Raw genomic sequence first — 104,591 nt, 5'->3', positions numbered from 1 at the left:
CGCCGGACTTAACTCAGTAACACCAGGGAACCCCTGACCATTCATGGTCAGGGGTTTTCTGCGTTCCCGGGGCGTTCGTGCATCACACTGCTAGCGTCTGCGCCGGGGGAGGAACGCATGAACGATCGAACAAGGACGAGGGAGTCGGCCGGGACCGTCAGCTCGGACAACGACGACGGCGCGCGGCTCCGGCGGAACCGTCTGGTCTTCGGCATCGTGGTGGCGCCGGTCGGGGTGCTGGTGGCGCTCGTGCTCGAGTTCGTGGCGCAGATCGGTACCGCATGGCGGAGCACGAACGACGGTGGAGGAGCGGCGGTACCGCAGGTCATGGCGCTGGTACTCGGGCTCGCTGCGACGGTGCCGGCCTTCGTGGCGGGGATCCGCGCGCTCCGTGCTCGTCGGTCCGTCGAGGTGGCGTGGGGAACCACCGTCGTGTCGGGGCTCGGACTGCTGGCGGTGGTGCTGCTCGTCGTCGTGCCGGCGATCGACGTGCTGCCCCGTGCCGCCGGCGATGAACGCGCGTACCGGGAGCAGCAACGGCTCGACGAGCTGGACGGCATCGAGTACGGCGACGGCCCCGCGTCGGCGGCTGAGGCGCGGGAAGCGATCGGACCGCGGGTCGACGACGCGCTCGCACAGCTGCACGTCGGTCCGAGCGACGTTCGGGGCCGGCGGTGGTTCACCGAGAGCACGAGTGCGGCCGGCAACCCCTGTCGGGTGTTCCACGAGCGCTTCACACTCGGCGGACGGGTCGAGCGGGAGCAGGCGGTGTCGGCGCTGCGGTCCGCCTGGAGCAGCGAGGGGTCGGGTACGAGCTTCACCGAGCGTCCGCAGTACCTCGAGCTGGCCGTGTACTCGGCCGATGCGTCGATCACGTGGGAGCGCCGACGGCGTGCTGTTGGTCCAGAGCGACTGCATCCCGTTCGACCCGTCCGGGCCGTCCTGATACGAGCCGCGTCAGCGCAGACGCGTCGAGGCGATCCCACCGTCGACGTCGATGGTGCCACCGTGCACGAAGGCAGCTTCGTCGGAGACGACCCACCGCACCGCGCGGGCGATCTCGACGGGTCGTACCGGCACGCCCGCCGGCGTGCCCTGGGTCATCGCCGCCAGGGCGTCGGCGGCATCGGCGTTGCCGGGCGTCGCTGTCGCTCCGGGAGCGACCGTGACGACGCGGACGCCGCGGGGGCCGTACTCCGCCGACCAGGCTCGGGTGAGCTGCTCGAGCGCGGCCTTCGTCGCGGGGTAGAGCCCCATGAACGGGACGCCGACCCGGGCCATCCATGAGCCGATGTTGACCACGGCGCCCGTGCCGCGCTCGGCCATCGCAGGTGCAAGTGCTGCGACGAGGGCGTGCGGTGCACGGATGTTCGTCGCCAGGAGCGCGTCGACGGTGTCGTCGGACAGCGACTCGGTCGGGCCGCCCGGGTACACGCCGGCGTTGTTGACGAGGACGTCGATGCGGCCGCCGGCCAGATCGCTTGCGTGCGCGGCGAAGGCTCGGACATCAGCGGCGGACGCGGCGAGGTCCGCGACGACGGGGACGGCTCTTCCACCGCGGTGCTCGATGGCCTCCGCGACGGCGCGGGTACGGGACGCGTCGCGTCCGTGCACGACGACGGACAGACCGGCGGCGGCGAGCTCGTGGGCGACGGCCTCGCCGATGCCGCTCGAGGCGCCGGTGACGAGGGCGGTACGGGGAGTGGTGGGTTCGTTCGGTGCAGTGGTCATGCTTCGATGCTCGGTCCGCATACCGTCGGCGGCCTTGCCGGATCCGGCGAGAAGGTTGCCGGATCGCGTGCGGGCCGCTGGCGCACCGCGCGGGCGCGTAGCGTGGGCTCGTGGACGACGTGACGGCGCAACACCTCGACCGGGCTGCTGCGATCGCCTCGCGGCACGCAGCGGTCCTCGAGCGTGCGTCGACGGTCGAGGTCGTCGCCCGACCGGCGTCGGTGCACCGGGCTGCGGCGCTCGGGCTGACGATGTCGCGCGTCCACGAGTCCACCGGGCTGTTCGACCGCCGGTACGTGCCGTCACTGTCGATGGTCCTGCGTGGGCGGAAGCGCTCGATCGTCGGGGACGACGACCAGGTGTGGGGACGCGAGCGGTTCATCATCACGCCGGTGGACCTGCCGGTCGTCGCCGGGGTCGTCGACACCGCCGGGGACGAGGGCTTCGTCTCCGCGATCTGGCGGCTCGACCCACTGGTCGTGAGCGAGGTCGTCGCGTCCATGTCCTCGTCGGCGGTCCGCACCACCGAGGAGTTGCCGCGGCTCGCCACGTGGACGGCGCCCCTCGCCGATGCCGTCGCCCGGCTCCTCGCCCTGCTCGACGCGCCCGAGGACATCCCCGTGCTGTTCCCCCTCGTGTCGCGCGAGGTCGTCCTCCGCCTGCTGCAGACCGCGCAGGCGCCGCGGATCACGGCAGCACTCGACGGCATCGGCACCTCGGTCGTCGCCGGCGCGACGGCACTGCTCACCGACCGGATGGCCGAGCCGTGGTCGATGGAGCGTCTGGCCCGGGAACTCCGGGTCAGCGAGAGCACCCTGTTCGCCCGCTTCAAGCAGGCCACCGGGATGTCGCCCGCGCAGTACCTCAAGCGCACGCGGCTCGGGGAAGCGCGGCGCCGCATGGTCCTGCACGCCGAAACCGCTGCGCGTGCCGCGGCCGCCGTCGGGTACCGCAGTGCCTCGCACTTCTCGCGCGACTACCGGGAGGCGTACGGACGGCCTCCCGCCGCCGACGCCCTGGTGGCTCGGGAACAGCTCGCGCTCGCGCCCGCGGTGTAGTCGGGCGACGCCGCGCGACGGATCAGCGGAGGAGGCCGAGTTCCATCGCGCGGGTCACCGCGCGGGTCCGGTCGTTCACCCCGAGCTTCTCGAACACGTGTCCCAGGTGCGTCTTCACCGTGGTCTCGCTGAGGAACAGCGTGCGACCGATCTGCGGGTTCGAGTTGCCCTGCGCGACGAGTTGCAGGACGTCGAGCTCGCGGGGAGACAGCGACGGGCCGGGAGCGGGCTTGCCGGCGGTCCGACGGACGAGGGCCGCGGCCGCCGCGGGGGCCAGCGCCGTGCCGCCCTGCGCGGTGGCGCGGAGGCCCGCCAGGATCTCCGATTCGGGGGCGGCCTTGAGCAGGTACCCGGCAGCACCGGCCTCGATTGCCGCGAGGATCTGGTCGTCGGTCTCGTAGGTGGTGAGGATGAGGACCCGCACCTGCGGCTCGCGGGCGAGGATCTGCGCCGTGGCCTGGTCGCCGTTCAGGCCAGGCATGCGGAGGTCCATGAGGACGACGTCGGGCCGTTTCGCGAGACTGAGCGACACGGCGGCGTGCCCGTCCGACGCCTGGCCGACGACCTCGACGTCGGCGGCGGTCTGCAGCAGCGCGACGATGCCGGCACGGACGATCGGGTGGTCGTCCGCGACGACGACGCGGATCACCGCAGCACCCCTGCCAAGGCGAGCGCCACCGGGTGCGCAGAGTCCGTGCCGGTCCGAGCGACGGGCAGTGTGACCTCGAGGACCGTGCCCCGCCCGGGCTCGCTCGTGACCGTGCAGGTGCCGTCGGCGAGGGCGAGCCGCTCGCGCAGACCGCGGAGACCGTGACCAGCGCTCGGCACCGAGGGATCGAAGCCGACGCCGTCATCGGCGACCGTCAGTCGAGCGTCGTCCGCGGTGACGCGCAGGGTCACCCGCGCCGACGTCGCGCGGGCGTGCGACCGGACGTTGGCGAGTGCCTCTTGCGCGGTACGGAGCAGCACCACCTGCGCGTCGCGACCGAGCGGATCGTCGACGGCGTCCACGACGACCGAGACGTTGGTCTCACGGGTGAACCGCTCGCCGAGCCGGTGGAGGGCGGCAGCCAGTCCGTCGCTCACGATGCCGGCCGCTCCGGCCGCGACCAGGGTCCGCGATCCCTCGAGCGCGAGGCGGGCGGACTCCTCGAGGACCGTGAGCCGTTCGCCGAGCCGGTCGAGGTGCCCGGCGGCGAGGTCGCCACGGGCCCGTTCGGTGAGCATGACGATCCCGGCGAGGTCCTGCGCGACCGTGTCGTGGAGCTCGCGGGCGAGGCGCTCCCGCTCGCTCGTGACACCGGCGGCGCGGTGGGCCTCGGCGAGGGAGTCCTGCGCCGTCCGGAGTTCCTCGATGAGTCGGCGTCGGTCGTCGGAGAGCCGTGCGATGCGCGTGATCCAGAGGCCGAGGGCGCACGCACCGGCGACGCTGATGCCCTCGATGAGCAGGGTGCTGCCGAGGGCACTGGGCCCCGACGCGATCTGCAGGCCGACCGCAGCCGCGACGCCGATCGCGAGGGAGAGGGCGACCGCGGTCCGCACCCGCTCGACCTGGCTCCACGCGACGGGGAAGAGGACGCACTGGACGAACGCCGCGCTCGGCACCACCGCGGGCAGCACGAGCGCCGACAGGACCAGCAGCGGGAGGAACCCGGCCGCGGCACGGCGGACGTCGTAGCCACGCCAGCCGAACGCACCGTACGCGAGGACGAGGACGGCGAGCATCGCGAACGCGGGCAACCGCGTCGGCCACGGGGACCAGGCGAAGGCCGCGATCGCCGCGACGACCCCGATCGTGACACCGACGGCGACGTGCAGACCCCGGTTCCGGTGCGCGGTGATCGGGTCCATGACCCCAGCATCCCATCCTCCGGAGCCGCGCAGCGGGTTCTCCACAGGGGCCGTCACGCGTCCCTGCGATTCCACCGGAACGTGAGCAGGCAGGCCACCGTGCCCAGGACCAGCCACACTGCCAGGACGAGCGTTCCCGTGCCGAGGTGCCACGCGCCTCCCGGCTCGGCCGACGCGAACCCCGACGGCAGGAAGACGGACCGCATGCCGGATGCCATCCACCGCAGGGGGAAGACGGACGCGACGTCCTGCAGCCAGGCGGGCAGTTGTTGGAAGGGGAGGTAGACACCGGAGATGAACTGGAGCACGAGGACGACGGGGACGATCGTGGCGGTGGCGCGGCGACCCTCGCGGGGGAGCGCCGAGATCGCGACGCCGAGGACACAGCTCGTGGCGATGCCGAGGAGCACCACGCCGGCGAAGACGCCCCAGTCGCCCGCGTCGGTCGGCAGCGCGACGCCGAACACCAGGCTCGCGACGCCGAGCAGCAGGACGATCTGCGCGACCGTCGAGACGACGACCATGCCGACCTTGCCGACGAAGTAGCTGAGGACTGGCAGGGGAGTGCCGCCGAGACGCTTGAGCGTGCCGTCGCTGCGCTCCGTCGCGATGTCGACGCCCAGGGCCTGCGTGCCCGAGAGCAGGATCGCCGTCGCGACGAGTCCGGGCAGGTAGTAGGTGGCGTAGTCGACGTCGACCGGGCGGCCGTCCGTCGCGACGGCGCGGATCGGGTCGGCGTCGGCGAAGGCCACCGAGAACAGCGCCAGCATGACGACCGGGAACAGGAACGTGAAGAAGACCGCGTCGGGGGAGCGGAACGAGGAACGGAGCTCGTACGCGATGCGGCTGGTCGCTGTCCTCACTTCGTGCCCACCATGTCGAGGTAGACGTCCTCGAGGGACGGGCGGACGACCTCGAGGTCGTGCATGACCGCGGTACTGCTGCGGATGAAGGCCGTCGGATCCGTCGTGCGCTCGTCGTGGTGCGCGCCGGCGTCGTCGCGCCAGCGCACCCGGGGCGTGCGGGCCGCGGTGCCTCCGATGTCGTCGATCGGAGCGACGTCGAGCAGCGTGCCGTCGGCGATCACCGCGGCGCGGTCGGCGAGGTGTGCGGCTTCGTCGAGGTAGTGCGTGGTGAGCAGGATCGTCGTGCCCTCGGCCTGCACCTGACGCAGTAGGTCCCAGAACCGGCGGCGGGACTCCGGGTCGAAGCCCGTGGTCGGTTCGTCGAGGAACAGGACCTCGGGGCGGCCGACGATCCCGAGGGCGACGTCGACGCGGCGCCGCTGGCCGCCGGACAGCCGGCTGATGCGGGTGGTGCGCTGCTCCGTGAGCCCGACCGCTGCGATGAGGTCGTCCACGTCGCGGTGCTCCGGGTACAGCCCCGCGAAGTGGTGCAGCTGCTCGGCGACGGTGACGTTCGGGGACTCGGCGCTGGTCTGCAGGACGATGCCGATGCGTGCGTTGTGGCTGCGGCTGGTCCGAGCGGGGTCGTGGCCGAGGACGCGGACCTCGCCGGCGGTGCGGGAACGGTGGCCTTCGAGGATCTCGACCGTCGTGGACTTGCCGGCGCCGTTCGGGCCGAGGAGCGCGAAGGTCTCACCGGGCTGGACCGTGAAGGAGACGTCGTCCACGGCCTGCTTGCCGGTGGGGTACTGCTTGCCGAGGTGGTGGACCTCGATGGCGGGGGAGTCGGGCATGGGTCAAGCTTCGCGGCGGGGCGGCCGTGGGGGATCGACCGGGGCGGTGGTCTCTGCATCGTCCGATCGGGGGATGGTGCTGGCGGGGGAGGTGGTTCGGTTTTCGGCCGGTGACGGTTCTGGTTCGCGATCGTCGGGGATCGTGAACCGGAACCGTCAACGTCTCAGTACTGCGGCCGCATCCCGGACCGTCGTCGGGATCATGCAGCACGCCGTCGCGTCAGGAGGCCGGCTCGGCATGCGGGCGGACGAGCGTTCAGGTCTGGGCGGCCTCGTCGATGTCGATGCGGAACTGCCTGAAGTCCTGCCATGGCTCCTGGCGGGTGCCCTCGAGGACGTCGCGAGCGGGTCGGCGGAGAGCGGTCAGCTCCTCGGCGAATCCCCGGACCGTCGGACCGGGTGAGGAGCTCGTCGGGACACTCGGAGCAACATGGCGCACCACGTGCCGTGGACCGCACCCCCTGACGGGCGGGAGGCGCGGGGCGGGGTGGTGCATGGCCTCCAGGCCGTGGGGGTGGTCGCGTCAGGTTGCGTCAAGCAACCGGCGCGTAGACCGGGAGGATGCAGGTCATCGGAGTCGAAACGTTCGGAGGGCCGGAGGCCCTCGCCGCCCACGAGGTGCCGGAGCCGCACGCTGGAGCCGGATCCGTGCGGATCCGGGTGCAGGCGTTCGCTGTGAACCCGACCGACACCGCAGTGCGGGCGGGCCAGCGCGACAGTTCCGAGGCCTCGCCGCCGTACGTGCCGGGCATGGACGCCGCCGGCGTCATCGACGAGGTCGGGCCCGACGTGTCCGGGTGGGAGATCGGCGACGAGGTCATGGCGATGGCGTTGCCGCTCAGTGCGCACGGCGGGGCCTACGTGCAGGAGCTCGTGGCGCCGGTGGGGTCGTTCACGCGCATCCCGCGGGGGACCTCGGTGGAGGAAGCGGCGACGGTGCCGATGAACGGGCTGACGGCGCTGCAGATCCTGTCGCACGCCTCGCTCGCGCCGGGGCAGACGCTCGCCGTGACCGGAGCCGCGGGGCTGCTCGGGAACTACGTGGTACAGCTGGCGAAGGCCGCCGGGCTGACCGTGATCGCGGACGCAGCTGAGAAGGACGAGGCGCTGGTCCGGTCGCTCGGGCCGGACCACATCGTGCCTCGCGGTGACGGGTTCGCTGCCGCGGTGCGCGAGCTCGTGCCGGACGGGGTCGATGCGCTCGCCGATGCTGCGGTGCAGCGGGACTCGGTGGTAGACGCTGTTCGCGACGGCGGCGTGTTCTTCGACGTGCGGGGCTGGGAGGGCAACGGAGCTCGGGGGATCGAGTTCGTGCAGGTGATGGTGTTCTCGGAGTACCGGTCGTTCGACAAGCTCGAGCACCTGCGGCACGCGGTCGAGAGCGGGACGGTGACGCCGCGGGTCGCCGAGGTGCTGCCAGCTGCTCGGGCTGTGGAGGCGCATGAGCGGTTGGAGGCTGGCGGGACGCGGGGGCGGTTTGTGCTCACTTGGTGAGTTGCTGACGTGGTCATGGACGGGAGGCGCGGTGCCGGGTGGTGCCGCGCCTCTCGTCCGTCAGTCGGCCGCTGCTACTGCTCGGCTCCTGTCGGGAGTTCTTTCAAGGGCTCACTCGCCGGGAGTCGAGGACTTGCGCGAGCGGAAGAGGTCAACGACCTTGCCGCCCACCGCATCGGCAGCTCCGGCCACCCGGCCGCCGACCTGCTTCGCCGCAGTGAGTGCCTGCGCTTCATCGGGCACCCCGTCGCCGTCTAGATCGACTCGCCGGAAGACTCGCGTGGCGGTGCGCGCCGCACCGGAAACATCGGTACCGACTGCTCCAGCAGCCCCGCTCACCCAACTACCGGTCGACCGGGCAGCATCTTCCAACGCCGCCAGAGCACGATTCTCGGAAGCCGCTTCTTCGGAGTCGGTATCGGCCGAGATCGTGAGGTGCTCCGGGAACGTCTCCGGCGCTTCGGGGAAAGCGGCGCGGGATGACTTCACGACGTCGCGGCCGAACACGAAACGGGCTACTCCGCCTGTCACCGCGCCGACGCCGTACTCGACTGTCGCGCGCTGCTTGCCGGTCATCCCCTCGCGGATCGGGTCGAGCTCGCCGGTCTGGATCGTGCGGACGAGGCTCTGGGCGGCGCCACCCGGCAACGCGTTGGACAGCGTCGAGGCCCAGTGGGACCAATCGTCTCGACCTGCAGCGATCGCCTGACCGGTGCCCACCGTGCCGCCCGCTGAGACCTCAGCGACGTCATTCGCCATCGCAGCAATCTGCTGCTGACTCACTCGCTCGTTGGTGAGGCCGAGGATCAGCGCCTGCGCCTGGTCCTCATCGAGGTCCATGGCGTGGAGGTCGGCAAGCGCGAGACCGAAGACTGCCGTGATCTCGAACTGCAGCTGCTGGTCTCCGGCCGGAAGTAGTCGTACGGCTGCGCGCCGGTCTGAGCGGCGTTCTTTGCGAGGTTCTTCGCGGCCACCTTCATCGCGCCCTTCGTGCCGGCCTTCGCGGCCTGCGCGCCCGCGCTCTTCGCTCCGGCGACGGCCGGGCCCGCAACAGGAATCGAGGCAATCGCGATGTCCGCCGCGATCTATCCCACCGTGATCGCGGCCCCTGCCGTCGTGATCGAGGTCGTGTAGTGGCGTTCGAGCATCTGAACGATGTCGGCGGGGGTGGCCGAAGGGTTTCGACGGCGGAGCCACTTCATGTACTGCCGGGCGAGGGCACGACGGCCGGTCACGGCCTTCGCGATGTTCCGAGTCACGTCTTCCTCGGGGACCTCGGCTTCGAGGGTCACGTCGGCAGCGTCGGGTTCGGTCATGTTCGGTTGTCCTCTTGCGTGAGCCGCGCTCGGGTACGCGGTGTTGGTCGACATCGTCGCATGAACCGCGGACCTTGCGAAACTCTTGCTTGACTCCGTGCTCTCGGCGGACGCTTGCCGCCCACGGAGCCCGGTTCACATCGCGTCAGTGGGACTTGGTTCGGGGCAATCTTCGCTGGCCTGCTAGCGTGCGGACATGGCGGATGAAGGGCTACGCGAGGAACTCCGTGAGTTCGTGGCGGACCGCGACTGGGCTCAATTCCACTCGCCGGAGAACCTGGCGAAGAGCATCTCGATCGAGGCAGGGGAACTGCTCGAGTGTTTCCAGTGGACGTCTGAGGCCGATGTGGCGCGCGTCCGTCTCGAACTCGCCGACGTCCTCACCTACTGCCACCTACTCGCCGATCGACTCGGCTCCGATCCCGCAGAGATCATTCGCGAGAAACTCGCCCTCACTCGGGACAAGTACCCAATCGATCAGGCCCGAGGACGAAGCACGAAGTATGACCAGCTTTGACATCGCACAGCTCCCGTTCAACGAGCGGCATCTGCGGCTGTGGCGCGAAGAGGACCCTCGGTTCCTGAACTGGCCCGTCGTGTACATCCTCGACGACGGCAAGCGTGTCTACGTCGGCGAGACGCTCAACATTGCCTCACGCATGCGGCAGCACCTCGATTCCGCAGAACGACGGTCGTTGAAGGCCGTGCGCCTAGTACTCGACAGCACCTTCAACAAGTCCGTGTGCCTGGACCTGGAGTCGCAGCTGATCGGACTGTTCGCTGGAGACGACAAGTACACCGTCCTCAACAGCAACAAGGGTGTCGTCAATGCGGACTACTACGACCGTGCGCGGTACCGAGAGACCTTCGAGGAGATCTTCGAAGCGCTGCGCGAGCAGAAGCTCTTCACACGCAGCATCGCCGAAATCGAGAACAGCGAGCTGTTCAAACTCTCCCCATTCAAGGCGCTCAACCGTGATCAGGCCGTCGTGATGGAGGACATCCTCGAGGGGTTGTTCGACGACCTATCAACGGGCGCCGGCAGCACGATCGTCGTGCAGGGCGACCCGGGGACAGGCAAGACGATCGTGGCCGTCTACCTGCTCAAGTTGCTCCGCGACATCGCGAACGGCGTCGGGATCGACGAGGTGGACGGGGACTCGATGTTCTCGGACTACTTCACCGAGGAGAACCGTGAGCGCCTGACTGACTTCCGCGTCGGCCTAGTCATCCCGCAGCAGGCGCTCCGCGCTTCTCTGAAGCGCGTGTTCCGCAAGACCCCTGGCCTCGAGAAGACCATGGTGCTCACCCCGTTCGAGGTGGGGAAGAGTGCTGAGAAGTGGGACCTGCTGGTTGTTGACGAGTCGCACCGTCTGAACCACCGCGCGAACCAAGCGTCGGGGCCGCAGAATAAGAGCTTCGGCGAGATCAATGAGCAGCTCTTCGGCGCTGATGCTGACCACTACACCCAGCTCGACTGGATCCGAGACCGGAGCAGACACCAGATCTTCCTCCTTGACTCAGAGCAGAGCGTACGCCCAGCGGATCTGCCGCAGGAACTGCAGGCGGGCCTCGTGAGAGAGGCGAGGCAGCACGATCGGTACTACCGGCTCTTCACCCAGATGCGCGTGCAAGGCGGGGCCGACTACGTCTCCTACGTCCGCGCTGTCATGCGAGGAGAGTCGCCGGAGCCACGGACATTTGGCGACTACGAGTTCCGTATGTTCGACGACCTGGGGGAGATGCATGATGCCATCCGGGCGCGCGACGACGAAGTGGGCCTCTCAAGGCTCGTCGCCGGGTACGCGTGGGAGTGGAAGAGCAAGCATGACAAGAGCGCCATCGACATCGAGATCGACGGTCGCGAGCTGCAGTGGAACCAGACACAGACGGACTGGATCAACTCCCCTGGTGCCGTTGATCAGGTCGGCTCGATCCACACCGTGCAGGGATACGACCTCAACTATGTCGGCGTGATCGTCGGGCCGGACTTACGGTTCGACCCCGGATCTCAGCGCATCGGTTTCGATAGGTCGCACTACTTCGACAAAAAAGGTATGGAAAATAACTTACGGTTGGGAATTGTTTATGAGGAATCCGATTTACTGAATTTTGTTTCAAACATCTACTCTGTCCTTCTGTCGCGAGGAGTTCGCGGCGCCTATCTCTACGTTTGCGATGGTCCCTTGAGGGTCGAGCTGCAGAAATTCTTCTCGGATCCAACGATTCTTGACTGACTTACTCATCGTCCGCTGACGCCTTTAAGCGGCCCCACGTTGCGCCTTGACTCGCACACCAGTGGAACGCGTTGTAGCGGACCTGGATCAGCGGATCATCTGTTTTCGGCGATACGCACATTTTGGATGGCGAGCGTTAGCTAAGTGTAGATCGTGCATCAACTGATTATGGCTAGACGGGCGCAAACTGATATCTCAAGCGATTGCACACAGCGCACGATGATGCTGCCACGTTCGCCCTGGGGTTGCTGGCGGCTCGGAGGATGGATGCCTCTCCTCCTGGGGTGGCTGGAGATCCGTGTAGAGGGCGGGCTTAGGTGGTGAAGCAGAGGCGGCCAGCGGTGTGGCATGGTCCTCGACGCATTGTGAAAGGGCGGGCCGCACTGCCGCGAGCTCTCAGGCCCCCCGGATAGGGCACGTGACGCGAGGCTTCAGTCTACGTAGAGTCATCGTCACGCGAGATCTGTGTTCTTTGCAGTACGCTCCACGGACAACAGTCGAGCTTCTCGCTCGTCGAAGAACTTTCGTGACGCTGTAACTGCGTCTCGCGGAGAAACCGTTGAAGGGGCACGGTCTTGGGCTTACATTCAGGTGCGACGTTGGACCTCAAATCGTGGGAGCCGGACGCGTCGCTCGTGCGCGAGGTCGTGGACCAGTTCAGTCGGACTATCGAGTCCTACCGGGTCCATCCGCACCTGGTCTCCGAGCATGCCAACCACGAAGAGTCGATCCGTACCGGGGGCTACGCAAACCGCACGCTTCTCGAGCTCATTCAGAACGCGGCCGATGCTCTGGCAGGTGGTGCCGAAACTAGCAGGGACCACTCGGGACGGGTCGAGATAGTCCTTGACACAACCCGCGGCGTGCTGTATTGCGCGAATGCGGGAAGGCCGTTCTCCAAGAGCGGGCTGACGGCCGTCACGATGGCCTATCTGAGCGAGAAGCGCGGCGACGAAATTGGACGCTTCGGTCTCGGATTCAAGTCAGTTCTCGCGGTCTCGCAGGCGCCGCAGGTGTTGAGCCGATCCATCTCGTTCGAGTTCAACTCTCCGCAAGCTCGAACCGAGATGGCAGAGGTCACGAAGGCCAAGAGGTATCCAATCCTCCGGACCGCCACAGTTCTGGACGCAGCAACTGAGCTCGAGCGAGATCCCGTGCTCGCGGAACTCGGGTCGTGGGCCACGACGATCGTCAAACTCCCCGCGGCGACACACCTCGAGCGTCTACGCGATGAGATACGAGGGTTCACCTCCGAGTTCCTGCTGTTCGTCGACGCGGTTCGGGAAGTTCGGTTGCGTGTGATCGGAGACGAGCCGTTCGAGACAAGCCACGTGTCCCTCGATTTGGGGGACAAGAGGTTCAGGATCGAGCGCCCAGATGGCAGTGGAGACGAATGGATCGTTCAAAGCGACATGCACAAGCCATCGCCGGAGGCACGACACGAAGTTGGCGAGGCAGTGTCACGTGAAAAGGTGAAGGTCACAGTTGCCATCCCGATTCAACGCAGTCAACTTGGTCCAGGGCAGTTCTGGTCATACTTCCCGCTTCAGGACAAAACCTCGGTAGGAGCGCTGCTCAACGCACCGTGGAGCGTGAACGACGACCGCACAAATCTGCTCGAGAATCGATACAACCGCGAGATCATCAGGACTCTCGCCGGGCTCTTTACGCCGTTGCTCCCTAGGTTGCGGACCCTTGACGACCCCGCAGGACACCTGGATTACCTGCCCGCTCGCGAGCGTGACCAAGAGAGCCGTGGATTCGCCGGAGACGCCCTCCGAACACACATCCTGAGTTTGGCCGGCACGGGCCAGTACATTCCGGACAAGGCTGGTCACCTTCGAAACGGGTCGGAGCTCCGTCCGCTGGACCCGTCGATTCGCTTCGAAGCCATCGTCCACCAGGGGTGGATGGCGTCGCCCCACACTGGTGTCGATGTACCTCACTGGCACTGTTACAGGTCTTCACAGAGAGCTACGCGCCTTCGGGATCTTCTTTTGATCGCCCAAGAGCCGGACCTCGACCCCAGCGCCCGCGACGTCCGTGCAGCGATGGATCGTATGCCCAGGCGCGGCCTCCTGAGCTGGCTCCGTGAGTGGGCTGAGGGTGATGACCCCGTCTCGTCTGGAAACGCTCTCAAGACGGTCATCGGACACATCTCGCTTGAAGGAATTACGTCTGCCAAGGTCATTCCCACAAGCGATGGCATGAAATCACTCGATGACCGAAGTGTCGTGTTCCTTCATCAGGAGGAAGGACTGGTTGTCGACGGCGCAGTGTTCGTAGACCCTGCGTTCCTGGCGGAGGGCGGGGTCGAGGCGCTCCTTCGCAGCCGTGGCTTCCGGGACCTAGATCCAGAAGCGATCCTCGACGCACGGTTGGCGACGCTGCCCACCGAACCCTCCAGCGAGGACCTCGAGAGGCTCTGGGACGCGGTCCTCTCCGTCAGCCTGGGCACGGCCATCAAGTCGATGAAGGTCTCAAACGCGTCGATCAAGGTCCCGACGCGGGACGGAGGCTGGGCATGGCCACAACAGGTAGTCGACGTGGATGCGACGCTGCCCGAGCGCTTCGCCTCGCGAATGCTCGACCGGAGTCGATCAACGGCTGAGGTCGCATACAAGCTCGGGGTCGCTCGGAGCCCGATGAAAGACTTCTCCCTTGAGGACGAGGCGGAGTACCAGGCTTACCTCACCGCTACCGTGGCCGCGCTCAACAATCAGCGGGGGCCTGGTGAGCGAGCCATCGAACGAGTGGAGGTTAGTCCGGGGTCAGGGCCTGGACCATTTTCTGTGTTGCTCATGTTGCGGGACGCTGAGGCAGCGGAACAGCTGCGCGCGTCGTGGACGACTTTGCTCCTGGAGCTTCCCGAGCATGAATGGTTCGTCGAGGATCTCGACACCGGACGCACTCACGGAATATTGCCTCCGTCTCGATGGGCGGTCCAACAGGCAGGTCTTCTCCCGACATCGCGAGGGTTTCGGGTGCCGAGCGACGTTGTCGCACCTTCGCTCGTGCGCTTCGGTGCGCTCCTGCCGCTTTTCAAAGGCTCCCACCAGGTCCAGGTTGCCCTTGACCTGCCAAACGAGCTTGACGCAGTGCCGGCACACCTGCTTCGGGAAATGCTCGAGGATGATCTCTTCCCGTCCGTTAACGACTCAGTCCTGACCGAGTTCGTCCTCGCAGCCACGAAGGCCGCGTACGCCGGTGAGCAGCCGTCGACAATCCCGGCTAGGGTTAGGCGGCTCGTCGAGCCGCATGCGCCCTCGACAGTGTTCCTTGCGTCCACGGAGGAGGAAGAACAGTTCCTTCGGAGCCGGCAGCGACCGTTCCTGAGGGTTGACCCGGAGCTGGTTGACGAGTTCGTCGACCTAGTCGGATGCCGTCGGTTCGCTGACAGCTTCTCGTTCGCAATGGTTGTAGAAGGCCAGCAGGACGCCCAGCGAGTTCTTGACGTCTACACCGGGCTTCGTTCGGCTTACGGGGCCGCGCTCGCTTCGGCGAAAGTCTCTCGCGCCCTGCTCATCGCAAAGCGGGTGGTCACCGAGGATGGTGCGGAGGACCAGCCGCGAGACTGGCACCTTGATGGTCAGGACCTGATCGTCAGGAGCGATGCAGACGACCGGAGAATCCTCGATTACATCAACAACGCCTTCGATCTTCGCCTCGACAACATCCGGCTCGCTGAGATCCTTCAGGCGGGTTTGGACAATAAGCTTGAGCTCCTTCGTCAGGAGGCGCAGGCCATTGGGAGCGATGTCGAACGTCTCGACCACTACGTCGGCCCCGACGACTTGAGGGAAGCGCTTCCGACAGGGCTTTGGAGCGCGCTTGAGGCGCAGGGCCTGGTCAACGACGGGACTCCCGTCGCGGAACTATTCCTGATGGTCTACGGCTCGGACGCCCTCCGCATCCTGGCGGACAGGTTCCGAGACCTCGGGTATTCGGACGTTCCGGAGGCCTGGGGCAGCACGGGACCTGCTGTGTCCTGGGTACGGAAGATGGGGTTTAGCGCAGAGTACGCGGGTCAGCGGAACCAAAAGCAGCCCCCGGAGTTCGTCGTCCCTGGCGCGGTGGTGCTGAACCGTCTGCACACCTACCAGAAGAAGATCAGCGAGGATCTACGTACCGTCCTGACGCAACCGTCAGCTCAAGGTCCTGCGCAGAAGGCCATGGTCGAACTGCCGACGGGCGCGGGCAAGACCCGTGTCGCCTCCGAGACCGTCCTCAGGCTGTTCGTCGACGAGGTGCTCTCGGGGACGATCCTTTGGATTGCACAGTCGGAGGAGCTCTGTGAACAAGCCGTTCAGACCTTCCAAGCCGTCTGGCGCCATCTCGGCGATGAACGACCCCTGACGATTGGGCGTTTGTGGGGCTCGAACACCGTTCAAGAACCAGGAACCGAACTGTCTGTAGTTGTCGCGACCGACGCGCAGCTCGCCCAGCTCATCGGACGGGGCGACTATGAGTGGCTCAGCAAGCCGGCGGCAGTCTTCATCGACGAGGCTCATCGAGCGGGCTCGTCGGAATACACCAAGATCCTCCGGTGGCTTGGCGTCGATGGACGCCGCTGGGAGAGGCCACTAGTCGGACTATCCGCAACCCCGTTCAAAGGACGAGCGGGTGATGACAGCGGGACCAAGGAACTAAAGGCGAGATTCGGCACCAAGCTGGCACTGCCTTACCCAGAACCGTACAAAGAGCTCGTGAAGCTTGGTGTACTTGCAAGTGTGAGGCATGAGGTATTGCCGACCGGACTCGACTTTGAACTGAGTAGCGCCCCTTCTGGTGATCCTCGGTCCAACAAACTGATCGACCGAAACCTCTACGAGCGCATTGGCCGCAACGAACAACGCATGCGGATCCTTGTCGAACACATTCTCCAGACGCTCGAAGCGCACCCAGAATGGCCCGTACTGGTCTTCACCCCGAGCGTGCTCTCGGCCCAGGTCCTCTCCGCATCTCTGCGCTATCGAGGGATCGCCGCTGAATCTGTCAGCGGACAGACGAGCAAGCAACAGCGTCGAAAGGTGATTAAGCAGTTCCAGAACAATGAGATTCAGGTTCTCGCCAATTGTGACCTCCTCGTTCAGGGTTTTGACGCCCCGGGTGTTCGAGCGCTTTACATCGCGCGCCCGACCTTCAGCCCAGGCGCTTATATCCAAATGGCAGGCCGCGGCCTTCGGGGAACCGAGAATGGCGGAAAAGACGAATGTCTCATCGTCGATGTAGCCGATAATTGGGGTGCCATGAACGACTTCCTCGGATACCACGACTACGAGGCCCTCTGGGCGGAGCAGCGCGGATGATCCTTGTTCCTTCGCTGACCGATATCGAGACAGCGTCCCGCAGTGAAGCCGAGCGGCGAGTCGCCCGACTCCTTCGTGATGTCGAGGCTGACGCCGACGCAGTTGCCTTTTATTCTGTCGGTCTCCGCTCGCACGCGTACAAACAGCAGGCAGAAGCTGATTTCGTCATCCTGTGGCGGGGAACCGTCGTTGTCGTTGAGGTCAAGGGCGGTGGCGTGCGAAAGCACGACGGTATCTGGTACAGCATTGATCGCCGTGGAGACTGGCATAAGCTCGGCACGTCCCCGATGGAGCAAGCACGATCGGCGGCGTACGCGCTCCGTGACATCCTCGGTGCGCAAAGGCTCGGCTGGTACGCCCACGAGGCTGTCGTAATTACCCCAGACATCGACGCTCCACCAAACTCGGTTGACTGGAAGCCCTCGCACTGGCTGGCTCGTGACTCAATGACAGCGACAGAGCTATCTATGGCGCTTGACATGGTGGTACGGGATGCAAGGAGGGCGCCGCACGGAGAAAAGCTCGCGCGGCTGGGGGACCTGCGGGAGCGTCTCTTCGGTGAGTTCACTCGGATGCCGGTAGTAGACGCACAACGCGGTGCGGTGATCGAGGAGCAGAACCGTGCCACGGTCGGCCAGGCGCGGGTTCTCGCAGCCCTGGCGCGAAATCAGCGTGTGCTCGTCTGTGGGGGAGCAGGCACTGGGAAGTCCTTGATACTTGTCGAGGCTGCGAAACAGGAAGAGGAGCAAGGGAGGTCCGTGCTCGTGACGTTCCGCTCCCCCTCGCTCTTGCGGTACTTCGCGCCGCATCTCGGTAATCGCAACGTCGACGTGATTCCTTTCGCGGACGTCGAGAGTTCGGGTCCCTACGATGTCGTGCTCATCGACGAGGCACAGGACATGATGACCGCGGATGCGATGGACCGCCTCGATGGTGTTCTTGTCGGTGGGCGAGCGTCCGGTCGGTGGCGGATGTTTCTGGACCCCAATAACCAGGCACACGTCGACGGCGACTACGACCCGGATGTGGCGGACCTGATCGCCGCCGAGGCGATCCTCGTAGACCTATCGTTGAACGTTCGCAACACGCGTGCGATTGTGCATGTTGTTCAGGAGTACCTGGGTGCTGACGTCGGCGATCCGGGGATCGTGCACGGCGAGCGCGTGCAGTGGCTGACCAGGAATGAGGTGGTTACAGTCGGCGATGGCCTGAAGATTGCGCGCGAACTCGCGGCGGATGGAGCTCGGAAGTCTGACATCTGGGTGATTGACCCGCGGTCCGTAGCGGCGCCCACTACTGTCGATGGCATCGTGGTGACGAGCCCTCGCTTCGCGAAGGGGTTGGAGGCTGAGCACGTCGTCGTGTGCGGGGTTCCTGAGGCTCTGGACGACTTCGGGACTGCAGCCTTTTACGTCGCGGTGACCCGCGCTCGTGTCTCCCTGCACGTGGTGCTCTCCAGGCAAGACAGGAGCCGACTTGAGCAAACACTAGGGCAAGGGATATCGACTCGATGACATTTACTCATGCTCAGGCGATCGTGCTTTCGCACATGCGATCGGCCTACGTCGGGCCGGACAGCGGCGACAGGGAGGTGATCTACAACCCGCCGAACAGGCAGTACGCCGTCGGAATGTTGTTCCCGCGAGACGGAGCGCCTGAGTCCGACCTTGGTGTCGTCCCGCCCGAGAGTTGCGACGTGGACAACGACCTGATGAGTGAGTTCGACGGTGAGGTAGAGGAGCAGGGAGCCGCGGTCCCAATCGCCGAGGACTGGAGGCCGTCATCGGCCGCGATCTCCTTCGTCACCGACAGCGATACCGTAGCGTGCACTGTTGCCGGCGCAACCTACGCCGTCGTCGAAGGCGACGGTCCGCCGAGCTGGCGCCGGACGCCCTTTACGATCCCGAGATTGTTCCTTGCGCCGGACCGTCGGGTACACGAGCATTCCGTTGGCGGCGTACCCATCGAAATTGGCAGTCGTTGGAGGCGCTTCGGCGATGTGCAACTGGTGACCGTGCACCTACGTGTTCTGGCTTCGTCAACCGGCGACGACCGCATTGACGCCACCAACATGCTGTACCAAGTCGCGCTCGTCGTGTCCCCCGCCGGTGGTGGAATGATCCGTGATTACGACACTCGGCGCGCCTTCGACGCCGACGACGAGTCCGCCGAGCTGCGTCTGAGGTTCAGGCGTCGTAAGATATACGCCGTCGGACACGGTATGGCTGCGGATTGGACCGTTTCCGACGGCGTGTGCACCGAGGTGCGCCTGGAGCCGGTTCCGCATTTCGTGGTCCCCGACGTCGAGACAACTGCCTTCGAGGATGAAACCCTTGAAGCGGACGCCTTGCGTCTCGAGCACCTATCGACGCTGGACAATAACGCCGATCAAGTTCTCGAGTCGCTGCGGGCATTCGTCCGTAGGTTTGGGACGTGGGTCGAGGAGCAGGAAGGGCGGATTGGGTCGTTCGGCCCGGACCGCGAGGTTGCCGGTCGAATCGTCAGCCGGTCAAGAGAAGCGTTCGTGCGAATGAGCAAGTCTGTCGACCTGCTAGGGCTGGCGGGCAACGGCACCCTTCGGGAAGCGTTCTCCCTCGCCATGGCCGCGATGCGGTTACAGATGCGGCAAGCAGTCTTCGCCCGCGACGGCGTTCGGTCCGAGCCACGCTGGCGTCCCTTCCAGCTGGGCTTCCTCCTCGTCGCCCTCGCATCAACGGTGGATGACACACACGAGGAGCGAGGGCTCGTCGACCTGATCTGGTTCCCAACCGGCGGCGGGAAAACCGAGGCTTACCTCGGGCTAGCGGCGATTGAGATCTTCCGTAGACGCCTCTCGGACGGCCCGGCAGGTGGTGGCACTGCGGTCTTGACTCGTTACACGCTGCGACTGCTTACCTCTCAGCAGTTCCAGCGAGCTGCCTCGCTCGTATGTGCCATGGAGCTGCTGCGTCGCGCGGACAAGATTGGTGACCCGCGCGCAACCCACATGGCACCGTTCTCGATCGGACTGTGGGTGGGCAACGAAGTAACTCCGGGGTCGCGCAAGGACGCGAAGTCCGCTTTGGAGCGGCTTCGGAAGGCCGCCCGGCCTGAAGAAGCAAATCAGTTCCAGGTAGAGAGTTGCCCCTGGTGCGCAACGCCACTTCTTCCCCGCTTCCGGTCTCCCCGCCCGGATGACTATGGAGTCAAGATGGTGGGTCGTGACATCGTCATCCACTGCGTGAACTCGGCTTGCGAGTTCGCCGATGATATCCCGGTGCGCGTGGTCGACGAGATGCTCTATGAGGAGCCCCCTACCATCCTGCTTGCTACGGTCGACAAATTCGCACGTCTGCAGTTTCGCCCTGAGGCCGGTCGTTTGCTCGGTCTGAACACGGCGTTCCGCCAGCCGTCAATAATCATCCAAGACGAGCTCCATTTGCTTTCTGGGCCACTTGGCACGACGGTTGCGGTGTTCGACGCTGTGATCCAGATGCTGCTCAACGCGAATGGCTCGACGCCCAAGATCGTCGCGTCGACCGCTACAATTCGGGCCTCGGATGAGCAGGTGCAGGGGCTGTATGGCAGGCCGGTCGCGCTGTACCCGCCGTCCGGTCTCGATGACGATACGACGTTCTTTTCCCGACCGGTTACGAGTGGCGAGGGTCGCCTGTACCTCGGGCTGATGCCCCAGGCCCTTTCGCAGATGTCAGCGACAGTTTCGGCGTCAGCCCCCTTGGTGGAGATCCCAGAAGTTCTTCGGCGACACCCGGACGCAGGGACGAGCCTCGACGCATATTGGACCGCGGTGATGTACCACAACAGCCTTCGGGAGCTGGGGCGCACCGGAACCCTGATGATCGACGACGTGAACGCCCGCCTGGAGCCTCGCGCCGAGCGCATGGGGCATGAACTTCGCACGGTTCGAGCCGGCCGGGTGCTGGAGCTGACAAGCCGACGCGGACCAGAGGAACTGCCGAACGACCTACGTGAACTGCGTCGAAGTGCCGACGACTCCGACCAGGCGGTCGACATTGTCCTCTCGTCGAACATGCTTTCTGTCGGTATTGACATCCCGCGACTGGCACTGATGCTGATGGTCGGCCAGCCCAAAACCACCTCCGAGTACATTCAGGCAACGAGTCGGGTCGGACGAGGCAAGGTTCATGGCGTCGTCGTCACGCTGTTCCGTTCGAACCGGGCGAGGGACCGTTCCCACTTCGAGACGTTTCGCGGCTACCACGAGGCTCTCTACCGAAGCGTCGAGCCGACGAGCGTCACTCCATGGTCGTTAGCGTCGCGCGAGCGCTCGCTCGCCGGTGCTCTAGTAGCGCTGGTTCGTCACCTCGGACCAGGGCTGTCCTCCAATGATGCAGCCAAGGACCTCGACCTAGCCGATGCTGGCCAGCGGAACTTGGTCGACCGGCTGGTCAGCGGGCTTCTCGAGCGGGTAGCAAGTGCGGACTCGGTCGAGACGTCGGACACGCGCGAGCGAATCGTCACGCTGCTCAACGAGTGGGACCGTCGAGCACGAGCCGCTCGCGAGGCTGGTGAGCGCCTTCTATACGATCGCGCGACGGCGGACGACTCCGCATTGTTCAAGAGGTTCGGGCAAGCTGGCGAAGGTTGGCTGGTTGCCGACTCGATGCGTTCGGTCGAACCCAACGTTGCGGTCGAGGTACGCGAGCCATTTGAGGAGGGGTCCATTGCAACGGATCAAGCATGACCTGAGACTGTCGGAGACAGTGTCACCCTTCGGCGTCGGGTCCGTCATCGACATTCGAGGGGAATCGCTGATCGCCCCCGACACTTCGTGGTGGGATGAGCGCTATTCGCCGGAAGTTCATTGCGAGCGGCTCGTCGAGCGGCTCGGACCCAGCGTGCTGCGAGAAGCGCCCACCCACTCAGGACGAATCGGCAAGGACAACGCGACTTTGCTGTACTGGCGGTTCCCGGCTTGGAGATTCTGCGAGCGATGCTCCAGGCTCTCCCAGAGAACTGGTAAAGACCGGGGCAAGTGGGTCAATAAGTGTGAATGCGGCGGCATGCTCGTGCCTATGAGATATGTCGCGGTTTGTAAAAAGGGTAGTCATCTCCAAGATGTCCCTTGGTTCATGTGGGCTCACCGCGGACATGACGCTGGCGTGACAGAGTCCGTGCGACACTGCCGAGCCTATAAGGAACTTCGGCTCGTTCGTTCGGCCAAGCACGGTGAGGGCCTGAAGTCTCTTCGGGTGGAATGTGGCGGCTGCAAGCGGTCCCGCCCGATGTCGGACCTTCTTAGCAAGGACGCTCTCGGTCGCGACGGTCTCCGGTGCAAGGGCACCCAGCCGTGGCAGGATCCACGGCAGGATGGGGCTTGTGAGCATGGACTTGTCGCCGTCCAGCGGGGCGCAACGGGAAACTACATAGCGGAACGGATCTCCGCTCTGGACATCCCCGAAGAGAAACCGCCGACGGTTTCGCTTAGGGACGTCATCCGAGCACACGCTGATTTCGGTCGAGTGGTCGACGACAACGGCGGGCCCAAGGCGTCGTTGATTGCGGGGTGGATCGCCGACGAGGTCGGTGCCACGGTTGACGACGTGCTAGATCTGGCTGCAGCGGGCGAGTTGCAGCAGGACGAAGTACTCGCAGACCTCAAGGATGGCGAGTGGGCAGCTTTCTTGAAGAAGCTGGCAACGTCCGGACGTGACCACAGCGAGGGCGACTTCGTAGTCGACTCGTGGCAGACCTCGGAGCTTGCAGGAATTCCTGCGACGCTGGCACAACGTCTGACCGCGGTCGGCCAGGTGCGGCGAGTGCGCGAGGTTCGGGCTCTCAAGGGCTTTCGCCGGTACTCCGCTGAGGCGGAGATGATCTCAGCCGACTTGTCGCTGAAGGGCAAGCGGAAGCCAACTCTTCCAGCCGTCGAAATGTACGGGGAAGGCATTTTCCTCCAGTTCAGCGAGCAGTTTCTCACAGAATGGGAGCAGCATGCCGCGGTTCGCGCGCGGGCCCGAATTCTATTGGACCGACGGGCAAAGACGCAATGGGCGAATCGGCTGGACCTCCCCGAGGCCCGGTTCGTCGCCCTCCACACCATCGCTCATCTCCTGATTCGCCGACTTGCTCATGCGTCCGGATACTCGTCTGCTTCGCTTCAGGAAAGGATCTACGCGAGCTCCTCCCGTCCCGACCGCATGGCTGGTGTGTTGATTTACACAGCAGCGGGCGACGCGCAGGGCACCTTAGGTGGCCTCGTGCGGCTCGGTGACCCAGATAGGCTCGTTCCGATGCTTCTCGCAGCAATCGACGACGCCGATGTCTGCTCTAACGACCCAGTTTGCATTGAGAGCGACAAACAGGGTGCCTCGAGCCTCAACTTGTCGGCGTGCCATGGATGCTCCCTCGTGAGCGAGACATCATGCGAGACCGCAAACCGACTTCTGGACCGTCAAATGGTTCTCGGCGGTCGCGACACGCCAGGGTTGTTGGAGGGCGTACTCAACGAGGTTCGTTCGCTCAGCGTGCCCTAGCTGCTTACCAGCAGCGGAATGAGGTTTGGCCGGGGCTTTGACGACTGACTAGATGCGGTCGGTGACCAGCTGCTGGTCCTCGTGCTCCCCGAATCGCAGAACGTGCAACCGGCGGACCTCAGCACGTCGTTGGTCTCCTCATCTCGCACTTTGTTGCGTTGGAGCTTGGCGGCCCACCAGTCGGAGTCCGCGAGCGGCTGCGTGGCATGCTCGGGCCACCCCTGCAAGAAGCACCCGTCCATGAAGACCGCTACCTTTGCATCAGGGAGGGCGATGCTTCGCCTTGCGATTCCAGGCACCGCGCACACGACGCGGTAGCGAAGACCGCGATCGCGTGAGACCAACGCGCGTCAGCTTCCGGCTTCGTGTCTGAGCCGACGCGCAGAACCCATGCGTTGGCTCACTGCCAGGCTCGAGATCCCTGGATGAGGACCGGCGAGGGGCGTGGGAGCCACAGTAGCTCGAGTCGACACTCTTGTGGCCTCGCCGTCGCTGATCCGCCAGTACTTCAAGTCAGACGAACCGGCGTGTGGCCTTGTCGGAGGCCGTCCCCAGACGTGAAGTGCTGGCCGGACTATGGCATCGCTCCACGGCCCTCGCGCGCCGGCGCCCACGTAGCGCCGGCTAGTATTACCGGGTGACATCTGAGGGACACCGCCGCGCCCACATCACTGTTCTAGATCTGTTCGCAGGATGTGGCGGTCTGACCGAGGGGTTTCACCAGTACCGTCCTGAGGGCGTCGCGAACCCGGTGTTCCGGAGCGTCGGCGCGGTCGAGTGGGAGCCAGCGGCCGCCGCCTCTTACGCAGCGAACTTCGGCGCTGGATCGTCTCGGCTTGGTGATCATGAAGCACCGGAGATCGTCTGCCGAACCATTGTCGGTTGGGAGCCACAATGGAAGCCAGGCGAGATTGATGTTGTGGTTGGGGGACCGCCGTGCCAAGGGTTCTCCGGGCTGAACCGCCAGAAGGTGGGTCCAGAGCGAAATATGCTCTGGGAGGAGTTTATTCGAGTGGTGGTCGCTCTTCAACCGAAGGTGTTCGTGATCGAGAACGTCGACAGGTTTCTCCGGTCCGCGGAGTTCGTGGATCTCAAAAATCGGATCGGCGGAGCGGACCTAACCAACTATCGTCTTGTCGACCCCGGCTCAAAGCCGGGTGAGACAGAGCTTGACCGTGACAAGCGCTATCTGCTGAACGCAGCGAACTACGGTGCTGCGCAAGCCCGTCGACGTGCGATCGTGATCGGGGTCCGCACCGACGCTGGTCTCCCTGCAACCGCGCTGCGTTATCCCAAGCCCACGCACTCCCGGAAACTCGGCGGCGGAGCGTGGACACTGGGGGACCCCGACGGTTCACCCGGCTCGCTTGCCGCACAGAGCGCATGGGTAACCGTGGACCAGTTGTTCGAAGAAAGTGCGCAAAAAACCATCGGAGGCGACCTGCCAGCCGCGCCAAGGTCGCGAATCCCTGGAATGAAAGGCAACTTCGTCGGCCCGTTCTTGACAACGGATCTTCACATCGGAAGGAGACCAGAGCCGATCTCGATGTGGCGCTACAAAGCGATCCCGAGAGGTGGGAATCGAAAAAATCTTCGCGGTCGGTATGTTTGCCGCTTCGATGACGGAAGCGATCTTATCCTTGAAAAGGTGGGTGACTACAGGTACGACGGCGGCGGGCTGAAGGTTCTTGGTGCGCACAACGTTGTCGTTGGAGGCGCCGTTACGGAGCGCCAAGTCTCCGTACGCTCCGCTCTTTCCGTTACAGATGACAAGAGATCGGGTGGCAGCCGCAGCAAGTCAGAAATGTTCCACGTTGTTCTAAGTGAGGGCGACGTACATCGGAATGCTATCGTCGAGTACCTCTCCACCGTGGCGTGGGATTTGCATGACACCGGCTCTGGCGACGTCATGGGCCGACTTCGGAGTGGTGCGCCTGCGGTGACCGTCCGGACAGAGTTTTTCAAGCCTGAGAAGGGGCGATATCTTCACCCAACCGAGGACCGGCCGATCACTCACTTCGAGGCGGCGAGGCTTCAAGGGTTCCCGGACGACTTCAAGTGGTACGGATCCAAGCTCGAGATTGCGAAGCAGATCGGCAACGCCGTGCCCATCCCGCTCGGGCGCAAGATAGCCGAGTCGATCTACCAATATCTGCGTGGCGCCGTGTGAGCCTCGGGCCGCTCTTGAACGGGCACCGCGCAGCGATTCCGCGTGGGCACCCACCGCTGGCACCCCCGTGTGGCACTCCGACGCCCGGCCATAGCGAAAGTGGCCGTCGGCAATAGCGAAAGTGGCCGTCGGCAATAGCTGGGTGGCCAGCGAGCTTGCTGTTGAGGCGGCGACTTTGAGGTGCCTCGCGGCGAGGAGGTCGAGTTGGCAACGGGCCCGGGCCAGTGGTCAAACGTCGGAGAGAGCCAGGATGTCTGGCTGCTTTGCTCTCGGGTGGTGTAAGACTGCGCGCCGGTCTCTGACAAGTCGCGAGGGAGTGGTGACGTAGGTATTTTGCACCTTCCGTATCCGCAGCGGCTCCCGCGTTCCCACTATGAGCTCCGACAGTGAGACGACGATCACCAGCGCGAGATATACCTGAGGCATCCTTCTGACGTCGCCACGGAAGCTACTGCAAAACGGACGTCGACGCTTCCCGCGACTTCAGCGGCAACCTCGGAGCAACGGGATGGCCAGCCGGTGCCGACGACTGCTCCTCGAGATCGGCCTTCACCGACGCGGACACCCCGAACAACAGCGTCGCCACGAACCCCACGACGTACGCCACCACGAGCCCCGACCCGTACCCGAGCAACGCCCACCCGTACCCTGACAAGCCGTTCAACAGCGGAATGAGCGACAGGTCCGAGGCCCCGATGGCGATCGCCCCGACGGAGTGCCCGAGCTGGTCGAACAGTCCCACGACACCGCCACCGAACGCGCCACCGATGCACGCGGTGATGAACGGCCGACCCAGGGGGAGGGTCACGCCGTAGATCAGAGGCTCGCCGACCCCAAGGAACCCTGCTGGCAGCGCACCACGGATGGTCCGCACCAGCGAAGCGTTCGACCGGAACCGCACCCACAGCGCGATGCACGTACCGATCTGCCCGGCACCACCCATCGCCAGCACGGGCAACAGCACGGTCCACCCGGTCCGGTCGATCAGGGTGGTGTGGATCGGGATGAGCCCTTGGTGCATGCCGGTCATGACGAGCGGCAGGAAGAGGCCTCCGAGCACGAACCCGGCGAAGGCCCCACCGTTCGCGAGAAGCCAGGTCGCCGCGGCCCCGATCGCGACGGAGACGACTCCGGCGACGGACATCAGGATCCCAGCGTCACCGAGCCGGCGACGAGGACGGTGACGGTCGGGACGACGATGAGCGCGATGACGTCCGGAGTCACGCGCCGCATGAAGCGTTCGACGTAGGCGGCAAGGATGCCGCCGGCCAACGCCCCGAGCACGCCGCCCTGCCCGGGAGCCAGGGTCTCGCCGAACACCGTGACGTTCGCGACGCTGGCCGCGACGATGATGCCGCCCACCGCACCGCCGAGGATGGGCGTGCCGCCGAACTCCTTCGCGGCGTTCATCCCGACGAACACGGCGAGCAGCGACAGGAACCCGGACGAGAGCACCCCGAGGAACGGCGTCACACCGGGCACCCATCCCAGGTTCGTCAGGATGCCGTTGATCCCGGCGATCAGCCCGCAGGCGATCAGTGCGGGGATGAGCGGGATGAAGATCGCGGAGATCTTCCGGATCGCGCGCATGGTGCGGCCGTCGGAGCGGGACCGCGCGGAGGCCTTGATCGACGCGCCGCGAGCGGCGAGCTCCTCGGGCGACGCACCGGGCCCACCAGCCGCAGCAGACGGGGCGGCCGCGCGCAGGGCCTCCACGTCGTCGGCCACGCGGTCGACGAGACCCGGGCCGAGCACGATCTGCAGGTTCGAGCCAGCCGCGATGGCGGCCATGACGCCGTCGGTGGCCTGGAGCGCCGGCAGGTCGACCGACGCGGGAGACGAAACCTCGACCCGGAGTCGGGTCATGCAGTTCTCGACGTCGGCGATGTTCGCGGAGCCTCCGACGGAGTCGAGGATCTGCTGGGCGAGTTGCTGTGCATCGGGCATTGCTGTGCTCCTCGGGGGAAGGAATCGAGCGGAAGGAAAGTGGACAAGGGGAGAGCGGGGTCTACAGCACGGCGCGCAACGAGCCGGATGCAGCATCGAGACGCGAACGCACGTCGCTCGCGGAGGCACCGGTCAGGATCACCGCGATGGCGGTCTTCACCTCGCCATCGGCTTCGGACAACGCGGACGAAACGATCGAGTCGGGAGCGCCGGTGACGTCCTGCACGAGCGAGAACGCCCGGGCGACGAGCTTCGCGTTCGTGGCCCGCACGTCGACCATGCGGTTGCCGTAGGTCTTGTGGCTGCGCACCATCGCGAGCGTGGTGAGCATGTTGAGCACGAGCTTCTGCGCGGTCCCTGCCTTCAGGCGGGTCGAGCCGGCGATGCACTCGGGACCGACGACGACGTCGATGGCGATGTCCGCCTCCCGCCCCGCGGCCGAGTCCGGGTTGCACGCGACGGCGACCGACAGGGCGGAGCGGCGCCGGGCCTCCAGGATGGCTGCGATCACGTAAGGCGTCCTGCCGGACGCGCTGATCCCGACGACCACGTCGTCGGCCGTCAGGCCGAGCGCGTCGAGGTCGCGGACGGCGGCGGCTTCGTCGTCCTCCGCGCCCTCCACCGCGGTGGTCAGGGCGGGGTCGCCGCCGGCGATCACGCCGACCACCTGGCTCGGGTCAGTACCGAAGGTGGGCGGGCACTCGCTGGCGTCGAGGACGCCGAGCCGGCCCGGCGTGCCGGCGCCGACGTAGACGAGTCGGCCGCCTCGCGCGAACGCCGCGGCGATCGAGTCTGCCGCCAGGGCGATGGCCGGGAGGCACGGCTCCAGTGCCGCAGGCACGCTGCGGTCTCCGGCGTTCATGCGCTGGGCGGCTTCCAGCGTGGAGATCGTGTCGATGTCGTCCAGTGAGTGGTCGGTCGCCTCGGTGGTGAGGGCCGCGAGTTCGTCGCGGAGGGCGTCGTGGGTTTCGTGCGTCTGGTTCATGGTGGTGCTCAGTTCCGGTGATGGGTGCGGACGGCGTCGCGGCTGCGGGCGAGGAGCGGCTGGGACCGCTCGTCGGTGCGCTGCGCGACGACGATGAACAGGGCGTCGACGATGGCCAGTTGGCTCATGCGGCTGCCCATGGCGGCGGGGCGGAGGTCGTTCTCGGCGCCGACTACACCCAGCAGCACGTGGTCGGCGTGGCGGGTCAGCGGAGAGGTGGCGTATCCGGTGATCGCGACGACGGTGGCGCCGCTTTCGTGCGCGACGGCGGCGACCTCGAGCGCCTCGACGGTGGTGCCCGAGTGGCTCGTGATGACGAGGACGTCCTTCGGGCCGAGGGCGCTCGCGAGGGTCAGGGCGTTGTGTGGGCCGTCCGCTGCTGAACGCCACGCTGTCATCGTGCGTGCACCAACGATCACCTGTGCCGATCGGTGAGGTGTTCGCGAGCCAGGGCGCGAAGGACGGGTGGGCGGTCACCGGGCAGAACCTGTTCGGCCGGAAGGACCCGACCGAATCGTCCTGGGGCGCCCACGACTTCAGTTCCGAAACGCAAGGGACTGGTGCCGACAAGCTGCACGGTGTCACGCATCACGGCCCCTACGACGGTCAAGCGGGCAACAACGATGGTCGGTACTCGTACTTCGACAACGGCACGACCGCGCAGTACAACTCCGCCAAAGCTGCGATGGGACTGGGCAACACGATCCCTGAAGACGACGGCCCGTTCGATCGGATGCGGCAGCAGACGAAGGACAATTGGTTCATGTTCGAATGGCAGACAGGACTGACCGGTGATCCGACGTTGTAGCCGACGCCTCGGCGCGATCGTCGTCTCAGTCGTCGTCATCACGGTTGTCGCAGCATGTAGTGCGGCCAGCCCGCACGATCCCGATGGTGAGGACGCAACGATGAACATCGAGCAAGCCCATCAAGACGTCCTCGACATCGTCGCTGCGGTGCAGAGCGTCGTCGGCACGGACGGGTGGGGCGACGACGATGCAGGCTGGAACATCTGCAGCAGCGGCGGGAACGCCGCCGCGCAGTACTCGTACGCGACCACGCGCAAGCTCCCTCTGCCTGGTTCTCCAGACGACGTCGCAGGGAAGGTCGCGCAAGCACTCGACGCGATCGGATACGAAGGAGCGCGTGTGCAGCACGACACGACGCTGACGCCGAAACGTACGGTGATCGGGTATCCGAACGGGTACAACGGTGGTACCGCACCGGACAAGTTCGGTATCCAGTTCCAGGTGAACGACGGATACGCTGACCTCTCGGTCTACGGACATTGCGTGCCCGGGGAGGTGCCGAAGCTCGGCACCTCCTTGAACCCGCGCCCCACCGATCTGTCGTAGTGCGGCTCGCCGCCGCAAGCGCTCCGCGGACGGACAGGACCAGCGTTCTGGACGTCTGCAGACGCGAGGCACCGGTGAGCTGTCATTCGCTACGCGGCCCTCTCGCTTTGGTGATGATCGGCTGTGCCGGATCGGATTCCTCCAACGCAGGGATTGCGGAGTCGAAGACGACCCCTGCTCTGGCTCATCGGGACAGCATGGACGTGCTCGACACGATCAAGAGCGTGAGGGGAAGCCAGGTCCCCCTCGGTCGGAAGCGGCAGCAGACGAAGCACGATTGGTTCATGTTCGAGTGGCAGACAAGATCGACCGGTGATGCGACGCTGTGACCGATGGGTCACCGCGGGTGCGTTGTGTGCACTCGCGGCGTCCCTCGTATCCGGCTGCTCGGACACCGGACCTCACGCGCCAGCGACCAAGGATGCAACCATGACGCTGCAGGAGTCACGTCAGGACGTGCTCGACACGTTCACCGCAATCACGTCCGTCGTCGGGGAGGACGGATGGGCTGCGGGGACGGAGTCGGAATGGAACGGCTGCGACTCGCACGGCGAAGCGGGCGCGCAGTTCATGCTCGCTGCGATCCGGAACCAGCCTCTCGCCGGCACGCCGGATGACGTGACGAAGCGGGTCGCAAATGCGCTCGAGTCGAAGCTGGGTATGGAGGGCCTCCGTGTGCAGCACGACGAGACGTTGTCGCCTCGCCGGACGGTCGTCGGTTACCCGAACGGCTACAACGGCGGCACCGCCGCCGACGGCTACGGCTTGCAGTTCCAGACCGACCCCGGCTTCGTCGGCGTCATCATTTACGGGCACTGCGTGGCCGGAGAACCGCCCGAGCTCGGCACGCCGTTGAACCCGCGCCCCTCTGAATCGTCGGAGCGGTGAAGCAATTGAGAACCGGAAACGATCGAGGAGACGCCGGTGATCACTCCTCCAACCTCTCAGCGGCCCCGACCAACGTACGCAGCGCTGACGGACGGGACGCATCGGTGATCCGGCACGCTCGGCGGGGCGCGCTCGGGATCGCCATCGCGATCTCGGCCGCGCTTGCTGTGACCGGCTGTGCGGGCGCGAGCCCCTCGGATGGAGCAACCAAGGACGCGAGGATGCCCCCGGAACAGGCCCGTCAGGACGTGATCGACGTGTTCGACGCGATCAAGAGCGTGGTGGGTGAGGACGGATGGAACGACGACTTCGAGTCGTCGTGGGATTCCTGCCCGTCGGCGTCGGGCGCCTCCCAGTTCAGCTTGTACGCAGCCCGTCGTCTACCACTGAGCGAATCGCCGGATACGCTGACGAAGCGGATCGCCGCAGCGCTCGAGGCCGCTGGCTACGAGAAGGTGCGGGTTCAGCACGACGACACGTTGCAGCCACCGCGGACCGTGATCGGGTATCCGAACGGCTACAACGGCGGCACTGCGGACGACGGGTTCGGCATCCAGTTCCAGTCCGGCACGGACTACGCCGCCACGATCATCTCCGGTCACTGCGTCCCTGGTGAGCCGCCGAAGCTCGGGACCCCGCTGAACCCGGAACCCACGGATGGTCCTTAGCGCAGCTCCCCGCGGTGAGCCGTCGGGATGACCCACGGGCCGCCCGCAAGGCGGTGACGTTGCAGGCGCCACATCACGGGTGCTCGACACCTCCAGCGTAACCGCGCCGTAGGTTCGCCAGGGCGGACGAGATGAGGGGATCAGCCTGGAAGGAACGCTGCAGACGCATCACGCAGGTGGCCGTATCGATCGCCGCCGCGGTGCTCCGGCACTTGTGCGCAGGCTCCTGCCGTGAAGGACTCCTCGATGACGCCCGAACAGTCCCACGAGAACGTGATGAAGATCTTTCGATCGGTGCAGTCCGTCGTGGGAGCGGACGGCTGGGACGAGGGACAGTGTCGGGGCGGAACGACTGTTCATCCAACGGCGACGGTGCTCAGTTCACGTTGACCGCCATCCGGAAGCATCCGCTACCTGCAGCACCTGACGAGGTCACTCGAGGTGTCGCGAAGGCGTTGGAGACCGACGTCGAGCTGGACGGTGTCCCGGTGCAGCACGACAACACCCTGCGTCCACCGCGGACGGTCGTCTCGTACCTCAACGGCTCCAACTGTGGGACCGCGGCGGACGGGTTTCGGCGTGGAGTTCCAGTCCGGTACGGACTTCGCCAGCCTCCTCGTGTGCGGACACTGCGTGCCAGGCGATGTGCCGAAGTTCGGAACACCGATGAACCCGCGTCCCACCGATCCGCCGTAGCCCGGCTCGCCGACGAGGGCGGACCAGCGCCGCGCCTCCAGACTGGCGGCGACGACGGAAGCCGCCGCCGTCCGCGATCTGGCTCACGCAGCCATCTGCGCCGGGCGGAGGTCACGCTCGGCACCGCCCATCCCTCACCGAACGGAGGCGCTCCGGGCAGCTCGACCTGCTGCTGACCGACCGGCGATCGCACCCCACCGATCGAGCTCCACCTCGACCCGGTCCGCCACGCCGGCCATGTCCTCGTGCTCCCAGAAGCGCAGCACCCGCCAGCCCTCGGACACCAGGACCGCCTCGTTCCGCAGGTCTCGTCGCCGGTTCCCCTGGAGCTTCGTCCGCCACAGCTCGGCGTTGGCCTTCGGCAGGTGCGCGTGCTCGTCGCAGTAGTGCCAGAAGCAGCCGTCCACGAACACCGCGACCCTGGCCCGTGGGAAGACGAGGTCCGGACGCACCCGGCATCGGCGGCTGACTGCCCGGTCGACGAAGAACCGCCGTCCGCGCCGGTGCAGCTCGCGGCGGAGCGCGAGTTCGGGCGCCGTGTCCCGGCTCCTGAACCGGGCCATGTGCCGGCGTCGCGCATCATCGGCTTCCCACCGTTCCATCCGGCGATGGTCGCGCAGGTGCTGCATCCGGGCAGGTCCGCCCTGCGTGTCGGGGGAGGAACGCCGGGCCCGTCCGGGTGTGGAGGAACAGGCGCGCACGAGCGCCCGCGCTCACACCCGCCGGTACCGCGCCGCCGGCTTCCCCGGCCCCGACGCGGCGCGTTCCCCGGTGTCGACGAGCATCGGCACCATCGCCCTCCGGAACGAGTCCGGCAGCAGCCGCTCGCCGAGCACCGCCTCGTGCACGGCCCGCAGCTCGGAGATCGTGAACGGTTGCGCGAGCAGTCCGTGCGGGTCCGGCGCGCCCGCGTAGGTCGTCCGCAACCGTGCGACGGCGAACGCCAGGATGTCGTCGTGCCCGTGGACCATCCCGGTGGCGTCATCGACCGGCACGAGCTGCGCCCCAGCGCGCTCGAGCCCCGGCGCCAGGGCCGCGAACGGCACGACGTCGAGGTGCGCCACCGACAGCACCCACCCGCGGCTGTCCCGCGAGGGCTCGTCGAACACGTGCAGCTGCGTCGGTGCCAGCCCCGCGACGCCGGCCTTCTCGGACAGCGAGCGCAGGACGGCGGCGGCGAGCCGCTCGCCCTCGTGCACGAAGGTCCCGGGCAGCCGCCAGTCGCCGGCTTCGGCGTCGCGCACCTGCACGACGGACAGGGGGCCGCCGGGAGGCACGGTGAGCACCGCGGTGTCGACGGCGACCGAGGGCCGCGGGTAGTCGACCAGCCGCTTGCCGCTCGCGTCGCGGTACTCGTTCACCATGACGGCGAGTTTACGCACACTTGCGCAAACTGTGCGGAGCGTGCAGACTCGGGTTTACGCGATTCTGCGCAAACCGAAGGAGGCGGCCATGCTGACCACCGAACAGACCGACCGGGCGATCGGTGCCGTCCTCGGCTCCGCCGCGGGCGACGCCCTGGGCGCCGGCTACGAGTTCCGCCCGGCGGTGCCGGAACCGACTCCGATCCGGATGGCCGGCGGCGGCTCCTTCGGCTGGGCGCCGGGGGAGTGGACGGACGACACGAGCATGGCCGTCCCGATCCTCCGCACCCTCGCCCGTGGTGGCGACCCCGCCGGCGGGTCTGCCCTCGACGGCCTGGTGGCGGCCTGGGCGGACTGGGCACGTACTGCGCCCGACGTCGGCATCCAGACACGCAACGTCTTGACCGGTCTGGAGGCACGGGTCGCCTCCGCAGCGCGCGCCGCGGCCCGGCAGGAGCACGACTACAAGGGGCAGTCGGCCGGGAACGGCTCGCTCATGCGGACGGCGCCGCTGGTGCTCGGGTACCTGACGGGTGCGGTCGACGAGGAGCTCCGGCTGGCCGAGGCGGCGCGGGCGATCAGCGACCTGACGCACTACGAGTCGGACGCGGGGGATGCGTGCGTGCTGTGGTGCGTGGCGATCCGGAAGGCGGTCCTGACGGGCGAGCTCGACGTCATGGCGGGGCTCGACCTGCTCGACCTCGACAAGCGGCGGGTGTGGGTGGACCGCATCGTGACGGCGGAGCACTCGGAACCGGTCGACTTCACGGACTCGAACGGCTGGGTGGTGTCGGCGTTCCAGGCGGCATACGCGGCGGTCAGGCAGAGTTCGAGCCTCGAGGACGCCCTCGTCCGAGCGGTCCGGACCGGCAACGACACGGACACGGTCGCGGCGATCGCGGGCGGCCTGGCGGGGGCGCTGTACGGGGCGGGTGCGCTGCCGACGGAGTGGCGGGAGCTGCTGCACGGGTGGCCGGCCCTCCGCGCGGACGACCTGGTCGCGCTGAGTGAGCAGGCGCTGAGCGAGCAGGCGCTCGCCGTCCGCGCAGCGGCGGTCTGACCGCGCGAACGCCGCAGGCTGGCGGGGCGGCCGGTGTCGGAGGGTGCTGTGGGGGGACTCTCCGGCACCGGCCGTCCGTGGCGGAGGTGATCCGAGCCTCCCGGCCGGTCCGGCGACCACGTCGGGTGTGACACCCGCTCGCTCGATCGCCTCCGGCGAGACGGAGCCGTCACTCGTGCCGGGCGGTGGCGACGTAGCGGCGGACGTTGCGGATCCGGTGGCGCATGAAGACGGTCATGACGACCGCGACCACCAGGATCGCGACGAGGAAGACCCGCGCGAAGCCGGGGTACCAGTCGTTGCCGTGCAGCAGCGACGATGCCTGGCTGCCTGCGACGCTCGCGGAGAGGAACAGGAACTGCCCGAGTGCGATCGGCAACGCGATCGACGTGCCACGTGCCCAGTCGACGGCTCGGTGTGCGAGCGCGGAGTCCGGCGGTTGGATCGGTCGGGCGGAGAAGACGGCCCGGCGGATCGTCCGCCGTCCGGCCGGGTCGAGTCCACGGACCGGGTCCTGCGTGGCAGGCATGAGTGCGAGGGTGGCGGCGATGAGGGAGGCCGCTCCGCTGAGCCCACCGAACGTCAGCGCTGACCCGATCACGGCGAGGACATGGCTGGCGCCGTCGGCGTCCGATCCGAGTCCGACGGCGGCCAGGCCGACGATCGCGCCCACGGCGACGCCGGCCGCGGCGATCCAGGCGGTCCGACGCCAGGCACGTCGTGCGGTGTCCTCGAGGTCTCCCGTGCTGCCGACCCTGCTGGGCACCGTTCAGCGCTCCGCGGTGGCGGCGAGGTACCGCCGCGTGCCGCGGACGTTGCGGCCGGAGGAGATCGCAGCGGCGATGCCGACCACGACGAGTGCGGTGACGAACACGCGGCTGAAGCCGGCGCTCCACGCGTCGTCGCGGATCACGTTCGGCATCTGCGGGCCGCCGATGCCGGCGAAGAGGAGCAGGAACTGGGCTCGGGCATGCGGCAGCGAGGCCGCGGCGCCGCGGGCCCACTCAGCAGCTCGGTCGGCGAGGTCCGAGTCGGACGGCTCGATCGGCCGGCCGGCGTACACGGCTCGCTGGACGGCGCGACGATCGGCTGCGTCGAGGTCGCGCACCGGCAGCTGCATCGACGGGGCGAGCCGGAACGTGGCGGGCAGGAGTGAGACGGCACCGCTCAGCCCGCCGAGGGCGAGGGCGAAGCCGAGGACGGTCAGGACCCGTTCGAGTGCCGACGCGTCGTCCGTGACCAGCACCCCGACCACGGCACCGACGACGAGCGCGACGATCACGATCGGGACGGTCCGGCGGCGGGCGCGGGCGGCGATGTCCTGTGGTTCCCCCATGTGGTCCACCCTACGATCGGGACGTGACCGACACCGTGACGCCAGGCCGCTACCGACACTTCAAGGGGAACGACTACCGGGTCGTGCTCGTCGCGCGGGACGTCGAGACCGAGGAGCCGGTGGTCGTCTACCAGGCGCTGTACGGGGAGCACGGGCACTGGGTGCGGTCGCTCGCGGACTTCACGGCGCACGTGGTGCGCGACGGATACGACGGGCCGCGGTTCGTGCGGGTCGAGGGCGACTGATCACTCAGTCGGCGTCGGCGTCGGGTGCTGCGACGCAGATCGACTCGACGGTGACGGTGGTCGTCCGGCTGTTGGCGGTGACGACGACCAGGGGCTGCCCGTCGTCGTCGGCGGTCGCCTGGTGCAGCGTGCCGTACTCTCCGACGTCGGCGGAGCGGACGGACACCGTGCGGTCCTGCCCGCGGAGCGTCTGCACCACCGTCCCGATCCAGCGCGCCGGGTCGGCCGGCGCCGAGCCGGCGGCGTTCCAGTGGTACTGCCGACCGGCGTGCGGGTCGCCGTCGATGGTGCACTCGGCGTGCGCCGGCTCCTGCTCCCGGCTCGCCGAGGACCACGTCGAGCCCTCGATCCCGAACACGGTCGCGAGTGCCTGCTCGGCCTGCTGCTTGCCCTGGTCGCTCTGCACGGGGTCCTCCTGCTTCTGATCCGCTGCGCACCCCGTGATCATCCCTGCCAGGCAGGCGGTCAGGAGGGCGGCGGTCACGGTCGATCTCTTGCGCATCATCATCACCACGGAGCCAGGGTCGCGACGCCCGTGTTGAACACGGACGACGTCTTGCGGTCGAGGTAACCGTACGGGTCCCCGGCGTCGACGTGCTTGAGCGGATCGTGCACGGTGACGCCCTTCTCGGACCCCGACGATCCGAGCCCTGGCACGTTCACGTCGTCGCTGCCCGTGCCGAGCGGCTCTGCTCCGAAGTCCGCGTCGCTCGGGTCGGTCCGGCGGCTACCCCACCGACCGAGCGGTGCGACACTCTCGTCGCCGGTCCCCGCGTAGACGTGCTCGGCGTGGATGTCGTCCGCCGAGTGGATCGACGTCGGAATGCCTGCGGAGCCCAGGCTGACGAAGCTCTGCACGTGCAGGTCGGCGTCCTCAGACAGGGCGATCGACGCAGTGGTCGTGCCGTAGGAGTGTCCGACCACGTTGAGCACCGGGCTGTCGCCTCGACTGGCCCGGAACCCGCTGAGGTCGTCGACGAGTCGCTCCGCTCCCGCTTCGGCCTTCTTGTTCGACAAGACCTCGAACGGGTCGACAGTGGCCATGACCGGGGTGTCGTAGTTCACCCAGGCGACGACCGCGGTCTCCGACGGGTCGCCGGTGATCCCGTCCTGCACTTCCTTGATGTTCCGCGCTGCGCGTTGCAGGACCGTCGAGTCGCCCATCGTCGTCCCCATGCCGGGGACGACGTAGCTCACGTTGTCGACGGTGTCGAGGTTGCCCAGCGAGATCGCTCCGAGCGGCGGCTTCCCCGCGGTGAAGGACACCACCTGCACGCGGACGTTCTGCCACTCCGGCCCGTTCGGCAGCTGGCTGCCCCGGGCGGCGCTGGCGAAGTTCTCGAGCTGCTTGTTGAGCTGTCGTTCGTCCTCGAGCTTCGACGCGAGGTCGTACGGGCGCAGGTTCTTCGCGACGGCGTCCGCCACGGCGGCTTCGAGGTCGGCGAGGCGCTTGTCGGAGGCCGCCTTCTGTCGCTGCAGTTCCGTGCGGTTCGCGGTGTCGCGCGCCCAGTAGGCCACGCCGTTCAGGTTCCCCATCGCGGCGGGGAACGCCGCGAGCAGCGCGTCCTGCGCCGCGGAGTGATCGTCGTAGGAGCCCTTGCCCTGTTCGCCACCGAGGTCCGACCACCACTTCGCGACCGCATCCGGGTCGTCCAGCGCAGCGAGCTTGTCGGCGATCGCGGTGTTGCCGGCGAGGGCGGCGAGCTCCTCGGGGTGCAGGCCCTTGAGGTAGGCGAGGAGTTCAGGACCGCTCATCGCGTTGACCGCGGCGGTCGAGGGCGGGATGACACCGACGACGTCGGTGGTGCCGAGGGCCGACACGGCCTGCGCATCGGCTGCCTTCCGCTGCGAGACCAGGTCGTCCCAGGAGCGTTCGAGGGCAGCCTTGGTGGTCTGCAGGACCGCCTGCTGCCCGGCGAGGGCACCGAGTTGGACGGCGTCCGTGACGTCGTCCGAGCCGGCCAGCTTGTCGGCGCGCTTCGCGTTCAGGGAGAGCTGGTCGGCGGTGTGCTGCTGCTGTGCAGCGATGACCGCGGCGTCGCGCTGGATCTGCTCGATGCGGGTCGCGTAGGCGAGGAGCGCCGACACCGCGTTGTCCACGTGCGTCGCCGTGCGTTCGGCGCTCGCCGCGACGTCTCCGGCGGTCGAGACGAACGAGCCCTTGGCCGCGCCGGTCCAGTCCGCGTCGGAGACCGAGCCGGCTTCGGCGCTCGTCCGGGACGACGCCGAACGGATGGCCGTCGCGTCCTGCTGCAGCGCGGTGGCGAGCGAGCGGATGCCCGCGGGGCTGCCAGCGGTCGGATCGGCGGTCACTTGCCCGCCTTCGCTGCGTTCGCCGCGTCCCACTCCTCGTAGGCGGTGATCGCAGCGCGTGCTCGTTCCGCGAGGGCGGCGGTGTTCGCCTGGACGCCGTCGATCATCGCGCCCTGCACGCGGGTCGCCGTCGCGAAGGCGGCCTCGACGTCAGCGGACCCGAACGCCCCACCCGCGCCCTTGGTGCTGATCGAGCCGAGTGCAGCTGCGTCCTTGTCGATGCTGCTCGCGACGGAACGGACTGCACCCTTGTCGAGAACGATCTTGTCCACGGACCCCACCTTCCCCTTCCCCCGTGTTGCGGTCGACAGCTTAGCGGCTGGGGGTCCGATCAGTCAGGGTCGTCGGTCGGACCGTGCTGGGTAGCGGCCGTGCAGACGGACTCCATGTCGATCGAGGTGTGGTTGTCGTTCACAGCGACGACGACGGCCGACACCAGGCCCTTCGACCCGACGACCTGGTACGAGGTGCCGTAGTCCTCGAGCGTCGTCGAACGGGTCGTCACCTTCCAGCCGTGGTCGCGCAGCGTCGACCGGACACGGGCGACGTACTCCTCGCCGTCGGGGAGACGCGGCGCCTCGACGCGCCACTGCAGGACCAGCGAACCGTCGTCCGAGCCGATCGTGCACGGGGACGACTGGGGCTCGGCGGCCCGTTGCCAAGCGGGACCGGGGACGGCCTGCACGAGACGCAGTACGGAGTCTCCCTGCGCGCGCGCCGCAGCAGAGCTCGCTGTGGGCGATGACGTGGGGTGGCCCTCGGGAACGCTCCGTGCGCAGCCGCTCAGTCCGCACCCACCCACAGCGAGCAGCGCGAGGGTGGCGACGAGCGGCATGCCGACGCGCCGGGCATGCGCTCGGTGACCGAGCGCTCCCTCGATGACGTTTCCGATCACCGGCCCCACCTCCCCGTTGGCAGCCTAGCGACGCCGACCGCGCTGTCACCGGCCGCCCCTAGGCTCGTCCCGCACCGGAACACGAGGGGGAACGCATGCAGATCACCACCGAGGGCGCCCTGCTCAGCCCGAGCGACCTCAGCACGTGGTCGGCCTGCGAGTGGGCGTTCCTGCGCCGCCTCGACGTCAAGCTCGGCCGCGGCGAGCCCCTGCCCGACGAGCACGACGACATGCTCGAGCGCACGGCCCGCCTCGGGGACCAGCACGAGCTCGACCACCTCGACGTCCTGCGCGAGACCCGGCAGGTCGTCGAGTTCGAGCGGCCCGCACCGCCCGACTACGCCCGCGCCGCGGCCGAGGCGCGACAGGCCTTCCGCGACGGCGCCGACGTGCTCTACCAGCCGACGTTCCACGAAGCGCCGACCCCGGAGCGGCCGGGGTTCATCGGCTTCGCCGACTTCATCGTCCGGAACGAGCACGGCGAGTACGAGGTCTACGACACGAAGCTCGCGCGGCACGCGAAGATCAGCGCGCTGCTGCAGCTCGCCGCCTACGCCGAGCAGATGCAGGCGCACGGCATCCCCACCGGACAGCAGGTCCACCTCGTGCTCGGGGACCGGACGACCACCACGCACGAGCTCGCCGACATCGCCCCGGTGTACCGGACGCAGCGCGCCGAGCTCGAGCGGGTGATCGCCGAGCGCACCGCGGCGTCGGAGCCGCTGCAGTGGGGCGACCCGCGGTACGCGAGCTGCGGCCGCTGCTCGGTGTGCACCACCCAGGTGGCCGAGCACCGCGACCTCGTGCTCGTCGCCGGCATGCGACTCGACCAGCGCACGAAGCTCATCCGGCAGGGGGTGCGGACGATCGACGACCTGGCGGACCGCACCACGGCCGTGCCCGGTCTGTCCCGCGGAACGCAGGACAGGCTGGTGCGTCAGGCGCGCCTCCAGGTCGACAGCGAGGACGGGCCGCGCGACGCGCGCCGGACGGGCGCCGCCGCCGTCCCGCGCTTCGAGGTCCTGGACCCGCGCGCGCTCGACGCGATCCCCGCGCCGGACGCGGGCGACGTGTTCTTCGACTTCGAGGGCGACCCGCTGCACACCGAGGACGGCGTGTACTGGGGCCTCGACTACCTGTTCGGACTCGTCGACGACCAGGCGGCGTTCACCGCCTTCTGGGCGCACACGATCCGCGACGAGCGGCAGGCGCTGGTCGACTTCCTCGCGTTCGTCGCAGCCCGCCGCGAGCAGTACCCCGGCATGCACGTCTACCACTACGCGGCGTACGAGCGGACGCACCTGCTGTCCCTCGCCGCCCGCCACGGTGTCGGGGAGGAAGCCGTCGACGACCTGCTCCGCGCCGGCGTGCTCGTCGACCTGTACCCGGTCGTCCGCAAGGCCCTGGTCGTCGGCAGCCGCAGCTACTCGATCAAGAAGCTCGAGCCGTTGTACATGGGGTCGGACCTGCGCGAGAGCGACGTCACGAACGCCGTGGACAGCATCACCGCGTACGTCGACGCGATCGAGGAACTCCGCACCGGCGACGCCGCCGCGGGCCAGCGCATGCTCGACCAGGTCGCCGACTACAACGCGTACGACTGCCGCTCGACGCTGCGGCTGCGGGACTGGCTGCTCTCGCTGCGCACGGAGCCGCCCGCTGCGCCGCCGGCGGACGAGCTGCTGCCGCCGATCCCCGTCGAGCGCGAGCCGAACCCCGTGTACACGGCGCTCGCGGCGGAGCTCGCCGACGTCGACGCGCTCGACCGCACGCCCGACCAGACCGCGCTGGCGCTCGCCGCGGCAGCGATCGACTACCACCGCCGCGAGGCGAAGACCTTCTGGCAGGACCACTTCGACCGCCTGCGCAACCCCGTCGACGACTGGGCCGACACGCGTGACGTGCTCGTCGTCGAGCGCGCGTCGGTCGAGCGCGACTGGGGCACGCTGCCGCGTGCCCGGTCGCAGTCGCGAGAGATCCGGTTGTCGGGGACGCTCGCGCCCGGCTCACGGCTCCGGCCGGGAGGCACGCCCCACCTCGTCTACGACGACCCGCTCCCGCCGTCGGTCGCCGCTCCGGGCCCCGGGTCGAAGGGCGCGTCGGCCCGCGCGGTCCTGCTCGACGTGCAGGACGACGGCGACGCCGTCGAGGTGCTCGTGAAGGAGAACCTGCCGGTCGGCGCTCCGACCCACGGGGACTTCCCGGTCGCGCTCGCCCCCTCCGCCCCACCGCGGGCGAAGCCGCAGCCCGAGGCGATCGCCGAGTGGGGGCAGGAGGTCCTCGACGCGCTGCCGTCGATGCTGCCCGACCCCGCGCTCGACCTGCTCCGTCGGGTCCCGCCGCGCGGCGCGATCGTGCCCGTGCAGGGCGACGACACGGTGTCGGCCGTCGTCGCGACCGTGCTCGGACTCGACCGCTCGTACCTGGCGATCCAGGGCCCTCCCGGCACGGGCAAGACCTACGTCGGGTCGAACGTCGTCGCCCGCCTGGTGCGGGAGCACGGCTGGCGCGTCGGGGTCGTCGGGCAGTCGCACGCCACCTCGGAGAACTTCCTGGCCGCGGTCGTCGCCGCCGGCGTGCCGTCCGACCGGGTGGTGAAGGTGCCGAAGGCCGGGGCGAGCGAAGACGAGCTCGACGCCGCCCCCTGGACCCCGGTGAAGAACGGGGCCGCGGTGGCCGCGTTCCTGTCCTCGTGCGGGTCGACCGGCACCGGCGGTGTCGTCGGCGGCACCGCGTGGACCTTCGCGAACGAGGCGACGATCGAACGCCGGTCCCTCGACCTGCTCGTCGTCGACGAGGCCGGGCAGTTCTCCCTCGCACCGACGATCGCTTCGTCGGTCGCGGCCACCCGGCTCCTGCTCCTCGGCGACCCGCAGCAGCTGCCGCAGGTGTCGCAGGGGTCGCACCCGGAGCCGGTCGACGAGTCCGCACTCGGCTGGCTGGCGGACGGGCAGCACGTGCTCCCGCCGGAGTGCGGCTACTTCCTCGCCCGCACCCGGCGCATGGAGCCGGCGCTGACCGCATCGGTCTCGGCGCTGTCGTACGACGGGCAGCTCGCCTCGATGGCGTCCGGCCGGCACCTCGACGGCATCGAGGCCGGGGTGCACCCGGAGCCGGTGGTGCACGCGGGGAACACGACGTCCTCGCCGGAGGAAGCCGCCCGCGTCGTCGCGCTCGTCGGCGACGTCGTCGGCCGGACCTGGACCGACGGCGACGAGACCCGGAGGCTCACCGACGAGGACGTCATCGTCGTCGCGCCGTACAACGCGCAGGGGGCGCTCATCCGCCAGGAGCTCGACCGCGCCGGCTTCGGCGGGACCCAGGTCGGCACGGTGGACCTGTTCCAGGGCCGCGAGGCGGTCGTCTCCGTGGTGTCGCTCGGCGCGTCGAGCGCGGCGGACATCCCGCGCGGGCTCGACTTCCTGCTCATGCCGAACCGGTTGAACGTGGCGATCTCTCGGGCGAAGTGGGCGGCGTACCTGGTGCACTCGCCGGCCCTCACCACGGGGCTGCCGCCGTCGATCGCCGGGCTGTCGCTGCTGTCGCGGTTCATCGAGCTCGTCGACGCGCGCTGACCGGGCGGTAGTCTGGGCGCGGCCGAGGGGGCCGGGGAACGGGGGACGACCATGTCAGCAGGAGTGCCAGGACCGGATCCGAGCACGGTGCAGTCCTCGGCGTCTGTGCCGGACCGGCGCGGGCCGCACCGATCGGGCGGTGGCTTCACAGCCGACCTCGTCGTCTCGGTCGTGCTCTTCGTCCTGACCGCCCTGCTGGGCGGGATCATCGTTGTCGTCAGCTACCTCGTCGGAGCGGTGTCGCAGTACGGCTGCGGCTGGGAGTCCTCGACGCGGGCGTGCAACGACGCGGCGGGCCCGCAGACCGCGATCGTCGAGGCCGTGGTGGTCGTCAGCATCTGCGTCGCCGGCGCGCTGCTCGCCGCGCGGGTGCGCCGGACCCGACCACTCGGCTGGGCGGTGGCGCTCGGGACGGCCGCTGCGGTGGTGCTCGCGTTCGTGATCACCTGGAGCGTGCTCGGCAGCCTGGCCTCGTGACCCTCGTGCCGAGCAGCGGCGCGTGCCGCGAGCCAGGTGGATGGCGTTCCCGTCGAGCGGCTGACGGCCGTGGTTCGCGCAGGCCTGGTGTCACCGACCGGAACCGTCAGCCAGCCTGGACCGTTCCCACCGCCGAACTGTAGGTGGCGACGGCGCCGAACTGACCGCCGACGACCGTCACCGTCCACGACGAGCCGTCCGGCGACGCCGAGTACAGCACACGCGCGCCGACCGGGATCGGTGCCAGTGACGTCCCGTCCAGCAGCATGACGCGTTGGGGCGTCGTCCGGTCCACGGCGACCTGCGCCGGGAACGGTCCGACACCGAACCGCTGCTGCATGACGTAGGCGAGCGTGCCGGCGCTCTGCACCACGGCGGACCGTTCCTGTTCCACGGTCACGGGGACCCGGTCGAACGCTGACTCCGGCGAGGTCGGCGTCGTCTCGGCCGGCGTCGGAGTCGCGGCGTGTTGCATCGGTGTGGCGGTCGGGGCCGGCCCGGCGAGGACGGCGTCACCGGGGGTCCCGGCGGGGAGCGCGAGAGCCGGCAGGCGCACACCGGAGGGGAGCAGGGCGAACGCGATCAGTGCGTAGAGCATGAGGGCCGTCCCGACCCCGCCGAGGATCGCGCCACCGCGACCGAAGGCGCGGGTGCCCGTTGCGCCCCAGGGCGCGACCTTCACCGCGTGGCCGCCGGTGACGATCGCGGTGATGCCGATCGACGAGGCGATGAAGCCGGTCTGGACACCTGCGTCGTGCGGAGCGGCCACGGCCAGGACCACACTCCCGAGACCGAACAGCACGGAGAGCGCGGCGGAGACGCCTGGCCGGGTACGGCGACGCGGCCGCACGGCGAGCAGCGGTGGCGGGACGTCGAGGCGCCCGGCACGTCGTCCGCCCCGGGGCGAAGCGGATCGCATGTACTCCGGAGGAGTCCAATCACGTGGTCCTGGTCCACCCAGCGGCATCGTCGTCCCGTCCCCTCGTACCCGACCTCACGATCCTGCCGGTGCGGTCCCGACGGGTCGATCCCCACAACTGGGTGTTTCTCACCGACGCCGAAGGACGAGCAGCGCAATCCGGTCACCGGTGTCGGTGCCGGCGGATACGCTCCCCGCCGCGGTGCCGGTAGGGTGCTGACGGCCGACGGAAGGGGGACGCGTGCTGGAGGAGTGGGCGAGCCGACCGTCGCCGTGGCGCTCACGGTCGTCGAAGCTCGACCTCGCGGTGACGATCGTGCTCTTCGTGCTGCTCGCCGTGGCGGCGTGCGTCGCGTTCTTCCTGCAGGCGGCCATCGCCGCGGCCTCGCAGTACGGCTGCGACTGGGAGACCTCGACGCGGGTGTGCCGCCCGTGGGTGGGTTGGGCGCCGAGCCTCGGAGAGGGGGTGCTGCTGCTGGTCGTGTTCGTCGGCGGGGTGATCGCCGCTCGGTGGGTGCGCCACCGGAGCCCGCGGGGGTGGGCGGTGGCGCTGGTGACGGCGCTCGTGATGGGGATGGTCGCACTCGGCACGTCGGCGGTGGTGGCCCCGGTGGTCGGCTGAGGCGCGACGGGACGTGTGCCACGCCCGCGGTCAGCCGGCGGCGGACGTCACTGCTCCGGCGGTCACCAGGGGTGGCGGGGCCTCCGACCGCACCGGGAACGGGCACCGCGAGGTGCGGACGACCCGGTGGGCCCCGGTCGGATCGATCCAGGACTGGGTGGGGCGGCCGGTCGGACGGGCGCGCCGGTCGGGCGGGGCAGTCGTGCCGCGCGGAGGTGCTGCCGGTCGTGGTTCGCTCTGGCCGGGGATCGGTCACCGGAACCGTCGGCCGCTCGGACGAGGCACTCCAGTCCCGCGGTCGCCGGGCGGAGCGACGCCGTGGTCGGGCCGCCTAGCTCGTCGCGGACGCCACCGCGCCGGCGCCGGCGATGCCGCCCGCGGTCTGCTGCGACTGCAGCACCGACTTCACCGCCGGGGCGACCCAGTCGCCGGCGGTGATGCTGGCGACGAGTCGACGGTCGACCTTGCCGAACTGCGGCTTGAGGGTGCCGGTGGCGTGGAGGAGTCCGATGAGCGCCGCGGTGAACGGCGTCGGCAGCACCGCGCCGCCGAGGACGTCGGCGATCGCTCCCCGCAGGAGCTTCTCGGGGCCGCCGTCGCGCTCCGGGTAGGCGACGGAGGGGAAGAGCCCGAGGACCCGACGCTCCTGGCGACCGAGGATGCCGGCCTGCACGAGTTGCTCGAGCACCCCCTCGCGCAGCGCCTTGGTGCCGAACCGGCCGACCCAGGCGGCTGCCCGCCGCGGCTTCGTCGCCGACAGCAGGTCGTCGAAGACGCGGTCGAGCACCGGGTCGCCGGTGAAGGGAGCCTTGTGCGGCAGGACGCGGGGGTGCTCGTAGCTGACGAGGCGCCGGATCTCGAGGTCCGCGAGCACCGCGCCGCCCAGACCGACGGTCAGCCCCTGTGACACCATGCCGAACCTGCCGTCGGAGCGGAGGAGCAGGAGTGCGAACGCCTGGGGGACGGTGAGCTGCGCTGCCATGTCGGCATGGTGTCACACGGACGGGTCGTCCGTCAGTAGGCGGCGGACTGTCCGCCGTCGATCGGGACGACGGTCGCGTTGACGTAGGACGCGTCGTCGGAGAGCAGGAACGCGACGACCGAGGCGATCTCGGGGGCCTCGCCGTAGCGCTTCGACGGGTTGACCTGGATGAACTCCTCGGCAGCCTTGCGCGGGTCCACCGGGTCGAGCTGCTTCATCGAGTTCTCGACCATCGGCGTCCAGATGGCACCGGGGGCGATGGCGTTGATGCGGATGCCGTACCGGCCGTACTCGACGGCGGAGTTGCGGGTCAGACCGACGACCCCGTGCTTGGCGGCGGCGTAGCCGGACTGGTTGCCGATGCCGCGGATGCCACCGACGCTCGCGGTGTTGACGACCATGCCGGAGCCCTGCTCGCGCATGATGCCGAGGACCTTCTCGAGGCCGAGGAACACACCGCGGAGGTTGATCGAGACGACCTTGTCGAACTCGGCTGCCGTGAAGGACTCGGTCGGGTTCTGCTTGCCCTCGATGCCGGCGTTGTTGAAGAAGCCGTCGATGCGACCGAAGCGCTCGGTGGTCGCGGTGACGTAGGCGTCGACCTGGGCCTCGTCGGAGACGTCGGCGACGGTGGTGAGGACCTGCGCCTCGGGAGCGGCGTCGAGCACGGCGGTCTTCGTGGCCTCGAGGCCCTCGGCGGAGACGTCGACGAGCGACAGCGCCGCGCCCTCGGTGGCGAGGCGGACGGCGGTCGCGCGGCCGAGGCCGGAGCCGCCGCCGGTGATGAGGACGACGCGGTCGGTGAAACGAGCTGTGGACATGGATGGCCTCCTGAGGTCTTCGACGGTGAAGGGCTCGGGGTCCGCGCAGCGGGATCGGCGGCGCGGCGCAGCGAGTCCGAACGATGCGTTCGCATCGATAAGGTAAGACTACACCTGTTGTCCAACGTCCGCGATCAGCAGCGCTGCAGGACCCGCTCCATCGCGTCGTGCTCCGCCGGTGCGACCCACAGCCGGTACGCCGTCTTCACCTCGACCTGGTGCGCGACGTACGTGCAGCGGAATGCCCGGTCCGCCGGCAGCCAGGTCGCGGTGTCGCCCGAGCCCTTCTGCGCGTTCGACCGTCCGTCGACTGCGAACAGGTTCTGCGGGTCGTTGGCCAAGGCCTCGCGTTCGTCCTGGGACAGCTGCTGCGCTCCGGTGCGCCAGGCGTTCTCGAGCGCGACGACGTGGTCGATCTGCACGAGCGTCGAGGTCGTGTTGCCCCGCACGAAGTCGATCGTCGCCCCCGTGTACGGCGACACGAGCGTGCCGGTCAGGACCGTGCAGGGGCCGTCGCGCACGATGTCGTTGAGGTCGCGGGCGAGCACGTCGTTCCGCGTGTCGCACCCGTTGCGGTCGACGTCGAGCCAGGCGGAGCCGAACTCGCCGGTGCGGTCGTACCCGGTCGCGGCGGCCTTGCCCTTGACCGGCAGTGCCGCGAGCAGCGTGCGCGCCCTGGTCACCTCGCCGTCGGTCGCCGTGTCGACGGTCGGACGGGAGGCCCGGCTCGGCTCCGCCACGCCGGGTCCCGTCGCCGGCGGAGCCGTCGGGGCCGTCGCCACGGCCGTGGACCGGTCCGCAGTGTCGGTGACCGGCCCGAGGACGCCGGTGGCGTCGAGCGCCCACCCGCCCGCCGCGAGGGCGAGGACGACGAGGAACGAGGTGAGGGCGGTGCGGGAACGGCGGCGTCGGCGGGACGTCATGCGGGTGGGACTCCAGTGGTGCGGTGGTGCGGCGGATCGGTGGTGCGGCAGCGGGTCAGTCGAGCAGCGAGCGGATGTCGTCGGCGGTCAGGTCCTCGGCGAACAGGGCGTCGTCGTCGATCATCGTGGCGAAGAGCTCGGCCTTGCGGGCGGCCAGCGCCAGGACCTTCTCCTCGATGGTGTCCTCGGCGATGAACCGCTGGACGCTCACCGAACGGGTCTGCCCGATGCGGTGCGTCCGGTCGACGGCCTGCGACTCGGCGGCGGGGTTCCACCACGGGTCGAGCACGAACACCGTGTCCGCCTCGGTCAGGGTGAGGCCGAAGCCGCCCGCCTTCAGCGAGATGAGGAACGCCGGGGCGGTGCCCTGCCGGAAGCGTTCGATGACCTCCGGGCGCTTCCTGGTCGAGCCGTCGAGGTACTCGTGGCCGATCCCGCGGGCGTCGAGGGCGTCGGACACCATCCGCAGGAACGAGGTGAACTGGCTGAACACCAGGGCGCGTCGCCCCTCGGCTGCGAGCTGTTCGAGTTCGTCGAGCAGCAGGTCGAGCTTCGCGGACGGGATCGGCTGGTCGGGCGCGCTGTCGACGAGCGCCGGGGACAGGGCGAGCATCCGCAGCAGGGTCAGCGACCGGAACACGATCATCCGGTTCTTCGCCAGGTCGTCGATGAGGTCGAGCACCTTGAGGCGCTCCCGGTTGAGCGTCCGTTCGTAGAGCGCCCGGTGCGCGGGGTCGAGCGTGACCCGGACGACCTGCTCCTGCTTCGGCGGCAGGTCTGCGGCGACGGCCTGCTTCGTGCGGCGGAGCATGAGTGGACGGATCCGGCGCCGCAGCCGGGCGGTGAGTTCCTGCCGGGCCTCGCCGCGCAGGTCGGGCGAGGCCAGCGGCTTCACGAAGTCGTCGCCGAACCGGGTCCACGTGGACAGCAGTCCGGGGGCGACGATGTGGAACAGCGCCCACAGGTCGGTGAGCCCGTTCTCGAGCGGGGTGCCGGTGATCGCGAACTTCACGGGCGCCCGGAGCTCCGTGGCCACCCGGTGGGTCTGGGATGCGGGGTTCTTGACGAACTGCGCCTCGTCGAGGACGAGGGCCGACCACGGCAGGTCGGTCCAGGCGGGGGCGTCGAGCCGCAGCAGCGCGTACGACGTCACGACGACGTCGGCCTGCGACGCGGTCCGGGCGACGAGCCCCGGGTCCTTCAGCGACGTCGAGGTCACCGTCGCGACGCGCAGCGACGGGGTGAAGGTCGCCGCCTCGGCCGCCCAGTTGCCGACGACCGAGGTCGGCGCCACTACGAGGAACGGCTGGGCGTCGGGTTCGGCCGCGCGTCGGGCGGCGATCATCGTGAGCACCTGCAGCGTCTTGCCGAGGCCCATGTCGTCGGCGAGCACGCCGCCGATGCCGTGCGACGCCAGGAACGACAACCAGGCGTACCCGGCGTGCTGGTAGGGCCGCAGCTCGGCGTGCACGGTGTCCGGCACCGGGACGGCACCCGGGGGAGTCGCGCCGGACAGGCCCGCGACGATCGTCCGCCAGCGTTCGTCGTGCGCGGTCTCGTCGGCGAGCAGGTCGAACTCCGACCAGAGGCCGGCCTGCAGCGGCGTGACCGTGATCGGCTGGTCGGGCTCCCACTCGTCGAGGTCGCGGGCCTCGTCGATGAGCTCCTTCAGCCGGTCGAAGGCGGGGTCGGCGAGCGACAGGTACGAGTTGTCGACGAGCTTGAGGCGGCGCTGCCGGCTCGCGAGCGCGGTGAGCAGCGGCGTGAACGGGATCTGCTTGCCGTTGACGCTCACGATGATGCCGAGGTCGAACCAGTCGTGCTTGTCCGAGGGCATCGTCGTCACGCGGATGTGCGGGCGGCCGCTCAGCCGCTCGTAGTCGACGCGCTCGCCCTGCACGACCGTGCGGACGCCGAGCGACGGCAGCTCGGGCAGGAACTCGTTCGCGAACACCGCGACGTCGGCCCCGTCGACGGTGCCGTCCTGGAACCAGTCCAGTCCGCCACCCGGTCCGGCGGCGCGGACGGGAGGCCCGGCCGTCGCTGCGTCGTCGGCCGGCGGCCGCAGGGTGGCCAGGCCCGGTGCCGTGGCCGGCCCCGTCGCACCCGTTGCGTCCGCCGCGTCCGCCGCGTCCGCCGCGTCCGCCGACGCTGCCGGCCCGGACTCGTCCGTCACCGGCCCGGCCGCGTCCGGCACGTCGGTCGGGTCGTCGGCGGCGCGGAGCCGGGACAGGTCGGGGAGCGGCCCGTGCAGGGACACCGGGTCCTTCCGGCCGTCGACGTGCCAGCGCCAGTGCAGGTGCACGCGGTCGTCGGTCCGTGGCGCGCGGGCCGGCTCGAACGTCGCGGTGAGCACGAGCTCGGGCGGGGTGCGCTCCGGCAGTTCGATCGAGCCGTCGGAGCTGACCAGGCCGAGCGCACCGCGGAGCCGCGGCGACCAGTCCGCCAGGAACTCGTCGACCTCGGCGTCCGGCACCGTGATGCGGGTGCCCTCGACGAGCATGCGGCGCTGGTCGTCGGGTACGGGCGCCGGGGTCGGGGCGAACGCGACCGTGGACTCGGGGCCGTCGCGGAAGACGTAGACGCCGTGGTCGCCGATCGTCCGCGCGGCGCCGGCGACGATCGGCCGGCCGTCGAGGACCGCGCTCGCGCCGATCACCACGGCGCCGTCGTGCCGGGCGACGTCGAGCAGGACCTGTGCCTGCGTGCCGAGGACCGCGCCGCCCTCGCGCTTGCCGGTGACGAACGCGATGTCGAGCGCCGCGGCCTGCTGCAGGAGCGGCCAGAGCAGGGGGCTGCGGAAGTCGTCGAGGTGCAGCCAGTCGCTCTCACCCGGCAGCCCGGCGAGCTGCCCGGCGCGGTGCAGGGCGGCGAGCTGCAGGAACCAGGCGTGCTGCTCGGCGCCGATGCCGAGTCGGTTCTGCGAGTAGGGCAGCGTGCCCCAGGTGAGCTGCCCGCGCACCCAGTTGCCGGCGTCGCTGCGGGTGACCGGACGGACGCCGAGCCGCACGCTCCGCGACGGCGCCGGCAGGGCGCGACCGGCAGCGCGGGCGCGCGAGGCGAGCTTCACGGGGACCGCGTCACGCAACTCGAACTGCAGGCCCATCCGCGTGCCCTGCGGGGTGACCGCCCGCTCGTCGTCGCCGGCGAGGCGGGCGAGCTCGTGCCTCCAGTCCGAGGGCGGCGGAGCCGGCGCTTCCGGACGCGGGCCGGCGTTCGCGGCGAGGGCACGCGCGTTGATGGTGAGCAGCGCGGCCGCGACGTGCTTGCAGTCGCCCCCGAGCGGACAGGTGCAGCTGCTGCGCACCGGGCGGACGAACTCGCCGCGTGCCGGGGTGGTGTCGACGCGGACGTCGTAGGGGTCGTCGGCGGTGCCGCTGACCGTCGCCGTGACGGTGCCGGTGTCGTCGTGCCAGGCGGCGTCGTCGACGAGACCGGCGCGGACGACGTCGCGGGCGCGACCGAAGGTCTGCGGCCCGACGAAGCGGATGACGTCGACGGCGTCGATCATCGGGGCTGCTGTCACGGCACCATCGTGCCAGCTGCCACCGACGCCGTCGTGCACCCCGGTTCCTGAGGGGTCAGCGAGGTGCGGGGCTACTGTCTCGGGGAGAGCGAGCGCGGTGGTGCGTTCCTCATCCGCCCTGATTGGACACGCCGATGCCGGACCGCTTGCGCTGGGTGCACGACTCCGACGACCACTGGAACGTGCTCCTCGGTTCCGAGATCGTCTGCGACGTCACCCGTGCCGACCAGTTCTGCGTCGACTCGCCGGACCACTCGCTCGTCGGGGCGCACTCGTCGTTCGAGAGCGCTGCCGCACAGGTGCAGGGCTGGGTGCGCTGGACCGGCCGCTAGCCGTCCTGTCGTTCCGCGAGCTTGCTGTGCTTCCGTGAGTAGCCGAAGTACACGCCGAGCCCGATGGCGAACCACACCGCGAACCGCACCCACGTCTCCCACTGCAGGAACGTCACGAGCCACAGCGACGCGATGACGCCGATGATCGGGATGACCGGCATGAACGGCAGTCGGAACTGGCGGTCCAGGTCGGGCTGCCGGTAGCGGAGCACGATCACGGCCGAGCAGACCACCACGAACGCCAGCAGGATGCCGATGTTCGTGAGCTCCGCGACCACGCCGATCGGCAGGACGCCCGCCAGGACCGCGGACGCGATGCCGAGGATCCAGGTGACCCGCGTCGGGACGTGCCGCTTCGGGTCGGTCTTCGCGAACCACTTCGGCATGAGGCCGTCGCGGCTCATCGAGAACCAGACGCGGCTCGCGCCGAGCATGAACGTGACGAGCACCGTGACGATGCCGACGATGGCACCGATCGCGATGACGTTCGCCACGCCGCCGAGGCCGACCGACGCGAACGCCGACGAGAAGCCCGACGCCGGGTCGATGTCGGTGTACCGCTGCATCCCGGTCAGCACGAGCGTCGCCAGCACGTACAGGACCATCGAGATGCCGAGGGACAGCAGGATCGCCTTCGGCATGTGCTTGCGGGCGTCGGTGGACTCCTCGGCGGCGGTGGACATCGCGTCGTAGCCGAACACGGCGAAGAACACCGTCGCCGCACCGGTCATCACACCGCCGAAGCCGAACGGGAAGTACGGGGAGTAGTTCGCGCTGTTGATGTGGAACACCCCGAGCACGACGATGAGCACGACGAGCGCGACCTTGATGCCGACGGCGACGAACTCGAACCGGGCGGCGCTCCGGATGCCGCGGGTGAGCACGAACGCGGTGAGCAGGCACAGCAGGACGGCGAACACGTCGATGACGTGACCGTCGCCGGTGCCTGGCGCGCCGAGCATCCAGGCGGGCAGGTCGATGCCGAACTGGCCGACCAGGAACCCGACGTAGCCGGAGATGCCGATCGCGACCACGGCGACGATGGCCGTGTACTCGAGCAGCAGGTCCCAGCCGATGAACCACCCGACGATCTCGCCGAGCACCGCGTAGCCGTACGTGTAGGCGCTGCCGGCCTTCGGGATGAGGCCGGCGAACTCGGCGTAGGACAGGGCCGCGGCGGCGCTCGCCACCCCGGCGACGAGGAAGCTGATGAGGACCGCCGGCCCGGCGACGCCGTGCGCGACGGTGCCGGCGAGGGTGAAGATGCCCGCACCGATGATCCCGCCGATGCCGATCGCGGTGAGCTGCCAGAGGCCGAGGTGCCGTTTCAGGCCGCCCTCGCCACCGGACTCGTCGTCGATGGTCTCGATGGGCTTCCGGCGGAAGAGGGTGCGTGTCGTCGTCGTCACCCGCCCATGGTGCACCCTGCGGGAGTCGCTGTCCCGCGCCCGGCCGACCCGCAGCCGTGCGGCGTACACCGGGAGCCATGCGCCACCCGAACCGGATCGAGCCCGCCCCCGGCCAGGAGTCCGTCTGGGACTACCCACGGCCTCCTGCCGTCGACCCCGTCAGTGCCCGCGTGGTCGTCCGGCTCGGCGGGGTCGTCGTCGCGGACACCACGGCTGCCGTCCGGGTGCTCGAGACGTCGCACCCGCCGGTCTACTACCTGCCGATCGCCGACCTGGCACCGGGCGCGCTCGTGCCGGCCGAGGGCGCGAGCATGTGCGAGTTCAAGGGCCTGGCGCGGTACTTCGACGTCGTCGGCGGCGACGCGGTCGCACCCCGGGCGGCGTGGAACTACCCGACGCCGGAACCCGGGTACGAGTCCCTGCGCGAGCGGGTGGCGATCTACCCCTCGGCGATGGACTCCTGCGAGGTCGGCGGCGAGGTCGTCCAGGCGCAGGAGGGCGACTTCTACGGCGGCTGGATCACGAAGGACGTCGTCGGGCCGTTCAAGGGCGGAGCGGGCACCTTCGGCTGGTGACCCGCGGCGCCGGCGTGCGCTTCCGCGTCAGCGGTTCGCGTACGGCGACCAGAACGGCGACGGGAACGCCCCGCCGGTCACGATGACCAGGACCTGCCAGACGAGCATCACCAGTCCGGCCGCGCCGATGACCATGCCGATCCACGACCACACGCGCACGCCGACCCTGCGGCCCGCGATGCGGAGCGCCCGCCACCCGCACAGCAGGCAGAGGACCCCGAACACCGCACCGAGCAGCACGTGGCGGATGGTCGACTGCGCGGGGACGATGATCCCGAGGTAGAAGGCCACCGGGCCGAGCAGCACGGCGAAGGTCGCCGGGGCTGCTGGCGGCTCGTGGTCCGGGGCGACGGCTCCCATGGAACCGAATGTAGCGAGTCGGGGCCCGCTCGCGCGCGTCCGGCGGTCACGGCCCGTCGGGAGCGGGCACGATGGACCCATGCGTTCCTTCCTCCGTGTCCTGCTCGGCCTGGCCCTCGTGTTCGCCGGGACGAGCCACCTGACGTTCGCCCGCAAGGAGTTCACGGCCCAGGTGCCCGACTTCGTGCCCCTCGACGAGGACACGACGGTGCTCGCCTCGGGCGTCGCCGAGATCGGGCTCGGTTCGGCGCTGCTGCTCGCCCCGGCGGGTGCCCGCCGCACGGTCGGCAAGGTCGCTGCCCTGTTCTTCACGGTCATCTTCCCGGGCAACCTGTCGCAGTGGGTGAACCGACGCGACGCCTTCGGACTGGACAGCGACGAGAAGCGCATCGCCCGCCTGTTCGGGCAGCCCCTGCTCATCGCCGCCGCGCTCTGGTCGACGCGCGGTCGGCGTCGCTGATGGCCGGGCCCGACCCGGTCGGGTCGGCTCCGGCCGCACCCGGTCAGGAGACCCGGCACCCCCTGGTCGGCGGCCGTCGCGTCGCCGACGTGGTCGCCTCGACGGTGCTGCTCGCGGTGCTCACGCTGGGCTCGCTGGTCGCGGCCTGGGGCATCGTGTTCATGCGCCTGGCGTTCAGCTCGTGTGCGGCACCGGGCAACTCGTGCAACGAGGCGCTCGGCGGCACGGCGGTCTTCATCGGCCCGGTGCTCGTCGCACTCGTCGCCGTCGTGGCGATCGTGGTGACCGTGGTCCGGCTGGTGCGACGGCGGTGGGCCTGGCCGGTGCCGCTCGTCGCGATCGTGGCCGTGGTCGCGGTGTTCGCCGTGGTGCAGCTGCTCGTCGGCAGCTCGGTGACGCGCGGCTTCTGACACCGTCGATGGGGGACTGGTCCTCCACAGGTGGTAGTGCGGCGCCGTCGTCCACAGATGCGCCGTCGGGCCCCGGTTGCTGCACTGGTGGCGGACACGCTGGGGGCATGCCAGAGAGAGACATGCTCGACCGCCTCATCCGTACCCCCGTCCGCACCGACGACGACGTCGTCCAGCTCGTCGCCGCGGTCGTCGACGGTCCGGTCACCCGGCAGTGCTGGGTGCTGTTCCTCGACGACCGAGCCGTCCCCGTCCCGTTCCTCATCCCGATCGCCGACCTGCCGTACGAACCGGACGAGCACGTGGACGACTTCGCCTCGCTCGTGCGGGACATCGTCGAGCAGATCGGCGCGGCAGAGGTCGTCCTCGTCTGGGAACGCCCCGGCGCCGACCGGCTGTTCCCCGCCGACTGGGAGTGGGTCGACGCCTGCGCCTGTTCCTTCGAGGACCACCGCGTCCGTCTGCGCGGTCAGGTCGTCGTGCACGCGCTCGGCGCGGCGATGGTCGAGCTCGAGGACCTCGACCGGCCCGAGGCGGTGGCGTCGTGACGGGTCAGGACGTCGGCGCGGTGTCCGGCACGGTCTCGCCCGTCAACCCCTCGACGACGGCCTTCGCCTCCGGCCAGAACTTCGCGTAGTGCTCCGGGTCCGAGTTGACCTGCACGGCGTGCGCCATCTGCGTCGGGGTCATCGTCTTCCAGCCCGGCACCTTCACGAGCTTCGCGTAGAACATCGACGCCGCGGTGTACGGGTCCATCCGCTGCTCGTACGTGCCCCACGCGCCGTTGTCGCGCTGCTGGAACAGGCCGCGGCTGTCCGGCCCCGCCGCGTCGCCGTGGTCGAGGTTGACCAGGCTCGACTCGCCGATCGCGGTCATCACGCCCACGGCCTGCGTGTGCGGCCCGATGCCGAGCGTCCGCGCCGCCTGGATCACCGCGGCGGCGTTGACGAGCCGGTCCTGGCAGAAGCCCGCGATGGGACCGGCCGGCACGACGAGCCCGCCGACCGTCTTCGATGCCACCTGGGGGCAGGCCGGCTTCGACTCGGCGGCGCTCGACCCGGCGATCCCGGCGATCGAGTTGACCGCGATCACCACGAGCACGACCACGCCGATGCCGACCACCACGATGCCGGCGCCGAACACCGACGCCAGGGTGATGCCGACTCGGCGCATGGCAGGACCTCTCGACGGGCGGGACCGGGCAGGAAGAGCACGACGAGCGTACGGGCACCGCCTGGGAACCGCACCCGCCCGATCGGGGGACCCGCCCGCGCGGGTGCGGCTCGGTCAGCGGTCAGCGGTCAGCGGTCTGCGGTCTGCGCTCAACGGTCGGTCCGCGCTCGGGCAGTGGTGTGCCAGCGATCGGTCAATGGTCGGTCCGCGCTCGGGCAGTGGTGTGCCGGCGATCGTTCAGCGGTCGGTCCCGGCGGGCCCGTCGTCGTGGTGGTCACGGCGCGTTCGGCGGAGGCGCCAGCCTCCGGCGGACAACGACAGGACGGCGATCGCCGCGATCACGACGGTCCAGATGACGTTCGTGGTGTCCATCACGAGTCACGGTCGCCGTGCGGCGGCCGCTGCACCTTCGTGGGTTCCGTGACGAGTCCGGTCGGGGCCTTCTCGGCCTGCTTCCGCCCGTGCGTGAACCACGTCACGAGCCACAGCACGACGCCCAGCGCCAGCAGGGCGCCGGCGATCTGGTACTGCTGCGGGTCGCGGCCGGACGAGAACGGCAGGACGAGCCACAGGCAGGTCACGATGCCGATCGCGGGGATGACGACGCCGGCACGGAAGTGCCGGTGGTCGACCTTGTCCCGCCGGAGCACCAGGACGGTGACGTTCACGATCGCGAAGACCGAGAGCAGCAGGAGCGAGGTGGTGCCGCCGAGGACGACCACGATGGGCGAGTCGGGGTCGAGCGACACCCAGCCGATCAGCGCGAGCGAGATGAGCGTCGTGAAGACGATCGCGGTCGACGGCGTGCGGCGGGTGGGGGAGACGCGGGCCAGGAAGCCGGGCAGCACGCCCTGCTTGCTCATGCCGTACAGCAGACGGGAGGCCATCATCATGTTGATCAGCGCGGTGTTCGCGACGGCGAACATCGAGATGAACGGCAGCAGGTCGGCGATCGGGAAGTCCGGCGCCGCGGTCTGCACGACCGTCACGAGCGGGGTCTCGTTGCCGGCCAGTTCGCCGATCGGCACGACCGCGACGGCGCAGATGGACACGAGCACGTAGATCACGGCGGTGATGCCGAGGCCGGTGAGCATGACCTTCGGGAAGATGCGCGAGGGGTCCTTCGTCTCCTCGGCCATGTTGACCGAGTCCTCGAAGCCGACCATGGCGAAGAACGCCAGCGAGGTCGCCGTGCTGACGGAGAGCAGCAGGCCCTTGTCCTCGGGGGTCTCGAACATGACCACGCGCGAGAAGTCCGCGTTGCCGCCGGCGATCGCCCAGAAGCCGATGAGGATCACCATCACGAGACCGGAGAGCTCGACCAAGGTGAGCACGACGTTCGTCTTGACGCTCTCGCTCACCCCGCGGAAGTTGACGGCCATCACGGCGAGCATGAAGCCCATCCCGATGAGCATCACGGCCGCGTTCGGCAGCTCGAGGCCGAACCCGGCGCCGAGGTTCGCGGCGAACGCCCGCGAGGCCGTCGATGCCGAGGTGATGCCGGAGCACATGACGATGAACGTGACGATGAAGGTCAGGAAGTGGATGCCGAACGCCTTGTGCACGTAGAGCGCCGCACCCGCGGTCTGCGGGTACTTCGTGACGAGCTCCAGGTACGAGAACGCCGTCAGCAGCGCGACCGCGAACGCGATGAGGAAGGGCAGCCACGCTGCTCCGCCGACCTCTGCGGCGACCTGTCCGGTCAGTGCGTAGACACCCGTGCCGAGGATGTCGCCGACGATGAAGAGCAGCAGCAGCTTGGGACCGATGACCCTGCGGAGCTCGGTCTGCTCCTGCTTCGGGCGGTCCGTGTTGGTGGTGGCCATGCGTCACCCTTTCGCGGGGCAGGGCATCCTGTCCAGTCCCACAGGAAGGTTTCTCGAGATCGCAACACGGTGACCCGACGGCGAATACGCTCCGGGCCATGGACCACGACTCGAACACCACCGAGGAACCCGTCGAGTTCGCCGACTTCAACGCGAAGCTGCTGGTGCTCGACGTGCTCTGCTACGACCTCGACGTGCTCGACCCGTACGACCCCGACGCCGAGGACGAGACCGGCGAGGACGTCGACGTCGACGGGCAGGACGACCGGGCGCGCGAGTACTACGACGACCTCGACCTCCTGCCGTCGCAGCTGGCCCTGGTCACCGAGCTGACGGTCGACTCCGACCTCGAGGTCCTGCAGGACGTGCACCCCGGCTGGGACGGCTCGGACGACCGCTTCGACCCGCAGAACTGGGACGACGTGCTGGACCTGCCGGAGCTGAGCACCGTCTTCGTCGCCGCACCGCTGCCGGCGCACGTCGCCGAGCGGCTGCAGGCGAAGGGCGTCGAGGTCCGCTCCGCCTGACGCCGGGCCTCAGCGCAGCAGTGCCTGTACCTGCTCGGTGAACTGCCGGGCACCGCCCTGTGCGGGGTGCCGGACGGCGACCGCGTCGATGCCGGCCAGTGCGAGCGCGCCCTGCGCCTTCCGCCCGACCGCGACGACCCGGACCCGGTCGACGCCGCCGAGGGCCTCGAGCAGGGCGAGGGCCACCGGCGCGCCCGAACGGACCTCGGCAGGGCGCGGCGTCCGGTTCGTCAGCCGGTCCGGCGCCACGAAGGGGTGGTGCGGGAAGATCGCCCACGCGACCGGGAGCGGGCCGCTCCGACCCGCCAGTGCGGCGTGCACGACGCGCGACGACGCCTCCCACGGCGCGGTCGGCTCCGGCGGCACGAGGTACCCCGGCCCCAGCTCCCGCATGCTCGTGAAGGGGATCCCCGTGTTCGTCATCCCGCGCCAGCCCGGGGCCTCGGCGACGAGCAGGGTGTCCGCCGTCGGTGCGAGCCGGTCGAGGTACCGGGACAGGTTCTCGCGGCGCAGGCGGCCCTCGGCGGAGCGGACGTCGTAGAGCGCCTCGGCGTCGGACTCGACCGGGACGGCGTCGAGGGCGTCCCAGAAGCGCTGGTCGATCACGGGCGTCCGAGCACCCGGCGGTAGACGGCCTCGAGCCCGGACGCCGACCGTTCCCAGCTGAGCCGCTCCGCGTGCTCCCGACCCGCCGACGCCAGGCCGGACGCGTACTGCTCGTCGGTCAGGATCCGTTCGATCTCCGCCGCCCACACCGCCGGGTCGCGGGACTCGAGCACGACGCCCGTCTCGCCGTCGACCACGGCCTCGCGCAGCCCGCCGGCAGCGGCGGCGACGACCGGCACCCCGGACGCCGAGCCCTCGAGCGCGACGAGTCCGTACGTCTCCGAGTGCGACGGCACGAGCACGGCGGCCGCGCCGCGGAACAGGAACGCCAGGTCGGCGCGCGACTGCGGCCCGATGAAGGTGACCTGGTCGGCGATGCCGTGCGCGGCGGCGAGCCGACGCAGTTCGTCCACGTAGTCGCCCGCCTCGCTCGAGGCGTCGCCCGCGATGACCAGGGTGGGGCGGGCCTCCTGGCTGATGCCGGCGATCGCCTCGATCGCCAGGTCCAGTCCCTTGAGCGGCTGCACGCGTGCCGCCGCGACGACGTAGGGCGTGGCGGCACGGCGCGCGCTCGATCCGGCGGGGCGGAAGACGGAACCGTCGACGCCCGGCGGCACGATCCAGATGCGGGCGTCGTCGCCGCCGAGTCGCGTGCGGACGGTGGCGGCCTCGGCCTCGGACACCACGACGACGGCGTCGGACCCCTGGGCGAGCAGTTCCTCGCCGGCGATGCGCCCGGCGGACTCGGGGCGCTCGCCCTCGGACAGCGGGGTCTCTGGGTCGGCGGCGATCGAGTGGAAGGACTGCACGTGCGGCACGCCGCGCTCCCGGGCGACGGGCAACGCCGCTGCGCCGGAGAACCAGTGGTGCGAGTGCAGCACGTCGTACGGGCCGAGCTGTTCGAGTTCGCGGCGGAACGGTTCGATGAAGGCGTCGTGCTCGCCCTTCGGCACCGGCTGCGCGGGACCGGCGGACACGAACCGCAGGCACACGCCCGGCACGAGCGACACCGAGTCCGGCTGGCTCGGGGCGGACCGGCGGGTGACGATGTCGACGTGGTGGCCGAGGTCGGCCAGGGCCTCGGCCTGGTGTCGGACGACGACGTTCATCCCGCCGACCTCGCCCGAGCCGGGTTCGTCGCCGGGGGAGGTGTGCAGCGACACCAGCCCGATGCGCAGGGGTTCGGTGGTGGTGCTCACCGAGCCAGCCTAGCCGCGCGGCCCCCGCTGCGACGGGCGTGCCAGCGCCACCACGACGGGCTGGCGGCCCGCCTCGTCCGCCGGGTCGGTGGGGAGGCCCGGCTCGGCCCCCAGGACCTGCACGCGGTCGTCGCCGTGCCGCTCCCAGAACGCGGCGGTCCAGGCGCACAGGGCGCCGTCGAGCAGGTCCTCGCGGTGCTTGTGCGTCGGACCGTGCAGCACCGACGGGTCGGCGAGCCCGGCGGTCAGCGGGTGCGAGTCGAGCGACAGCGGCGGGTCGAGCGGGGTCTCCCGCAGCCGACGGACGAGTTCGTCGAAGGCGGCAGCGCGGCGGGTCCGCGCCTCGGCGGCGGGGATGCGCAGGTCGAGGCGCTTGTAGCGCGGCCGCTCGACGTCGTAGCCGAGCTCCTCGACGCCGACCAGGGTCGTGTACGGGTAGCACTCGAACGCCACCGGTCCGGTGCGCGCCCGCATGGCCGCCGTCGACGACACGTACCCGATGCCGTGCGCCGTGAGGACGTCGAGCAGCCGGGCGCCGGCGCTCGCCGCGGACGCCAGGTTCGTCGGGTTCGCCGCGACCTTCCACCGGCCGTAGCGTTGCCCGACCTGCCGTTCGGCCTCGCGGATGCCCGTGGGGTTCGTCACGACGAGTGAGGCGTCGACGGCGATGAGCGTCCGCGGGCCGACGTGTGCGGTGATCCACGCGGCGACGGCGTCGACCCCGCGGGCCCAGCCGGCGTCGATGACGGTGCCGTCGGCCCCCATGGCGACCAGGCCGGTCTCGTTCGGCGCGCGGTCCGGGGTGCCGAGCCCCCACGCCAGGTCCACGCCGAGGTAGTCGCTCACCCGTCCATCCTGCCCCGTGTACGGTCCGCTGCATGGCGAGCGAAGCGACGACGGTCCGCGTGGGCGACCGCGAGGTCCGGATCAGCAGCCCCTCGCGGGTGCTCTGGGCAGAGGCGGGCATCACCAAGGGCGACCTGGCACAGTACCTCGTCGACGTGGGCGACGCCTTCGTCCGGGCGAACGGCGACCGCCCGATCTCGTTGCAGCGGTTCCCCGGCGGCATCGACGGCGAGCAGTTCTTCTCGAAGAACCCGCCGAAGGGCGCTCCCGACTACGTCCGCTCCGTGACGGTGACGTACGCGAGCGGCCGGTCCCACCCGCAGCTCGTCGTCGACGAGCCGGCCGTGGCGGTGTGGGCTGCGCAGATGAACACGGTGGTGTTCCACCCGTGGGCCTCGCGAGCCGGGGACAGCGACCACCCCGACCAGCTCCGCATCGACCTCGACCCGCAGCCCGGCACGGACTTCTCGGACACCGTGCCGGTGGCGCAGGAGCTCCGGAAGGTCCTCGACGAGGTCGGGCTGACCACGTGGATCAAGACGAGCGGCAACCGCGGCCTGCACGTGTTCGCGCCGATCACCCCGGAGCACGAGTTCCTCGACGTGCGGCACGCCGTCATCGCCGCGGCACGGGAACTCGAACGGCGCATGCCGGACCGGGTGACGACCGCGTGGTGGAAGGAGGAGCGCGGCCAGCGCGTGTTCGTCGACTTCAACCAGGCGAACCGGGACCGGACGATGGCCGGTGCCTACAGCCCGCGGGCGCTCCCGCACGCGTCGGTGTCCACGCCCGTCACCTGGGACGAGCTGCCCGACGTCGACCCGACGGCGTTCACGGTCCGGACCGTGCCGGAGCGGCTGCGGTCGACGGGCGACCCGTGGCAGACGATGGGCGAGACCCCCGGCTCGATCGCACCGCTGCTGGAGTGGTGGGACCGCGACCTGGCGGACGGCCTGGGGGAGCTGCCGTTCCCGCCGGACTTCCCGAAGATGCCCGGCGAACCGCCGCGCGTGCAGCCCTCGCGGGCGAAGAAGACGACCTGAGTCGGGTCAGGCGGCGTTGCGCACGTCCGGCGTCGGGGCGGTCGCCTCGACGCGGGTGGTGTGCATCGGCAGACCGACGGACGCCGTGTGCAGGCGCGTGAGGCGCGACCAGGTGCCGCGGTTCGCGTCGCTGATGCCGTCGACGATCACGAGCCGAGCCCGATCGTGATGAGGGCGAGCGCGGTGGCCGTCACGCCGGCGATGCCGCTGACGAGTGCGCTCAGCTGCAGGGTGCGCTGCCGACGGGCCTCGCGTACTTCCGAGAAGGGACTCCGCTGTGACTGGCGGACCAGCGTGCTGGTGCTCATGTCGACCGCTCCGATCTGTGGCATCCGGGGTGGATGCGTGCTGCTGGGCACCATGCTGCCACGTCTTCACTAGTTCGCCTAACTACTTGGAACGCTGAGCGAAAAACGGACAGAACGCGCGTTCCCTACGTCAGCACGTCCCGCAGGTCGTAGGCCGAGGGGACCTCCAACTGGTCGAACCCGCACGAGGCGGCGTCACGGTCGGGACGCCACCGTTCGAACTGCACGGTGTGCCGGAACCGGTCACCTTCCATCTGGTCGTACCGGACCTCCAGGACCCGTTCCGGCGCCAGCCGGACGAACGACGTGTCGCGACCCGACGAGAACCGCGAGCGTTCCCCGTCACCGGTGACGGGCCTCCCGTCCGCATCGCGCAGGACGACGGGGTCGAGCTCCTCGACCAACGCGAGTCGGCGCTTGTCCGAGAAGGCGGAGACGCCGCCGACCTGCCGGAGCTCGCCGTCCTCGCCGTACAGACCGACCAGCAGCGACCCGACCCCCGAGCCGCTCTTGTGCACGCGGTACCCGATCGCGACGACGTCCGCGGTGCGGTGGTGCTTGATCTTGAGCATCGTCCGCTTGCCCGGTTCGTACGGCTTCGCCCGACGCTTGGCGACGACGCCGTCGAGTCCGGCGCCCTCGAAGGTCGTGAGCCACCCACGTGCCTGCTCGACGTCGAGCGTCGTTCGGGTGACGAACAGCGGGTCCGTCATGCCGTCGGCGAGCTGTTCGAGGCGCTCCCGGCGCTCGTCGAACGGCCGGTCGACCAGGTCCTCGCCGTCGACGGCGAGCAGGTCGAACGCCACGAACTGCGCCGGCGTCTCCGCGCTGAGCTTCGCGATCCGCGAGGCCGCCGGGTGGATGCGCTGCGACAGGGCCTCCCAGTCCAGGTGCTCGGCGCCCGCGTCGCCGGACCGCAGGACCACCTCGCCGTCGAGCACCACCGGATGGTCGCGGCCGCCGAACTGGGCACGGAGCGCCTCGACGAGCTCGGGGAAGTACCGGGTCAGGGGCTTCGCGCCGCGGCTGCCGATCTCGACGTCGTCGCCGTCGATCGTGACGATGCCGCGGAAGCCGTCCCACTTCGGCTCGTACCGCAGCCCGCCAGCCACGCTGTCGGGTTCCGGTACCTCGGCGACGGCCTTGGCGAGCATCGGTGCGATCGTCATGGGTCCTGTGTACTCGGGTGCGGCCGCGCGCTCGCGTCGCTGCGCGCGGGGTGGCGCGGGGCGGGGCGCTGCGCGCTTCGTGAGCAGAAGATGTCGGGTCCGGCGCGACGACCCGACATCTTCTGCTCACCATGTGCAGGCGGGCCGGGCGGGACGGGCCGGGGGCGCCCAGGAGGCGCGGGTCGCCCCGGCCGGTCGCGCTCGGTGAGCAGGAATGGTCGGGTCAGGTGCGACGACCCGACATCTTCTGCTCACCATCGGCAGGCGGGGCGGGCGGGGTGCGCTGCGCACTTCGTGAGCAGAAGACGTCGGGTCCGGTGCGACGACCCGACGTCTTCTGCTCACCAGGTGCGGCCAGGAGGCCCGGATCACCCCGGCCGTGCGACCAGCGTCGGTAGGGTGGCCGGCGTGACGACCGAGCCACCACCGGCAGCGCCGGCGCCGGAACCGATCAGCCCCGTGCAGGCCGCCGCACTCCGTGAGGGTGTGCTGCCACCCGTCGAGGAGGTCCGGCCGGGCATCTGGACGCTCGCCGTCCCGTTCCGCTCCGGGGTCGTCGACGCCACCCTGGTGTACGTGGTCGAGGGGACCGACGGCTCGCTCGCCGTCATCGACCCCGGCTGGTCGGCCGACGGGGACCTGGACGCGCTCGACGGGGCGCTCGCCGCGGTCGGCCGTTCGGTCGACGAGGTGTCGCTCGTCGCGGTGACGCACCTGCACGCCGACCACCTCGGCGCGGCGGCCGCGATCCGGCGCCGGACCGGGGCGCGGGTCGCGATGCACGGCCTGGAGGTCGAGGGGCTCCGGCGCGAGCGGTCGGACGCAGTGGCCAACGACGCCGACATCGCGACGTGGGGCCTGCCGGGAGACCTCCGTGCCGGGGTCGTCGCGGCGTGGGGGAGCGGGCGGCGGATCGGGCTCGGCAGTGCCGAGGAGCCGTTCGCCGACCTGCTGCTGGCGGACGCCGACGAGCTACCGATCCCCGGGCGGTTGATCCGGACGCTGTGGACCCCCGGGCACACGGCGGGGCACGTGTGCTTCGTCGACGAGGCCGACGGCCTGCTGTTCACCGGCGACCACGTGCTGCCCCGGATCAACTCGGGGATCGGTCTCGGCGGTCGGACCGTCACGAACCCGCTCGGCGACTACCTGGCCTCGTTGGCGCTGCTCGAGCCGTACGCCGACCTCGAGGTGTGCCCGGGGCACGAGTACCGGTTCCACGACGTCGTGTCCCGCGCCCGGGTGCTCGCGCGGCACCGCGAGGAACGGTCACGGCACGTCGCAGCGGCGCTCGACGCGCTCGACCGGCCGACGCTGTTCGAGGTCGCGGCGCGGGTGCCGTTCAGCGGGGGCATCGGGTCGATGACCGGGTTCCTGCTGGCGAGTGCGGTCACGCAGACCGCGTTCCACGTCGGCCTGCTCGGGCGGTCGGACGAGATCCGTCCCGCCTGACCGTTCCGGCGCGTCCGCGGCCGCGCCCTCGCTCAGCCGAGCGTGGCGGCCAGTCGTCGGACGGTGGTCTCCGCGTCGGCGAACGCGGCGGCGGCGTGGTCGGCCAGCGGTGCGAGGTCGGGCAGCCGGTCGGCGAGGGTCGCGCTCACGGTGACGGGGTGGTGCTGCATGCCGAGCGCGCTGCCGAGGATGAGGTGCAGGACGGGGGAGCCGTGGTCCCAGTCCTCGGTCGGGGTGCCGACGTCGTAGGTCCCGCCGCGGCTCACCACGGTCACGACCGGTCGTCCGGCCAGCGGCTGCACGTCCCCGGCGAGGACGCCCGGCACGTGGACGCGGTCGATCCAGGCCTTGAGCGTGGACGGCACCGTGTAGTTGTACAGCGGTGCGCCGATGACGACGACGTCGGCGGCGAGCAGCTCGTCGATGACCTGCTGGCGGAGCGCCTCGGCCTCGGGCGGCACGGTCTCGTCGGCCGTGCGGTCCGCGGCGGCCCAGTGCAGGGCGGCGGTCTCCAGGTGGGGCAGCTGGTCGGCGTGCAGGTCGCGCCGGACGACCGTGTACTCCGGGCCACGGGCACGCCAGGCGTCGGCGAACGCGGCGGTCAGCGCACGTGATCGGGAGTGCGAGCGGTCGGCCGAGGAGTCGATGTGCAGCAGCGAGGGCATGCCGCCCACGCTACCGGCGCGGACGCGGAACGGCCCCGCGGTCCCTGGACGGGACCGCGGGGCCGTTCGTGACCGTGCGTCAGCGCTGGGTGTGGCGGCGTCGCAGGGCGCGGGCACCGACCAGGCCGGCACCGGCCACGAGCAGGCCGAGGGCCCAGGGCAGGGCGCCGGTGGCGTCCGAACCGGTGTAGGCGAGCTGGCCACCGGTGTTCACCGGGGTGACCGGCGCGGCCGCCGGGACCGGCTTCGGGGCGACGACGGGCGCGACCGCGGTCGGCTGGACGTCGACGGCGAACGCGGTGCTGAAGTCGCCCGACGAGACGGTCAGGTGGTGCACCGACGCGTGCGGGAAGGTGACGTTGACGATGCCGGCGTCTCCGTACTCCGCGTCCGGTGCGATGACGTCGCTCGCGACGTCCGACGAGACGGTCGGCAGCAGTACGGGCGCGTCCTCGTCCAGGTCGCCGGCCAAGTTGCCCCAGCGGTCCACGAGGCCGCCGGCGACGATGAGCGTTCCGCCCTGCTTGATCGTCGGGCGACCGCCCTCGGCGTAGCCCACGGGCCCGCCGAGGGTGATGACGCTGCCGTCGGGCTGGACGATCCAGATCTTCCGGTCGTCGAAGTCCTCGTCCTCGTCGAACAGGCCCGCTCGGTCGGTCGTGTAGACCATGATCCCCGCCGGTGCGCCGGCCTCGACGTTCAGCTGGACGTACTGCGTGACGGACTCGGTGCCGCTCGTCGCGGTGACGGCGAACTCCCAGTCGTACGCGTCGGTCGCGGTGCCGCTGAGCTCACCGGTCGAGGCGTCGAACGCGAGGCCCTCCGGCAGCTGGTCCGCCGGGGACCAGTCGTCCTCCGGGTACTCCTCGGCGAGTTCGGCGTCGTCGGGGTCGAACCAGGCGAGCGCGTACGTCGGCGTGGGCGAGCCCTGGGCGCGGAAGACGTGCGAGAACGCGTCACCGGCCGTGGCCGTCAGCTGCAGCGGGTGCCTCCGGCTGGTGCCCTCGGTGGTCGGGGTCCCGTCCGCGGCGAGGAACGCCGGGTCCTGGGTGACGGGGGCCGTCGCCTCGGAGGTCACCGTGGTGGTCTCCGTCGCGCCGGGCAGGGTGCCGGTGACGGCGACCGTGATGGTGGTGCGGACGTCGGTCGGGTCGACCTGGTAGGTGGCGGTCTTCGACAGGACGAGACCGTTGGCGTCCTTCCACGCGTACGTGTAGCCGAGGTCGCTGTCGAACCCGGTCGTCACGGCGCTGAGCAGCGAGCCGACCTTCGGCTTCCCCGTGATGGTGACGGTCGCGTCCTCGGCCTGCACGGTGACGTCCGGCGTCGGGGTGGCGTCCGGCTTCGCGGTCGCCTCGGGTGCGGGCGCTGCGGGCGACACCGGCGCAGCCGGCTCGGTGGTGGCCGGGGTGGTCGGCTCGTCGGCGGGGACCTGCGGAGCGGGCGTCTCGTCCGCCGGCGCCGGGCTGTCCGACGGGGTCGGCTCGTCCGAGGGCGCCGGGGCCGGGGTCTCCTCGGTGACGACGGGCTGCGTCGTGTCGAGCGGCTCGGCGGCGCTGGCGGCGGTCGCGGTCATGATGCCGAGTCCGGTGGTCAGGCCGACGAGCGCGACGGTGGTGCCGACGGCGCAGGCGCGACGGACGGCGGAGGTGCTGCGGTGCACGGGTTCCCCCCAGGGGTCAGGTCCGGCGGCTTGCCGGATCATGTACATCTGCCGAGAATTCGTCGGCGTTCTCGGATCGTAGCGGGGCGATCACGCCGGATCGGGCGCCGAGACACGAATGTGACCCGGGCTGGGGACACCGCGCGCTGGTCCGCACGTGCGGGACGACGGACGGGAGGCGCGGGGCGGCGCCGCCCCGTGCCTCCCGTCCGTCCGTGGTCGCGTCTCAGGCGCGTCGGCGACGCAGACGGTGCACCAGGAGGCCGCCGCCGGCGGCGAGCAGGCCCAGTGCCCACGCGAGCGGCGCGGAGGCATCAGCACCCGTGTATGCGAGGTGCCCACCGCCGCCGGCCGTCGGGGCCGGCTCGCCGGCGGTCGCGACCGAGGGCCGCACGTCCACGTCGAACGTGGTCGAGACACCGCCGAGGGCGACCGTGATGGTGTGCGGCGAGGCGTGCGGGAACCGGACCCGGGGCTCCCATCCGCCGTGGGGCAGCGTCACCTGGTCGCTGGCGACGCTGCTCGTGACGACGGGTTGCGCGCCGTCCGACTCGCGCGTGCTGTTCCCGAACGCGTCGAGGGCCGTCACCCGGATGGCCATCGTCGCCCCCTGGTCCACCGGGACAGCGTCGACGGGGATCGACTCGGAACTCTCGGCGAACACCTCGCGCAGGCCGTCGCCGTCGCGGAGCCAAGCCTTCGGGGACCCGATGGTGCCGACGAGCAGGCTGAGCTCCGCGGTGACCGCCGGACGGATGGACAGGTGGACGTACTGCGTGGCCGCGCGCGATCCGTTCGTCGCCGTTACCTGGAAGTCGTACTCGCCGGCCACCGTCGGGGCGCCGCTCAGGACTCCGCTCGTGTCACCGACCGAGATGCCGAGCGGTGCGGTCGGGTACTGGTTGTCCGGGACGGGGAACGCGGTCGGTCCGCTCAACAGCACGTAGTGCAGCTCCTTCGACGAGCCCGTCGCGGTGAAGGTGCGCTCGATCTCCTCGCCCGCCGTCGTCTCGATCCGGATCGGGGACTCCGGCGTCGAGGGCTCGGTGAACGTGATGGTGTCCGACGCGGCGGGTCCGTCGGTGCCCTCGGCGCCCACCACGACCTCGAACGAGGTGGACACGCCCCCTTCGGAGACCGTCAGGGTCCGGGTGCCGGGCCCGCCGAAGGTCACGGTGTTCGAGGAGTCCCCGTCGTGCCACACCGCAGCGTCGGAGTCGTCCGTGCTCGTGACCGTCGACCGGGGGTAGGCCGGGCCCGGCGTGGTCCGGTTGCCGTTCGCGTCGACCGCCAGCCCGGCGAGCGTGAGCGGGGTGTCCTCGGCGACGGGGACGTTCGGCACGATGCGGACGCGGCCCTGACCGGCGGCCTGCTCCCAGATCGTGCCGTCGGTCTCGACCTGCCACATGCCGTCGTGGTCCGGGGTGGCGACGGCGAACGTGACGCCCACCGGGTCACCGGGCGCCACCGTGAGCTCGACGTACTGTGTGACCTCGGTCGAGCCGCTCAGGGCGACGACCTGGAACCGGAAGGTCCCGGCCTCCTTCGGGTCGCCGCTCAGCACACCGGTGTCGACGTTGACCCAGTAGTCGGAGGACGGTGCGTCCTGGATGGCGTACCCGACGGTGCCGTCGCCGCCGGTGGTCGGGAACGCGTGCGTGAAGGGTGTGCCGCTCGTGGCGGTGAGCTCGATCGGGTCGTCCGCGGTCGACGGTTCCGTGAAGGCGAGGTCGCTGCCGTCCTCGGCCGCCGCGGCCGGCTCGTCGGCGGGCGTCGCGGGCGCGGCGGGTGCGTCGGCTGCTGCGGGCGCTGCGGGCGTCGCGGATGCTGCGGGCGTCGCAGGTGTTCCGGGTGCCGCGGGCTCGGGTGCCGCGGGCTGCGGTGTCGCCGTCTCGGGGGCGGGAGCCGACGTCGGGTCGGTGGACGGGCCTCCCGGCCGGTCGTCGGTGTCGACCGTCGTGACGGGCGCGACGGGCGTACCGGTGCTCGGGCTGCTCGCCGTGCTCGTGGCGGCGGTGGGCTCGGCCGCGACGGCCGTCGAGGCGCCGATGCCGAACGCCGACGACGCGGTAACGATGGCGACGGCCGCGCCGATGGCGGCGACCCGTCGCGTGGTGGAGGTGCAGGGCTGGTTCACGGGATCCCCCTCGGATGCCGGTCGGGGCACCGGCTGGTGCCCTCATCCAGGAGGTGTCCTGCGCGAACCGATCCTGACGGACCCCCGGGTCTCGGTTCGGTCACGGCGTCGGTCAGGGGCAGACCGGGGTGGGCGGGTCAGTCGCCGACGGCGGCGGCTGCCCGTTCCAGCGCGGCGCGGAGCGCCCGGACCGCCGGCGAGGACGACCCCGCGGTCCGCACGACGGTGAAGATCGTGCGCCGCGGCCGCTCCGGCAGGTCGAGCAGCCGGCAGGTCGTCGTCCGGCCCGTCCACATCAGGTCGGGCATCAGGCTGACGGCGTTGCCGGACTCGACCAGCCGGATCTGCGTCTGCAGGTCGGCGGTCTCGTACCGGACGTCCGGCTCGAACCCCCAGCGCCGGCAGACCTGCTCGGCGAAGTGCCGTGAGGCGGTGCCCCGCGGCTCCATGACCCAGGGCATGGCCGCGGCGTCCTCGAGCGACGACACCGGCAGCAGCGCGGTGTCGAGCGGGGGGAGCGCCAGGCGGACGGCGTCCGTCGTCAGGTCGGAGCGGTCGAGCCCCGACAGGTGCGGCGCAGCGTGCGCCGGGTACTGCTCGGCGATGACCATGTCGAAGTCGCGCGCCCACGTCTCGTTCAGGGCGGTCTCCGGCTCGCGCTGCACCATCTCGACCCGCACGTCCGGGTGCTCCGTCGCCATCTCGTGCAGGGCGTTCGGCATGAGCGCGAGCGCCGCCGACTGGAACACCGCCACCCGGACCCGGCCCTGCACCGCCGGCAGGGTCTCCTCGACCTGCGCCTGCGCCTGCTCGAGCACGTCGAGCACGTGCCCGGCCGCTGACACGAGCACCTCGGCCTGCGGGGTGAGCTGCAGGCGTCGCCCGGCCTTGCGGAGGAGCTGCACACCGGCCTCGCGCTCCAGGGCGCTGAGCTGCTGCGACACGGCCGAGGGCGTGAAGTTCACCGCCTCGGCGACGGCCGCGATCGTGCCACGGATGGAGAGCTCCCGCAGGAGCACGAGGCGGCGGACGTCGAGCATGTCGACACGGTAGTACAGCTTCACGGTACTCATCAGAAGAGATCGCTTCCGCTACCGCATCGGTGGCCGCCACACTGATCCCATGACGACGTTGCACGAGGAATCCGCCACCGACCACGACGCCCTGGCGGACCAGTCCGTCGCCCTCGTCCGGCAGTGGCTGGCGGACGCCGAGTCGTACCCGGTCGACGGGTCCGCGAAGCAGCTCGCCGGTGTCCTCGCCGACCCCGCCGGGCTCGACTTCGCGGTCGGCTTCGTCGACGGCGTCGTCCGCCCCGAGGACCTCACCGTCGCCGCGCGCAAGCTCCGCCAGATCGCCCCCGACGCCCCCGGGTTCCTGCCCGCCGCCATGCGTGGCCTCGTGCGGCTGGGCGGCGGGATGGCACCGGTGCTGCCGAACGTCGTCGTCCCCGTCGCCCGTCGCGTGCTCCGGAACATGGTCGGGCACCTCATCGTCGACGCCACCGACGCGAAGCTCGGCCCCGCCATCGCGAAGATCAAGCGCGACGGCGTCCAGCTCAACGTCAACCTGCTCGGCGAGGCCGTCCTGGGCGAGCGCGAGGCCGCCCGCCGCCTCGAGGGCACGCACAAGCTGCTGGCACGCGACGACGTCGACTACGTCTCCATCAAGGTCTCCTCGACCGTGCACCCGCACTCCCCGTGGGCGTTCGGCCACGCGGTCGACGACATCGTCGAGCAGCTCCGCCCGCTGTTCGAGCGCGCCGCCGCCGCGATCCCGGCGAAGTTCATCAACCTCGACATGGAGGAGTACAAGGACCTCGACCTGACCATCGCGGTCTTCACGAAGCTCCTCGACGAGCCCGCGTTCCTGCACCTCGAGGCCGGCATCGTGCTGCAGGCGTACCTGCCCGACGCGCTCGCCGCGATGCAGGAGCTGCAGGAGTGGTCCGCAGCCCGTCGCTCGCGCGGCGGCGCCGGCATCAAGGTGCGCCTGGTCAAGGGCGCGAACCTGCCGATGGAGCAGGTCGAGGCGTCCGTGCACGGCTGGCCGCTCGCCACCTGGCACACCAAGCAGGACTCCGACACGAACTACAAGCGCGTGCTCGACTGGGCGCTCACCCCCGACCGCATCGAGAACGTCCGCGTCGGCGTCGCCGGGCACAACCTGTTCGACGTCGCGCACGCCTGGCTGCTCGCCGGGGAGCGTGGGGTGCGGGACGGCATCGAGTTCGAGATGCTGCTCGGCATGGCGCAGGGGCAGGCCGAGGCCGTCCGGAAGACCGTCGGGTCGCTGCTGCTCTACACGCCCGTCGTGCACCCCGGTGAGTTCGACGTCGCGATCGCCTACCTGATCCGCCGCCTCGAAGAGGGCGCCTCGCAGGACAACTTCATGTCCGCCGTGTTCTCCCTGGTGTCCTCGCCGCCGCTGTTCGCCCGTGAAGAAGCACGCTTCCGCGCCTCGCTCGTGCCGCTCGCGACGCCCGAGGGCCTCGAAGCGCCGGCATCCCACCGCGTCGCCGACCGCTACGCGGCCGTCGGTCGGCCCGGCCCCGGCCACTTCGAGAACACCCCGGACAGCGACCCGTCGGTCGCCTCCGTGCGTGCCTGGGGTGACGCGATCACCGCGCGGGTCGCCTCGTCGACGCTCGGTGTCCGCGCCGTCCAGGAGGCCCGGGTCGACTCCGCCGCGTCGCTCGACTCCGCGCTCGGTCGCGCGAAGGCCGCCGGTGCGGTCTGGGGCACCTGGTCCGGTGCCGCCCGCGGCGCCGTGCTGCACGCCGTCGGCGACGCGCTCGAGGCGAACCGCGCCGCCCTCATCGAGGTCATGGCCGCCGAGACCGGCAAGACGATCGACCAGGCCGACCCCGAGGTGTCCGAGGCGATCGACTTCGCGCACTTCTACGGCACGCTGGCGTCCGCACTGGACGACGTCGACGGTGCCACCTTCACGCCGGCCGAGCTGACCCTCGTTGCACCGCCCTGGAACTTCCCGGTCGCGATCCCCGCCGGCTCGACGCTCGCCGCACTGGCCGCGGGATCCGCCGTCGTGCTGAAGCCCGCACCGCCCGCCGAGCGCTCCGGCGCCGTGCTCGCCTCGATCATCGAGACCGCGCTCGACGCCCACGGCGCCCCGGCCGACGTCCTCGCGTTCCTGCAGGTGTCCGAGAACGACCTCGGGCAGCAGCTCATCGCCTCGCCCATGGTCGACCAGGTCATCCTCACCGGCGCGTACGAGACGGCCGAGCTGTTCCGCTCGTTCCGCCCCGACCTGCCGCTGCTCGCCGAGACCTCGGGCAAGAACGCGATCATCGTCACGCCGTCGTCCGACCTCGACCTCGCCGTCAAGGACGTCGTCGCGTCGGCGTTCGGGCACGCCGGCCAGAAGTGCTCGGCCGCGTCGCTCGTCGTCATGGTCGGCTCGGTCGCGAAGTCGAAGCGCTTCCGCAACCAGCTGCTCGACGCCGTGTCCTCGCTCACCGTGGGCTACCCGACCGACGCCGCGACGCAGATGGGCCCGGTCATCGAGCCGGCCGCGGGCAAGCTGCTCGAGGGCCTGACGACGCTCGGCGCGGGGGAGTCCTGGGCCGTCGAGCCGCAGCAGCTCGACGAGACCGGCAAGCTCTGGAGCCCAGGCGTCCGACAGGGCGTCCGCCGTGGCTCGGCGTTCCACCGCACCGAGTACTTCGGCCCGATCCTCGGCATGATGACCGCCGATTCCCTCGACGAGGCGATCGACATCGTCAACGAGGTCGACTACGGCCTGACCTCGGGCCTGCACTCGCTCGACCCGGCCGAGATCGGTCGCTGGCTGTCGCGCATCGAGGCGGGCAACCTCTACGTCAACCGCGGCATCACCGGCGCCATCGTCCGCCGCCAGCCGTTCGGCGGGTGGAAGAAGTCGGCCGTCGGTGCCGGGACGAAGGCCGGTGGGCTGAACTACCTGCTCGGGCTCGGGTCGTGGACGCCGGCTGTTGCGACCGATGGCTCGGCCGTCTCGGCACCGGTCTCGGCGTTCGCCCGGGCCACCGGTGTGACCTCGGAGTCGCTCGACCGTGCACTCGCGTCCGACGAGCAGGCATGGTCGACGCTGTTCGGCACCGCGGCTGACGTCTCGGCGCTGTCCGCCGAGCGGAACATCGCCCGGTACCTGCCGTTCCCGTCGGTGCAGGTGCGGCTGGCCTCGGTCGACGAGGACGCCGTTCCCGAGCTCGTCCGGGTCGTCGCCGCGGCACTGCGGGCCGGCACGACGATCGAGGTCTCGACGGCGGCGACGCTGCCGTCCTCCGTCGCCTCGGCGATCCGCGCGCTGCCGATCGTCCGCTCGCTGTCCCAGACGGTGTCCGACGAGGCCTTCGCGAGCTCGGTGGCGTCCGGCCCGTCGAGCCGGGTGCGGCTCATCGGCGGGGACACCTCGGCGCTGTACACGGCCGTCGAGGGCCGTCCGGACGTCGCGGTCTACGGTGGCCCGGTGACCGAGGCCGGGCGCCTCGAGATCCTGCCGTTCGTCCGGGAGCAGGCGGTGTCGATCACGGCGCACCGCTTCGGGACGCCGAACCACCTGACGGACGGACTGATCTGATCCCGCACGCACCCGACGCCCGGTTGTCCCGGCGCCGATCCCTGCGCCTCGTCGGTGCCGCCCTGCTCCTGCCGGCACAGGGCGGCTGGCTCGCCTTCGCCCTGCGCGACGGCGGGGCCTGGTGGCTCGCCTGGGCCGTCGTGCTCGTCGGTCTGGTGGCCTGCACGGTGGTGACGGCCGTGCAGGCCCGCCGGCTCGAGCCGACCGGACGGCCCGTGATCGCCACGCCGGTGAACGTCGCCGTGCTCCTGGCGCTCCTCGGCTGGATCCTCGTCGCACTCGTGCGCTGACGGCGCACGGTCGTCCGGCGCCGGAGCTGTCCGGTCGCCGCACGGCCTGGGGTGGCTCGGAGGGACGGCGCGTTGCCTCGGAGCCGCGCCGCAACCACGGCGCACCCGGCGGTCCCGCCGGACGATCCCTGAGGAGCACCACGATGACCGAACCCTTCGCCCGCCCGACCGCGCTCGCCCACGTCCGGGTGACCGTGACCGACATCCACCGCAGCAAGGCGTTCTACCAGCAGCTGCTCGGTACCGATCCGGCCATCGACTTCAGCGACCAGGTCGACGAGCCCGGTGTCCGCGAGGACCGCGAGCGGTTCTACGGCGGCGCGGTGTTCCGGCTCGGCGACCAGGTGTTCGGGCTCCGGCCGGTCGCCCCCGCGGGGCAGACGTTCAACCCGGACTCGGTCGGCCTCGACCACGTCAGCTTCGTCGTCGGGTCCGTGGACGAACTGCACCAGGCCGCCGCGCGGCTCGACGCCGCCGGGGTCGAGCACGGCGAGGTGACCGACCTCGGCGATGCCGGCATGGTGATCCTGTCCGTGCAGGACCCGGACGACATCAACCTCGAGCTCGCCGCCGTCACGGGCTGACGGACCGGGCGCCGGTCGGCCGGGCCGTCCGGACCGGACCGGTCTCGGTCCGGTGCGGCGTCGCCCTGCTGCGAGGTCGACCTGGTTCGATTTCGGCCCGCACAACCAAGGTGCTCCCGAACCGCGCGATCGCGTGGTTCGGGAGCACTTCGGTTGTGCGCCAGCGCGCAACGGGCGACGGGCGCCGGTGCGCCGCCGGCGCTCAGTCGGCTGCGGCGGGCTGCCCGGCGGTCATCGTGCTCGTCACGAGCTCGCGGAGCGACGCCGGCAGGGGGACCGGTCGGCGGGCGCCCTCGCGGTCGATGATCACGTGCACGAACTCGCCGGTCGCGAGGAGCGCACCGTCGGACTGACGGAACAGGCCGAACTCCCACGACAGGCTCGTGTTGCCGAGGTGCTTCGAGCGCATCCCGACCTCGATGACGTCCGGCCAGACGGCGGACTCGACGAAACGGCAGCTCGACGAGACCAGCACCGCGATCCACTCCGACGAGAACGGGTCGAGGCCGGCCTGCTCGCGGAACCAGTAGGTCGACGCGTTGTCCATGGCGCTGTAGTAGATCGTGTTGTTGACGTGGCCGAACATGTCGTTGTCGTTCCAGCGCGTGGGGTAGACGCGGACGAAGGGGTAGTCGTCGATGGTCATGGTGCTCCGATCGGTGGTGTCTCCGGGCTGGGGTTGCGGCCCGGTCGCAGGACGTACTCGAACGCGGCGCGCGCTCGGACGGGGTCGGGAGTCTCGCCGGAGATGAGGTCGGCGTAGGTGAACGACTCCGAGATCCGCACGAGCAAGCGTGCCAGTTCCTCGGCGGAGAGTGGTGCGGGGTCGAAGTCGCCGGACGACTGCTCCTCGACCACGAGCGCCGTGACGCGGCCGACGAACCGGCTCTGCACGTCGCTGTCCCGCGTCGTGAGCAGGCGGAGCGCCCGTGCCGGCTCGCGGGTCAGGAACGCCCGGAAGTAGGGCGCCTCGATGAGGTCGGCGGTGAACCGGTCGAGCACGTCGACGATGCGGGCGGCTCCGGTCGCCCGGTCCTCGTCGGCGGCGCGGGACGCCCGGTCGAGCGTCGGGACCGCCAGGGACCAGAGGATCTCGGACAGCAACCGGTCACGGTTGCCCACCCACCGGAACAGCGACGTCCGGTCCACGCCGAGCGAGCCGGCCAACGCCCCCATGTCGATGCGTGAGCCGGCGATGAAGGTGTGGCGGGCCTCCCGGAAGGCGCGCAGCGCAGAGTCCGATGTGTACACGCGAGTCTCCCTTGCAACGTTTTCGAGAATGATGCATCGTTGGTTCCATGTCAACGACGGCGCTCCCGAGGACCCTGCTCGAATCGGACTTCTACGGCTTCCAGCAGCAGCTGTCAGAGCCGGAACGAGCGTCGATCGGGCGGCTGCGCGAGTACCTCGAGCGAGAGGTCGCGCCCATCGCCGACGGCTACTGGGCACGGGCGGAGTTCCCGATGCAGGTGATCGCCCCGCTCGCCGAGCTCGGCATGTACGGTCCGGGCATCCCGCTCGTGCGCCACTTCGAGAACTCGGCGGTCTACCGCGGGTGGGCCGCCCTCGAGCTCGGGCGTGTCGACGCGAGCGTGGCGACCTTCATCGGCGTGCAGTCCGGTCTCGCGATGAACTCCATCGCGGTCGGCGGGAGCGAGGAGCAGCAGCGCGAGTGGCTGCCGCGCATGGCCGCGGGCGAGCTCATCGGTGCGTTCGGCCTGACCGAGCCGCTGTCCGGCAGTGACTCGGCACGCGGACTCCGCACGACCGCGCGGCGTGAGGGCGACACCTGGGTGCTCGACGGCGAGAAGCGCTGGATCGGCAACGCGACCTTCGCCGACGTCGTCGTCATCTGGGCGAAGGACGTCGCGGACGAGCAGGTGAAGGGCTTCCTCGTGACGACGGACACCCCCGGCTTCACCGCCACCAAGATCGAGGACAAGATCGCCCTGCGCGGGGTGCAGAACGCCGACATCGTCATGCAGGGCGTCCGGGTGCCGGAGTCGCGCCGCCTGCAGCGCGCCGACTCGTTCCGGACGACGGCCGAGGTGCTCCGGCTCACGCGCACCGAGGTGGCCTGGCAGGCCATCGGCATCGCCGTCGGCGCGTACGAGGCCGCGCTGTCCTACGCGCGCGAGCGCATCCAGTTCGGCAAGCCGATCGCGGCGCACCAGCTCGTGCAGGACCGGCTCGTGCAGTCGCTCGGCAACATCACCGCGTCGATCGCGCTCTGCACGCAGGCCTCGGCCATGCAGGACGCCGGCGTCGGGGGCGACGAGCACTCGGCGCTGGCCAAGGCGTTCGCCACGGCGAAGATGCGCGAGACCGTCGCCTGGTGCCGCGAGGTGCAGGGCGGCAACGGCATCGTGCTCGACAAGGGCGTCGCCCGGTTCTTCGCGGACGCCGAGGCGATCTACTCGTACGAGGGCACGCGCGAGGTCAACACGCTCATCGTCGGGCGGGCGATCACGGGGCAGGCCGCGTTCGTCTAGGCCCGGGCGGCCCGGGCGGGACGGGCGGCTCGGGTGGCTCGGGCGGCTCGGGCGGATCCGACCCGGAACGACGTTCTCGACGTCGTGCGACGTCGATCCTGTCGTTCCGGGTCGATCGAGCTCGCCGCTACCCGAGCAGCTCCGGACGCTGCCAGTCCTCGCCGAGCACGTGCTGCCCGAGGAACGCGAACACCGTCTCGTACCAGACCACGGCGTGCTGCGGCTTGAGTACCCAGTGGTTCTCGTCCGGGAAGTAGAGGAACCGGTGCGGCATCGTGCCGTCCGCTGCGGCGTGGTGCTCGGCGAGCTCCGACCACAGCCGCAGACCCTCGCCGATCGGCACCCGGTAGTCGCGGTCCCCGTGGATCACGAGCATCGGTGACGTGATGTCCGCGACGAAGCGGTGCGGGTCGTTCGCCGCGATGCCGTCCGCGTCGAAGATCGACGACCAGTAGTGCGACGAGTCCGTCGTGCCGTTGAACTGGTCGAGCGCCCACAGGCTGGCGTGGGTGACGACAGCCCGGAACCGGTCGGTGTGCCCGGCGACCCAGTTCGCCATGTAGCCGCCGAACGATCCGCCCATCGCCGCCGTTCGGGTCGCGTCGATGTCCGCCCGGGCCTCCACGGCGTCGGTGATCGCCATGAGGTCGGTGTACGGCGCCTGCCCCCACGCGTTCCACCCGCGGTTCACGAAGTCGAGGCCGTAGCCCGTCGACAGCGCCGGGTCCGGCAGCAGCACCGCGTACCCGCGCGCCGCCGCCAGCATCGGGTTCCACCGCCACGACCACTGGTTCCACGAGTTGAGCGGGCCACCGTGGATCCAGAGCAGCAACGGGTGCGGCCCGTCGCCCTCCGGCACGACGAGCCAGCCGCGCACGCGCGCCCCGTCGGTCGCGGTCGTCTCGACCTCTTCCAGGTGGGCGGGGACGTCCGGCAGGGGCGCCGGCGTCGCGAGCGGGGTCACCGTGCCGTCGCCGTCGATGCGGACGGGGTGCAGCGGCGCCGCCCAGGAGGCCCGCAGCGCCACGACCGTGCCCGTCGCCTCCGCCACGCACAGGCTCGAGTACGCCCAGTCGTCGTGCGTCAGCTGCTCGACGGCGCCGCCGTCGAGCGGGAGGCGGAACACGGGCGCCCGGCCGTCCTGGTCGGCGACGGCGAGCAGCGCCCGGTCGCCGTGCTCGAAGACGAGCTGTGCGGGCCAGCGGTCCCAGTCGGAGGCGACGCGTCGTGCGTCGGACCCGTCGATCGAGGCGACCCAGACCTCCTGCTGGTTCGCGCCGGCCGGGGTCGAGCGGACCGTCCGCACCCACGCGACGGTACGTCCGTCGTGGCTGAGGGCGGGCATCTCGTGGTCGACACCGTCGTCGCCGAACAGGGTGGTGCGCGTTCCGGTGGTCAGGTCGTGCGCCACGATCGTGGAGCGGTCACCGCGGGCTTCCCGCACGCCCACCGCGGCGATGAGCACGGTTCCGTCCGGGGTCAGTGCGCCGTCGACGTGGTCGAGCGATCGACCGGGAGCCGGTGTGCGGTCGGTCAGGCGGGGCAGGCCGGCGGCCTCGGCGCTGTCGGTGCTGCTGCTGTCCTCGCTGCCGGCGGGGCTCGTGCTGGCCTCGGCGCTCGTCGTCGCGTCGGCACCGATCTCGAGGGTGAGGACGTGCGTCTGGTCCGGCCCGAGGTCGTGGTCCCAGTACCGGACCGGGTAGGTCTCGTGCAGGATCGCCCGGACCTTCTTGTCCGAGCGGGCCTTCCGCAGTTCGGCGTCGGCGGCGATGACCGTCTCGGGGTCGGTCCCGGCGCCGGGCAGCAGGTCGGCCGTGACGGCGACGGTGTCGGCGTCCGCGGCGGTGGCGAGCACGCCGCCGACACCGCCGGTCAACCGGGTGAGCGGGCGGGCCTCGCCGCCCCCGGCCGGCAGGACCCAGAGCTGCGCCGCGTCGAGGTCGGACGCGTCGGCGTCGGGCCGGGCGGACACGAACAACAGGTCCCCGGTGCGGGTGAAGGCGACCCCGCCCTCGCCCTTCGCGGAACGGGTGAGCCGGACCGGTCCGGCCGCGCGCGCCCCGTCGGCGTCGGCGTCGGCGGGGACCTGCCACACGGAACGCCGGTACGCGGTCCGGTCGGGGTCGAGCGCGCTGACCGTCAGGGCGACCCGCTGGCCGTCCGGACTGATCGCGATCCCGTCGACACGGGGGAGCGCGGTGTACTGGTCGAGGTCCGAGAACGGCGTCGTCATGCGTCCACGCTAGCGAGGTCCTCCGACCAGAAGGCCGCGATCCGCTCGGCGACCGCCGTGCCCTGTGCACGACCGGCGTCCGCCGCGGGTGCCTGCGTCGAGAGCGCCAGCGAGTTCGTCCCGAACGCCTGCTGCGACGTGCTGTCGGCGATGACGACCTCGACCGAGCTGCCGCCGGCCCGGAGCGACTCCACCGCGACGTCGAGCCAGGGTCCGAGCGGGGACGGCCCCTCGGGACCGCAGGCGATGACGAGCACGCGCTCGTGCCCGGCTGCGACGTCGGCGTTGGTGGCGGAGCGCATGCCGCCGTCGATGTACGGGCGGCCCTGGATCGCGACGGGCGACCAGACGAACGGCACGGAGCAGCTGGCGGCGACCGCGCGCGGCAGGGGGACGCCGTCGGCTGCGGTGAGCACCCGGAACGTGCCGTCGGTGGCGTCGATCGCCGTCACCGCGAGCGGGGCGTCCGGCCAGTCGGTGCCGGGCAGGGTCTCGACGAAGGTCGCGGTCCGCTCGTCGTCGGTCTGGCCGGTGGTCACCTGCTGCGCGGCCCGGCCGAGTCGGGCGCGGGCGTCCTGGTCGTCAGAGGCGCCCTGGAGCGCTGCGCCCACGCGTTCCTGCACCGAGCCGGGCTCCACCTGCGTGGGCTCCACGTAGGTGGACGGCAGGGGAGCGTGCTGCTGGTCGTACGCCTGCAGCACGGCACCGTTCCGGACGAAGGTCCCGACGACGCTGCCGGCACTCGAGCCGACGACGAGGTCGGCGGCACCGAGGTCGACGCCGGCGTCCTGCAGGGCGGAGAGGACCCCGAGCTCCCAGGCGATCCCGGCGATCCCACCCCCGCCGAGGACGAGGGCTCTGGTTCCGGGCTGGGGCGTCGTGGCGTCGGTCATGGGTCCTGCTTACCAGTCGCCGGTGTCCGGGCCGGGCAGCGCGACGCCGCGCTGTGGACACCGTGCCGCACGATCGACCTGTGGACAACTCGATCCCCGTCGGTGGTCGGCCCTAGCGTCGAGGCATGGGAGCACAACGGGGACGACGCCGGACGCGTCCGGGGCGCATCGGCACGGTGGCGTGGCCGGTCGTGGTGGCGGCCGCGCCGACCGCTGCGTTCCAACTGCCGAACCTGTTCGTCGTGCCGGCGGTGCGGCTGTCGCTCGTGGTGTTCGGACTCCTCGTGCTCGCTGCGGCCGTCGTCGTGCAGGTGGTCCGCACACGGCACAGCGACGCTGCCCGGGGTGCGGCGGAGGACAACGCGGCGGCGGTCGAGCTCGAGCAGTCCACCGCCGTGCGGTACGCCTTCGGCCAGATCGCCACCCGGCTCGTCCGCTTCACCGAGCTCCCGACGCGCGAGCGGCGCGGTGAGCTGCCCGTCTTCGCCGACCGGGTCGCCGTGGCCCTCGCCTTCTACCTGCTGCCCAAGGTGCCCGACGTCCGTGCCAACGTGTACCAGCTGTCGGCGGACCTCCGCGCGCTCGAACCGATCGGGCACGGTGGTGCCGGTGACACCGCCGGGGTGTTCCGCGCGGGGACGCCGTACGGCGACCGCAACCTCGAGTGGGTGCTCGTCGGCGGAGCACCGCGCGTCGTCGGCGACCGGGCCGCCGACGTCGACGTCGACGACGACGTGCCCGGCTTCGAGCCGCGGTACACGTCCTACGTGTCCGTGGTGATCCGGTCCGAGGAGTACTCCTTCGGGATGCTCACCGTCGACTCGCCGGCCCCCGACGCGTTCACCGAGCTCGACGCGAAGGCCATCGCGATGATGGCGTCGTTCATGGCGGTGGCGTTCTCGTTGACCTACTCGTTCCCGGATCGGGACCGCAATGCAAGGAAAGGCCCGTGATGCTCACACGCTCTGTCGGACGCTCGACGTACGATCCCCTCATGACGACCGTGAACCCCGCCCCGCTGTCGTTCGGCCGCGCCCGGATCTCCTCACCGAACTGGAACGACGACACCACCGACGCCGACTACGAAGACCTCGACGTCATCGCCGCCAACCTCGAGCGCGAACGCGCCGCAGCCCGTGACCGGGTCGCCGCCGCCATCGCCGCTCGCCTGGGTCGCTGACCCATCCCTCGTCACCCGTCCTGACCGACGACCGCACGACGAACGGCACCCGTGCTCCTGCACGGGTGCCGTTCCTGTCTGCCGGCGCGCGCTCCGCTACGAGGCGGGCGCCACGTCGATGAGCACCTTCCCGACGGTGTCCTGCTCGACCGCGTCGTGGGCGGCGGCGGTCTGCTCCAGCCCGAACCGGGTCAGCGGGAGCCCGGCGTCGGCACCGACCTCGAGCACGCCGTCGTGGAGCGCCTCGGTGACGTCCTCGGCCGCGGCGGCCAGGGCCTCGTCGCCGATCGTGTAGAGCAGCAGGAACTGGTACCGGGCGTTCACGCTCATGTTCGGGCGGATCGGCAGGGTCGCGTCGTCACCGCCGTTGTTCGCGTAGATTGAGACGACGCCGTGGTTCGCCAGGACGTCGGCGACGAGCGTCGCGTTCTGCGGGATCGACACCTCGACGACGACGTCGACGCCGTCGGGGGCGATCGAGCGGATCTGGTCCGCAGCGTCGTCGTCGCGGTAGTTCACCGTGTGGTGGGCGCCGGCCGCCGTCGCGAGGGCTGCCTTCTCGTCCGAGCTGATCGTCGAGATGACGGTCGCTCCGGCCCACCGCGCGAGCTGGATGGCGGCGTGGCCCACGGCACCGGCACCGCCGGCCACCAGGACCGTCGTGCCCTCGAGGGCCCCGGGGCCGAGACGCGCGGGACCGTCCTCGTGGACCGTCAGCGCACGGTGCGCGGTCATCGCCGGGACACCGAGCGACGCGCCGACGTCGAAGCCGGTCCGCTCGGGCAGCGGCACCACCCGCTCGGCGGGCACGACCGTGTACTCCTGGGCGGTGCCGGTCGGACGGGACGCGGCGGCCATGAAGAGCCAGACCCGGTCGCCGACGGCGAGTCCCTCGACGCCGGGGCCGACGGCGTCCACGACACCGGAGCCGTCCTGGTTCGGGGTGATCTCGGGGAAGGGCAGGCCGTCGCCGTAGGTACCGCCGGCGCGCGCCTTCCAGTCGGTGGGGTTCACACCGGAGACGACGACCCGGACGCGGACCTCGCCGGCGCCGGGTTCGGGGAGGTCCCGCTCGACGAGTTCGAGGACGCTGCTGTCACCGGGCTTCGTGTAGACGATCGATCGCATGTCCCCAGGCAACCACTCGGGACCGTCGTGGATTCCGAGCGTCGAGCCGCGCCCCCGGGTCAGCGCGCGTCGTACGCCACGCGCGACTCCGCGACGTCCGCCATGTGCGAGGTCGCCCAGTCCTCGAGGGGCTCGAGGACCGTCCGGAGCGACCGCCCGCGGTCCGTCAGTGCGTACTCGACGTGCGGCGGGATCTCCGGGTAGACCGTGCGGGTGACCAGCCCGTCCCGTTCCAGCGCCCGCAGCGTCTGCGTGAGCATCTTCTGCGAGACGCCCTGCACCCGGTTCGCGATGGCCGAGTAGCGTGCCGGTCCGTCGGCGAGGCTGCCGATCGTCAGCACGCTCCACCGGTCGCCGATGCGGTCGAGCAGCTGCCGGCTGGGGCAGTTGGCCGCGTAGGGGGTGTACTCGAGTGCTGACATGACGTCCTCCCTTACGCACCGTGAGGTGCCTACTTACTCAAAGAGAGTAACTCTTGTACGGTGAGGAACACCAGGTCCACGAAAGGAACCCCATGACCAGCATCGTCGTCTTCGGTGGCACCGGCTACGCCGGCTCCGCCATCACCTCCGAGGCCCTCTCGCGCGGGATCGCCGTCACCGCGGTCGCCCGTGACACGAGCAAGCTCGAGCCGACCGACGGCCTCACCCTCGCGCAGGGCGACGCCTTCGACGCGGACTTCGTCGCCGAGGTCACGAAGGGCGCGGACGTCATCGTCGTGTCGCTGCACGCCGTGCAGGCCGACGGCAGCGAGCTGAAGGACAGGTTCCAGCACTTCGTCGACGCGGCCGCTGCCGCTGGCGCCCGTCTCGGCATCGTCGGTGGGGCCGGATCGCTCCGGGTCGCCGAGGACGGCCCCCGCCTGTTCGACACCGAGGGCTTCCCGGACGCGTTCAAGGGCGAGGCGAAGAGCCACGCGCAGGTCCTCGAGACCCTCCGCGCGTCGGACACCGAGGTCGACTGGTTCTACGTGAGTCCGGCCGCGGCCTTCGGCGGGTACAACCCGGGCGAGCGTCGCGGCACCTACCGCACCACCGACGAGGTCCTGCTCACCGACGCCGAGGGCAACTCGGACATCTCCGGTGCCGACTTCGCCATCGCCTTCGTTGACGAGATCGAGACGCCGGCGCACCACCGCGCCCGCTTCGGCGTCGCGTACTGAGCCGGTTCGCCTCCCGACCGGGGCACGCGCTGCACTGCGGTCCGCGTCTGCGCCCCGTGGCGGGCGTCGCGCCCGTGTGAGTCGGGGCGCGATGCGCGCACGGGGGTGCGACGCGCTGGTGCGCGTCCGCGCCCCGGTGGGGAGGCCCTCGTCGGCTCCGTCTCGTGCCTCGCGTCCGCTGCGGCCTGCGTCCGCGCCCCCTGGCGGGCATCGCGCCCGTGTGAGTCGGGGTGCGATGCCCGTACGGGGGCGCGAAGCGCCGTGCGCCCGCTCCGCCCCGCGCCCGCGCCCGCTCCGCCTCGCGCCCGCGCCCGCGCCCTCAGTGCGCGACGATCGCCGGCACCGGCACGTGGTGGCGCATCCGCACCGCCAGGTGCAGGCCGCCCCGACGGGCGAGCACGAGCGCGATGACCGCGGCGGCCACGGCCGGCACGCCGCCGGCGACGACCATCCCGACGTGGGCGCCGAAGCGGTCGACGACCTGGCCCATGACCGGCCCGCCGATCGCCTGGCCGCCGAGCAGCACGAGGACGTAGAGCGACATCACCCGGCCCCGGATCGCCACGTTCGACGACAGCTGCACGAGCGAGTTCGAGGCGGTCATGAACAGCAGCTGGGACATGCCGACGACGACGAGCGCCACGGTGAACGGCGCGATGACGGGGATCGTCCCCGACACCACGAGCAGTACCCCCGTCCAGAACACCCCGCCGACGATCGTCCGCAGCCGCACGACCGCCCGGCGGGTGGAGAGCAGTGCGCCGGCCAGCGCGCCGACCGCGACCGCGGAGTTGAACACCCCGTAGCCGGCGGCGCCGACGTCGTAGACCTCGGACGCGAAGGCGGACAGCAGCACGGGCATCGTCAGGGCGAACACCGAGAAGAACGCCATGAGCACCACGGGCACGAGGATCGTCGGCTTGTGCAGGGCGTAGCGCAGGCCCTCGACGAGCTGGCCCTTGCCGCGGGGTGCCGGTGGCGTCCGGTGCAGCTCGGACACGCGCAGGAACCCGAGCGTCACGACGACGGCGACGCAGGCGACCGCGTTCACGCCGAAGGACCAGCCGGCACCGACCGCGACGAGCAGCGCGCCCGACAGCGCCGGGCCGATCATGCCGCCGAGCTGGAACACCGACGAGTTGACGCTGATCGCGTTCCGCAGGTGCTGGTGGCCGACGATCTCCGTGACGAAGACCTGGCGAGCCGGGTTGTCGATGACGGTGACCATGCCGACCAGGAACGCGATGACCCAGATGTGCCAGGCCTCGACGACGCCGGTGAGCGTCAGGACGGCGAGCAGTGCGGACAGCACCGCGAAGGCGCCCTGCGTGATCATCATGAGGGCGCGTTTCGAGAACCGGTCGACGAGGACGCCGCCCAGCAGCCCGAAGAGCAGCATCGGCGCGAACTGGCAGGCGACGGTGATGCCGACCTGCGCGACGGAGCCGGTCAGCTGGAGCACGAGCCAGTCCTGCGCGATGCGCTGCATCCACCCGGCGGTCATCGCGATGAGGTTCGTCGCGGTGAACAGCCGGAAGTTCGGCACCGACAGGGCGATGAGGGTGTGCCGCCACGGCGGACGCTCGGCGACGACGGGCAGCGGTTCGGTGGGCGGTGGGAGGGTCGTCGGTGACGCGCTCACGGTGCGGGGTACTCCGGACGTGGTGGTGGTGGGACGGGCACCCCGTCGGGAACACGGGGTCTGCCCCACCGAAACTACGGGTCCGCGGGTCATTCGCCACCCGTATGGTGGCTATCACTCCATTGCGATGTCGAATGGGGGCCACCGACGGAAGGCGACCACCGTGCTCGACCCGGTCCTGCTGCAGACGTTCCTGGCCGTCGCCGAGACCGGCAGCTTCACGCAGGCCGGCACCCGGCTCGGCATCAGCCAGCCGACGGTGTCGCAGCACGTCCGGCGCCTCGAGACCGCGGTGGCGCGGACCCTGGTGGCCCGGGACACCCGCGGGGTCGCGCTCACCGACAACGGCGACGCGATGGCGGGCTTCGCGCGGACCATCCTGGCCGCGCACGCCACCGCCGATGCGTACTTCTCGGGCTCGGCGACGCGGGGACGGCTGCGGTTCGGCGCCGCCGACGACCTGGCGATCACGCAGCTGCCGCGGATCCTCCGCGACTTCCGGCGGCTGCACCCGCAGGTCAACCTCGAGCTGACGGTGAACCAGTCGGCGCCGCTCCTGCGTCGCGTGCACGCCGGGCAGCTCGACCTGGTGTTCATCAAGCAGACCGCGGGGGAGTCCGCCGAGGGCACCCGGGTCGCCACCGACCAGATGGTGTGGATGGCGCAGGACGGCATCACGGTGGAACGCGACGAGCCGGTGCCGCTCATCGTCTACCAGGCGCCGAGCATCAGCCGGCAGATGGCGATCGACGCCCTCGAGGCCGCCGGCCGGACCTGGCGGATCACCTGCAACACCCGGGACGTCAACGGCGTGCTCGCCGCGGTGCGCGCCGGCATCGGGGTCGCGGTGTTCCCGCACTCGCTCATCCCGGCGGACCTGGTGAAGGTCTCGCAGCGGCTCGGCCTGCCGGACCTGCCGGCGGTCGACTACGTCCTCATCGCGAACCCGACGGTGCAGCGCGGTCCGATCGAGGCCCTCACGAACGCCATCACGTCCCGAGGGGTCGTCCGCGCCGTCTGACGGCTACGGCGCGAGCGTCGGGGTCGTCCCGCTGCCGGTGAGGTCGGGCAGCGTCACCCCCGCGAGCGGCAGCAGTGCGGCGGCCACGGCCCAGAGCAGCACGAGCGTGCCCACCCCGCCGAGCACCGCGCCGAGCAGCGCGACCGGACGCTGCCAGGTCGCGGCGGCGTTCCGGAGCGTCGCGATCGAGAGCACGAGCGCGAGCGCCCCGAGCACCAGGCCGACGGCGTGCACCGTGCCGGGAGCGGTGAACCACCACGCCGCGAGACCGAGCGTCGCGGTGCCGGTGAGCGCACCGAGCACGGCTCCGGGGGTCGCGCCGAGTGCGCGGCGCGATCGGGTCGCGGCGGCGACGGACGGGAGGCCCGGTTCGGCTCCGGCGACGGCGTCCGGCCCGCCCTCGGGTGCGGTCGCGGGCAGGGCGGCGGTCGGAGCGTCGGCGCCGGTCGCGGGGACGGTCGTCGCGGTGGTGCCGCCGACCGTGTCGGCCGGCGCGGGCACGACCGGCGCGGGCAGCACCGAGGGTGCGGCGGGAGCCGCCGCGGCGGCTCCCTGGACGACGGTGTCGAACGGGTTCGCCGGAGCGGGGGTCGGCGCGACCGCGGCGCTCTGCTGGGCGGCGAAGCGGCGCGGCGTGCGGTAGCCGATCGGACCGACGGGGGCGGGCTCGGTGCCCTCGACGACGACGTGCTCGAGGCCCGGCACGGAGAACCGCGGCTGGCCCGCGGACGGCACGGGAGCGACGGCCGGCGGTGCCGGCGCGGCCGACGGCGCCGGCAGCGTCACCGGGGCGGTCGCGACGGGCACGGCGGCCTCCGGAGCCGGGGGTGCGGTCGGGGTGCGGAACGGGACGGTGTGCACGGTGGGCGACGTCGGCGCCGGCGGGAGCAGGTCCTGCTGCGGCGGGTAGTCGGGCACGACGACGTCCTGCTCGGCGAGGGCCGTGACCGTCGTCGCGACGTGCGCGCCGGCGGTGAGACCCGGCGCCCCCTGGGCGGCGTGCGACGTGGCGGGGGTGGGGCGTGCCTCCAGGCCGGCGGCGGCCGGGGCGGCGTCGGTGGGCGGCGCGGTGACCCAGGACGGGACCGGACGGCGCGGCCGGTCCGAGTCCGGCATGCGGTGCGATGCCACAGCGGTGCTCCCTTTTCCGTCGAGTGATCCACGATCAGTTCTACCGGCGCTGCCTCGGAAAGTCGCCGCCCCAGTTCCGGGGTCGCCGGTACGGTCGGGTGATGACCGGAATCGAACACCGCCCGCTCGGTCCCTCGGGACTCGTCGTCTCCACCGTCGGCCTCGGCTGCAACAACTTCGGCAGGCGCGGGACCGCGTCGGAGTCGCAGGAGGGGACCGACGCCGTCGTGCGGGCCGCCCTGGACGCCGGGGTCACCCTCTTCGACACCGCGGACGTCTACGGCGGGGCGCCGGGCATGTCCGAGGAGATGCTCGGCCGGTCGATCGCCGGGCGGCGCGACGAGGTCGTCCTGGCGACGAAGTTCGGCATGGACATGCAGGGTGCGAACGGTCCGGACTGGGGCGTGCGGGGGTCCCGCCGGTACGTGCGGCTCGCCGTCGAGTCCTCGCTGCGACGCCTCGGCACCGACTGGATCGACCTGTACCAGATGCACCGCCCCGACGACGTGACGCCGATCGAGGAGACCCTGTCCGTCCTCGACGAGCTGGTGCGCGAGGGCAAGATCCGCTACGTCGGGCACTCGAACTTCGCCGGGTGGCAGATCGCCGAGGCCGAACTGACCGCGTCGATCGCCGGGACGACGCCGTTCGTGTCGGCGCAGGACGAGTACAGCCCGCTGGCGCGGCAGGTCGAGGCCGAGGTGCTGCCCGCGGTCCGTGCCTACGCGCTCGGGTTCCTGCCGTACTTCCCGCTGTACAACGGCCTGCTCACCGGCAAGTACACGCGGTCCGGCGGCCCGTCGGACGGGCGGCTGACGACCTCGAAGCCGCAGGTCCTCGAGGACGCGCCGTGGGAGGTCCTCGAGGACTACCAGCGCTTCTGCGACGAGCGTGGCGTGACGATGCTGCAGGCGACCTTCGCGTGGTTGCTCGCGCAGCCGGGGCTGTCGAGCGTGATCGCCGGGGCGACGAAGCCGGAGCAGATCACGCAGAACGTCGAGGCGGGGACGACGTGGACCCCCTCCGAGGACGACATCGCCGACATGACGGTCCTGTTCGACCGCGCCTGACGCGTGTGCGCCCCGGCCCGGCCGTCGACGGTCGGACCGGGGCGGACGTCGGTCGGGTCAGCGCGTGGCTGCTGCCAGGGCGTCGCGGAGCTGCTCGGCCGTCAGACGGGGGCCGTAGCCGGGGGTGTCCCGCTCGATGCGCCAGCTGTCCGCCAGGGGACCCGCGTCGACGACGTCGAACCCGAACGCGTCGATGAGGTCGGTGACGACCTGCTTCGCCTCGGCGTCGTCGCCGGCGACCACGAGGGCGCGGCGGTCGGGCGTGCCGGCCGGCGTGGCGTGGCCGGTGAGGTCGGCGGCGCCGATGTGGTTGAACGCCTTGACGACCCGTGCGCCGGGCAGCCGGTCCTGCAGCATCTGCGCGGTCGTCGTGCGGCCCTCGTCGAGGGCGGCGATCTGACCGTCGCGCTGCGGGTAGTAGTTGTTCGTGTCGATGACGACCTTGCCGGCGAGCGGCTCGGCCGGGATCGTGTCGATCGCGCCGAGGGGGACCGTCACGACGACGATGTCGCCCGCGGCTGCGGCCTCGTCGCGGGTGGCGGCACGTGCGCCGTCGCCGAGCTCGCCCACGAGGTCGGAGAGCGTCTCCGGTCCGCGGGAGTTCGCGATGACGACCTGGTGGCCGTTCCGCACGGCGAGCCGTGCGAGCTGGGATCCGATGTTGCCTGCGCCGATGATGCCGATGGTGGTCATGCCGAGTGCAACACGGCGGACGGGTCGGCATTCCCCGGAGCATGATGGCGGCATGTCCCACGAGTTCCGCAACGAGACCGACCGGCAGCGCTGGGCGATGTACGTCGACGGCGCACTCGTGAGCGTCCTCGACCACCGCGAGAACGGGGACGCGATCGCGTTCCCGCACACGTACACGGTTCCCGCGCACCGGGGCCACGGCTACGCGGCGGCGCTCGTGGAGCACGCCGTCGCCGAGGTCGAGACCACCACCACGAAGCGCATCGTGCCGATGTGCTGGTTCGTCGGCGAGTGGTTCGACGCCCACCCCGAGAAGGCCCACCTGCTCGTCCGCGGCACCGCGGACTGAGCCGACACGAGAAGGGGGCCACCGTGCCCGCCATCACCCCGTTCCTCTGGTTCGACGACCAGGCTCGCCAGGCCGCCGAGTACTACGTCGGCCTGTTCCCCGACAGCCGCATCGACAGCATCGCCACGACACCGGAGGGGCGGACGCTCGTCGTCGAGTTCACGCTGCTCGGCCGGCCGTACCGGGCGATGGACGGCGGACCCGGCCACCCGCACTCCGACGCGGTGTCGTTCCAGGTGGACGTCGACACGCAGGACGAGCTCGACCGGGTGTGGGACGCCCTGCTCGCCGACGGCGGCCGACCGGTCGCGTGCGGGTGGCTGGTGGACCGGTGGGGGCTGTCCTGGCAGGTGACCCCGTCGATGATGGGCGACCTGATGGCCGGCTCCGGCGACCCCGAGGCGAACGCCCGGGTCTTCCGCGCGATGCAGGAGATGGTGAAGCTGGACATCCCGGCGCTGCAGGCGGCGGCCGCGGGGCGCTGACCCGGTACCGGTGACCCCGCCGGTACCGTTGCAGGAGAGAACACCGCCGGCCGGTGCCGGCACAGACAGGCTGGAGCCCTCCATGGACCACCCGAGCTCCCAGGTCCGCAACAGCGAGATCGGTCGCGCCTACACGGAACTCGCCCGCATCACGCGGCGCGCGAGCATCCGGGCACGCGGCTCCGAACTGGTGCTGAGCGTCGTCGACCAGTCCCTCGTCGACTTCGTCGTGCAGCACCCCGGTTGCATGGCCATCGACATCGCCCGCTACCTGCGGCTGAACCGGTCGACGATCTCGCGGCAGCTGTCCGGGCTGCTCGCGGCGGGACTCGTCCGCACGCTCGACGGCGGGACGGGCAACGCGAAGCCGCTCGCGGTGACCGACGACGGCCGCGCCGCGCTCGAACGGTCCGTGCAGCTGCACCGCGACGCGCTCGAGGAACGCCTCGCCGACTGGTCCGACGACGACATCGCGCTGCTCGCCGGCCTGCTCGAGCGGCTCGGCGCCGCCGACGAGGCCGGCCTGCCGATGCCCGGGCGCACCGACTCGTGACCACGTCGTTCGTCCTGCTGTCCGACACGCACCTGCCGAAGCGGGCGAAGGACCTGCCCGCGGGGTTGTGGGCCGACATCGACGCCGCCGACCTCGTCGTGCACGCGGGGGACTGGGTCGACGTCGCGACCCTCGACGCCGTGCAGGGGCGGTCGCGCCGCTTCGAGGGCGTCCGCGGCAACAACGACGGCCCGGAGTTCGACGACCGGCTGCCGCTCGTGGCGTGGTTCCCGGTCGAGGACCTGCGGTTCGCCCTGGTGCACGAGACGGGGGCGTCGACCGGCCGGGAACGCCGGATGACCGAGGCGTACCCGGACGTCGACGTGCTGGTCTTCGGCCACTCGCACATCCCCTGGGACACCGTGGCGCCCGGCGGCCTGCGGCTGCTCAACCCCGGCTCGCCCACCGACCGCCGTCGGCAGCCGGACCACACGTGGATGCGCGGCACGGTGGACGGCGCCGACCTGTCCGTCGAGCTGGTGCGGCTGCCCCCGGCCGCCCGCTAGCCGCGGTCCGGACCCGGCCCGGCCCGGCCCGGCCCGGAGCTCCGTCCGTCAGCGTGGGACCGGGACGTCGGCAGCAGCGGTCGGCATCCGGAAGAACGCGAGCTCCCACGCCACCGATCGCCGGAACGCCCGCGCCATCCGCCCCCGCTCGTCGGGGGTCGCCGCACGCGCCAGGTCCTCGACGAGCCGGGTCGCCTCGGCGCTCGCCGCGGCGAACCCCGGGTCCCCGTAGGCCGTGATCCAGTCGGCGAAGGCGTGCCCGTCCGGAGCGGCCCCGAGCCGGGACCCGACCCAGGCGTAGACCCGGAAGCACGGCAGCACCGCGGCGGCGAGCACCGCGGGTGACCCGGAGTCGGCGGCCTGCTGCAGGTGTGCGAGGTACCCGGCGCACGTGGGGTGAACGGGGTCGTCGGCGTGGGAGCCGGCGAGCCGTCGGTGGTGCAGGTCGCGGGCCTCGTCGGCGCACCCCTGCGCGGCCGCCGCCCAGAACGCAGCGGCACCGTCACCCGGACCGGACGCCGCAGCGAGCGCCGCCAGGTGCCGCTCGTACGCCCGCAGGTAGTGGACGTCCTGCGCCAGGTAGCCCGCGAACACCTCCGGCTCGAGCGTGCCGTCGCGGAGCCCCACCAGGAAGGCGCAGTCGATCGTCTCCTGCAGCACCGGTGCCGCGTCCGCCCACCACACGTCCGTGTACGACAGCGTCGGCAGGGCCGCCCGTGCCTGCGCGCCGTGGTCGACCGGGCCGTTGCCGCTCCCCACCGCCAGTGCGTCGGCGCCGCGGAGCGCCGCCGTGAGCCACTCCTTCGCCACCCCGACCGCGAGTTCCCAGTCGCCGTGCCGCGCGGCGAGCGTCGCGATCGCGCTGGACAGCGAGCACCCCGTGCCGTGCGTGTTCGTCGTCGCGACCCGCGGCCCGGTGAACACCCGCGCGCTGCCGTCCGGTGCCACGAGCACGTCGTCCGAGGTCGGCCCCTCGTCGTGCCCGCCCTTCGCCAGCACCAGGACGTCCCACCGCGCCGCCACGGCACGAGCCGCCGCCAGCGACGACGAAGACGACGACGACGACGACGAAGACGAAGACGACGACGCCGGCGACGCCGTCCCCGGCGCACCGGCCAGCTCCGCCAGCACGACGAGCTCGGCCCGGTTCGGCGTCACCAGGTCGGCGAGCGCGAACAACGCCCCCACGGCCGACGCGGCGTCCTCGTCGAGCAGCCGGTCCCCGCTCGTCGCCACCATCACGGGGTCGACGACGACCACCGGCGGCCGGTGCTCCCGCAGCCAGTCCGTCACGACCCGCACGACGTCGGCGGTGCCGAGCATCCCGATCTTCACCGCGTCGACCACGACGTCGTCCGACACCGCGTCGAGCTGCTCCCGCAGGAACCCGACGTCCGGCACGTGCACCGAGCGCACCCCGTGCGTGTTCTGCGCGACGAGCGCCGTCACGACCCCCATGCCGTACCCGTCGTGCGCGGCGATCGCCTTGAGGTCCGCCTGCATCCCGGCCCCGCCCGTCGGGTCGGTCCCGGCGATGCTCAGCACCCGGGGGACGCTCATGCGTCCGCCTCGTGGCGTGTGGCGTCGGACGGGAGGCCCGACACGGCCCCCGCGGACCGGCCCGCCCCCGCCGCGTGGTCGGGACCCGGACCGGACGCACCGCCCCATGCCGCCACGTACGCCGCCGCGGCGGACCCGGGGTCGGCCGCGGCGCAGATCCCCGAGACGACTGCCACACCCGCGGCACCGGCTGCCCGGAGCGGCGCGACGTCGTCGAGGGTCACCCCACCGATCGCCACGCACGGCAGGTCGGTGGCGGCAGCCAGCCGGGCGAACCCGTCGTGGCCGAGGGCCGGCGGGTGGTCGGCCTTCGTCGCCGTGGGGTGCACGACGCCGACGCCCAGCAGGTCCACGGTGCCGCGGGGGAGTCGCTCGACGGCAGCCAGGTGCGCGAGCGTGTTCGCAGTGAGGCCCACGTGGGCGTCCGCTCCGAGCAGGGCACGGGCGGCCGTGACGGGGACGTCCGACTGGCCGAGGTGCACGCCCGCGACCCGGTGACCCGCGTGCCGGGCCGCGAGGGCGACGTCGAGCCGGTCGTCGACGACGACGGTCGCGCGGTCCCCGACGGCGTCGGCCACCGCGGCGGTCAGGGCGAGCAGGTCCCGCGCCGAGGCGTCCTTGTCCCGCACCTGCACGATCCGGACCCCGGCGCGCACCGCGGCGCGGACGACCCCGAGCACGCCGGTGCCGTGCCGGTCGGCCAGGGCGCCGTCGGTCACCAGGTAGACGCCGACGCCCGTCGCGGCGGTCACGCCGCGACCCCGGGCGTCTCGACCGTGATCCGCGCCGTCCGCACGACGTCCTCCGGGGTGAGCGACGCCAGCCGGTCGAGGAACAGCGGCTGGAAGGTTCCGGGACCCCCGGCCTGGCGAGCGGCGAGCTCCGCGGCGATCGTGTGCACCGCGGTCGCGGCGACGGCCGCCGCTCCCGGCTCGTCCGGCACCACCGATGCGAACGCGGCGACGACCGCGCCGAGCGCGCACCCGCCACCGGTGATCCGCGTCAGCAGGTCGGTGCCGTTCGCGACCCGGACCACACCGATGCCGGGCGCGACCAGCAGGTCGACCGCTCCCGACACAGCCACCGCGGCCACGAGCCTCCCGTCCGAAGCAGCGACGGACGCGACCCGGGCGTCCTCCGTGCCCACGGTGCTGTCGACCCCGCGGCCACCGGCCGAGTCGCCGAGCAGGGCGAGGACCTCGGAGGCGTTGCCGCGGAGCACCGTCGGGTGCAGCGCGAGCAGCTCGCGCGCCAGGTCGGTCCGCACCGGCAGCGAGCCGACGGCCACCGGGTCGAGGACCCACGGGGTGCCCGCGTCACGGGCGGCGTGCACCGCCTCGAGTGCGGCGACCCGGGGCTCCGCGTGCGGGGTGCCGGTGTTCACCAGCAGGGCGTCGGCGACCCGGGCGAACGGCCCGGCCTCGGTCGCCACGTCGACCATCGCGGGCGAGGCCCCGAGCGCGAGCAGCACGTTCGCCGTGACGTTCTGCACCACGGTGTTCGTGATGCACTGCACCAGCGGGGCCCGGGCACGGACGGCCTCGAGCAGTTCGGCGGTTCGGTGGGCCCAGGCAGGGGAGGGCGCAGCGTTCTCCATGGACGATCCCTTCGCGAGTACGAGCTCGAGCAGGTTCGACGGGTGTGATCTCAGCCGCTGGATGCGGCACCCCGTGTCTCGGTCGACACCGTACACGACGTCCGGTGACCACTCCGAGGCCCGTCCGGGGCACCGTGTGCCAGGCTTGGACCGTGCCAGATGCAACGCCTCCCGGGCCCCCGCCCGGCCCCCGCGACCCCGGCGACGCCTGGTCGATCGGCCCCGACGGCACCAAGGCGTGGGGACGCTTCGGCGCCGCCGGACTGCTCGTCGACGACGGCGACGGCCGGGTGCTCCTGCAGCACCGCGTCGAGTGGAGCCACCACGGGGGCACCTGGGGCATCCCCGGCGGGGCACGCCACCAGGACGAGGACGCCGTCACCGCGGCACTCCGGGAGTCGGCGGAGGAGGCCGGCGTCCCCGAGGACGGCATCGACCTGCGGCACACCGCGCTGCTCGACCTGGGGTTCTGGACGTACACGACCGTCGTGGGGCGCGCCGCCCGTCCGTTCGAACCGGTCATCGCCGACCGCGAGAGCCTCGCACTGGACTGGGTCCCCGTCGACCAGGTCGAGGACCTGCCGCTGCACCCCGGCTTCGGGGCGTCGTGGCCCGCGCTGCGCGCCGTGATCACCACGACCCCGCACGTGGTCGTGGACGCGGCGAACGTCGTCGGCAGCGTCCCGGACGGCTGGTGGCGGGACCGCCCCGGCGCGGCCGAGCGCCTGCTGTCGTCGGTGTCGGCGCTCGCCGCGGCCGGGCTGCCCGCCGAGGCGCTCGACCTGCCGTTCGCCCGGTGGTGGCCGCGCTGGACGGTCGTGCTCGAGGGTGCCGCCCGCGACACCACCGCCGAGGACCCCGCGCGACTCGCGGTCGTGCGGGCCACCGGCTCCGGTGACGACGCGATCGTCGAGGCCGCCCGGGCCGCCGTCAGCGCCGGCGACGGCCCCGTCGTCGTGGTCACCGCGGACCGCGAGCTCCGCGCGCGGGTCGGAGCGATCGGCGCGGTGGTGCACGGACCCTCCTGGATCCGCGACCGCTCCTGACCGACCCCGCGCGCCGCCGCCGACCGTCACACGCTGTTTACACCGCCGACGTCACACGGCGCGTCCACGGTCGGTACTGTGGCCTCCACGTCAACGGAGACGTCACAACAGGAGGTTCCCCCATGGAGCGGATCACCAGGACCGACGACCGGGTCCACCGGCCGGCCGGGCCGTGGACGCCGACCGTCCACCGCCTGCTCGCACACCTGCACGAGCAGGGGTTCGTGGCCGCGCCGGAACCCATCGCACTCGGCGACGTCCTCGAGACCGTCTCGTTCGTCCCGGGCGTCGCCGGCGATTACCCCTGGACCGAGGACGTCGCCGGCGAAGCCGCCCTCGTCACCAGCGCCCGCCTGCTCCGGCAGTACCACGACGCCGCGGCGAGCTACCCGCGCGACCCCGACGCCGACGTGTGGTCCCAGGCGGAGCGCGCCCCCGTCGAGACGATCGTGCACGGCGACTTCGCCCCGTACAACTGCGTCTACGACGGTATCGCCGCGGTGGGCCTCATCGACTTCGACACCGCGCACCCCGGCCCCCGGGTCTGGGACGTCGCGAGCGCCGTGTACCGCTTCGCGCCGTTCACGACCGGCCAGGTCGAGGGGGCGACGGCACCGCACCTGGCGGACCGGCTCGCCCGCGCCGCCGAGTTCTGCCGCGCCTACGGCCTCGACGACCGGTCCCGTGGCGTCCTCGTGCAGACCATGACCGCGTCGCTCGTCGCGATGGTCACCACCATCGAGACCGAGGCCGCCGCCGGCAACCCGAAGTTCACCAGCGACCTCGAGCACGGACACGCGGACCTGTACCGCGCCGACGTCGCCTGGATCGAGCAGCACGCGGACGACATCGCAGCCGCCGTCGCGTGACGCCGACCCCTGCGCGCCTCCGCGCGATGCGGTTCGCCGCGCAGGGGATCAGCGGCACCGCGCCCGACCCCGAGGCCGCGGTCGGGCGGATGCTCGCCGTGCAGGGGCAGGACCTCGGGCAGGCGCTGTGGGCCGTCGGGGTGCGGACCCACGGCGCGACCCTGGCCACCGTCCGTGACGCCTTCGACCGCGGCGCACTGGTGCGGTCGTGGCCGATGCGCGGCACCCTGCACGTCGTCCGCCCCGACGACCTGCGCCTGCTGCTCGCGCTGACCGCCGGGCGCACCCTGCGCAGCACCGCCCGCCGCGCCGACGCCCTCGGGATCGACGCGGCAGTGGTCGCACGGGCCCGCGACGTCACGGTGTCGGCGCTCGCCGGCGGCCCCGGACTGGTCCGCGACGACCTGTCCACCGTCTGGCGGCGCGCCGGCATCGACCCCGGTGGCGGCCGCGGCTCCCACCTGCTGCTCCACCTCGCACAGGAGGGCCTCGTCGCCTGGGGGCCCACCGCCCGGGTCGGGCAGCGACTGGTGCTCCTCGACGAGTGGGCTCCGCCCGCCACGGCACCGAGCGCCACCACACCCGACGAGCGGGACGAGGCACTGCGCCGCGTGCTCCTCGGGTACCTGCGTGGACGGGGGCCGGCGCCGGCGACCGACGCAGCAGCGTGGACGAAGCTGCCGCTCGGCGACGTCCGCCGCGCCCGCGCCGCCGCCGGTGCCGCCGTGGAGGACCTCGGCGACGGACTCCTCGCCCTCGCCGACCGTCCCGCCGTCGGCGGCGTGCCCGCCGGACACCTCCTGCCGGGGTTCGACGAGTACCTGCTCGGGTACGCCGACCGCTCCGCCCAGCTCGACCCCGAACACGCCGCCCGGGTGGTGCCGGGCGGCAACGGCGTGTTCCTGCCGATGGCCGTCGTGCGCGGACGCGTCGTCGGCACGTGGAGCCGCACCGAGCGCGCAGCCGGGGTCTCGGTCACGGTGACGCCCTTCACACCGCTCGACGCGGCTGCGACCCGTGCACTCGACGCGGCGGCGACCCGCTTCGGAACGTTCCTCGGCGTGCCGGTCGCATCCGCCGCCCGCTGACCCGAACCGACCCGACAGAGGACCGCAGCGGGCGTCGAGAACCCGCGCCGCGCCTCCCGACCGCTTCGACGGCGGGACCACCGGACCGGCCCAGCAGCTCCCCAGCGGCCACGCGGCGGATTCGGAACCACCCTCCGGTACTCTCGCAGGGCCATGACCGACAGCCCGGCCGACGCCACACCGTACGAAGTCCTCGGCGTCCCCGCGACCGCCGACGACGACGCCCTCCGCCGCGCGTACCGACGCGCCGCACGCGAGTCCCACCCCGACCTCGGCGGCGACGCGCAGCGCTTCCGCCGGGTCCAGCTCGCCTGGGAACGCATCGGCACGCCCGCCGCCCGCCGCGCCTACGACGCGGGATCGCGTGGCCCGTCCGCCAGCGACGGCCCCGGTCCGTCCGGAAGCTCGGTGTGGAGGCCCGACTCCGGTCGCGACGCCTACGCACCCCCGGCGGCGCGTCGCGACACACGGCCAAGGGCCCGCTCCCACGGACACCCCGGCGGTCGGTCGCGCGAGGTGTTCCTGCAGGCGGAGCGCGAGTGGGTCGGACTCGGCGACCCGATCGAGGACCCGTACGACCCCGCCCTCGTGCGGTCGGCACCCCGGCACGTGCGACGGCTGCTCGGCGAGGCGCTCGCCGAGGAGGCGACCGCCGCGATCGTCGCGGACATGGGCATCGGCGTCACGGTCTGGCACGACCTCGACGCCGGCGCCGAGGGCAAGCTCGACCACGCCGTCCTGACCCCGAGCGGGCTCTGGGCCGTGGAGTCGATCGACTGGGGCGGTCCGGTGCAGGTCGAGCACGGCGAGGTCGTCGGCGAGACCCTGCTGCCGGGGGAGCGCCCCGTCAAGGACCTCGTCCGCGCCGCACGCGCCGTGCAGAAGCAGACGCGCGTGCGCTTCACCGGGCGGCTGCTCGTCGTGCCGGACTCCGCCGTCGACGAGGACGTGCAGCTCGTCGGCTCGCCGAAGAAGCCCACCGCGCTCGTCGTCCGGCGGAGCGCCCTCGGCCAGGTGCTCAACGGCGTCTGGTCGCCCGCCGGGTCGGTCGACGTGTTCGAGGTCCGCGACCGCCTGCAGCAGACCGTCCGGTTCGTCTAGCGACGCGAGCGTCGGCGCTGCGCGCTCAGTAGCCGCGGAGCTTCTCGAGGTCGCGGCGCTCCCGCTTGCTCGGGCGTCCGGCACCGCGGTCGCGCATCGGCACGAACCCGGCTTCCTCCTTCGACAGCCGCGGCGGGGTCCTGTCCTCGAAGTGCTTCGCGGCCTCGGGGGCGCTCGTCCGCTTGAGGATGATGCCGGTCACGACGACGATCCGGTCGAAGCCGTTCTGCCGCACCCGGACCTCGTCACCGGGGCCGATCGGCTGCGCCGGCTTCGCGCGCTCCCCGTTCACCCGGACGTGGCCGGCCTTGCACGCGGCGGTCGCGGCCGACCGGGTCTTCGTGATCCGGACGGCCCAGATCCAGCTGTCCACGCGAGCCTTGGCCATCCCCTCACTCTAGGCGGCCCGTACCCTGGGACGGTGCGCGCGGACGAACAGGCAGCGATCGCCCGGGCCCGCGCGCTCGGGGTGCTGCACGACGCCGCGGTCGGGGACCGGCTCGTGGTCCGGGCGCACCACGGCGACGGCGCACAGGACGCCCTCGGGGACCTGCTCGCCCGCACCGCCGACACCGTGACGATCGCCACCCGCCGCGGCCCGGTCGAGGTCCGGCTCGACGACGTCGTCGCCGCGAAGCCCGTCCCGCCGCCCCCGCCCGCACGCGCGCCCCGCCGCTGACCGCGCGTCACCGGCGAGCCGCACCGCCCGGCGCGCACGACGCACCGTAGCCTCGTGGCATGGCAGTCCCCGTCGCGCTCGGCACCGAGGACCGCACCGCGCGGCTGACGCTCCGCCGCCCGGACCACTGGCGGCGCGAGGACAGCCCCCGCGCAGACCTCCGCCTGACCGGTGACGACGTCGAGCTGACCGTGCGGTCCCGACCGAGCGACCGTGCGATCGGCGACGAGAACACCGGGTTGCTCGCCCGCCTGCCGGGGTCGGTCGAGGGGCTGCTGCTCGTCGGGTGCGACCCCTGGACGACCGTCGGGGCACCCGCCCGTCTGGTCGAGTACGTCCGCCCCGACGACGCCGGCGACGTCGCCGGCACCCACCTGCTCTTCGTGACCGGTCGGCACCGCGTCGACCTGACGATCGAACGCCCCCTCCGACGGCTGCTCGACACCGACGACCTCGTGCTCGCGGTCCTCGAGAGCGTCCGCGCCACCGAGCCGACACCCGTCCGCCCGGAGCGCGACCTCGAATCCCTGCCGACGGCCGCACCGGCACCCGTCCTCGACGGGCCCCGGCTCAGCAGGGACGCCGTCGGCACCCTGCGGAGCCTGGCCGGCCGGCGCTGGAACCCCACCCTGCTGCGCAGCGCCGCCGGACGCGAACTCATCGAGGCCGGCCTCGTCGGACGGCTCGGCACCCTGCCCGACGCGACGCAGTCCCTGCTCGCGCCCTGGGCGGGCGACGTGGAACCGGTCACGCTGGAACAGCACCTGCCGGACGGGGGCGGGACGCGCCTCCAGGCCTGGTCGCAGACCGTCGTCGACGGGACGGACGAGACGGGCGCGGTGGTCGCCGCCGTCCCGCCGGACCGGCTGGTCGCACTGATGGCCGGGAGGCTCGGCATCGGCCCGGCGTGGACCTTCCCGTTCCGCACGGGGTCGCTGCCGGAGCACCTGCTCGGTCGCCGCCTCACCGGCGGCGCCGACGCGCCGGACCTGCCGGCCGACCTCGTCGAGGCCGACCCGCGTCTCGCACGCTTCTGGGCCGCGCCCTGGACGGTGTCGTTCCTGCGCCGCCCCGGCAAGCCGAACCCCGTCACCGTCGTGCACGCCGACGGGCAGGGCTTCGCCCGCGTCGGACGCAGCGAGGCCGGGGAGACCGTCTTCGGGACGGACTCCCCGGCCAACGTGTACCGCTCGGTGGTGCGGGCGCTGCTCGGCTGAGCGGACTAGGCGGCAGGACCGGCGGTCAGGGTGACCGTGACGGTCTTCGCGGCGCCGGTGCCGTCGGTGTAGTCGACGCTCACCCGGTCGCCGACCGCGTGGGACTGCACGATCCGGGTGAGCTGGTCCGCGCTCGTCACCGCGGTGCCGTCGACGCTCGTGATCGTGTCGCCCTCGGTCAGGCCGGCGTGCGCGGCGCCGGAACCCTCGACCGTGCCCGCGACGGCGACACCGCCCGTGGTGCCCGACGCGTCGCTCACCTGCACCCCGAGGAACGCCGGCAGCCCGATGGTGATCGTGCTCGAGGACTCGCCCGCCAGGATCTTCTCGGCGATGGTCTTCGCGGTGGTGATCGGGATGGCGAAGCCGGTGACGTCGGCCGACCCGGACGAGGCTGCGGTCGCCATGCCGACGACCTCGCCCTCGCTGTCCAGGACCGGGCCGCCCGAGTCGCCGGACACGATGTCCGCGGCGATCTCGATCATGCCGGTCAGCGACTCGGTGCCGGAGCCGGACTCGCTCTGCACCTGGATGTCCTGGTCGGTCGCGGTGACGGTGCCCTCGGCGGCCACGAGGTCACCGGTGCCCTCCGCGTTGCCGACGTCGGTCACGGTGTCGCCGGTGGCCGGCTCGCCGTCGTCGTCGAGCGTGACGGCCGACAGGCCCGAGGCGCCCTCGAGCTTGAGGACGGCGACGTCGTGCGTGGCGTCGGTGCCGACGACGTCGGCCTGGTACTCCTTGCCCGTGGTCTCGTCGGTGACGGTGATGCTCGTCGCGCCCTGGACCACGTGGTTGTTCGTCAGCACGGTGCCGTCCGAGCTGAGCACCATGCCGGTGCCGGCAGCCTGCGACGAGGCGTCGTAGCCGATGATCGTGTTGATCGTCACGACGCCCTTCTTCTGCGCGGCGGACGCGGCGGTGGCGGGGGACTGGGTGCCGGTGCCGGTGCCGCCGTCGGTGCCGGTGCTGCCGTCGCTCGAGCCGGTGCCGTCCCCCGGCACGGTGAAGCCGTAGGTGCCGGTGCCGGTGCCGCCCGTCCCGTTCCCGGTTCCCGTGCCGCTGCCGGTACCGGGCAGGGTCGTGGTGCCCTGCGACTGGCTCGACGTCGTGGTGGTGCCGTGCGTGGACAGACCGAGCGCGGTGCCGCCGGCGGCGCCGACGATCGCCAGGGCCGCGATGCCCGAGCCGATCACCAGCCCGAGCCGCCGCGGGCGCTTCGTCGAGCCGCCCGGGTGGTCCGCGCTGGCCGCCGAGGACGCCCAGGCGTGCTGCGAGCCGGTGAGCGCCGGGCTGCCGACCAGGAAGGGGCCGCGACCGTCGGGGCGGTAGGCGTAGGGGCCAGAGCCGTCCGGGCCGTACAGCCAGGGGCCCGAACCGTCGAAGGCGTACGCCGAGCGGAGGGTCGCCGGGTCGGCGTGCGGGGCGTCCCAGCGGAGGCCGTGCGCCTGCTGCTGCGCGGCCTCGGTGCGGGCGGTGCCGTTCTCGTCGTGGTCGGCGGCGGCGGGGTTCGGGGTCTCGTTCATCGGTGCTCTCCGGTCGTCCATCGGCTGCCCGGGCGGGCGTCGATGGAGACCAGTACAGGACCGTTCCCCATGACGAGCCTATGAACGGGCCCTGCGATCGCTCACCGTGCCCTCGGGAGTCGCCGTACGTCGGGAGCGCGTTAGGGTTGCCTTACTTCTCATGCGTTCCCCGTCGCCCGCGCCCCCCGCTCCCAGCTCTGTCCCCCGACTCGTCGGGGCGACCGTGCTGGCGGTCGTCGTCCTCGCGGTGGCGTGCGCGCTCTCGATCGCCTTCGGGTCCCGCCCGATCCCGCTCGCGACGGTGCTCGACACCGTCCTGCACCCCGGACGGACCGACGAGATCGGCCTCATCGTGCTCGGCAACCGTGTCCCGCGGACCGTCGTCGGGCTGCTCGCGGGTGCGGCCCTCGGCGTCGCCGGCGCCGTGATGCAGGGCGTCACCCGCAACCCGCTCGCCGACCCGAGCGTCCTCGGCATCAACTCCGGGGCCGCGCTCGCGGTCGTCGCCGGCATCGCCGTCTTCGGCGTCAGCGGCACCGCGGCCTACCTGCCGTTCGCCTTCGTCGGTGCCGCCCTCGCGGCCCTGCTCGTCTACGGGGTCGCGTCCCTCGCCCGCCGGGGACTCTCGCCGGTGGGCCTCGCGCTCTCCGGCGCCGTCGTCGCCGCCGCCCTGTCGTCGATCACCACGGCGGTGCTCGTGACGAGCCAGAGCCTGCTCGACCAACTGCGGTTCTGGCAGGTCGGCGCGCTCGCGGGCAAGGACCTCGGCACCGCCGGCGTCATCACGGTGCCGGTGCTCGTCGGCCTCGGCATCGCGTTCGCCCTCGGCCGCTCGCTCAACACCCTGGCGCTCGGCGACGAGCTCGCCGCGTCGCTCGGACAGCGGGTCGTGCTCGTCCGTGCCGTCGGCGGCCTCGTCACCGTGCTGCTCGCCGGGTCCGCCGTGGCCGCGGCCGGCCCGATCGCCTTCATCGGGCTCGCCGTCCCGCACGCCGTCCGCCGACTCAGCGGCCCGGACCACCGGTGGACGATCCTGCTCTCTGCGCTCGTCGCCCCGGCGCTGCTGCTCGTCGCCGACGTGGTCGGCCGGGTCGTCGCGTACCCGGGGGAGCTGCAGGTCGGTCTCGTCACCGCGCTCATCGGCGCCCCCGTCTTCATCGCACTCGTCCGGTCGAAGGCGGTGCGAGGACTGTGAGGGCCGGCCGTCGCCCGGTGGGGCTGCGCCGCGAGTTCGTCGTGCTCGCGGCCGTCCTCGTCGTCCTCGTCACCCTGGTCCTCGTCGGGCTGGGCGTCGGCTCCATCCCGCTCACACCCGCCCAGGTCGTCGGCGCCCTCGTCGGCCACGGCGACCGCATCTCGGACTTCGTCATCGGGCAGCTGCGCGGGCCCCGGGTCCTCGCAGCCGTGCTCGTCGGTGCGAGCCTCGGCGTCGCCGGCGGCATCGTGCAGAGCGTTGTGCGCAACCCGATCGCGAGCCCGGACGTCATCGGCATCACCTCGGGGGCGAGCGCCGCGGGCATCACCGCGATCGTCCTGTTCGGCGCCTCCGGCGGCACGCTGTTCTCCGTCGTGCTCGCCGGCGCCGTCGTGGTGTCGCTCGTCATCGCCGGGCTCGCCTGGCGTCGGGGCATCACGGGCAACCGGGTCGTGCTCGTCGGGATCGGGGTGGCAGCCATCTGCCTGAGCATCACGGGATGGATGCTGACGAGCGGCACGGTGACCCAGGCGGGCACCGCGCTGCTCTGGCTGTCCGGCAGCCTCAACGCCGTGGACCGCACTCTGGTCGGCGTGCTCGGCGTCGCCTTCGTGGTGCTCATGGTGCTCGCGCTCGTGCAGTCTCCGCGGCTGACCGTGCTGAGCCTCGGGGACGAGGTCGCCGCGGCCCTCGGACTCCGGCCGGACCGCGCGAAGGTGCTGCTCCTGCTCACCGCGGTGTGCCTCACCGCCGCCGCCGTCGCGACCGCCGGGCCGGTGTCCTTCGTCGCCCTCATGGCCGCCCCGATCGCCCGACGCCTGGTCGGCGGAGGCCGCGTCGCCCTCGGAGCCGTCGCCGCGGTGGGCGCCGTCGTCACCCTGGGCAGCGACCTCGTGGCACAGTTCGCGATCCCGGGCAACGCGCTGCCCGTCGGCGTCGTCACCGGGGTCGTCGGTGCCCCGTACCTGCTCTGGCTGCTCGTCCGGTCGCGCTGACCGCGGGAGCGCTGCCCGGGCACGTCCGGGAACGGCGTCGCACTCGTCGCGAGACCGGTCTCCGACCGCGATCCTCGGTCGCGGTGACGGACCTCGGGTGACGGGCGCGGTTCCCGTCTTCCCGCCGTGGTCTCTGTCTTCCGGTCGCGGTTCCCGTCATCCCGGCGCGGGCCGTGTCCTCCCTCCGCGCCCCACCGAGGTCCCTGCCTTCCCGCGGCGGTCCTTGTCTCCGCGCCGATGGGAGCGCATGCATCCACCTACGCGTGACGGTCCCGGTTCGCGAACCGCGGAGGTCGGGAACCGGAACCGTCAAATGCCGGCGCCGGACACGCCGCCCCGCCCGCGTCCCATCCCGCGGCACCGTTGACCGCCGTCGCCGATCACCCACCGCTGCTTCCTCCGGGTCTCCTCCGAAACCGGACCCGGAAGCGGAAACGGACCGGACCCGGATCGAACCCGGACCCGGACCCGGAATCAGAACCGGAACCGGACCGGACCCGGATCGGACCCGGACCCGGACCCGGACCCGGAATCAGAACCGGAACCGGAACCGGACCGGAACCGGATCGGACCCGGACCCGGAATCAGTACCGGAACCGGAACCGGAAC

Annotated in this window: 101 protein-coding genes and 1 riboswitch; of the genes, 48 read left to right on the top strand and 53 right to left on the bottom strand. The window is 71.0% G+C overall.

Features of this window, described 5'->3' with window-relative positions:
- Nucleotides 1–957: 957 nt before the first annotated feature.
- Complete coding sequence (locus BIU97_RS07890) at nucleotides 958–1,731, bottom strand: SDR family NAD(P)-dependent oxidoreductase (RefSeq protein ID WP_071297381.1); 774 nt, start codon at nucleotides 1,729–1,731, stop codon at nucleotides 958–960.
- 110 nt (nucleotides 1,732–1,841) lie between these two features.
- Here BIU97_RS07890 and BIU97_RS07885 point away from each other — a divergent pair, with 110 nt between their 5' ends.
- Nucleotides 1,842–2,789, top strand: coding sequence for an AraC family transcriptional regulator (locus BIU97_RS07885; RefSeq protein ID WP_071297380.1), 948 nt, complete (start codon nucleotides 1,842–1,844; stop codon nucleotides 2,787–2,789).
- A gap of 22 nt (nucleotides 2,790–2,811) precedes the next feature.
- Here BIU97_RS07885 and BIU97_RS07880 read toward each other — a convergent pair whose 3' ends face one another.
- The 4 genes from BIU97_RS07880 to BIU97_RS07865 are packed head-to-tail and all read right to left on the bottom strand — an operon-like array spanning nucleotide 2,812 to nucleotide 6,339.
- Nucleotides 2,812–3,438 carry a response regulator transcription factor gene (locus tag BIU97_RS07880; RefSeq protein WP_071297379.1) on the bottom strand — a complete coding sequence of 209 codons (627 nt, stop codon included), beginning with the start codon at nucleotides 3,436–3,438 and terminating at the stop codon, nucleotides 2,812–2,814.
- Complete coding sequence (locus tag BIU97_RS07875; protein ID WP_071297378.1) at nucleotides 3,435–4,640, bottom strand: sensor histidine kinase; 1,206 nt, start codon at nucleotides 4,638–4,640, stop codon at nucleotides 3,435–3,437. Before BIU97_RS07875 ends, BIU97_RS07880 begins: the two co-directional genes overlap by 4 nt.
- 53 nt (nucleotides 4,641–4,693) lie before the next feature.
- Nucleotides 4,694–5,503 (bottom strand): ABC transporter permease, encoded by an 810-nt coding sequence (locus BIU97_RS07870; protein WP_071297377.1) that lies wholly within the window; start codon nucleotides 5,501–5,503, stop codon nucleotides 4,694–4,696.
- Complete coding sequence (locus BIU97_RS07865) at nucleotides 5,500–6,339, bottom strand: ABC transporter ATP-binding protein (protein ID WP_071297376.1); 840 nt, start codon at nucleotides 6,337–6,339, stop codon at nucleotides 5,500–5,502. Before BIU97_RS07865 ends, BIU97_RS07870 begins: the two co-directional genes overlap by 4 nt.
- 202 nt (nucleotides 6,340–6,541) lie before the next feature.
- Here BIU97_RS07865 and BIU97_RS17590 point away from each other — a divergent pair, with 202 nt between their 5' ends.
- Nucleotides 6,542–6,742 carry a hypothetical protein gene (locus BIU97_RS17590; protein ID WP_139195950.1) on the top strand — a complete coding sequence of 67 codons (201 nt, stop codon included), beginning with the start codon at nucleotides 6,542–6,544 and terminating at the stop codon, nucleotides 6,740–6,742.
- Between the two features lie 158 nt (nucleotides 6,743–6,900).
- Nucleotides 6,901–7,833 (top strand): NADP-dependent oxidoreductase, encoded by a 933-nt coding sequence (locus BIU97_RS07855; RefSeq protein ID WP_071254331.1) that lies wholly within the window; start codon nucleotides 6,901–6,903, stop codon nucleotides 7,831–7,833.
- 111 nt (nucleotides 7,834–7,944) lie between these two features.
- Here the strand turns inward: BIU97_RS07855 and BIU97_RS18340 are convergent, their stop codons facing one another.
- Together BIU97_RS18340 and BIU97_RS18335 are read right to left on the bottom strand one after the other, a co-directional pair.
- Nucleotides 7,945–8,673 (bottom strand): hypothetical protein, encoded by a 729-nt coding sequence (locus BIU97_RS18340; RefSeq protein ID WP_254782937.1) that lies wholly within the window; start codon nucleotides 8,671–8,673, stop codon nucleotides 7,945–7,947.
- A 245-nt stretch (nucleotides 8,674–8,918) separates the two neighbouring features.
- Nucleotides 8,919–9,149: a hypothetical protein gene (locus BIU97_RS18335; RefSeq protein ID WP_254782936.1), complete on the bottom strand. Its 231-nt coding sequence runs from the start codon at nucleotides 9,147–9,149 to the stop codon at nucleotides 8,919–8,921.
- A 196-nt stretch (nucleotides 9,150–9,345) separates the two neighbouring features.
- Here BIU97_RS18335 and BIU97_RS07845 point away from each other — a divergent pair, with 196 nt between their 5' ends.
- The 7 genes from BIU97_RS07845 (at nucleotide 9,346) to BIU97_RS17225 (ending at nucleotide 25,362) form a co-directional block, all read left to right on the top strand.
- Nucleotides 9,346–9,666 (top strand): nucleotide pyrophosphohydrolase, encoded by a 321-nt coding sequence (locus tag BIU97_RS07845; RefSeq protein WP_071254333.1) that lies wholly within the window; start codon nucleotides 9,346–9,348, stop codon nucleotides 9,664–9,666.
- Entirely contained in the window at nucleotides 9,653–11,386 is a 1,734-nt protein-coding gene (locus BIU97_RS07840; protein ID WP_071254336.1) for a DUF2075 domain-containing protein, read from the top strand. Before BIU97_RS07845 ends, BIU97_RS07840 begins: the two co-directional genes overlap by 14 nt.
- Nucleotides 11,387–11,985: 599 nt before the next feature.
- Nucleotides 11,986–16,695 (top strand): sacsin N-terminal ATP-binding-like domain-containing protein, encoded by a 4,710-nt coding sequence (locus BIU97_RS07835; RefSeq protein ID WP_083404562.1) that lies wholly within the window; start codon nucleotides 11,986–11,988, stop codon nucleotides 16,693–16,695.
- The gene (locus BIU97_RS07830) at nucleotides 16,692–18,209 is read left to right on the top strand and encodes an NERD domain-containing protein (protein WP_071297374.1); all 1,518 of its coding nucleotides are present in this window, start codon (nucleotides 16,692–16,694) and stop codon (nucleotides 18,207–18,209) included. Before BIU97_RS07835 ends, BIU97_RS07830 begins: the two co-directional genes overlap by 4 nt.
- Before the next feature lie 182 nt (nucleotides 18,210–18,391).
- Nucleotides 18,392–21,400 (top strand): helicase-related protein, encoded by a 3,009-nt coding sequence (locus BIU97_RS07825; RefSeq protein ID WP_217640101.1) that lies wholly within the window; start codon nucleotides 18,392–18,394, stop codon nucleotides 21,398–21,400.
- A complete protein-coding gene (drmB, locus tag BIU97_RS07820; protein ID WP_302846695.1) occupies nucleotides 21,309–23,192 on the top strand; it encodes a DUF1998 domain-containing protein in 1,884 nt (627 codons plus the stop codon). Before BIU97_RS07825 ends, drmB begins: the two co-directional genes overlap by 92 nt.
- Nucleotides 23,193–23,829: 637 nt before the next feature.
- Nucleotides 23,830–25,362 carry a DNA cytosine methyltransferase gene (locus BIU97_RS17225; protein ID WP_083404563.1) on the top strand — a complete coding sequence of 511 codons (1,533 nt, stop codon included), beginning with the start codon at nucleotides 23,830–23,832 and terminating at the stop codon, nucleotides 25,360–25,362.
- 448 nt (nucleotides 25,363–25,810) lie between these two features.
- Here BIU97_RS17225 and BIU97_RS18265 read toward each other — a convergent pair whose 3' ends face one another.
- The 4 genes from BIU97_RS18265 to BIU97_RS07795 all read right to left on the bottom strand — a co-directional run bounded on the left by BIU97_RS18265 (nucleotide 25,811) and on the right by BIU97_RS07795 (nucleotide 28,692).
- The gene (locus BIU97_RS18265; RefSeq protein ID WP_071254346.1) at nucleotides 25,811–26,506 is read right to left on the bottom strand and encodes a PTS transporter subunit EIIC; all 696 of its coding nucleotides are present in this window, start codon (nucleotides 26,504–26,506) and stop codon (nucleotides 25,811–25,813) included.
- Complete coding sequence (locus BIU97_RS18260) at nucleotides 26,506–27,309, bottom strand: PTS transporter subunit EIIB (RefSeq protein WP_071297371.1); 804 nt, start codon at nucleotides 27,307–27,309, stop codon at nucleotides 26,506–26,508. Before BIU97_RS18260 ends, BIU97_RS18265 begins: the two co-directional genes overlap by 1 nt.
- A gap of 61 nt (nucleotides 27,310–27,370) precedes the next feature.
- Nucleotides 27,371–28,294 carry an N-acetylmuramic acid 6-phosphate etherase gene (gene murQ, locus BIU97_RS07800; protein WP_071254350.1) on the bottom strand — a complete coding sequence of 308 codons (924 nt, stop codon included), beginning with the start codon at nucleotides 28,292–28,294 and terminating at the stop codon, nucleotides 27,371–27,373.
- Between the two features lie 8 nt (nucleotides 28,295–28,302).
- On the bottom strand, nucleotides 28,303–28,692 hold the full coding sequence (locus tag BIU97_RS07795; protein WP_071254352.1) for a MurR/RpiR family transcriptional regulator: 390 nt from the start codon (nucleotides 28,690–28,692) through the stop codon (nucleotides 28,303–28,305).
- 23 nt (nucleotides 28,693–28,715) lie between these two features.
- On the opposite strand from BIU97_RS07795, the gene BIU97_RS07790 reads away from it, so the two are divergent.
- The 4 genes from BIU97_RS07790 (at nucleotide 28,716) to BIU97_RS18330 (ending at nucleotide 31,205) form a co-directional block, all read left to right on the top strand.
- Entirely contained in the window at nucleotides 28,716–29,102 is a 387-nt protein-coding gene (locus BIU97_RS07790; RefSeq protein ID WP_071254354.1) for a hypothetical protein, read from the top strand.
- A gap of 100 nt (nucleotides 29,103–29,202) precedes the next feature.
- Nucleotides 29,203–29,649 carry a hypothetical protein gene (locus tag BIU97_RS07785; protein WP_071254356.1) on the top strand — a complete coding sequence of 149 codons (447 nt, stop codon included), beginning with the start codon at nucleotides 29,203–29,205 and terminating at the stop codon, nucleotides 29,647–29,649.
- Between the two features lie 429 nt (nucleotides 29,650–30,078).
- Complete coding sequence (locus BIU97_RS07780) at nucleotides 30,079–30,537, top strand: hypothetical protein (RefSeq protein ID WP_071254358.1); 459 nt, start codon at nucleotides 30,079–30,081, stop codon at nucleotides 30,535–30,537.
- Nucleotides 30,534–31,205 (top strand): hypothetical protein, encoded by a 672-nt coding sequence (locus tag BIU97_RS18330; RefSeq protein ID WP_254782935.1) that lies wholly within the window; start codon nucleotides 30,534–30,536, stop codon nucleotides 31,203–31,205. Before BIU97_RS07780 ends, BIU97_RS18330 begins: the two co-directional genes overlap by 4 nt.
- A gap of 830 nt (nucleotides 31,206–32,035) precedes the next feature.
- Here the strand turns inward: BIU97_RS18330 and BIU97_RS07770 are convergent.
- Nucleotides 32,036–32,503, bottom strand: a complete 468-nt coding sequence (locus tag BIU97_RS07770; protein WP_071297369.1) for a very short patch repair endonuclease — start codon at nucleotides 32,501–32,503, stop codon at nucleotides 32,036–32,038.
- Nucleotides 32,504–32,614: 111 nt separating this feature from the next.
- Nucleotides 32,615–33,265, bottom strand: coding sequence for an NUDIX hydrolase (locus BIU97_RS07765; RefSeq protein ID WP_071297368.1), 651 nt, complete (start codon nucleotides 33,263–33,265; stop codon nucleotides 32,615–32,617).
- 88 nt (nucleotides 33,266–33,353) lie between these two features.
- Here BIU97_RS07765 and BIU97_RS07760 point away from each other — a divergent pair, with 88 nt between their 5' ends.
- Nucleotides 33,354–34,325: an ADP-ribosylglycohydrolase family protein gene (locus tag BIU97_RS07760; protein WP_071297367.1), complete on the top strand. Its 972-nt coding sequence runs from the start codon at nucleotides 33,354–33,356 to the stop codon at nucleotides 34,323–34,325.
- A gap of 169 nt (nucleotides 34,326–34,494) precedes the next feature.
- On the opposite strand, the gene BIU97_RS07755 is transcribed toward BIU97_RS07760, so the two are convergent.
- Entirely contained in the window at nucleotides 34,495–35,091 is a 597-nt protein-coding gene (locus tag BIU97_RS07755; protein WP_071297366.1) for a hypothetical protein, read from the bottom strand.
- A gap of 3 nt (nucleotides 35,092–35,094) precedes the next feature.
- On the bottom strand, nucleotides 35,095–35,661 hold the full coding sequence (locus BIU97_RS07750) for a hypothetical protein (protein WP_071297365.1): 567 nt from the start codon (nucleotides 35,659–35,661) through the stop codon (nucleotides 35,095–35,097).
- Between the two features lie 23 nt (nucleotides 35,662–35,684).
- On the opposite strand from BIU97_RS07750, the gene BIU97_RS07745 reads away from it, so the two are divergent.
- On the top strand, nucleotides 35,685–35,906 hold the full coding sequence (locus BIU97_RS07745; RefSeq protein WP_071254378.1) for a DUF1653 domain-containing protein: 222 nt from the start codon (nucleotides 35,685–35,687) through the stop codon (nucleotides 35,904–35,906).
- A 4-nt stretch (nucleotides 35,907–35,910) separates the two neighbouring features.
- Here the strand turns inward: BIU97_RS07745 and BIU97_RS07740 are convergent, their stop codons facing one another.
- Genes BIU97_RS07740 through BIU97_RS07725 form a run of 4 tightly spaced genes read right to left on the bottom strand, consistent with a single transcriptional unit; the run spans nucleotide 35,911 to nucleotide 38,904 of the window.
- Entirely contained in the window at nucleotides 35,911–36,390 is a 480-nt protein-coding gene (locus BIU97_RS07740) for a hypothetical protein (RefSeq protein WP_139195949.1), read from the bottom strand.
- Nucleotides 36,391–36,413: 23 nt separating this feature from the next.
- Nucleotides 36,414–38,219: an alpha/beta hydrolase gene (locus BIU97_RS07735; protein WP_071297363.1), complete on the bottom strand. Its 1,806-nt coding sequence runs from the start codon at nucleotides 38,217–38,219 to the stop codon at nucleotides 36,414–36,416.
- Nucleotides 38,216–38,491, bottom strand: coding sequence for a hypothetical protein (locus BIU97_RS07730; protein WP_071254385.1), 276 nt, complete (start codon nucleotides 38,489–38,491; stop codon nucleotides 38,216–38,218). The genes BIU97_RS07735 and BIU97_RS07730 overlap by 4 nt, the downstream gene beginning before the upstream one ends.
- A gap of 59 nt (nucleotides 38,492–38,550) precedes the next feature.
- Nucleotides 38,551–38,904 carry a hypothetical protein gene (locus tag BIU97_RS07725; RefSeq protein WP_071297362.1) on the bottom strand — a complete coding sequence of 118 codons (354 nt, stop codon included), beginning with the start codon at nucleotides 38,902–38,904 and terminating at the stop codon, nucleotides 38,551–38,553.
- A 305-nt stretch (nucleotides 38,905–39,209) separates the two neighbouring features.
- On the opposite strand from BIU97_RS07725, the gene BIU97_RS07720 reads away from it, so the two are divergent.
- Together BIU97_RS07720 and BIU97_RS07715 are read left to right on the top strand one after the other, a co-directional pair.
- Nucleotides 39,210–42,689 carry a TM0106 family RecB-like putative nuclease gene (locus BIU97_RS07720; RefSeq protein ID WP_071297361.1) on the top strand — a complete coding sequence of 1,160 codons (3,480 nt, stop codon included), beginning with the start codon at nucleotides 39,210–39,212 and terminating at the stop codon, nucleotides 42,687–42,689.
- 51 nt (nucleotides 42,690–42,740) lie between these two features.
- Nucleotides 42,741–43,166, top strand: a complete 426-nt coding sequence (locus BIU97_RS07715) for a hypothetical protein (RefSeq protein ID WP_139195948.1) — start codon at nucleotides 42,741–42,743, stop codon at nucleotides 43,164–43,166.
- A gap of 106 nt (nucleotides 43,167–43,272) precedes the next feature.
- On the opposite strand, the gene BIU97_RS07710 is transcribed toward BIU97_RS07715, so the two are convergent.
- Nucleotides 43,273–43,935, bottom strand: a complete 663-nt coding sequence (locus BIU97_RS07710) for a hypothetical protein (RefSeq protein ID WP_139195947.1) — start codon at nucleotides 43,933–43,935, stop codon at nucleotides 43,273–43,275.
- 391 nt (nucleotides 43,936–44,326) lie between these two features.
- Here BIU97_RS07710 and BIU97_RS07705 point away from each other — a divergent pair, with 391 nt between their 5' ends.
- Nucleotides 44,327–44,707: a hypothetical protein gene (locus tag BIU97_RS07705; protein WP_071297359.1), complete on the top strand. Its 381-nt coding sequence runs from the start codon at nucleotides 44,327–44,329 to the stop codon at nucleotides 44,705–44,707.
- Between the two features lie 331 nt (nucleotides 44,708–45,038).
- Here BIU97_RS07705 and BIU97_RS07700 read toward each other — a convergent pair whose 3' ends face one another.
- From BIU97_RS07700 to BIU97_RS07685, 4 genes are all read right to left on the bottom strand, one after another.
- Nucleotides 45,039–45,689 (bottom strand): GOLPH3/VPS74 family protein, encoded by a 651-nt coding sequence (locus BIU97_RS07700; RefSeq protein ID WP_071297358.1) that lies wholly within the window; start codon nucleotides 45,687–45,689, stop codon nucleotides 45,039–45,041.
- 32 nt (nucleotides 45,690–45,721) lie between these two features.
- Nucleotides 45,722–46,510 (bottom strand): SDR family oxidoreductase, encoded by a 789-nt coding sequence (locus BIU97_RS07695; RefSeq protein WP_071254399.1) that lies wholly within the window; start codon nucleotides 46,508–46,510, stop codon nucleotides 45,722–45,724.
- A gap of 134 nt (nucleotides 46,511–46,644) precedes the next feature.
- Nucleotides 46,645–47,433 carry an HNH endonuclease family protein gene (locus tag BIU97_RS07690; protein ID WP_083420848.1) on the bottom strand — a complete coding sequence of 263 codons (789 nt, stop codon included), beginning with the start codon at nucleotides 47,431–47,433 and terminating at the stop codon, nucleotides 46,645–46,647.
- 55 nt (nucleotides 47,434–47,488) lie between these two features.
- Nucleotides 47,489–50,959 carry a DEAD/DEAH box helicase gene (locus BIU97_RS07685; RefSeq protein WP_139195946.1) on the bottom strand — a complete coding sequence of 1,157 codons (3,471 nt, stop codon included), beginning with the start codon at nucleotides 50,957–50,959 and terminating at the stop codon, nucleotides 47,489–47,491.
- 134 nt (nucleotides 50,960–51,093) lie between these two features.
- On the opposite strand from BIU97_RS07685, the gene BIU97_RS07680 reads away from it, so the two are divergent.
- Nucleotides 51,094–51,291 carry a hypothetical protein gene (locus BIU97_RS07680; protein ID WP_071254406.1) on the top strand — a complete coding sequence of 66 codons (198 nt, stop codon included), beginning with the start codon at nucleotides 51,094–51,096 and terminating at the stop codon, nucleotides 51,289–51,291.
- Here the strand turns inward: BIU97_RS07680 and BIU97_RS07675 are convergent.
- Nucleotides 51,288–52,700 (bottom strand): amino acid permease, encoded by a 1,413-nt coding sequence (locus tag BIU97_RS07675; protein ID WP_071297355.1) that lies wholly within the window; start codon nucleotides 52,698–52,700, stop codon nucleotides 51,288–51,290. The two genes, BIU97_RS07680 and BIU97_RS07675, sit on opposite strands and share 4 nt — an antisense overlap.
- Nucleotides 52,701–52,777: 77 nt before the next feature.
- On the opposite strand from BIU97_RS07675, the gene BIU97_RS07670 reads away from it, so the two are divergent.
- Nucleotides 52,778–53,275: a DUF427 domain-containing protein gene (locus BIU97_RS07670; protein WP_071254411.1), complete on the top strand. Its 498-nt coding sequence runs from the start codon at nucleotides 52,778–52,780 to the stop codon at nucleotides 53,273–53,275.
- Between the two features lie 27 nt (nucleotides 53,276–53,302).
- Here BIU97_RS07670 and BIU97_RS07665 read toward each other — a convergent pair whose 3' ends face one another.
- A complete protein-coding gene (locus BIU97_RS07665; RefSeq protein WP_071297354.1) occupies nucleotides 53,303–53,635 on the bottom strand; it encodes a hypothetical protein in 333 nt (110 codons plus the stop codon).
- 79 nt (nucleotides 53,636–53,714) lie between these two features.
- Here BIU97_RS07665 and BIU97_RS07660 point away from each other — a divergent pair, with 79 nt between their 5' ends.
- The 3 genes from BIU97_RS07660 (at nucleotide 53,715) to BIU97_RS07650 (ending at nucleotide 55,053) form a co-directional block, all read left to right on the top strand.
- Complete coding sequence (locus tag BIU97_RS07660; RefSeq protein WP_071254415.1) at nucleotides 53,715–54,095, top strand: DoxX family protein; 381 nt, start codon at nucleotides 53,715–53,717, stop codon at nucleotides 54,093–54,095.
- On the top strand, nucleotides 54,068–54,505 hold the full coding sequence (locus tag BIU97_RS07655; RefSeq protein ID WP_368073086.1) for a DUF6264 family protein: 438 nt from the start codon (nucleotides 54,068–54,070) through the stop codon (nucleotides 54,503–54,505). The genes BIU97_RS07660 and BIU97_RS07655 overlap by 28 nt, the downstream gene beginning before the upstream one ends.
- A 107-nt stretch (nucleotides 54,506–54,612) precedes the next feature.
- On the top strand, nucleotides 54,613–55,053 hold the full coding sequence (locus BIU97_RS07650; RefSeq protein ID WP_139195945.1) for a hypothetical protein: 441 nt from the start codon (nucleotides 54,613–54,615) through the stop codon (nucleotides 55,051–55,053).
- Nucleotides 55,054–55,057: 4 nt separating this feature from the next.
- On the opposite strand, the gene BIU97_RS07645 is transcribed toward BIU97_RS07650, so the two are convergent.
- From BIU97_RS07645 to BIU97_RS07640, 3 genes are all read right to left on the bottom strand, one after another.
- Complete coding sequence (locus BIU97_RS07645; RefSeq protein ID WP_071297352.1) at nucleotides 55,058–55,678, bottom strand: hypothetical protein; 621 nt, start codon at nucleotides 55,676–55,678, stop codon at nucleotides 55,058–55,060.
- 237 nt (nucleotides 55,679–55,915) lie between these two features.
- Entirely contained in the window at nucleotides 55,916–56,050 is a 135-nt protein-coding gene (locus tag BIU97_RS18445) for a hypothetical protein (protein WP_258369453.1), read from the bottom strand.
- Nucleotides 56,050–57,504: an APC family permease gene (locus BIU97_RS07640; RefSeq protein ID WP_071297351.1), complete on the bottom strand. Its 1,455-nt coding sequence runs from the start codon at nucleotides 57,502–57,504 to the stop codon at nucleotides 56,050–56,052. Before BIU97_RS07640 ends, BIU97_RS18445 begins: the two co-directional genes overlap by 1 nt.
- A gap of 98 nt (nucleotides 57,505–57,602) precedes the next feature.
- Here BIU97_RS07640 and BIU97_RS07635 point away from each other — a divergent pair, with 98 nt between their 5' ends.
- Entirely contained in the window at nucleotides 57,603–58,031 is a 429-nt protein-coding gene (locus BIU97_RS07635) for a DUF6892 domain-containing protein (RefSeq protein WP_071297350.1), read from the top strand.
- Between the two features lie 9 nt (nucleotides 58,032–58,040).
- On the opposite strand, the gene BIU97_RS07630 is transcribed toward BIU97_RS07635, so the two are convergent.
- The 3 genes from BIU97_RS07630 to BIU97_RS07620 are packed head-to-tail and all read right to left on the bottom strand — an operon-like array spanning nucleotide 58,041 to nucleotide 60,682.
- Nucleotides 58,041–58,637, bottom strand: coding sequence for a uracil-DNA glycosylase (locus tag BIU97_RS07630; RefSeq protein WP_071297349.1), 597 nt, complete (start codon nucleotides 58,635–58,637; stop codon nucleotides 58,041–58,043).
- On the bottom strand, nucleotides 58,634–59,836 hold the full coding sequence (locus tag BIU97_RS07625; RefSeq protein ID WP_071297348.1) for a glycosyltransferase: 1,203 nt from the start codon (nucleotides 59,834–59,836) through the stop codon (nucleotides 58,634–58,636). The genes BIU97_RS07630 and BIU97_RS07625 overlap by 4 nt, the downstream gene beginning before the upstream one ends.
- Nucleotides 59,837–59,845: 9 nt before the next feature.
- On the bottom strand, nucleotides 59,846–60,682 hold the full coding sequence (locus tag BIU97_RS07620) for a DUF429 domain-containing protein (protein ID WP_071297347.1): 837 nt from the start codon (nucleotides 60,680–60,682) through the stop codon (nucleotides 59,846–59,848).
- Nucleotides 60,683–60,714: 32 nt separating this feature from the next.
- On the opposite strand from BIU97_RS07620, the gene ligD reads away from it, so the two are divergent.
- Entirely contained in the window at nucleotides 60,715–61,725 is a 1,011-nt protein-coding gene (ligD, locus tag BIU97_RS07615; RefSeq protein ID WP_071297346.1) for a non-homologous end-joining DNA ligase, read from the top strand.
- Nucleotides 61,726–61,731: 6 nt separating this feature from the next.
- Here the strand turns inward: ligD and BIU97_RS18040 are convergent, their stop codons facing one another.
- The 3 genes from BIU97_RS18040 to BIU97_RS07605 all read right to left on the bottom strand — a co-directional run bounded on the left by BIU97_RS18040 (nucleotide 61,732) and on the right by BIU97_RS07605 (nucleotide 63,202).
- The gene (locus tag BIU97_RS18040) at nucleotides 61,732–61,875 is read right to left on the bottom strand and encodes a hypothetical protein (RefSeq protein WP_175472185.1); all 144 of its coding nucleotides are present in this window, start codon (nucleotides 61,873–61,875) and stop codon (nucleotides 61,732–61,734) included.
- Entirely contained in the window at nucleotides 61,872–62,033 is a 162-nt protein-coding gene (locus BIU97_RS18035) for a hypothetical protein (protein WP_175472424.1), read from the bottom strand. The genes BIU97_RS18040 and BIU97_RS18035 overlap by 4 nt, the downstream gene beginning before the upstream one ends.
- A 125-nt stretch (nucleotides 62,034–62,158) precedes the next feature.
- Nucleotides 62,159–63,202, bottom strand: a complete 1,044-nt coding sequence (locus BIU97_RS07605) for an ATP-dependent DNA ligase (protein ID WP_071297344.1) — start codon at nucleotides 63,200–63,202, stop codon at nucleotides 62,159–62,161.
- A 408-nt stretch (nucleotides 63,203–63,610) separates the two neighbouring features.
- Here BIU97_RS07605 and BIU97_RS07600 point away from each other — a divergent pair, with 408 nt between their 5' ends.
- Nucleotides 63,611–64,654, top strand: coding sequence for an MBL fold metallo-hydrolase (locus tag BIU97_RS07600; RefSeq protein ID WP_175472187.1), 1,044 nt, complete (start codon nucleotides 63,611–63,613; stop codon nucleotides 64,652–64,654).
- 32 nt (nucleotides 64,655–64,686) lie between these two features.
- On the opposite strand, the gene BIU97_RS07595 is transcribed toward BIU97_RS07600, so the two are convergent.
- The 4 genes from BIU97_RS07595 to BIU97_RS07580 form a co-directional block, all read right to left on the bottom strand.
- A complete protein-coding gene (locus tag BIU97_RS07595; protein WP_071297343.1) occupies nucleotides 64,687–65,319 on the bottom strand; it encodes an FMN-dependent NADH-azoreductase in 633 nt (210 codons plus the stop codon).
- 79 nt (nucleotides 65,320–65,398) lie between these two features.
- The gene (locus BIU97_RS07590) at nucleotides 65,399–66,982 is read right to left on the bottom strand and encodes a putative Ig domain-containing protein (RefSeq protein ID WP_071297342.1); all 1,584 of its coding nucleotides are present in this window, start codon (nucleotides 66,980–66,982) and stop codon (nucleotides 65,399–65,401) included.
- Between the two features lie 226 nt (nucleotides 66,983–67,208).
- Complete coding sequence (locus BIU97_RS07585) at nucleotides 67,209–69,119, bottom strand: putative Ig domain-containing protein (RefSeq protein WP_071297341.1); 1,911 nt, start codon at nucleotides 69,117–69,119, stop codon at nucleotides 67,209–67,211.
- Between the two features lie 137 nt (nucleotides 69,120–69,256).
- Entirely contained in the window at nucleotides 69,257–70,159 is a 903-nt protein-coding gene (locus BIU97_RS07580) for a LysR family transcriptional regulator (protein ID WP_071256171.1), read from the bottom strand.
- An 82-nt stretch (nucleotides 70,160–70,241) separates the two neighbouring features.
- Between BIU97_RS07580 and BIU97_RS07575 the strand changes: the two genes are divergently transcribed.
- The 3 genes from BIU97_RS07575 (at nucleotide 70,242) to BIU97_RS07565 (ending at nucleotide 74,574) form a co-directional block, all read left to right on the top strand.
- Complete coding sequence (locus BIU97_RS07575) at nucleotides 70,242–73,700, top strand: proline dehydrogenase family protein (RefSeq protein WP_071297340.1); 3,459 nt, start codon at nucleotides 70,242–70,244, stop codon at nucleotides 73,698–73,700.
- A 23-nt stretch (nucleotides 73,701–73,723) separates the two neighbouring features.
- Complete coding sequence (locus BIU97_RS07570; protein WP_071297339.1) at nucleotides 73,724–73,990, top strand: hypothetical protein; 267 nt, start codon at nucleotides 73,724–73,726, stop codon at nucleotides 73,988–73,990.
- A 143-nt stretch (nucleotides 73,991–74,133) separates the two neighbouring features.
- Nucleotides 74,134–74,574 carry a VOC family protein gene (locus BIU97_RS07565; RefSeq protein ID WP_071254446.1) on the top strand — a complete coding sequence of 147 codons (441 nt, stop codon included), beginning with the start codon at nucleotides 74,134–74,136 and terminating at the stop codon, nucleotides 74,572–74,574.
- Nucleotides 74,575–74,776: 202 nt separating this feature from the next.
- Here BIU97_RS07565 and BIU97_RS07560 read toward each other — a convergent pair whose 3' ends face one another.
- A complete protein-coding gene (locus BIU97_RS07560) occupies nucleotides 74,777–75,220 on the bottom strand; it encodes an acyl-CoA thioesterase (protein ID WP_071297338.1) in 444 nt (147 codons plus the stop codon).
- Nucleotides 75,217–75,825: a QsdR family transcriptional regulator gene (locus tag BIU97_RS07555; protein ID WP_071297337.1), complete on the bottom strand. Its 609-nt coding sequence runs from the start codon at nucleotides 75,823–75,825 to the stop codon at nucleotides 75,217–75,219. Before BIU97_RS07555 ends, BIU97_RS07560 begins: the two co-directional genes overlap by 4 nt.
- Before the next feature lie 47 nt (nucleotides 75,826–75,872).
- On the opposite strand from BIU97_RS07555, the gene BIU97_RS07550 reads away from it, so the two are divergent.
- Nucleotides 75,873–77,066 carry an acyl-CoA dehydrogenase family protein gene (locus BIU97_RS07550; protein ID WP_071297336.1) on the top strand — a complete coding sequence of 398 codons (1,194 nt, stop codon included), beginning with the start codon at nucleotides 75,873–75,875 and terminating at the stop codon, nucleotides 77,064–77,066.
- A 127-nt stretch (nucleotides 77,067–77,193) separates the two neighbouring features.
- Here the strand turns inward: BIU97_RS07550 and BIU97_RS07545 are convergent, their stop codons facing one another.
- Together BIU97_RS07545 and BIU97_RS07540 are read right to left on the bottom strand one after the other, a co-directional pair.
- Nucleotides 77,194–79,299, bottom strand: coding sequence for a S9 family peptidase (locus BIU97_RS07545; RefSeq protein WP_071297335.1), 2,106 nt, complete (start codon nucleotides 79,297–79,299; stop codon nucleotides 77,194–77,196).
- Nucleotides 79,296–80,192 (bottom strand): patatin-like phospholipase family protein, encoded by an 897-nt coding sequence (locus BIU97_RS07540; protein ID WP_071297334.1) that lies wholly within the window; start codon nucleotides 80,190–80,192, stop codon nucleotides 79,296–79,298. The genes BIU97_RS07545 and BIU97_RS07540 overlap by 4 nt, the downstream gene beginning before the upstream one ends.
- Nucleotides 80,193–80,317: 125 nt before the next feature.
- Between BIU97_RS07540 and BIU97_RS07535 the strand changes: the two genes are divergently transcribed.
- Both BIU97_RS07535 and BIU97_RS07530 read left to right on the top strand, forming a co-directional pair.
- On the top strand, nucleotides 80,318–81,145 hold the full coding sequence (locus BIU97_RS07535) for a GAF domain-containing protein (protein WP_139195943.1): 828 nt from the start codon (nucleotides 80,318–80,320) through the stop codon (nucleotides 81,143–81,145).
- A 41-nt stretch (nucleotides 81,146–81,186) separates the two neighbouring features.
- Complete coding sequence (locus BIU97_RS07530) at nucleotides 81,187–81,372, top strand: hypothetical protein (protein WP_071254459.1); 186 nt, start codon at nucleotides 81,187–81,189, stop codon at nucleotides 81,370–81,372.
- Nucleotides 81,373–81,468: 96 nt separating this feature from the next.
- Here BIU97_RS07530 and BIU97_RS07525 read toward each other — a convergent pair whose 3' ends face one another.
- Together BIU97_RS07525 and BIU97_RS07520 are read right to left on the bottom strand one after the other, a co-directional pair.
- Nucleotides 81,469–82,500, bottom strand: a complete 1,032-nt coding sequence (locus tag BIU97_RS07525; RefSeq protein ID WP_071297331.1) for an NADPH:quinone reductase — start codon at nucleotides 82,498–82,500, stop codon at nucleotides 81,469–81,471.
- A 59-nt stretch (nucleotides 82,501–82,559) separates the two neighbouring features.
- The gene (locus tag BIU97_RS07520; RefSeq protein ID WP_071297330.1) at nucleotides 82,560–82,922 is read right to left on the bottom strand and encodes a winged helix-turn-helix transcriptional regulator; all 363 of its coding nucleotides are present in this window, start codon (nucleotides 82,920–82,922) and stop codon (nucleotides 82,560–82,562) included.
- Nucleotides 82,923–83,014: 92 nt separating this feature from the next.
- Between BIU97_RS07520 and BIU97_RS07515 the strand changes: the two genes are divergently transcribed.
- Nucleotides 83,015–83,662, top strand: a complete 648-nt coding sequence (locus BIU97_RS07515) for an NAD(P)-dependent oxidoreductase (RefSeq protein ID WP_071297329.1) — start codon at nucleotides 83,015–83,017, stop codon at nucleotides 83,660–83,662.
- Between the two features lie 319 nt (nucleotides 83,663–83,981).
- On the opposite strand, the gene BIU97_RS07510 is transcribed toward BIU97_RS07515, so the two are convergent.
- On the bottom strand, nucleotides 83,982–85,304 hold the full coding sequence (locus BIU97_RS07510; protein ID WP_083420846.1) for an MFS transporter: 1,323 nt from the start codon (nucleotides 85,302–85,304) through the stop codon (nucleotides 83,982–83,984).
- Nucleotides 85,305–85,467: 163 nt separating this feature from the next.
- Here BIU97_RS07510 and BIU97_RS07505 point away from each other — a divergent pair, with 163 nt between their 5' ends.
- Nucleotides 85,468–86,325, top strand: a complete 858-nt coding sequence (locus tag BIU97_RS07505) for a LysR substrate-binding domain-containing protein (RefSeq protein WP_071297328.1) — start codon at nucleotides 85,468–85,470, stop codon at nucleotides 86,323–86,325.
- Between the two features lie 3 nt (nucleotides 86,326–86,328).
- Here BIU97_RS07505 and BIU97_RS07500 read toward each other — a convergent pair whose 3' ends face one another.
- Nucleotides 86,329–87,456: a hypothetical protein gene (locus BIU97_RS07500; RefSeq protein ID WP_139195942.1), complete on the bottom strand. Its 1,128-nt coding sequence runs from the start codon at nucleotides 87,454–87,456 to the stop codon at nucleotides 86,329–86,331.
- A gap of 101 nt (nucleotides 87,457–87,557) precedes the next feature.
- Between BIU97_RS07500 and BIU97_RS07495 the strand changes: the two genes are divergently transcribed.
- Entirely contained in the window at nucleotides 87,558–88,526 is a 969-nt protein-coding gene (locus tag BIU97_RS07495; RefSeq protein ID WP_071297326.1) for an aldo/keto reductase, read from the top strand.
- A gap of 57 nt (nucleotides 88,527–88,583) precedes the next feature.
- Here BIU97_RS07495 and BIU97_RS07490 read toward each other — a convergent pair whose 3' ends face one another.
- Nucleotides 88,584–89,219, bottom strand: a complete 636-nt coding sequence (locus tag BIU97_RS07490) for an NADPH-dependent F420 reductase (RefSeq protein WP_071297325.1) — start codon at nucleotides 89,217–89,219, stop codon at nucleotides 88,584–88,586.
- A gap of 52 nt (nucleotides 89,220–89,271) precedes the next feature.
- Between BIU97_RS07490 and BIU97_RS07485 the strand changes: the two genes are divergently transcribed.
- The 4 genes from BIU97_RS07485 to BIU97_RS07470 all read left to right on the top strand — a co-directional run bounded on the left by BIU97_RS07485 (nucleotide 89,272) and on the right by BIU97_RS07470 (nucleotide 91,112).
- Nucleotides 89,272–89,568 carry a GNAT family N-acetyltransferase gene (locus tag BIU97_RS07485; protein ID WP_071254476.1) on the top strand — a complete coding sequence of 99 codons (297 nt, stop codon included), beginning with the start codon at nucleotides 89,272–89,274 and terminating at the stop codon, nucleotides 89,566–89,568.
- A 23-nt stretch (nucleotides 89,569–89,591) separates the two neighbouring features.
- Nucleotides 89,592–90,053 (top strand): VOC family protein, encoded by a 462-nt coding sequence (locus tag BIU97_RS07480; protein ID WP_071254478.1) that lies wholly within the window; start codon nucleotides 89,592–89,594, stop codon nucleotides 90,051–90,053.
- An 82-nt stretch (nucleotides 90,054–90,135) separates the two neighbouring features.
- A complete protein-coding gene (locus tag BIU97_RS07475; RefSeq protein WP_071254479.1) occupies nucleotides 90,136–90,606 on the top strand; it encodes a MarR family winged helix-turn-helix transcriptional regulator in 471 nt (156 codons plus the stop codon).
- Nucleotides 90,603–91,112 (top strand): metallophosphoesterase family protein, encoded by a 510-nt coding sequence (locus BIU97_RS07470; RefSeq protein ID WP_071254482.1) that lies wholly within the window; start codon nucleotides 90,603–90,605, stop codon nucleotides 91,110–91,112. The genes BIU97_RS07475 and BIU97_RS07470 overlap by 4 nt, the downstream gene beginning before the upstream one ends.
- Before the next feature lie 48 nt (nucleotides 91,113–91,160).
- Here BIU97_RS07470 and thiD read toward each other — a convergent pair whose 3' ends face one another.
- From thiD to thiM, 3 genes are all read right to left on the bottom strand, one after another.
- Entirely contained in the window at nucleotides 91,161–92,672 is a 1,512-nt protein-coding gene (thiD, locus tag BIU97_RS07465) for a bifunctional hydroxymethylpyrimidine kinase/phosphomethylpyrimidine kinase (protein WP_071254484.1), read from the bottom strand.
- Nucleotides 92,669–93,424, bottom strand: coding sequence for a thiamine phosphate synthase (gene thiE / locus BIU97_RS07460; RefSeq protein WP_071254486.1), 756 nt, complete (start codon nucleotides 93,422–93,424; stop codon nucleotides 92,669–92,671). The genes thiD and thiE overlap by 4 nt, the downstream gene beginning before the upstream one ends.
- The gene (gene thiM, locus BIU97_RS07455; protein ID WP_071254488.1) at nucleotides 93,421–94,269 is read right to left on the bottom strand and encodes a hydroxyethylthiazole kinase; all 849 of its coding nucleotides are present in this window, start codon (nucleotides 94,267–94,269) and stop codon (nucleotides 93,421–93,423) included. Before thiM ends, thiE begins: the two co-directional genes overlap by 4 nt.
- Nucleotides 94,258–94,353, bottom strand: a riboswitch (TPP riboswitch). Its footprint overlaps the gene before it by 12 nt.
- A gap of 68 nt (nucleotides 94,354–94,421) precedes the next feature.
- On the opposite strand from thiM, the gene BIU97_RS07450 reads away from it, so the two are divergent.
- The 4 genes from BIU97_RS07450 (at nucleotide 94,422) to BIU97_RS07435 (ending at nucleotide 98,373) form a co-directional block, all read left to right on the top strand.
- Nucleotides 94,422–95,315 (top strand): NUDIX domain-containing protein, encoded by an 894-nt coding sequence (locus BIU97_RS07450; RefSeq protein WP_071254490.1) that lies wholly within the window; start codon nucleotides 94,422–94,424, stop codon nucleotides 95,313–95,315.
- 122 nt (nucleotides 95,316–95,437) lie between these two features.
- On the top strand, nucleotides 95,438–96,184 hold the full coding sequence (locus tag BIU97_RS07445; RefSeq protein ID WP_071297324.1) for a phosphotransferase enzyme family protein: 747 nt from the start codon (nucleotides 95,438–95,440) through the stop codon (nucleotides 96,182–96,184).
- Nucleotides 96,181–97,272: a winged helix DNA-binding domain-containing protein gene (locus BIU97_RS07440; RefSeq protein WP_139195941.1), complete on the top strand. Its 1,092-nt coding sequence runs from the start codon at nucleotides 96,181–96,183 to the stop codon at nucleotides 97,270–97,272. Before BIU97_RS07445 ends, BIU97_RS07440 begins: the two co-directional genes overlap by 4 nt.
- Before the next feature lie 153 nt (nucleotides 97,273–97,425).
- Nucleotides 97,426–98,373 carry a J domain-containing protein gene (locus BIU97_RS07435; RefSeq protein ID WP_071254499.1) on the top strand — a complete coding sequence of 316 codons (948 nt, stop codon included), beginning with the start codon at nucleotides 97,426–97,428 and terminating at the stop codon, nucleotides 98,371–98,373.
- Between the two features lie 25 nt (nucleotides 98,374–98,398).
- Here BIU97_RS07435 and BIU97_RS07430 read toward each other — a convergent pair whose 3' ends face one another.
- Nucleotides 98,399–98,761: an RNA-binding S4 domain-containing protein gene (locus tag BIU97_RS07430; protein WP_071254500.1), complete on the bottom strand. Its 363-nt coding sequence runs from the start codon at nucleotides 98,759–98,761 to the stop codon at nucleotides 98,399–98,401.
- A 33-nt stretch (nucleotides 98,762–98,794) separates the two neighbouring features.
- Between BIU97_RS07430 and BIU97_RS07425 the strand changes: the two genes are divergently transcribed.
- Nucleotides 98,795–99,052 carry a hypothetical protein gene (locus tag BIU97_RS07425; protein WP_217639485.1) on the top strand — a complete coding sequence of 86 codons (258 nt, stop codon included), beginning with the start codon at nucleotides 98,795–98,797 and terminating at the stop codon, nucleotides 99,050–99,052.
- Nucleotides 99,053–99,111: 59 nt separating this feature from the next.
- Entirely contained in the window at nucleotides 99,112–100,269 is a 1,158-nt protein-coding gene (locus tag BIU97_RS07420; protein ID WP_071254502.1) for a hypothetical protein, read from the top strand.
- Between the two features lie 5 nt (nucleotides 100,270–100,274).
- Here BIU97_RS07420 and BIU97_RS07415 read toward each other — a convergent pair whose 3' ends face one another.
- Nucleotides 100,275–101,792: a S1C family serine protease gene (locus BIU97_RS07415; protein ID WP_083404568.1), complete on the bottom strand. Its 1,518-nt coding sequence runs from the start codon at nucleotides 101,790–101,792 to the stop codon at nucleotides 100,275–100,277.
- A 160-nt stretch (nucleotides 101,793–101,952) separates the two neighbouring features.
- Here BIU97_RS07415 and BIU97_RS07410 point away from each other — a divergent pair, with 160 nt between their 5' ends.
- The gene (locus tag BIU97_RS07410; RefSeq protein ID WP_083404569.1) at nucleotides 101,953–102,987 is read left to right on the top strand and encodes a FecCD family ABC transporter permease; all 1,035 of its coding nucleotides are present in this window, start codon (nucleotides 101,953–101,955) and stop codon (nucleotides 102,985–102,987) included.
- The gene (locus tag BIU97_RS07405; RefSeq protein WP_071254506.1) at nucleotides 102,984–103,982 is read left to right on the top strand and encodes a FecCD family ABC transporter permease; all 999 of its coding nucleotides are present in this window, start codon (nucleotides 102,984–102,986) and stop codon (nucleotides 103,980–103,982) included. Before BIU97_RS07410 ends, BIU97_RS07405 begins: the two co-directional genes overlap by 4 nt.
- The last annotated feature ends 609 nt before the right edge of the window (nucleotides 103,983–104,591 follow it).

Origin of the sequence: Curtobacterium sp. MCBA15_009, from assembly GCF_001864895.1 — a bacterium.
Classification (GTDB): Bacteria; Actinomycetota; Actinomycetes; order Actinomycetales; family Microbacteriaceae; genus Curtobacterium.
This window is presented reverse-complemented; position numbering and strand designations above follow the sequence as displayed.

What these genes read in the sequence shown, in the direction of transcription:
- murQ (WP_071254350.1), bottom strand. Translation starts at nt 28,294, where the DNA reads ATGAACCAGACGCACGAAACCCACGACGCCCTCCGCGACGAACTCGCG.
- BIU97_RS18340 (WP_254782937.1), bottom strand. Translation starts at nt 8,673, where the DNA reads ATGGACCTCGATGAGGACCAGGCGCAGGCGCTGATCCTCGGCCTCACC.
- BIU97_RS07495 (WP_071297326.1), top strand. Translation starts at nt 87,558, where the DNA reads ATGACCGGAATCGAACACCGCCCGCTCGGTCCCTCGGGACTCGTCGTC.
- BIU97_RS07780 (WP_071254358.1), top strand. Translation starts at nt 30,079, where the DNA reads ATGACGCTGCAGGAGTCACGTCAGGACGTGCTCGACACGTTCACCGCA.
- BIU97_RS07560 (WP_071297338.1), bottom strand. Translation starts at nt 75,220, where the DNA reads ATGACCATCGACGACTACCCCTTCGTCCGCGTCTACCCCACGCGCTGG.
- BIU97_RS07845 (WP_071254333.1), top strand. Translation starts at nt 9,346, where the DNA reads ATGGCGGATGAAGGGCTACGCGAGGAACTCCGTGAGTTCGTGGCGGAC.
- BIU97_RS07545 (WP_071297335.1), bottom strand. Translation starts at nt 79,299, where the DNA reads ATGACGACGCCGTTCTCGGACCTCGACCAGTACACCGCGCTCCCCCGT.
- BIU97_RS07670 (WP_071254411.1), top strand. Translation starts at nt 52,778, where the DNA reads ATGCGCCACCCGAACCGGATCGAGCCCGCCCCCGGCCAGGAGTCCGTC.
- BIU97_RS07410 (WP_083404569.1), top strand. Translation starts at nt 101,953, where the DNA reads ATGCGTTCCCCGTCGCCCGCGCCCCCCGCTCCCAGCTCTGTCCCCCGA.
- BIU97_RS07690 (WP_083420848.1), bottom strand. Translation starts at nt 47,433, where the DNA reads ATGACGTCCCGCCGACGCCGCCGTTCCCGCACCGCCCTCACCTCGTTC.
- BIU97_RS07575 (WP_071297340.1), top strand. Translation starts at nt 70,242, where the DNA reads ATGACGACGTTGCACGAGGAATCCGCCACCGACCACGACGCCCTGGCG.
- BIU97_RS07580 (WP_071256171.1), bottom strand. Translation starts at nt 70,159, where the DNA reads ATGCTCGACGTCCGCCGCCTCGTGCTCCTGCGGGAGCTCTCCATCCGT.
- BIU97_RS07530 (WP_071254459.1), top strand. Translation starts at nt 81,187, where the DNA reads ATGACGACCGTGAACCCCGCCCCGCTGTCGTTCGGCCGCGCCCGGATC.
- BIU97_RS18265 (WP_071254346.1), bottom strand. Translation starts at nt 26,506, where the DNA reads ATGTCCGTCGCCGGAGTCGTCTCCGTCGCGATCGGGGCCGCGGCGACC.
- BIU97_RS07645 (WP_071297352.1), bottom strand. Translation starts at nt 55,678, where the DNA reads ATGCGCCGAGTCGGCATCACCCTGGCGTCGGTGTTCGGCGCCGGCATC.
- BIU97_RS07635 (WP_071297350.1), top strand. Translation starts at nt 57,603, where the DNA reads ATGGACCACGACTCGAACACCACCGAGGAACCCGTCGAGTTCGCCGAC.
- thiD (WP_071254484.1), bottom strand. Translation starts at nt 92,672, where the DNA reads ATGAGCGTCCCCCGGGTGCTGAGCATCGCCGGGACCGACCCGACGGGC.
- BIU97_RS07680 (WP_071254406.1), top strand. Translation starts at nt 51,094, where the DNA reads ATGCCGGACCGCTTGCGCTGGGTGCACGACTCCGACGACCACTGGAAC.
- BIU97_RS07760 (WP_071297367.1), top strand. Translation starts at nt 33,354, where the DNA reads ATGCTGACCACCGAACAGACCGACCGGGCGATCGGTGCCGTCCTCGGC.
- BIU97_RS07665 (WP_071297354.1), bottom strand. Translation starts at nt 53,635, where the DNA reads ATGGGAGCCGTCGCCCCGGACCACGAGCCGCCAGCAGCCCCGGCGACC.
- BIU97_RS07650 (WP_139195945.1), top strand. Translation starts at nt 54,613, where the DNA reads ATGCCAGAGAGAGACATGCTCGACCGCCTCATCCGTACCCCCGTCCGC.
- BIU97_RS07695 (WP_071254399.1), bottom strand. Translation starts at nt 46,510, where the DNA reads ATGTCCACAGCTCGTTTCACCGACCGCGTCGTCCTCATCACCGGCGGC.
- BIU97_RS07715 (WP_139195948.1), top strand. Translation starts at nt 42,741, where the DNA reads ATGTCAGCAGGAGTGCCAGGACCGGATCCGAGCACGGTGCAGTCCTCG.
- BIU97_RS07830 (WP_071297374.1), top strand. Translation starts at nt 16,692, where the DNA reads ATGATCCTTGTTCCTTCGCTGACCGATATCGAGACAGCGTCCCGCAGT.
- BIU97_RS07525 (WP_071297331.1), bottom strand. Translation starts at nt 82,500, where the DNA reads ATGCGATCGATCGTCTACACGAAGCCCGGTGACAGCAGCGTCCTCGAA.
- BIU97_RS07540 (WP_071297334.1), bottom strand. Translation starts at nt 80,192, where the DNA reads ATGACCGACGCCACGACGCCCCAGCCCGGAACCAGAGCCCTCGTCCTC.
- BIU97_RS07890 (WP_071297381.1), bottom strand. Translation starts at nt 1,731, where the DNA reads ATGACCACTGCACCGAACGAACCCACCACTCCCCGTACCGCCCTCGTC.
- BIU97_RS07485 (WP_071254476.1), top strand. Translation starts at nt 89,272, where the DNA reads ATGTCCCACGAGTTCCGCAACGAGACCGACCGGCAGCGCTGGGCGATG.
- BIU97_RS07490 (WP_071297325.1), bottom strand. Translation starts at nt 89,219, where the DNA reads ATGACCACCATCGGCATCATCGGCGCAGGCAACATCGGATCCCAGCTC.
- BIU97_RS17590 (WP_139195950.1), top strand. Translation starts at nt 6,542, where the DNA reads ATGCAGCACGCCGTCGCGTCAGGAGGCCGGCTCGGCATGCGGGCGGAC.
- BIU97_RS07770 (WP_071297369.1), bottom strand. Translation starts at nt 32,503, where the DNA reads ATGGAACGGTGGGAAGCCGATGATGCGCGACGCCGGCACATGGCCCGG.
- BIU97_RS07550 (WP_071297336.1), top strand. Translation starts at nt 75,873, where the DNA reads ATGTCAACGACGGCGCTCCCGAGGACCCTGCTCGAATCGGACTTCTAC.
- BIU97_RS07595 (WP_071297343.1), bottom strand. Translation starts at nt 65,319, where the DNA reads ATGCCCTCGCTGCTGCACATCGACTCCTCGGCCGACCGCTCGCACTCC.
- BIU97_RS18260 (WP_071297371.1), bottom strand. Translation starts at nt 27,309, where the DNA reads ATGCCCGATGCACAGCAACTCGCCCAGCAGATCCTCGACTCCGTCGGA.
- BIU97_RS07430 (WP_071254500.1), bottom strand. Translation starts at nt 98,761, where the DNA reads ATGGCCAAGGCTCGCGTGGACAGCTGGATCTGGGCCGTCCGGATCACG.
- BIU97_RS07475 (WP_071254479.1), top strand. Translation starts at nt 90,136, where the DNA reads ATGGACCACCCGAGCTCCCAGGTCCGCAACAGCGAGATCGGTCGCGCC.
- BIU97_RS07445 (WP_071297324.1), top strand. Translation starts at nt 95,438, where the DNA reads ATGGAGCGGATCACCAGGACCGACGACCGGGTCCACCGGCCGGCCGGG.
- BIU97_RS07660 (WP_071254415.1), top strand. Translation starts at nt 53,715, where the DNA reads ATGCGTTCCTTCCTCCGTGTCCTGCTCGGCCTGGCCCTCGTGTTCGCC.
- BIU97_RS07875 (WP_071297378.1), bottom strand. Translation starts at nt 4,640, where the DNA reads ATGGACCCGATCACCGCGCACCGGAACCGGGGTCTGCACGTCGCCGTC.
- BIU97_RS07865 (WP_071297376.1), bottom strand. Translation starts at nt 6,339, where the DNA reads ATGCCCGACTCCCCCGCCATCGAGGTCCACCACCTCGGCAAGCAGTAC.
- BIU97_RS18335 (WP_254782936.1), bottom strand. Translation starts at nt 9,149, where the DNA reads ATGACCGAACCCGACGCTGCCGACGTGACCCTCGAAGCCGAGGTCCCC.
- BIU97_RS07765 (WP_071297368.1), bottom strand. Translation starts at nt 33,265, where the DNA reads ATGGTGAACGAGTACCGCGACGCGAGCGGCAAGCGGCTGGTCGACTAC.
- BIU97_RS07640 (WP_071297351.1), bottom strand. Translation starts at nt 57,504, where the DNA reads ATGGCCACCACCAACACGGACCGCCCGAAGCAGGAGCAGACCGAGCTC.
- BIU97_RS07840 (WP_071254336.1), top strand. Translation starts at nt 9,653, where the DNA reads ATGACCAGCTTTGACATCGCACAGCTCCCGTTCAACGAGCGGCATCTG.
- BIU97_RS07520 (WP_071297330.1), bottom strand. Translation starts at nt 82,922, where the DNA reads ATGTCAGCACTCGAGTACACCCCCTACGCGGCCAACTGCCCCAGCCGG.
- BIU97_RS07795 (WP_071254352.1), bottom strand. Translation starts at nt 28,692, where the DNA reads ATGACAGCGTGGCGTTCAGCAGCGGACGGCCCACACAACGCCCTGACC.
- BIU97_RS18035 (WP_175472424.1), bottom strand. Translation starts at nt 62,033, where the DNA reads ATGAGCACCAGCACGCTGGTCCGCCAGTCACAGCGGAGTCCCTTCTCG.
- BIU97_RS07750 (WP_071297365.1), bottom strand. Translation starts at nt 35,661, where the DNA reads ATGGGGGAACCACAGGACATCGCCGCCCGCGCCCGCCGCCGGACCGTC.
- BIU97_RS07720 (WP_071297361.1), top strand. Translation starts at nt 39,210, where the DNA reads ATGCAGATCACCACCGAGGGCGCCCTGCTCAGCCCGAGCGACCTCAGC.
- BIU97_RS07605 (WP_071297344.1), bottom strand. Translation starts at nt 63,202, where the DNA reads ATGACGATCGCACCGATGCTCGCCAAGGCCGTCGCCGAGGTACCGGAA.
- BIU97_RS07420 (WP_071254502.1), top strand. Translation starts at nt 99,112, where the DNA reads ATGGCAGTCCCCGTCGCGCTCGGCACCGAGGACCGCACCGCGCGGCTG.
- thiM (WP_071254488.1), bottom strand. Translation starts at nt 94,269, where the DNA reads ATGGAGAACGCTGCGCCCTCCCCTGCCTGGGCCCACCGAACCGCCGAA.
- BIU97_RS07535 (WP_139195943.1), top strand. Translation starts at nt 80,318, where the DNA reads ATGGGAGCACAACGGGGACGACGCCGGACGCGTCCGGGGCGCATCGGC.
- ligD (WP_071297346.1), top strand. Translation starts at nt 60,715, where the DNA reads ATGGCGAGCGAAGCGACGACGGTCCGCGTGGGCGACCGCGAGGTCCGG.
- BIU97_RS07700 (WP_071297358.1), bottom strand. Translation starts at nt 45,689, where the DNA reads ATGGCAGCGCAGCTCACCGTCCCCCAGGCGTTCGCACTCCTGCTCCTC.
- BIU97_RS07515 (WP_071297329.1), top strand. Translation starts at nt 83,015, where the DNA reads ATGACCAGCATCGTCGTCTTCGGTGGCACCGGCTACGCCGGCTCCGCC.
- BIU97_RS07785 (WP_071254356.1), top strand. Translation starts at nt 29,203, where the DNA reads ATGAACATCGAGCAAGCCCATCAAGACGTCCTCGACATCGTCGCTGCG.
- BIU97_RS07855 (WP_071254331.1), top strand. Translation starts at nt 6,901, where the DNA reads ATGCAGGTCATCGGAGTCGAAACGTTCGGAGGGCCGGAGGCCCTCGCC.
- BIU97_RS18445 (WP_258369453.1), bottom strand. Translation starts at nt 56,050, where the DNA reads ATGGACACCACGAACGTCATCTGGACCGTCGTGATCGCGGCGATCGCC.
- BIU97_RS07565 (WP_071254446.1), top strand. Translation starts at nt 74,134, where the DNA reads ATGACCGAACCCTTCGCCCGCCCGACCGCGCTCGCCCACGTCCGGGTG.
- BIU97_RS07435 (WP_071254499.1), top strand. Translation starts at nt 97,426, where the DNA reads ATGACCGACAGCCCGGCCGACGCCACACCGTACGAAGTCCTCGGCGTC.
- BIU97_RS07415 (WP_083404568.1), bottom strand. Translation starts at nt 101,792, where the DNA reads ATGAACGAGACCCCGAACCCCGCCGCCGCCGACCACGACGAGAACGGC.